This is a genomic window from Rahnella sp. RFA10(1/100) (genome assembly GCF_004195115.1).
Taxonomy (GTDB): domain Bacteria; phylum Pseudomonadota; class Gammaproteobacteria; order Enterobacterales; family Enterobacteriaceae; genus Rahnella; species Rahnella perminowiae.
The window spans coordinates 172742-288084 of sequence record NZ_SEWR01000002.1 but is presented as its reverse complement, the minus strand read 5'-3'; the positions used below and the strand labels follow the sequence as shown (position 1 = coordinate 288084).

The window sequence follows — 115343 nt, the reverse complement described above, 5'->3', positions numbered from 1 at the left end:
AGTACCACAAAAGACATCATTCGCGAGAATTCGTCTTTTGTGAACATATCGCGCATCAGCGCGTTGATGACCACACTCGCGGCAGCGGCTGCCAGACCGTGCAGGAAACGCATCCAGACCAGTTGCTCAACGGATTGCGCCAGTGCACAGGCACCGGCCGCGACGGCAAAAATCATCACGCCCCAGAAGATAACCGGCTTACGCCCAAGGCTGTCCGCCATCGGGCCATAAAACAGCTGCCCTATCGCAAAACCCAGCACGTAAGCACTGAGCGTCATTTGCACACTGCCCGCCGGCACGCCATATTCCTGAGCGATCACGGGCATACTTGGCAGATACATATCGATAGCCAGAGGCATCAGCATCGATATCAATCCCAGGATGAAAATCAGTCCGACATGGGAGACCGGTTTTTCTTGCACTTTCAGCTGCTCCAGTTATAGAAAAATCTATCGCGAGGGAACGCCAACGCTGGCCACTTCCTGCTCAGTTAACGGCCGGTACTGACCCGGTTCCAAATCTTCATCCATCACAATCTCACCAATACGCTCACGGTGCAGCGCAACCACGCGGTTACCCACGGCAGCAAACATACGTTTAACCTGATGATAACGGCCTTCGCTGAGAGTCAGGCGCACCAGACAGTCTTCGATTTTTTCAAGCTGCGCCGGTTTGGTCAGGGAATCTTCGTTATGCAGTTGCACACCCGCTTCAAACTGCGCAGCGGTGTCGTCAGCCAGCGGATGTTCGAGTGTTACCAGATAAGTTTTTTCGCAGTGATGGCGCGGCGAGGTGATGCGGTGCGACCATTGCCCGTCGTCGGTCATCAGCACCAGACCGGTGGTGTCGATATCCAGACGGCCCGCCGCATGCAGTTTGTAGGCCACGGGTTCTTCGAGGAAATACAGCACGGTCGGGTGATCCGGATCATCGGTGGAACACACATATCCCTGCGGTTTGTTAAGCATGAAATAACGCGGACCGGTGATTTGATCCAGTACATTGCCGTCAAACTCGACACGTTGTTCCGGGCTGATTTTCATTGAGCCGGTTTTGACGATTTCACCGTCTACGGTGACGCGTTTGTTACGCAGTTCGCGCAAAACCAGCGCGCGGCTTACACCTAATTGCTGAGAGAGAAACTTGTCCAGACGCATTGGATCAACTTGCCTTCATGGCGATCTGAGTGATCGCGTTACTGATAAAACACAAGACCCCGCCGTCGCAATACTGCAACTGACAGGGTTCAGGGTTGTTCGGTTCGTAATAATTGCAAAGAGTTATTATTACTTCGGGGGGGCAGAAACACTGCCGCGTTGAGGGCAATAGTATAGCCGTGCATCCTGTAAGGAAGAAGGAAAATAAGCAGGCTAAACATTCACTGCGGGAGATTTCTTTGATCATCGCCATCGGCAGCATTTCTTGGCATACTGCATTACTGTTTTTATAAACAGGTAAGTTAACGGAATAATCAACAGGTGATCATCGCGTGACTGCTTTTACTCTCCGCCCCTACCAGCAAGATGCCGTGGATGCCACGCTGCGTCATTTCCGCCAGCACGACGAACCGGCAGTGATTGTGCTGCCGACCGGTGCGGGAAAAAGTCTGGTGATTGCCGAACTCGCGCGCGTTGCCCGCGGACGTGTACTGGTGCTCGCGCATGTCAAAGAGCTGGTGGCGCAAAACCACAGCAAATATCTTTCCTACGGGCTGGAAGCGGACATCTTCGCCGCCGGGCTGAACCTGAAACAAAGCAGCGGCAAAGTGGTGTTTGGCAGCGTGCAATCTGTTGCGCCCAATCTGGCGGAATTCAGTGGCGAATTTTCCCTGCTGATTATCGATGAATGCCACCGTATTTCCGACGATGATAACAGTCAGTATCAGCAGATTATCGGTCATCTCAGTGCGCAAAACCCGCGCCTGCGATTGCTCGGCCTGACCGCCACGCCCTACCGTTTAGGCAAAGGCTGGATTTATCAGTATCACCATCAGGGTATTGTGCGCGGTGATGCCAACAGCCTGTTCCGCGACTGCATCTATGAACTGCCGTTGCGTTACATGATTAAAAACGGCTTTCTGGTGCCACCCGAACGGCTCGATATGCCGGTGGTCAGTTACGATTTCAGCCGCCTGCAGGCCAACAGTAATGGTCTGTTCAGTGAAGCGGATCTGAATGATGAACTGCGACAACAAAAACGTATCACGCCGCACATCATCAGCCAGATTGTTGAATTCGCACAAGAACGTAAAGGCGTGATGATTTTTGCCTCCACGGTGGAACATGCCGGTGAGATTTTTGGTCTGCTGCCCGCAGGGGAAGCGGCGCTGATCAGCGCGCAAACCCACGCGGTGGAACGGGACCGGCTGATCACGGCGTTTAAAGCGCAGCAGTTACGCTATCTGGTGAATGTATCCGTGCTGACCACCGGCTTTGACGCGCCGCATGTGGATCTTATCGCCATCCTGCGTCCGACAGAATCCATCAGCCTGTACCAGCAAATTGTTGGTCGCGGGTTGCGGCTCGCACCGGGTAAAACGGATTGTCTGATCCTTGATTATGCCGGAAACCCGCACGACCTTTTTACACCGGAAGTGGGCAGCCATAAGCCGGCAGGCGATAACAAACCCGTGCAGGTGTTTTGCCCGGCCTGCGGCTTCGCCAATATTTTCTGGGGAAAAACCACCGAAGACGGCACGATCATTGAGCATTTTGGCCGCCGCTGTCAGGGCGTACTGGAAGATGATGAGGGCAACCGTGAGCAATGTGATTTCCGCTTCCGTTTTAAAAGCTGCCCGCACTGTGGCGCGGAAAATGATATCGCCGCACGGCGCTGTCATCAGTGCCAGGAAATTCTGGTCGACCCCGATGATATGCTGAAAGCCGCGCTGCGCCTGAAAGATGCGCTGGTCTTACGCTGCGGTGGTATGAATCTGGAACACGGACGCGATGACAAAGGCGAATGGCTGAAAATTACCTATTACGATGAAGACGGCGCTGACGTTTCGGAGCGCTTTCGTCTGCAAACGCCTGCACAACGCATGGCGTTTCTGCATAACTTCCTGCGCCCGCACCAGCGCGCACCGGGCGTACCGCTGGAATGGAATAGCGCAGCGGATGTTGCCGCGCAGCAGGTGTTATTGCGTCATCCGGATTTTGTGGTCGCGCGTATGAAAGGCCAGTTCTGGCAGGTGCGGGAGAAAATATTTGATTATGAAGGCCGCTACCGGCGCGCTCACGAACTGCGCGGGTAACAGGGATGACCAAACCGGTAATTATTCGTTGTTGCTGCGCCCGGACTCCGGTATCATACCGCCCGCTTTCGCCTTGTGTGGAAGTCGCAGTACTCAACTCGTCACTCGGTCGCAGGTGGCGGGGCACATTTTAGAAGTAGTTCTATTAGAGAAACATACAATGATCACTATCAATGTAGAAGTACGTCCACAGGACGAGCAGGGCAAAGGTGCGAGCCGCCGCCTGCGTACAGCTAACAAATTCCCAGCTATCGTTTACGGTGGCTCAGCTGCTCCGGTTTCTATCAAACTGGACCATGATTCTGTAAAGAACCTGGAAGTTAAAGCGGAGTTCTACTCTGAAGCTATTACTCTGGTTATCGACGGTCAAGAAACCAAAGTTAAAGTTCAGGCTGTACAGCGTCACCCGTTCAAGCCAAAACTGGCTCACATCGACTTCGTTCGCGTTTAATAACGCGACTTTACTCTAAATCATTCAGGTTGTAGCAAAGTAGCAAGCGAGTGAGTCCTGATGAACTTACATTGGTAAGTGATTCAGGTGAACGAACGTAGCTAACGCAGCAACAACGTGAAGGATGACGAGTAAAAAGTTGTTGCGCATCGGGACGCCGTGCGAGAACAAATAAAAAACACCGCCCAGGCGGTGTTTTTTATTGGGCGCGATTATTTATTACCCGCTTTACGCTGCAACTGATCCCGCAAATTCGGCGGCGTGCCTTTGATGGTCAGCGTATCCGTGGCCGGATCCCAGAAAATACGTTCGCCCATCAGCATGGCATCAAAGTTAATGCTCAGGCCGCCGCCGCTGCCGGCGAATTTAGTCAGCTGACGCAAAGTGCTGCGATCGGCCGGGAAAGTTTCTTCCAGCTGATAACCCTGCTCCTGGGTAAACTCTTTAAACTTCTTGTCATTCCACGGCGGCAACTCTTCGGACAAATCATCGAGCGCGATCTCTTCGCCAGCCTGTAACTGTTCGTTGCAATAGGTATAAACCTGCTGACGGTAGTTCTGACGCTCGTTTTTATCGAGCTGCGCTTCGCTACAGAAGTCGTCAACCGCCTGCAACAAGCCACGGTTCTGCGCCTTGGTATCCAGACCTTCGGACGCACCGAGAAAATCCATGAAGAAGTCTGAGACTTTGCGCCCTACCCGGCCTTTCAGGAAAGTCAGATAACGGGTCGATTCCGGATTGGTTTCCCATTCGGTCAGATCGATACGCGCCACAATATCGGCATGATTGATGTCAAGATAATGAATGCTGCTGACATCCAGTTGTTCATTGACGCGCATACTGCTGCGGCTGTTGAGTACGGCAACCAGCAGATATTCAACCGCCAGAAAACGATAATGACAGAAAAGTACCACGCCGCCTTCAGCAAACGGGTATTTCGCCAGTTCGTCACGCAGACGGCCAGTGGCGGCGCGACTGAATGAAAGAAAATCATCGTCCCCTTTGCGGCAGCTGCGTAATGCCACCGCCAGTTCGCTGTCTTCATTGAACAAACCGTACGCTTTGCTTTTTGCACTGTAGACGCGGTGCAGTTCTGCCATCATTTCATCAACGGCAGCATTGGGCGTCAGGAGCGTATCACGCAGCACAACATCCAGCGTTTGCTCATCACGTTTGTTCAACTGGTGCAGAGCGATCTGCTCAAGATCCAGACTCATGGGGATTTTCTCCTGTAAGAATTGCAGCCGTGTAAGAAGGGTTGATCTGCGGGGCGTATTCAAACACCGAAGCGCCGGGGCCGCAACTATCGCGAAGGCTGAAATAAAGATTAATAGATACAATCAATACAACAACGTTAACTCAGTTATAAAAATGCGGAAAACAGAGGCGTGATACGCTAAGATATTGGACTTTGTCAGATCAAGAAGCACAATACTCTATGGCACAATCATCCCGTTACAGTGACGAACACGTTGAACAGCTCCTTTCCGAGCTGGCAACCGTTCTGGAAAAACACCGCGCCCCGACAGATTTGTCTCTGATGGTTCTGGGCAATATGGTGACAAACCTGATTAATACCAGCGTCGCTCCTGCACAGCGCAAAGCCTTGTCGCAGTCTTTTGCGAAAGCGTTGCAAGCGTCGATAAGAGAAGATAAAGCCCATTAATCCACAACTTGCCCAATACCTCTCATGGTGACAAATCGTCAGCGCTATCGCGAAAAAGTATCCCAGATGATCAGCTGGGGCCACTGGTTCGCCCTGTTTAATATCCTGCTCATCCTTGGGATCGGCAGCCGCTACCTGTTTGTTTCTGACTGGCCTTCTTCATTGCAGGGGCGCATTTACGCGCTGGTCAGCTGGCTTGGGCATTTCAGTTTTATCGGTTTCTCGACATATTTACTGATCATCTTCCCGCTCACCTTCGTGGTGATGTCGCAACGGCTGCTGCGGTTCTTATCCGCTATTCTGGCTACTGCCGGACTGACACTGCTTCTGGTCGATACCGAAGTCTTTACCCGTTTCCACCTGCACATTAATCCGGTCGTGTGGGAGCTGGTGGTCAATCCCGGTCAGGGTGAGATGGCCCGTGACTGGCAGCTGATGTTTATTGCTGTGCCGGTAATATTCCTGCTCGAAATGCTGTTTGGTACCTGGGCATGGCAAAAGTTACGCAGCCTGAACCGCCGCAATTTCGCCAAACCGATTGTCGTTCTGTTTATAGCCAGTTTCTTTGCTTCACATCTGATGTACATCTGGGCAGATGCGAATTTCTATCGTCCGATCACCATGCAGCGTGCGAATCTGCCACTTTCCTACCCGATGACAGCACGTAAATTCCTTGAAAAACACGGCCTGCTCAATGCCGAGGAATACCAGAAGCGGCTGATCGAACAAGGCAATCCCGAAGCGCTGGCAGTCGAATATCCGCTGAACACCATCAGCTTCGCGAAAACCGGTTCGAAGTATAATTTGCTGATGGTGGTGCTAGATGGTGTCCATACCGACACGCTGGATAAAGATCTGCCCACGCTGAGCGATTTTGCCAAACATAACATTCGTTTTGATCAGCATTTTAGTTCCGGAAACCGTAATGACACCGGGCTGTTCGGCCTGTTCTACGGGATTTCACCGAGCTATATGCAGGGCATTCTGGCGGCGCGTAAACCTTCTGCACTGGTGTCGTCACTGGAGCAACAAGGTTACGAATTCGGTTTATTTGCCTCAGACGGTTTTAACAGCCCGTTGTACCGCCAGGCATTACTGACCGATTTTACCTTGCCGCCGCCGGTCAAACAGACTGATCAACAAACCGTTTATCAGTGGCAACAATGGCTGAACGGACCTGGCAACGGTCCGTGGTTCTCCTACCTGAGTCTGAGCGGGATCAGTAACGCATTGCGTCAGGACGGGGCCAGTGTGCCGACCGGTAATACCTTTATTCATCGTTATCAGAACGGTGCAGCGAATGTGGATTCGCAAATCAAAGCTATCCTGCAGGCGTTAAAAGATCGCGGGGAGCTGGATAAAACAGTGGTCGTCATTACCGCTTCACACGGTATTGAATTCAACGAGAACGGTACCTGGGGTTCAGGCAATGCGATGAACCGTCGCCAGTTACAGGTTCCGCTGATTATTCACTGGCCCGGTACACCCGCGCAGAATATCGATAAACTGACAGATAATGCGGATGTGATGACTACGCTGATGCAACGCCTGTTGCATGTGACGACAGCTCCGGCTGATTACTCGCAGGGCGAAGATTTGTTCGCCGCGAAGCGACGCCATAACTGGGTCACCACCAGCGACGACGGTACGCTGGTGATCACCACGCCAGACCAGACGCTGGAACTGGAAAGTAACGGTGATTACCGCGCCTTTGATATTAACGGCAAGCGGATTAAAGATCAGAAACCAGAACTTAGCTTGCTGCTTCAGGTGCTGACAGATGAAAAACGCTTCCTGGCAAACTGACGTTCGCCATTAACCGAAATGATGAAAGCCAACCCTGACCGGTTGGCTTTTTTAATGGCACCACGCCCGCATCCCCCGTCAAATTATTTGACCTTCTTCTTGAAAATAATGTCGTTTATAGCACCGCCGGAAACCGCTACGGTAGGTCCATACATCCTAATCACCTTATAAACACAGCGCGGAGAGCCACTATCGTGTCGGGACTGGTCAACGGACAATGGGTAAGCGGCGACGTCGCAAAAGAAGAAATTAAAAACGGCGCATTTCATCGTCAGGAAACGGCGTTTCGCCAGACACATCTTGAGCCTGAAGCCGGACGCTATCAGCTTTTCGTCTCTTACTTGTGCCCGTGGGCCTCGCGCACGTTAATTTTTCGCCATCTGAAAGGGCTGGAAAAATTCATTCAGGTATCCATTGCTCAGCCGGTGATTGGTGAAAATGGCTGGACGTTTGATACGCCGCAGGATGCAGGCGAAAAGATTGAGCCGGTGCGTTATGTACATCAACTCTACACCGCCAGCGATGCACACTACACCGGCAAAGTCTCCGTGCCCGTGCTGTGGGACCGCCGCGAAGGGCGCATCATCAATAATGAATCAGCTGATATTATCCGCATCCTTAACCATGCGTTTGATGCACTGACCGGCAATCAGGATGACTTCTACCCTGCTGCCCTGCGCGAAGACATTGACCGCTGGAACGAGGTGATTTATCACGACGTTAACAACGGCGTGTATAAGACGGGTTTTGCAAAAACGCAGGACAGCTATAGCGCCGCCGTAACCCAACTTTTCAGTACGCTGGATACCCTTGAGACGCATTTACACCACCACCGCTACATTGCCGGTGAATGTATTACCGAAGCCGACTGGCGGCTGTTCGTCACACTGGTGCGTTTCGACAGCGCCTATCATGGGGCATTCAAATGTAATATTCGCCGTATTGAAGATTATCCGAATTTATCCCATTACTTGCGCGAACTTTATCAGTGGCCGGGGATCAGCGATACGGTGAACCTGACGCATATCAAACAAGGTTATTACGGTATTTTGTGGCTGAACCCGACAGGTATCGTTCCGGCAGGCCCGGAACTGGACCTGCGTCGCCCTCACGATCGTCAGCGTCTCAGCGGGCGCGGCGTGATGCAGATAACACACTAAAAATTGCTTGGACCCGCGCGGATAACACTGTATATTTCAACAGTTATTTCTCCCTGTCTTTTATGAGGAAAGCTATGCGGGTCGAACTGATTTTTGACAAACGGAATGTCGCCGGCATCCCTGATGCCAGCAAAAAAATTGAAGCGGAACTGGTTAAACGGGTACACCGGTTGTTTCCTGACGCTGAAGTCAAAGTGAAACCAATGCAGGCTAATGGCCTGAATACCCACGGCGCCAGCAAGCAGGAACGTTCGCAATTAAACCAAATGCTAGAGGAAATGTTCGAAGAAGCCGATGACTGGCTCGCCGTGGAGTAAATAATCCGCTTTGCCGTTGCACTTGCTTACAAAGCGCAATTGAAATAAACAATCCATCGCTATGGCTTAATATAAGATGTGCATGTTATACGAAATTCATTATCAATCAGAGCGATGAGTTGCACATAATGAGGGACAAACCGGGCTATTTTCATCCGGTAAGTTGTTCTCCGCACCTTCGCTTTTCGCTTCACATGCGCCAATGACTTTGCGAAACTGCCATGCCACCGAGCCTAAAAAAATCCAGCGCCCAACCTAATTTCTACACCAAGCGCTTTGCGCTGATTTGTCTCGGTATTGTCTGTTGTCTGGCGCTTCTGCTCGGCCGGGTGGGCTACCTGCAATTGCTTAACCAGCCGATGCTGGAAAAAGAAGCCGATTCCCGCTCGTTGCGCTCCACGGTTATCCCTGCCGGGCGCGGCACCATTGTCGATCGTAACGGCCATCCGCTGGCGCTGAGTGTCGCTTCAAAAGATATTATCGCCGACCCGTTCCGTGTACTGGAACTGCACAGTGATCTGAACAGCCCGAAGTGGCAATATCTGGCTTCCGCGCTGAATATGCCACTTTCACAACTACAGCAAACCATCACCAGCGATCCTCAGCGCCGCTTCGTTTATCTCGGGCGCAAAATAGAAGAAGGTATCGCCGCAGATATCAGTCAGCTGCACCTTGGCGGCATCAGCAGTCAGCTGGATGACAGCCGTTACTACCCGATGAGCGAAGCCGCCGCCAATCTGGTCGGTGTCGTCGGGACGGATAATGAAGGTCTGACAGGCGTCGAAAAAGGTTTTAATGCCCTGCTACAGGGCAAACCTGGCATGCGCGAGTACCGTCAGGATCGCCATGGCAATGTGATCGGTATTCTGAAAGAAGTCGCACCGCAACAGCCGCCGACCATCAATCTGAGTATCGACAGCTTTATGCAGTACGTCTTGTACTCGCGGCTGCGCGATGGCGTTACGCTTAACCAGGCCGAATCCGGCGCGGCTGTTCTGGTGGATGTGAACACCGGTGAGATTTTAGGGATGGCGTCCTACCCTTCCTATAACCCGAATAACTATGCCGGTGTTCAGGCAAAAGACATGCGCAATGTGGCAATCAGCGACAGTTTCGAACCCGGTTCGACAGTCAAACCGCTGGTGGTAATGGCAGGTCTGAACCGGCATATGATCCGCCCGGATTCCGTTCTCGATACCCATCCGTACACCGTTAACGGCCACCTGATCCGCGATGTCGGCCATTGGCCTGCGCTGACCATCACCGGTATCTTGCAAAAATCCAGTGACATTGCAGTTTCGCATATTGCGCTGGCAATGCCGGCCAACGTTCTGGTTCAGCTGTATCAATCCTTTGGTTTAGGCAAACCGACAGATTTGGGTATCGGTGGCGAAAGCAGTGGCTATTTCCCACTCCACCGCGACCGCTGGGCCGATATCGAACGAGCGACCTTTTCCTTTGGCTACGGCCTGCGTGTAACGCCACTGCAAATCGCCCGTGAATACGCCACGATTGGGGCGGAAGGTATTTACCGTCCGCTGTCGATAACCAAAGTCACACCGCCGGTGCTCGGTACCCGCGTAATGTCGGCTGACGTGGTCAGAACAGTGATTCATATGATGGAAAGTGATGCATTACCCGGCGGCTCAGGCCTCAGCGCTGCAGTGCCGGGATACCGTCTGGCGATTAAAACCGGTACAGCGGAAAAAATGGGGAGCAGTGGCAAATACGACGGTGGTTACATTAACTACACCGCCGGTGTTGCGCCCGCGAGTAATCCGCGTGTTGCGCTGGTGGTGATGGTCAATAATCCACAAGCGGGCAAGCACTTTGGCGGGTCGGTGGCTGGCCCGATTTTTGGACATATTATGGGCGAAGTCCTCAATCATATGAACATAGCGCCGGATGCGCTGGTGCCGGAAACGCCACCAACGACGGTGATTAATGACGGGCAGAAAACCGAGTTGGTGCGTCGCCCGGCCACCGATGGTTAAGCGAACGCGATCAAAATCATTAAACATTTCTGACAGACTGGATCTCACCGAAATAAGCGGTTAACGTTCGCAGTGTTTATTGGCTGAAGAAATTGCTGGCTGACACATTGTGGAGGAAGAGCGTAAGCTCTGTAAGAAAAAGAATGAAACGGCTTCTTATCGTATTTTTGATATTTGTCGCGGTTTGTCTGGGGGTTATTGCCCTGAATATGCAGGGCAGCGGCCCGTGGTAACTGAGTTCCGTTCCCTGAAAAGGGATAAAGGGAGACATCATTTTGCCAACCGGTAAGAACTTCGTGATTTTGATTGTTCTTATTCTCGTCGGGATGGTGGTGGTGGACGATGGCATCGCCCGGTTAATCCACTGGATCCTGTTGCGTTAAAACATGGCCCGTCAGGCTGTCATTACAACAGTCCTGCCCACCGGGCCATTATTGTCCGCCGGGACGCTGAACATCTCTGAGCAACACCTGCCACGCCAACCTGACGAACTCGTGTATAATAGCGGTATTCAACCTTAATACAGACTGGTTATGGCTCAAGACATTCATATCGCTATCGTCTGCGCACTCAGCAAATGGATTGAAGGCCATCTGGGTCGTGTGATCCACCTTGAAGAACTGGCTGAGTATTCAGGCTATTCGCTCTGGCACATGCAAAAACTGTTCAAAGAATCAACCGGCATTTCTCTGGGGAAGTACATCCGGGAACGCCGTCTGGCCAGTGCTGTTTATCAACTGAGCAGCAGTGAAACGCCGATTTTTGATATCGCGATGGATTTCGGCTTCGGTTCGCAATCGCATTTCACTTACATGTTCCGCAAGCGTTTCAACATAACGCCACATGAATTCCGCCAGAACCCTGACATCAAACTCGATGTGTCTCCCCCGCTGCATCTGATCCACCAGAAATCAGCCTGAGGCTGTCAGAAACCGAAATCACTCAGGCCCGGATGTTCGTCCGGCCTGCGCCCCAAAGGCCAGTGGTACTGTCGTTCGCTTTCCTGAATCGGCAGATCATTGATGCAGGCGTGACGGGCAAACATCAGCCCCTGCTCATTGAATTCCCAGTTTTCATTGCCAAAACTGCGGAACCAGTTGCCCGAATCATCCCGCCATTCATAAGCAAAACGCACGGCGATCCGCGCCCCGTCAAACGCCCACAGCTCTTTAATCAGGCGATACTCCAGTTCTCTGGCCCATTTACGCTGCAGGAAGCTCACCACGGCGTCCTGCCCGTGCACAAACTCGCTGCGGTTACGCCAGACAGTATCCGCCGAGTAAACCTGGCTGACTCGGTGCGGATCGCGACTGTTCCAGGCATCTTCTGCCAGACGCACTTTTTCGATTGCGCTTTCGCGGGTAAATGGCGGTAAGGGCGGTTTAACGGACATAAGCACCTCGGTCAGGGTAAGAAATTCACCTGAACACCATAGCGGTGTTTTACAGCATTCTCACGCCAAATTGTGCCCACAAAAAACGCGGCCCTCTCAGGCCGCGTTCCTGAAGAACGTGCTGTTTACTGCTGTTCTTTACTGTTAAAGCAACGCGCTATTCTGTGTCTGAGAAAGGCACGCTTAGAACTGATACACCAGGCCTACCGCAGTCACATCGTCGGTATTGATGCCGGCGTTGTCGGTGAAGGTGCTGCTGTCGATCAGGTTAATTTTATAGTCGACATAGGCTGACATATTTTTGTTGAAGTAGTAAGTCGCACCCAGGTCAACAAATTTAACCAGATCCTGATCCTGATAGTTATTACCCAGACGGTCTGAACCTAAATCCTTACCACGGGTTTGGTTATAGGCTACGAACGGACGCAGACCAAAATCGAACTGGTAACTGGCGTAGGCTTCAAATGCCTGGGATTCGTTAGCATAACCGTAAGCTTCTGAATCGGTAGAACCGAAACGGGAAGCGTTGTAAGCCTGGGTGAACATCGCAGCCAGATAGACGTTATTGGCGTCATATTTCAGACCACCGGTGTAGCCTTCCGCTTTTTTACCGTCGCCCATGATATTTGGTGCGGAGTTTTGTTCGTCAGTACGGTCAGAGTTGAAGAACGCACCCGCTACGCTGACGCCCGCGCCAATATCGTAGCTCAGGGACATACCGTAACCGTCGCCGTTCTGTGTCAGCACATCACGGGTACCTGGTTCACCGCCACCGCTGTCGTTTTTACCCTGATATTGCAGGGCAAAATGCAGGCCATCGACCAGACCAAAGAAGTTATCGTTACGGTAAGTAGCCACGCCGTTGGTACGCTGATAAAGGAACTGGTCAGCGCCGTAAGTAGAACCATCGAACTCAGGCTGCATGTCAGTCCAGGCGGCAACGTCATACATCACGCCGTTGTTACGACCGTAGTCGAATGAACCCATGTCACCAAATTTCAGACCGGCGAAACCATAACGGGTAAAGGCACGGTCACCGTCATCCGAGCTTTCAGCCTGGTTAGCCTGAACCTGATATTCCCACTGGCCGTAACCGGTCAGTTGATCAGTAATCTGAGTTTCGCCTTTGAAACCAAGGCGGATGTAGCTCTGGTCGCCGTCTGAGCCTTTGTCGTTAGAGAAGTAGTGCAAACCATCAACTAAACCGTACAGGTCCAGTTTATTACCATCTTTATTATAAACTTCTGCCGCACTTGCTGATCCTGCCACCATTAAAGCAGGGATCATGAGTGAAAGAACACGGAGTTTCATTTTTTTATCCTCGGTAGGTGTCGGACCGTGCCACTGAATGTAAAGTACACGTTTTTACTGCTTTAGATCTGCATAACGTTTTTGTTTCTGTATAAATGTTGGCCCGACATGGCAATTCTATTCTCATGATATAATTTCTTTTAATCCAGAAAGAAAATGATACGAAATTAGTGAAGACATTACTTACATATTAGAACTTGTAACTAAATATTAATATCGGGTAAATTTACGTCTATTTATTTTTGTTAAAATAAAGCACTCAAAGCTAAATTTACAAAATAATCAATATTATCAAATAATTATGCCAAATAATTACCGCACTAAGTGATAAACGATCTATCCACCGGTAATATATAATCTCTCTTGCTATCATCATTATTTGTTATTTTATTACCCTCATTCCCCGTTTTGTGGAAACAACAGCCGGCCCTCTGTGGCCGGTTTTTTTTTGGGTTTACAAAGATATAATTACATACAGTGATATTCATCACTTATTATATCGCGCACATTAACTGTATTTATCCATAATTACTTCACATTATCTCCATCTTTCAAAGTACGACTTTCTTAATAGTTGATATCTAATCCATTAAATTAATAAGATATTTTCGGAAGATTATTAATCCCTATTGGGGAGAGGCTTTGTTGGGCAGCAACACTTCAGATCCGTTACTATAGCCAAAGTCAGACCAATCCCGCTGCTCACTGCCGGGAAGAGCGATAGACTGCAGAGCCACGCAACAGCTTCTTTATTCAACAGTTCAGGGAACCTCATGCCACAACAGGATCAACTCGACAACCTCTCTAAAGCCAGAATGCTTCTGGCAACCCGCCGTTTTTTAAAACTCGACGAGTGGCTGTTGTCACTGATGCGTGGCTGGCAGAATCAGGGCGAAGGTCAAAGCGATTACGGCCTGCTGATGCACCCGGCGACCCTGTTTACCGGCACGGAATCGCCTGCGCTTAATCCGCTGGAAATTCTCAGCGACTGGGCGCAGCAATGCCCGCAGAGCTATCACGCTCACGTATTACTGGGCATGGTCTGGCATGAAAACGCCTGGTTAATCCGCCGGTCTCAGGGCGAAAATGAGATTGAAGATCACCAGTGGCTCGGTGCGCAGTTGTGTTGCGATTACGCCGTGCTGGCATTATTACGCGCTATCGAATTACATCCGCGACCGACCCACGCATTCCGCCATCTGATGAACCTCAGCGGAGGGTTCGGTGAGCCTTACTGGCTAAAATCCCTTTTCGCGGGCGAAGTACCTAAACCTCTGCATGAGAAGTTCTCGATTCAGGGCAGTGAAATCTGGCAGGCCGGTGTGGCGCATATTCATGCGCTCGGCTTTGAACCCGCCACGCACTGGCCACACATGTTACCCGCCGCGTTACGGCAAACCCGCAAAAACGGTGAAGAAGCGCTGGATTACTGGTTGCGCATGGCGATGTCCGTGCGTCACGCAGACGTCGGCACGATGGAATCCTATCTGTTATTCCATTCCGCTTTCTGGGGTGGCAGCGACGAGCAACAGTTGCTGATCATTGACGGCCCGTTGTGTGCGGAGTTCAGTGATGAAGAACGTAACCAGTTCCGTGCGAATGCGCTGTGCGATGCACTCTCCGGTGATATCGCCGAACGCGAATCGCCAGAGGCGCTGGCACTTGAGCAGCGGCTGGCCACTTTACTGGCCAGCCCGCTCGAGCCTGACACCCGCATCCGGCTGCTGGATCTCGCCGGAATTTGTACGGCGTACTGGCAGGATGATGATCAGGCCGGTCTGGCCGTTTATGACGCGTTATTTGCAGTGTCACCGCAGGCCATGCCCGGCCATTCTGCCCACATGTTTATTTCCCGTGCTGTGCTGGCAAACGGCCATGAAGAAGGCTTGCCGGTACTTACCCAGTTACTGACCCGCGGCCTCAGCCAGGCCACTGATCCGGTGCTGGTGGCTTTTGCTGCCACGGCGTTGCAATTCGGATTATACGGGCTACCTGCCCGTCCGGAATTAAGTGAAGGGCTGATGGAACATGCGTGGTCGCTTATCCGGCAAGCCGGCGATGAACAGCCGGTCAGCGATCTGGTTACGCTGGCGCATGATATGGCGATCAATGATGATATTGATGCCGCCCATTTTCTGATGACCGGTATGGCGCGCCACGGCAGCGCCATTCATTGCTACGAACTGTATTTCTTCTACCGCAACGGCTGGCATCATGATGTGCCTGAGCATTTTCATAATGACAGTAATGCAATGGATTGTGTCCTCAGCGCCGCCCGCTCCGGCATGGTTCCGGCCATGTTTACCTGTGCTAACGCGCTGCGCGACGGGCTGGGTGGCGAACCGGATTATGAACAGGCGATGCAGTGGTATCAGCGGGCAATGGACGCAGGACATCTGTCCGCCGCTTACTACCGCGCCGGCTGTGCGCTGGATAACGGCTCAGACGCTGAGAAACGTCAGGCCGCAGAGGTCTGGCTACCGGAAATCCTGCATAACCCTGACCATCCTGATCGCGCCGAAGCCGCCTATACACTTGGCATGGCATGGCTGACCGGCACCGGGGTGAAGAAAAACCGTTATGTCGCTGCCAGGTTTATGGAATTTGTGCTTGAACTGAATCCGGCATCTGAGGCCGCGAAGCAGGTTCACGATGACCTCAATGGTTCCCTGCGTGCGAGGATGAATCTTTGGCAGGATAAGCGGAAAGCGGAAATGGAAGATCCGGTAGCGGAGTTTAGATTGCAGGCGCCGCTGCAATAGCGGGCTGATATCTTGGGTTGCCGCCCACTCCGGCCTTAAGATCAACACCGTGGGCTCGCCGCCCACGGTGTTGACTTTAAAGCCGCATCAGCAGCGGCGTCCTGCTTACCTCTCCCTCAGGGATTCTTTAACTTTATTCAGCGGCTTAATCAGATAATCCAGCACACTTTTCTGGCCGGTCTTGATGTCCACGTTCGCCACCATGCCGGGCACAATCGGGAACTGGCGTCCGGCTTTGTTGGTCAGGAAAGCTTTATCGGTACGCACATACACGCGGTAATAATACTGGTCGCGCTTCACTTCATCCTGCAACGTGTCCGGTGATACCCCTTCAACTTTGCCGTCCAGATCACCATAGATTGATGAATCGTACGCCGAGATTTTTACCGTGGCAGGCAGCCCGGGGCGGATATAGGCGATGTCGCGCGGGTTGATACGGGTTTCGATCAATAGCTGATCTTCAATCGGTACGATTTCCATCAGCTTACCGCCCGGTTGCAGCACCCCTCCCACGGTGGAAACCTGGATATCTTTAACAATGCCGTGAACCGGTGAATACAGCTCAGAGCGCGTAACCTGGTCTTCTTTACCGGCCATTACCTGTAACCCGGCATCCAGATCGGCGTTGTTTTTCACCTGCTCCTCACGCGCACGTACCGCGTACTGGTTGATTGCATCGTCGATTTTTCCGCGCAGTTCACTGGCCTGACGTTTGAGACGAATAACCTCAACCTGCCCTGCCGCGCCTTTTGCCACCAGCGGTTGCGTCATGTTGATTTCATCATTCACCAGTCTGAGCGACTGTTGCAAATTCGCCACCGTTTCATCACGGTTCTGCTTACGCGATAAATATAACTGACGCTCACGCGCCACCAGCTCCGGCGATTTCATGGTTTCAGGGCTGAATTTCAGCGGCGCGCCGGTCAGTTCTGCACTCAGACGCTCCGAAGATGCGCGAAGTGTCCGCACACGGGAAGCCGCTTCACCGTAGTTCGACTGAGAACGCGTCGGGTCAAGCTGCGCCAGAAGCTGGCCGCGATTGACTACCGAGCCTTCCTGCACCATCAGTTTTAAAATTACGCCGCCGTCCAGTGAATCAATTTGCTGTGCCTTGCTCGATGGTGTCACTTTGCCGGTGCCGACCGTCACTTCATCCAGCACGGCAAAACGTGCCCAGACGAAAAACACCAGCAAACTGCCCAGCGTGACCCAGATAATCCACGAGACTTTGCGACTTTCGGCCTCCAGTTCATCATGCAATGTCAGATGTGCCATGCAGTGTCCTTAGCAGCTCAGGCTGCGCCTTGTGTTTTATTGTCACCCACGGCTGCTGCCGCAGCGGGCGTGGTACTGACAGCTTTGGCCAGGATCTGATCACGTGGACCGTCTGCTGCCACCCGCCCGTTATCCATCACCACGATCCTGTCCACCAGTTTGAGCAGTGCCGGACGGTGCGTCACAACAATCAGCGTCCGTCCTACAAGCCAGCTGTGTAACTGGCGGATGACATATTCTTCCAGCTGTTCATCCATCGATGCCGTCGGTTCGTCCATCAGCACCACCTGCGGATTACGCAGGATCATACGGCTTAACATCACCATCTGACGCTGACCGCCGGACAATCCCCGCCCGCCTTCGTTGATAATTTTATCAAGGCTCGATGCGTCGGCCTGCACCATAGACAGCGCGCCGCTGATACGCAGCGCCTGTAGCATTTCTTGGTCCGTGGCATGCGGATAACCCAGCATCAGGTTCTGACGTAACGTGCCGAAAAACAGCCGCGAATCCTGCGACAGATAACCGAGCTGGCGGCGGATATCCGCCGGTTCGACTTTGGTCATGTCAACGCCGTCGATGAGGATTTTTCCCTGTGACGGGCTGGCCTGGCCGGCCAGCAGTTTGAGCAATGTCGATTTACCCGCACCGACTTTTCCGAGGATGGCCACGCGTTCACCCGGTTTGATCTCCAGCTGGCCGATGCCTAATACATTCGGCGCGTTCTCTTTGTCGTAGGTATATTGCAGGTTGCGCACGTTGAAATGGCCGCTGAGCGTCGGGCAATGTGACAGCTCGGCATCAGCGGGCCGGTCAACCGGTTTTTTCAGTAATTCATCCAGTCCGCGCATGGCACTTTTAGCATGCTGCCAGCGGGAAAATACCATGGTCAGTTGCATCAGCGGTGCGATAGTGCGTGATGACAACATGCTGCTGGCGACCAGCGTACCGGTAGTAATGTCACCGCTGAGCACCAGATACACGCCGAACACCAGCATGCCGCCATAGGTCAGTTGCTGCACGGTGGAAGCCCAGCCTGTCAGGCGCGCGCCCCAGACACGTTGTTTCATGCCCACTGCGGCGCTGACTTCATGCGTCTGTTCCCACTGACGCTGAAAATAGGCTTCCGCCTGTAACGCTTTAATGTCTTCGATACCTTCGATGGTTTCCACCAGCACGGCATTGCGCAGCGCACTTTCCCGCATGCCTTCTTTTGCCAGTTTAGCCATCGGCCACTGGATCAGAATGCCGGGAATGACAATCAGCGGGATCGCCAGCAACGGAATAATGACCAGCGGGCCGCCGATGAAAAACATGATGCCAAGGAACAGCAACACAAAAGGCATATCCGCCGCCGCACTGATGGTGGTCGAGGTCAGCAGTTCACGCACCTGATCGATTTCACGCAACTGAGAGATAAAGGAACCGGTGGATTTTGGCCGGTCATCGTTTTTAATATTCATCGCCCGCACGAAAAACAACGAGGAGACTTTCAGGTCGATTTTTTTGCCCATCAGATCTGACACCAGCGTACGCATCAGACGGATGATATATTCCATGGCCGCCGCCAGCACCACCCCGAAAAACAGCACCCATAAGGTCGGATAAGATTGCGCCGGGATCACACGGTCATACACCTGCATTGAGAACAAAATACCGGCCAGCGCCAGTACATTACCGAGAACGGAGGCCAGTGAAATTTCCGCGATTTTGCGTCCTGAACCACGGAAATTTTCCCAGAACCAGTGTTTTTTATGCGGCTGAACGAACGGGTCGATACGCTGATCCCGCCCGCGTGCGGCAACGCCCACCAAAAAAACCGGGCCGGTGCTTTGCTCAAGCAACATCACCAGTTCGGCGGAACGCACTAAATTGCCGCCGTCGCTCAGCCAGTAATCGACAGTGCCGTCATCGTGCAGATTTTCCAGTACCGCAATGCCGCCCTGTTGCAGGGTAATAATGGCGGGCAATACTTCCTGACGCCAGCGCACCTGATTCCAGCTGACCATACCGACCTGAAGCCCCATCAGGCCGCTGAGCCGGTCCAGCTGACGCCGCAACGGCTGATGTTCAAACCAGCGCATCTGCTGGCGAAGATAAAGCGGATCTGCTGGTTTGCCGAATGTTTCGGCCACGCGCCCCATGGCGCTTATCCAGACGTCGATCGACAAAGGTGCAGGGGCTTCATGACTCATTTCAACCTCGATATCGAATGCTTCTGGTTTATTCCCGTACTGCCCGATCCTTACAGCGACGGGATGGTGTCACCTGTTTGTTTGTGTCGGTCGATACCTAACATATCGACCAGATTGTCTACGGCAGCGGCGTAGCGCACCGTCGCGTCCCAGCCGTCATACAGCGCGCCAATACGCGACGTATCGGCCTGAAAAACGTCCTGCTCAACACTGAGCAAATCGTTCAGACTGCGCTTGCTGAGTTTGTACTCGTCCTGATAGACGCTGCGGGTATGCGTCGCGCTGCCGAACTGTTCCTCGCCCGCGAGCTGGCGCTGCTGACCGCCGATCATGTCGGCATAAGCCGCCGATGCTTTCTGGTTGATATCCAGCTTGGCTTTTTCGACTTCGGCCTGTGCCGCCTGCCGCTGACCTTCTGCCGCGCGAACTTTGGCACTGACCGCCCCGCCCTGATACACCGGCGCATCCACCGCCAGTTGTACCTGATCGTCCCAATAGGAACCGCCACCGCCGCTGTTTTCATAGCGCGTACGTCCTGCCTGCACTTTCAGGGTCGGCCAGTGCTGAGCTTCGGTCTGATTAACTTCCTCGATCGCCGCCTGCTGTTTAGCCTGTGCGGCACGCACCAGCGTGCTGTTTTCGTAAGGGATTTTGTTGAGGGTGACTTTCTGATCCAACAGGCTTTGCGGCAGATCCGGTAAATTGTCGGAAACCACGCCGGTCAGCACCGTCAGTTGTGCCTGTGCGGAACGTTGCTGGGCGCGATATTGCTCAACCGTGGCTCTCATCCCGGCAATACGCGTTTCTGCCTGCAACACGTCAGACTGCGAACTCAGCCCGGCGTCTGCCCGCAGTCTGGCGGTGTCACGCACACGTTCGAGAGAAGCGATATTGTCACGCGCCGCCAGGCTCAGCGCCTGATAGCGTTTGACCGAGAGATAGGCCTGCAGGGTGCTGAGCGCCACGTCGGTCATTGTGCTGTAAAGCGAATAACGATAGGAATCAGACAGGTATTCCTGCTGACTGATGCTGCCGCCGGTACGACCGAAGTCATACAGCAACTGGCTGAGCTGGACGCCCGCCGACGCGTTGTTGCTCAGGCTCCCTGCCGAGTCAGTCTGATGCGATTTCCCGGCGGTTCCCTGTAAGGAGATTTGCGGGTACCACGCACTTTTGGCCTCATCAAGGTTGCCTCTGCCGACGCGGATTTGCGCCGCAGCTTCAGAAATTTGCGGATTGCGCGCAAACGCCCGCAGGATAGCATCCTGCAACGTCAGGCTGGCACGCATCTCCTCAGTCGGCGCGGCCTGCCAGTTAAATTCCGGCTGTTTAACCGCCGCCACCCCCCCCGAATTCCCTGTTAAAACCGTCAGACACAAGGTGCCCAATATTGCGGTCAGTGACCGCATCACTTTCTTATTTTTCATTACCGACACCACTTAATTACGCCGATTTTTTTGTGGGTACTGCTCTCTCCCCTGCGAAGTGGAGAGTTGGGGCGGGGTATCAATGGCATCGCAGTCGCCAGCAAAACCCCTCCCCGCCTCCCCCTTCGCAGGGGGAGGCGTACAGAATTAACTCTGCTGTACGTGCAGACCGTGTTGCACCAGGACGTCTCCCAGAGTGTTTGAGGTATCCAAAGATGCGTTGTGATAAACGTCGAAGGTCAGTCCGTCCACCGTACGTTGCCCGGTTTCGTTCCATGCGCCGTCGGTGCCCATTTGCAGATTCACCAGACTGCCCTCGCCCCCCCTGATGATCACTTCGTCGGACGGGTTATCCTTCACATTCAGCACCTCATGCAGGTTCAGTGAGATGCTGTTAGTGCCGGAATTGCCTAAATCGAAGATATCGATATGTTCAACTTTCAGCCCGAGCAGCGTCAGGTCCAGATGCTGATGGGTGCCCGCCAGCAACAGGGTATCGACACCGGTTCCGCCGTCGATTTGCGAGAAATCGAGGGTGTGAACCGAAATGGTGTCATTGCCCGCGCCGCCGAGGGCCACGCCCTCAATGGCCGTCAGATCAATGGTCATACCGCCAATAGAGAATGCTGTATCCGCGTGCGCGATGGTGTCTGCAGTGGTGGTGTCAGGCGTAGTGGTAGTTGAAGAGCTGTTGTCCGCAGTGACCAGCGGATCTGTCAGCGTACTGGTAGCATGCGTCGCTGAAGTATCGCTGGTTGCACTGCTGGTATCGGTGGTGTGAACCGCCGCCAGTGTATGGGTATCGTCCACGGCCAGTGACTGAACGGCCAGGCTGCTGGTCTCTGCCGGCAAGGTCGAACCGACGGTCAGCCCGACATGGGCATCGAATCCGTTACCCGCCGCATCCACCGCTTTCAGTTCCACCACCGCGCCGAGCAGTGCGTTCAGTAAGCCCACCAGTCCGTAGCTGCTCAGCAGCGCACTGGACAGTTTCACTGTCCACGAACCGTCTGCCTGCACGGTCCCTGCCAGCGTATTGCCCAGCAGAGTGACACTGACCAGGCCACCTTGGGCGATGTTGCGGCTGGTCCCGCTCAGCGTCAGACCCTGACCGCCGAGAATGCCGCCAACCACACCGAGCGTCAGGCCGAGCAGTGGATTCAGCGCCACCAGCGGCAATGCATGTGTCAGTACGTTCAGCGGGTTAGAAATGATTGCAGTGTTGCCCACAAGATCCGCAACCGAAACAGAGACCTGCGTCGAACCATCCGCCAGCCCTTTCAGCTCTGCCGAGGTGAACGGCACACTCCACGCGCCGTTGGTGATGGTACCGGTGTGCGTCACGCCACCAATAGTGACCGACACCGTGCCGTTGAGCAGGTTGGAGGTCCCGGTAATATTAGTACTGGCACCCGCTTCAGCGGCATTCAGATAACCGTCTCCGCCAAACAACGAGCCGAGTGACAGCGTTGGCAGGGTGTGAATACCCACCGTTGCTGTCGCACTGCCGCTGACGGCATGACCGGCAGCATTGGTTACCGACGCACCGACATTCAGCGCACCGTCAAGCAGGCTGGAGAGGGTAAGCTGCGGAATGGCCACACTGAAGGTGCCATCCGCTTTCACCAGTGCCGTCAGGGTATTGCCGCCGACGTTCAGGGTCACGGTCGATCCCTGCGCATTGGTGGTGGTTCCGCTGATGGTCTGAGTGAGCAGTGCATCCGCCGCGTTCAGCAGGCCATCACCAAATAACGGATTCAGCGTGATGGTTGGCAGTGACTGCGATACCACGTTCAGCAGGTTGGTGACCGATGCCGGGTTACCGGAGCCGTCCACCAGGCTGGCGACCACCGATTGAGAGCCGTTGAGAATAGCGCCCAGATCCGTCACCGGTACCGTCACGCTGAACACGCCGCCAGCGCCCACATTGGCAAGGTAGTTTTTGCCATTCAGGGAAATCTGCACTTGGGTGCCTTGCGCGACGTTGGTCGCGATACCGCTGATGGTCTGACCGGTCAGCAGGTCAACCACGTTCAGCACGCCATCGCCAAAGACCGGATTCAGGACAATCGATGGCAGATTGTGAATACCGACATTCAGCCCCACGGTATTTGACGCCGTGTTACCCACTTCATCGGTCACGGTGGTGACGATGGTCAGATTGCCGTCAAGCAATCCGGCAAGTTGCAGCGGGGTCAGTGACGCGGAGAATTTGCCGTCACTGCCAACGGTTGCTGTCAGGTTGATCAGGCCGCCGCCGACGTTAATGTTGACCGTTTCGCCGACGTGCCCGTTGGTGACCGTACCGCTGATGGTCTGTGTCAGCAGCGCTTCAGCCGCATTCAGGATGCCATCTGCACCGAAAACAGGATCCAGCACAATTTTCGGTACCGCGTTAATAATGGAAGTCAGCGTGCTGCTGCTGGTGCTGGTATTACCGCCGTTGTCGGTAACAGAAACCACGACCGGGAAGGTGCCGTCGCCCAGCGCTTTCAGGTCACCCGGTTGCAGGGTGATGCTGAATGCGCCCGTCCCGTCGGTCGCGCCGAGGAAGGTTTTCCCGCCCAGCGTGACCTGCACCTGCGTTCCCGACGCCACGCCGCTGACTGTCCCGCCAATCACCTGGGTAGTCAGTGCGTCCGCTGCGTTGAGCAAGCCGTCGCCCAGGACCGACGTCAGGTTAATGACCGGCCTGACGAGATCCAGCACCGCATTCGCGGCCGCGCTGCCAACATTACCCGCCGCATCCGCCACCGTCACACTGACCGCAGCGGTCGTGCCACTCAGCAAGCCGAGAACGGACGGCGGAACAGTGACCAGGAAATGTCCGGTCGCATCAACTACGCCGTTAATGGTTTGTGTGCCGACCTGCACGGCGATCGCGGTACCTGCCGCAACGTTCGAGACCGTGCCGCTAATCGTCTGATTAACCAGCAGATCAGCGATATTGAGCACGCCGTCACCAAACACGGTATTGAGCACCACCTGCGGCAGATTGTGGATGGCAATCCCCACCGGAATAGGGGTAGAAGACGTGTTGCCCGCCGGGTCTGTCAGGGTGATACCCAGATTCAGGGTGCCATCCAGCAGTGCGCCCAGATCGCCCGGCTGGATCTGGATATTCCAGGTGCCTGCCGTCACGGTAGTGTTATAGGTTTTACCGCCAAGGGTCACGGTCACCAGCGTGCCGTCAACCGCCGTCGCTGCGCCCCCGATGGTTTGTGCCAGCAGAGATTCCGCCGCATTCAGCAGGCCATTGCCGCCGAAGATTGGCGTGAGGTCGCCCAGCACCGGCAAGGTTTTCAGCACATCAAGATTAAGTGCTTCAACCTTGGTGTTCCCCGCCGCATCGGTCAGGGTGAGATTGATAACCTGCGCACCATCGGTCAGTGCGCCGAGAACGGCGGCCGGTATGGTAAGTGACCACAATCCGTTAGCGCCCACGATTGCCGACAATGGCGTACCGTCAATTACCGTTGAGATAACTGACCCGACGCCCGCGCCAATCACCGTGCCGCTGAGGGTTTGCGCTACCTGTGATTCCGCCAGATTAAGGAAACCGTCGGTCAGCCCCAGTCCGCTGGCCACATTCAGATCCAGCAGTTTGTTGAAGAAGATATCCAGACCGGTACTGACGCTGGTGGTGTTACCCGCCGCATCTGTTACGGTGGCGGCCAGGGTCAGGGTACCGTCATTGAGCAAAATCAGTTGTTCAGGTGTCAGGTTAAGCGACCATGCACCGCCAGGCTGGATAAGCGCTGTCCCAATAGAGGCGCCGCCCAGAGTGACGTTCACTGTCTGCCCGTCCGCACCGCTGGAGGTCCCCCCCACCAGCACGTTGAGCAGTGATTCCGCCAGATTAATGACGTTATTACCGGCAACCGCATTCAGCGCCAGTAACGGCGCTGACGTATCAACGTTCACCGTATGCGGAACCGCCGTACCCACGTTGCCTGCCGCATCCGTGAGGGTGGCGGAGATCACGTTGGTTGCGCCGGTACCTTGCGGTAATGCCTGCAAATCGGCGGCGGGTACGCTGACTGACCAGGTGCCGCCGGTCTGCACGGTGCCGCTGTAGGTTTTGCCATTCAGTGTGACCGTGACCACACGGCCCACTTCACTGGTATCCGCCGTCCCTGAAATCAGCTGGGCGGATTTCGACTCGGTATTATTGAGAATATCATCGCCGGTAAAGGCGCTGATGGTCAGGGTCGGCGCAGTGGTATCCACCAGCACGCCTTGCGTGACATTGGTCACCGGAATAAGCGTTGATGCGGTCACCGTCGTGGTCGTGCCATTCACAAATTCGGAGGCTGGAACAGGCAGTGTCCAGACGTCGGCGTTAACCGTCGTCGTGTGCGGATTCCCGCCGACAGTGACGGTGACCAGTGTGCCATCCGGCACATTCACTGTTTTACCGGAAAGGGTAATGTCCGCCGGATTGCCATCCGCCACGTTAATAATGTTGTCACCGGTGACCGGATCAAGGGTAATGGAGAACGCAGGGGGTATCAGGTTTACCGTGACTGGCAATGATGTTGCCGTCGCCGGGTTACCCGCCAGATCACTCACTGCGACACCAATCGTCTGACCGGTTGACAGCGTACCGAGTTCATCCGGGGTCAGTGTCACACTCCATGAACCGTCACCCTGCACCGTTGCCTGATGGCTGATGCTGCCGACCGTGACTGTCACCTGCTGTCCCGCCTGCACATTCACCGTCGTACCGGTAATGGTTTGCGTGCTCTGGCTCTCGGCGTAGGTCAGATCAAAACCGGCACCGGCAAAGGACGTCACCGCCACGGAAGGCAGTTGTGTCACGGCAATGCCGACATCCGCCGAGGCTGAACCGGTATTGCCGCCGCCGTCCGTGACAGACACGGAGATTTGCTGAGCGCCCTGCGGAAGAGCGGCGATTTCACCCGCTGTCACCGGAACCGACCAGTTACCGTCCGCATCCACCGTCACACCCGGAAGAGGTATTCCGCCAAGGGTGACCACCACAGTTTGCCCCGTTCCCGACAGCCCGGTGGTCCCGGTCAGGGTCAGCGGTGTGGCAGCTTCGGCCGCACTCAGATAACCATCGCCAAACGGCGTATTGATGGTGACATCCGGCACGGTGAGATAGCTGTTAAAAGGCTGCGTCGCTGGCGTACTGTTGCCCGCGGCATCTGTTACCGTCACGTTGATATCATGCAGACCACTGCCCAGAGAATTCAGTACGCCTGCAGGCAGACTCACCGACCAGTCACCGGTCGACGGATCGACGGTCGCGGTATAGGTGGTGCCAGCCACATCAATGGTCAGTTTAACGTTCTGGTTGTTGCCGGTGATGCCGGTATTACCGGTAATCACGTTCACGGCAGCCGCTTCAGCGATATTCAGATTGCCGTCGCCAAACGGCAGGTCGATAACCGGCACAGGGGCGGACAGATAGGACGTGAAGGTCAGTGTCGCATCGGTATGATTCCCCGCGCTGTCTGTCGCCGTGACGGTAATCTCGTATGTCGCCGTCGCCAGACCCAGCGTTGCCAGCTGGGCGGGTGTCAGGTTCAGGCTCCAGTTACCGGTAGCCGGATCCACTATGGCTGTAAACGGACTGCCGGTTATGCCCGCGATAGCCACACTGACGGTTTGCCCGGCTCCGGTCACGCCGGTAGTACCCGTGAGCGTCTGGCCACCAACAGCCGTGGATTCGGCAATGTTCAGCGTACCGTCGCCGAATGGCAAATTGATGGTCGGTGCAGGAACGTTGTGGATTTGTACACCGACAGAAACCGGCAGCACAGATGAGTTGCCCGCACTGTCGGTCACGGTCACCACCACCGGCCAGCTGCCATCCTGCAATGCCAGCAGTTCAGGGGACGTCAGCGAAACGCTCCAGGTTCCCGCCGCAGAATCGACCACAACCGGTACCGCGTTGCCGTTGATGACCACGGTCACGGTCTGCCCCGGACTGGTGATCCCGGTGGTACCGGTAATCACCTGACCTGCCGGGTTTGACGCTTCATCGAAATTCAGAATGCCATCGCCGAATGGCTGGTTAATGCCAGCCACTGGCAGAACATGGGTCAGAGCGGTGAAATCAAGGGTACCGGCCGCACTGGTATTCCCCGCGCTGTCGGTTGCGGTCACACTGATGGTGTGCGTGGCATCCGCCAGCCCCTGAAGCACACCGGAAGGCACCGTCGCCGTCCAGGTGCCATCATTGCCCACGGTGGCCAGCACCGGCGTGCCATCGACAGTCACCAGAACGGTCTGACCCGCGCCGGTAGTGCCGGTTGAACCGGTAATCAGCTGATTACCCGCCGCTTCGGTGGCGTTCAGAATGCCGTCCACAAACGGGGGGTTGATGGTCGGTACCGGCAACGCAGACAGCTCAATATCCAGACTGGCGCTGGAAGACGCCGGGTTACCGGCAACATCTTCTGCCGTCACGGTCACCTGCACGATACCGCTGGTCAGTCCGCTGAGCAGGCCCGGCGAAACGATGGCCGTCCAGCCGAGTCCGTCAGGGTTCACCGTACCGGAAATTGGATCCGCCAGCCCCGGCACCGTCACCTGCACAGTCGTTCCCGGTGCCAGACCTGAGCTGGTTCCACTGAGGGTGAAACCGTTGGCCGCTTCACTGATATTCAGAATACCGTTCCCGGCAATCACACCAAAGGTCAGCACGGGTAATGCGTGCGTCGAAAGCGTGAAATCAGCAAAGGTACTCACGTTATTCCCGGCCGCATCGGTGACACGGACGTCGATGGTTTTGCTGCCATCGGTAGTAATGGCCTGCACATCTCCGCCCGGAATCGTGAGACTCCAGGCACCGGTACCGTCCGCGGTCGTGGTGTAATCTTTTCCGTTGAGCGTGACGGTAACGGTCAGGTTAGGATCCGTCGAACCACTGACCGGAATACCCAGCGCGGCTTCCGCCAGATTAATGATGTTATCCCCGCCGGTATCGACGGTCACGGTCAGTATCGGCGCCGCCGTATCAACGGCCACATTGTGTGTTGCCGTCGCCACGTTTTGCGCCACGTCATCTGCGGTGGCGGTGAAGGTATTATTGCCTGCTGGCAGCGCCTGAACCTGAGCAGCCGTCATCGGGAGGCTCCAGCTACCGTCGGCCTGCACAGTGGCTGTATAGGTCGCGCTGTAGTTTTCGCCGGTAATGACCACGGTGACGGTGCCATTCACAGGAACATGAGTGGAAGTCCCGCTGACAGTCATTCCCTGATTATGCTCAATGATATTAATGTAATCATCGCCGGAAATGGCATTGATGGTCAGGGTTGGCAGGTCACCCGGCTGGGTGATAACCGTGGCGTTGTGCGAGGCAGATGCCGGGTTACCGGCCAGATCCGTGGCGGTCGCCGTGACAGTAACCGGCCCGTCAGATAAGTTACCCAGATCAGCCAGAGGCACGGTAGCCGTCCAGTTGCCATTCGCATCAACCACGGCGTTGTAGGCTTTACCGTTAAAGCTCACCACCACAATCTGTCCGTTTTCGAGATGGGTGGATGTCCCGGTGATCGGAATATCCGCGCCTTTTTCGATCGCATTAATGTAATCGTCGCCGGACACCGCGGTAATCAGCAGCGTCGGCAAATCAACCGGATTAGCATCCACGCTGAAGGTATGCGGGGCTGTAGTGCTGTTCCCTGCCGCATCAGTGATCGTGGCGGTCAGCGTATACGTGGTATCTGTCAGCGACTGCACGACACTACTTGGCAGTGTAAAGCTCCAGGTACCATCCGGCTGAACCACTGCGGTGTACGTCACATTGTTAAAACTCAGCACTACGGAAACGGTTTGACCGGCATCCGGGATATCCGCGCTTCCGCTGATTACCACAGGTTGCAGCGATTCGGCCGCATTAATAATGTCATCCGTCGCCACCGGGTTAAAGGTTAGCGTTGGCAAGGTATAGTCGACGGTAATAGCGCTGTTAACGGTGCCCGCGTTACCGGCACTGTCAGTGGCAGTCACTACCACGTTTTGCGGACCTTCCGGTATCGCCTGCAAATCTGCCGCACTGAGGTTCACCGTCCAGATACCATTGGCATCAACAACAGCGGAATGATCCACCCCTCCGATATTGACCACCACGGTCTGGCCTGCGCCTGTGACTCCGGTGGTACCGGTGAGCGTCTGATCGGTATCCGCTTCCCGCTGATTCAGGAAGGTATCGCCAAACGGCGTTTCAATGGTGGGCACCGGCACGTTCTGCGTCGCGAGCTCAATATTGACCGGTGGCAGCGTAGTGGTGTTACCTGCCGCATCGGTCAGTTCAGCGGTCAGCGGATAACTGCCGTCAGCCAAGCCGTTGAGGGTATTGGCCGGAATGGTGGTGCTCCAGCTGCCGTTTGGCTGCACTTCTGCGGTATATGTCTGTCCATTGAAGGTCAGTGTCACCGTCTGCCCTGCATCGGCCGGATCACTGGTTCCGCTCAGGGTAATCGGCGCGCCAGCTTCGGCCGCGTTAATCACGTTGTCCGTCGCCACATTATCGAGTGACAGCGAAGGCGGTGTGAAGTCCACATCCACCGATCCCGGCAACGTAGCGGTGTTGCCTGCGGCGTCGGTCACATTCACAGTGAGGGTTTTCGTCCCTTCACCCAGCCCCTGTAAATCCGCCGAAGGAATGGTCACGGTCCAGCTACCGTCGGTTGCCACCGTACCGGTGTAAGGCGTGCCGTCAATGATAACTGTCACCGTCTGACCGTCACCGGTCAGCCCCGTTTTACCGGTCAGTATCTGATCGGTGGCAGCCTCCGTGCTGCTCAGCAAACCATCGCCAAACGGCGTATTCAGCGTCGGTTGCGGCAATGTGGTGTAAATGCCCAGATCCTGCGTCGCCGTAACCGCGCCCTGATCGGTCGTCACGGTAGTTACAATGACGTGGCTGGTGCCGTCCGCCAGGTTAGCGACATCCCCCGAGGGCACATTAATGGTCCAGTTGCCGTCAGCGTTGGTCTGCGTGGTATAGGTCACCGTGCCCAGTTTGACGGTAACCGGCGTACCTTCCGGCACGTTGGCGGTTTTACCGCTGATGTCAAAACCTGCGCCCGCTTCGGTGGCATCGATTTTATTATCGCCGGTAATCGGGTTGATGGTCACTCCGCCCAGCGCACTGTTAACCGTGAAGTCTTCGCTGTTGCTGGCCGGGTTGCCGGCTTTATCGGCGACAGAAACCTCAATGGTTGCGGTGCCGTTTTGCAGCGCCTGTAAGTCAATCGCCGAAACGCTGACACTCCATGCACCGCTGGCTAACACCGTCGCCTGATATGTTCCGCTTCCGATACTTACGGTGACAATTTGTCCGGCTTCAACTTGAGTTGTCGTGCCGCTGACAGTCTGCGGGTTGGTGCGTTCCGCGCCATCGAGCGTGCCGTCTCCGGCAAACAGATCAATCTCAATCGTCGGCAATAATGCCGGATCCGCTTTCACCGTCACCGGTGTGGTTGCGGTTCCTGCGTTACCGGCAGCATCGGTGACGGTGACCGTCAGGATGTAAGTGCCATTGGCGACATTCGCCAGTGCATCCGCCGGAATGTTGACTGTCCAGCCACCGCCAGTCACCACGGTACCTGTATAGGTATGACCCGCAATACTGAGGGTAACAATATCCCCGGCCTCACCGGCACCGGCAGTGCCACTGACAGGAATAACCGCCCCTGCTTCTGCGGCATTAATGATGCCGTCACCGGCGACCGGGTTGATAGTAACTACCGGTGCCACCGTATCGATGGTTACCGGCACAGAAATATTACTGGTATTTCCCGCCGCATCGGTCACCGTAACCTGTACGGCGGCCGGTCCCTGAGGGATGGCCTGCAAATCTCCGGCAGGTACGATGGCGCTCCAGTTACCGTTAGCATCCACCGTGGCAGTGTACAGAATACCGCCGACGGTGACCGTGACGGCCTGTGCGTCGCCGCTTACCCCGGTGCTGCCGGTCAGTGTCTGCCCGGCAGCAGCCTCACTGGCATTCAGTTGTTTATCGCCAAAGGGGGTATCAAGCGTCGCAACGGGGAGGGAGTGAATGATCACACCGAAGTCACTGCTGCCGGATACCGGATTGCCTGCGGCATCTGTCGCGCTGACTTTCACCGTGTTGTTACCGTCACTGAGCAGTGCCAGATCGGCTGCCGGGATCGGCGTACTCCAGGCACCGCCAGTGCCGGTGGTTGCCGTATACGTTTTGCCGTTCAGCGTAATGGTGACCACGCTGTTCACAGGCACATTAGCGGACGTCCCGCTGAGAGTAATGCCGGCGGCGGCTTCACTGGCATTGAGCTGGTTATCGCCCGCCACCGGATTAACCGACAGCCCGCTGAGCTGGTTGTTGACCGTCAGGGTTTCGCTGCCGGTCGCGATATTGCCCGCTTTATCTGCCACGGATACGCTGATCGGGGTGGTACCGTTGGCGAGGGTCGCCAGATCCGCAGCCGGAATACTGATGCTCCAGTTTCCGCTTGGCTGTACCACAGCCGTGTAAGAATGACCGTTAAGCAAGATCAGCACTGTCTGGCCCGCTTCAACCTGTGAGGTCGAGCCACTGAGTGACTGCGCGGTTTGTTGTTCTGCGCCATCCAGTACGTTGTTACCCGCAAAAGTATTCACGGTGATGGTCGGACCGTTGGCCGCATCTGCGACCAGTTGCACGTTTGAACCCACAGTGGTGGTATTACCGGCTGCATCTGACAGCTGGACTTGCAGAGGATAGTTGCCGTCTGCAATCCCGCTAAACGCGGCAGCAGGCACGGAAACACTCCACTGGCCGTTGGGTTGCACGATGCCGGTATAGGTTTCACCGTTGAGGGTCACGGTTACAGTACGTCCTGCTTCAGAAATAGAGGCGGTGCCGGTGATCGCCACGCCTGCGGCCGCTTCAGTACCGTTGATATATCCGTCGCCGGAAACCGGGTTAACGGTCAGAAGCGGCGCGGTAAAATCAGCCGTGGCATTGCCGCTTATGGCAGCGGTATTACCTGCACTGTCCGTCGCGGTAACAGAGATAGCCACATTGCCCTGCGGCAGCGCCTGCAAATCTGCGACCGGAACCTGAACTGACCAGTTGCCATCTGCGGCCACTGTCGCGTTATAGGTGTGTCCGCCTAATGTGACGGTCACCGTCTGACCATCACCAGATTTACCCGTTGTGCCGCTGAGAGTTTGTCCGGCGGCGGCTTCTGCGCTATTGAGCAGGCCATCACCAAACGGCGTATTGAGAGTCGGTACCGGATTGGTGTTGTCGATACCGATATTAATGCTGTTGGATAAAATCACCCCGCCCGGCCCTTCGACAGTGGCAGAAATGCTGCTGAGGTCCGGATTCGCGCCCTTAATATCCCCAATCTCACCCGTGCTTAACAGCATGAACCATCTGCCATTCGCCCCCACCGTGGCTGTTTTAAACAGCGAACCGAAACGCACAGTGACGATGGCATTTTCCGCAACACCCAGTGTGGTTCCGCTGATTTCAATGCCGTTTGCGGTTTCAACGGCATTAATCACGTTATCACCGGTCACCGGATCAATCGCAATGCCGTTCTGTGAGGTATCAACGTCGAAGGTATCGCTGCCGGTCGCCGGGTTACCGGCTTTATCAGAAACGCTGACATTGATGGTTTTGGTGCCGTCAGTCAGTGTGACCATATCAGCCGCCGGAATAATCACACTCCAGTTGCCGCTGGCCTGTACCGTGGCCTCGTAGATGCGGCCGTTGAGCGTAACAGTGACGATCTGGCCGGCTTCGACGAGCGTCGTGGAGCCGGTCAGTACCTGCGCCGTCTGCACTTCTGCGCCATCAACCACCTTATCACCACCAAACGCGTTCACTGTAATGCCCGGCTGGAGGGTGGAATCGGCAGCCACGTGCAGCGGACGGGTGCTGGTCGTGGTATTACCCGCGGCATCCGTCAGGGTAGCGCTGATCGGGAAATCACCGTTGAGCCCGCTCAGCGTACCCGCCGGGATTGACGTGCTCCACGCACCGTCAGCACCCACAATGGCGGTGAACGGATGGCCGTCAATCGTGATATTCACCGTTCTGCCCGAGTCTGCGGACGAGGCCGTACCTGTTAAAGTCAGTGCGCCAGCGGCTTCGGCCAGACTGATCTGCCCGTCTCCGGCCAGCGGATTGATCACAAGCGTCGGAGCCACCGTATCGACTGTCACCGGCGTCGTGATGCTGCTGTGGTTACCCGCCGGATCTGTCACGGCGACCACGATATTATTGCTGCCCTGCGGCAGGGCACCGAGTACGGAGGATGGCACCGTGACGGTAAACGTACCGTCCGGTGCTACGGTGCCGGTAATTTGCTGACCGCCCACCGTGACAGTCACGGTCTGTCCGTTGCCGGTCAGACCGGTATTCCCTGTCAGTGTCTGGCTGGTCGTGGATTCGCTGGCATCAAGGGTGTTGTCACCGCCGAATACCGGATCCAGCGTCGGCGGTACACCGTGGATAGCCACATTGAGACCCGTCGTCTGACTGAGGGTATTGCCTTGTGAATCCACCATGCTGACCGTCACGGTAGTCGAACCGTCAGCCAGTGCCTGTAAGTCCGCTGGAGAAATGCTCAGACTCCATCCGCCACCCGTGGTGGTGGTCGTGTGATAAACCACACTGCCTACCGTGACGGTAATTTCTGTTCCGGCTGGCACATTGGCTGTCGTCCCGGTGATCACCAGTGCGCTTTGCGCTTCGCTGGCATTGAGCTGGCCATCACCGGAAACCGGATTGACGGTCAGGATCCCGGCGCTGTCGCTGATGATAAAACTTTCCGGCGCAGAGGTCGGGTTACCTGCCGCATCGGTCAGGGAGGCCGTTAGCGTATAAGCCCCTTCTGCCAGCGCAGAGACAATATTTGCCGGGATGGTCACAGACCAGGTGCCATCAGCACCGACGGTTGCACTGTAATGAATGTCGTTGAGCACGATATCCACCGCACGGCCTGCTTCAGAAACAGATGCCGTACCGGTGAGAATCAGCGGTTGCTGATGCCCGTTTGCATCAATAACGTTATCGCCATCCACAGGATTTATCGTCAGCGCTGGCGGCGTGGTATCCACCACCACCGTCACACTCCTGGTTACTGTTTCGCCTGACGTGTTAGTCAGGGTCACGGAAATGACATAGGTGCCGTCCGCCAGCGTTTGCAGTTCGCTGGCAGGAAGAGGAACGTTCCAGCGACCGCTGCCATCCACGGTCGTGGTGAAGGTTTTTCCGTTGATCGTCAGCACTATCGTGCTGCCGGCAGCCGCGTTGGTCGATATGCCGCTGAATGTTTGCTGGCTGGCAACGGCGACGCGGTTTAGGGTGTTATCGTTGGCAAAGGTCGACAGCGTCAGGGTGGGTGCAGCGCCCCCGGTCGTGCCGCCGTTATTTCCCCCATTATTGCCACCGCTATTTCCGCCCGTGCTACCCCCACCGGTATTCCCGCCCCCGGTATTTCCACCCCCGTCACTGCCGCCGTTATTGCTGCTGCTACCGCCACCACCGCCGCTTCCCCCTGCAGCAATAGCGATACCTGCACCCAGGGCAAGCACACCCAGCACAGCCCCCAAAACAGCAGGATCAAAATTCGAGGAGTCGATAAGCAACGCACCGACATCAGGAAGGGTCTCATAGGCGGGAACAATCGGAACAGCTCCCGCTGTCGCGCCGGTATCGATAAAAGCGGCGTGTTCGACAGGATGCTCTCCATCATCGAAAATCAGTTCGCTGTGATGGCCTTTGCCATCTGTATCAAAGAAACTGTGATAGCGGACGGTGCGTCCGTCTTGCATGTGAATGATCAGATCATTCCCTACCCGCTCGTAGCGGGCGACGACATCGCGTGTCGCGTGCACGCGTATTATGCTGATTTGATTGAGAGTGACATCCTGGCTGGCGTTTGAGAGCTGGGAGATTACTGCACCATTAGTACGAGAAAGAACATCAATAACCACACTACCGTTCTGAGCCATGTTGTACCCCTGTTACGCCAGTTTTTGTCCATACACGCTAACGACCGCTCTTCCTTTTTCAGGCAAAAAGCGGTTCTGCGGGTAATGAAGACCATTAAGAAAAAATGGATAAACTTCCAACTGGTGTGAGGTAAGGCCACAAACAACAAAACAATCAAAAAAGTGCGGTTATTGCATGTAAATATTTTTTAGGGGCTTCGGTAAATCATCGTTTCGGCATTTTTTCCCGAAACTCCATAAGTTATATGCATGATTTGAGTTAAGTGCCATAAAAAGAAAATATCGTTAAGATTGAAATAATTCATTAAAGAAAGTCAAATCATCAGTTTAACAAATGTAAAATTTTGGTTTAATCATGGTTATTTACATTTATCTTCATAAAAAACAACGCAATCACTTATTACCCATACAAGATAAAAGGGATTATTAATAATAAAATCAATCAGGTGACGGCAAAGAAATTCATCAAATTGACTTACTGATTGTGTGATGGTCTTTGAGATTTCCTGGCGTCAGGGTATCCGGCAAGCACACAATTAAGACTATGCGCAATCACAGCACTTATGCTTTCTGCTAAAGTATCCGGCCAGTACGTTTGCGGGCGGTGAGTGGTTTAATTTTTTAAATGCAAAGGGATTTTCACGATATGTCTCACGACCCGATAACCACACCGCCCCCGCAGGAAATGATGGCTGAGCCCGTTTCGCAACCTGGCGTGGCACAACAACATGCTACGCGGCTTATTTTTCTGTTGTCAGGATTTGCAATGGCTGCCTGGGCACCGCTGGTGCCTTTCGTCAAATTGCGGCTGGAAATCAGTGACGGAACATTGGGGTTGCTGCTGTTATGCCTCGGGGCAGGTTCAACATTTTCGATGCCGCTGACCGGTTTCCTGACCAGTAAACTGGGGTGTAAAACGGTCATTCTGATCGCCAGTTCACTGTTGTTGTTGTCCCTCCCATTGCTGACACTCATGAACAGCACTGCCGGAATGGCGCTAATTCTTCTGGTCTTCGGGGCCGCCATCGGCATGATTGATGTCGCGATGAACGTTCATGCCGTTGTGGTTGAGAAAGCCAGTGGCCGTGCGATGATGTCGGGCTTTCACGGTTTTTTCAGCATGGGCAGTATTTTTGGGGCGCTTGCTGTAACCGGCCTGTTATTCCTCGGACTGTCGCCGTTTCAGTCAGTAATGCTGGTCGTGGTTTTACTGGCAATTCTGGTGATATTTACCTGCCCGCATCTGTGGCGCGAAACGCGTCATGAGGGTGACGGACCGATATTTGTTCTGCCCCGCGGCTGGGTTGTGCTGCTGGGGATTTTATGTTTTGTGATGTTCATGACCGAAGGGTCGATGCTGGACTGGGGCGCGTTGTTCCTTACCACCGAACGCGGTGTGTCAGCGCATCAGGCCGGTCTCGGTTACGCCGTTTTCTCCGTCGCGATGACGGCCGGACGTCTGACCGGTGATCGCATCATCAGCATATTGGGTCGTTATAAAGTGCTGATGTATGGCAGCCTGTTTTCAAGCCTCGGTCTGATTTTACTGACCACCGTCGATAATCTGTGGGTCGCGGGCCTGGGTTTTGTCATGATTGGATTTGGCGCGTCAAATCTGGTACCGATCATGTTCAGCGCGGCAGGCAATCAGACCTCCATGCCAGCAGGAATGGCTATCGCCTCCGTGACAACGCTGGGCTATGCCGGTATTTTAGCGGGTCCGGCGCTGATTGGTTTTATCGCGCAAGTCAGCAGCTTATCTGTAGCATTAGGGTGCGTTGCGGCAACGATGTTGTGTGTCACTGTTTGTGCAAAAACCGTCGTCCGCTAAAAGCGTCATAACAAGAATGAAGGGAAAAACTCATCATCATGGCTGGTAAATATTTATCGCTGACATCAACCAATATCACGCGATTCTTTTGGTTGTTCATTTTACTGCTGGCGCTGGGGCTTGGCCTTTACGGGTATAACTACACCAATGCTTATCTGAAAGACAAACTGCTCACGGTACAAAACACCGCAGATTTACTGCAAAAGCGCATCGATAAGTACCGCTACATGACCTACCAGATTTACGACAATTTCACGGGTCAGCCGATGTCTGCGGAGGCCGTCAATGCACAGGAAATCCGCCTGCGCCAGGACATGTATTTTGTTTCCAAATCTCACAAGAAAACCGATGCGCTGATTTTCGGTACTCATGACAGCTCCACCCTGGATTTAACCCTGAAAATTTCATCCTTCCTGGATGACCAGTGGGGTTCAACAACTCATCCTTATTCGCTCTATTACCTGAACGGTCAGGACAACAGTATGTTGCTGATCACCACAGTGCCGCTTGAGCAGCAGGATTCCCGCCTGAAAGAAAACTATTTCACCAGCACGCTGCAGTCACGCCGTGCCGAAATGTTACAGCAGGCAAACACCCTCGATGAGCGTGAAAGTTATTCTCCCCTGCGCAAATCGCGCCAGAGCAACGACTATTCTTTCTCCCTGCGCACCACCTTTAATAATCCGGGTCATCTGGCGACCGTGATTGCCTTCGATTTACCGATGAGTGATCTGATCCCTTCCGGCATGGCGAGGGATAATTTCCAGCTTAATGGCAACACCACGGCGGTAAATGAAGGTGATCCGACCGACGATAATACGGCAGCCAGCAGCATTATGATGCAGGGATGGTCGCTGGTGTTTGATGTGCCGCTGAGCAATTCACCGCTGTCACTGACCTACCATGTGCCGCTGTTTGGCCTGGTGGTTGATCTTGCACACAATAACTTCTGGCTGATCCTGATCAACGTGTTCCTGATCGGGCTGGCGATGATCAGCATCTATTTCATTCGCCACCAGTACATCCGCCCGAGCGAGAATATGGCGGCACAATTGCAAATGCAGCAGGCACTGAATCAGGAAATCATTTCGGGTCTGCCGCTGGGTTTGCTGGTGTATAACTTCAGCAATCACAGCGTGATCCTCAGCAATAAAATTGCCGACCAGTTATTGCCGCACCTGAGCCTGAACAAAATTGCCAATATGGCCGAACAGCATCACGGCACGATACAGGCGACCGTCAATAACGAAGTCTATGAAATCCGAATGATCCGCAGTCAGATATCGCCGGAAACTTACCTGTTTATGCTCCACGATCAGGATAAAGAAGTGATGGTGAACCGCACGCTGCAACAGGCCAAACGTGAGTTTGAGAAGAACCTGCAGGCACGCAAACTGATGCTGCATAACCTGGGCATTGAGCTGAATCAGCCCTTGCAGGAACTGAACGGGCTGGCCGTAGCTCTGGTGGAAGAACAGAAGCCGGAAACCCGTCAGACGCTGGAAGGCAAACTACTGAATGAATCGCGCAATGCGCTGACGCTGGTCGATAACATTACACTGCTGACCCGTCTGGAAACTCAGGACTGGCAACCGGCAAGTGATAGGTACGTGCTTTCAGCCATGGTAGACGAGTTGTTGCTTGAGGCCCTTCCCCGTCTGACTCAGAAAGGCCTCGGGTTACTGAATCATTTCCAGATAGCCCCTGAAGCGGCCTTTATCGGCGATATGCAGGCGGTGAAGAAAATTCTGTCTCTGTTGCTCGACTACGCCATCGTTACAACCTCACTGGGCAAGGTAACCCTGACCAGCGAACAGGACGAAGATCGCCCGGATCAGTTGATTTTCCACATAAACGATACGGGTAGCGGAATTTCCAAAGAAGAACTGAGTAATCTGAATTATCCTTTCCTTAGTCAGACGTTAGTCGATCGCTTTAACCACGGCTCCGGGCTAACATTCTTCCTGTGTAACCAGCTGTGCAAAAAACTGGGTGGCCAGCTGGAAATCCGCAGCAAGCTTAATATCGGCACACGCTATACTGTGCGTATAAAACAACGTCAGGAAGCGCAGGAAGTCGAAGCAGAACACGAAAAATTACTGACTGATGTGACGGTATTACTCGATATCACATCAGATGAAGTTCGCGGTATTGTGACCCGGACCATGAACGCCTACGGTGCGGTGTGCATCGTGGCTGACGACCGACTGGCCGCGCGGGAATATGATGTTTTACTGACAGATAACCCGCAAAACAGTGACCAATTTACCCTGCTGCTGACCGACGATGAGTCGGGATTACAGCAGCTTGAAAAGCATTATATTCGCGTCAATTACAACATCAGCAGTGCGCTGATCGACGCAACATTACTGTTAATCGAACAGCAATTTTCTGTATCCGATGACAGTGTTTCACCCGAAGAACCCGGCGAAAACTCTCTCGACCATTATGAAAAGCAGCTAAAATCAAGCGATTACTATCAGCTTTTCGTTGAGACAGTACCGGAAGATCTTGAGAAACTGTATAATGAAAACCAGCGCCGTGATTTCACATCACTTTCCCAAACAGCACATCGTCTCAAGGGGGTGTTCGCCATGCTGAACCTGACCCCAGGCAAGCAAATGTGTGAATCGTTAGAACAATACATCGCAGATGGCGATGTTTTACAGATTACTGAAACCATCAATCACATTGATTCTTTTGTCTCCAGACTGCTCCAGCAAGGTAGCTAATCACATGAATAATATGAACGTAATTATTGCTGATGACCATCCTATCGTCCTGTTTGGTATTCGTAAGTCCCTTGAACAAATTGAATGGGTGAATGTTGTAGGCGAGTTCGAAGACTCAACTGCACTGGTTAACAGCTTAAGCAAGCTTGATGCTCACGTACTGATCACTGACCTGTCCATGCCGGGCGATAAATTCGGCGACGGCATCACCTTGATCAAATACATCAAGCGTCATTACCCGCAGTTATCCATCATTGTTCTGACCATGAACAATAACCCGGCGATCCTGAGTTCTGTGCTGGATCTGGATATCGAAGGGATTGTCCTCAAGCAAGGCGCGCCCACCGACCTGCCGAAGGCACTGGCCGCATTGCAGAAAGGCAAAAAATTCACGCCGGACAGCGTGGCGAAATTGCTGGAAAAAATCAGCGCTAATGGTTACGGCGACAAACGTCTGTCTCCGAAGGAAAGCGAAGTTCTGCGTTTGTTTGCAGAAGGCTTCCTGGTCACTGAGATTGCCAAAAAGCTGAACCGCAGCATCAAAACCATCAGCAGCCAGAAGAAATCTGCGATGTTGAAACTGGGCGTGGAAAACGATATCGCCCTGCTGAACTATCTGTCTTCTGTCAGTTCCCAGCCGGTGGATAAAGACTGATATTTAAGAAGGTTACGTTACTTCAGTTGTAAAAAAGGCACCGGGCGGTGCCTTTTTATTGTCCACTTTCCGCCCGCAGGATTAGCGTTTCTTACGTACCAGCGCGCTGTAAAAACTGAGCGTATCACGCAGCGTCTCCAGCGTAACCGGTTTGGATAAACAGTTATCCATTCCCGCCTCAAGACAACGCTGACGCTGTTCCGCCAGCGCGTTCGCGGTAACGCCGATCACCGGTAAAGTGTGGCCAAGTTCGCGCAGTTTTGCCGTCAGCCCGTAACCGTCAAGACGCGGCATATTGACGTCGCTGAGCACAATATCAATTTCGTGTGCACGCATGGCATCCAGTGCGTCAATCCCGTCATTCGCCGTTATCACGACATATCCCATTGTGCCCAGCTGGTCCGCCAGAAGGCGACGGTTGATCGGATGATCATCCACGACCAGCAATGTGATATCGCTGTAATCCTGCGCCACAGCGGCTTCCGGCGCTGCACAGCCCTCTTCTTCCGGTGTCGTATCAAGGCGATAAATCCGGTTGAGCAGTGCGGTGATTTCCAGCGGGGTCGAGGTGCTGTGAACCCAGTAACCTGGCCGCGTTTCGACGGGCGGCCCGATATGGTCGATGGAGAATTCAATTTGTGCGGCCAGTTCGCCCTTATGGATCAGCGGCGTATCGGTGATCAAGACATCTTCCCGCTGGCTTTGCAGCTCCGGCTCGCAGCGCTGAACATTCGCGCCGTGATAGCGCATCAGTTGCATCAGGTAGCTTTCCAGATAAGCATTGCGCACATCCAGCCAGACCGTTTTGTCCTGCCAGTGATCCAGCGGTTCACCCGACGGGAATGTGGCATTGTAAAGCGGAATACGCACCGTGAACGAGCTGCCCAGTCCCGGTTCTGACTCTACCTCGATATCGCCATCCATCAGGTTAATCAGCTTTTCACAGATAGCCAGCCCCAGCCCGGTGCCCTGGAAATGACGCTGCACACCGGTCCCCACCTGGAAGAACGGATCAAACAGGCGCGTGATTTCCCGCTCAGGAATACCGACGCCGGTATCGCGCACCTGAAACTCAAGATAGTTACCGCAGGTTCTGACATTCAGAACGATGCATCCGGTATCGGTAAATTTAATCGCATTGTTAAGAATGTTGGAGATGACCTGTTGCAACCTTACCGGATCGCCATTGAACGACAGCGGCACGTTATGTTCGATAAAGCAGTAAAGCCCCAGACGCTTTTTAACCACCAGCGGCAGATAGTTACCGGCAATATGAGTGATCACTTCACGGCAGGAGAATTCCTGCGGCTCGATCTTCAGTTGCTCGGATTCAATTTTGGAGAAATCGAGAATATCGCTGATGATTTTCAGCAGCAGCGCCGACGAGTTATTCATCGCCGTCACCAGACGGTCCACCCCCTGAGGCAACCCTTGCGTTTGCAGTAAGTCCAGGTTGCCGATGATGCCGTAAAGCGGTGTGCGTAATTCATGGCTGACGGTCGCCAGGAACATCGATTTCGACTGGCTGGCCTGCTCGGCCGCATTGGCCATTTCCTGCAATGACTCTTCCATTTTCACGCGCGCACTGACGTCGATCAGCACACAAATCGCCACATCTTCATTACGGTAGCGTGAATGGACGAAACTCAGTTGAATATTGTTATTGTTCTTGGTAATGACATCGACAAAATTCGTCTGTTGATCGCAGATGATTCGGGTAATACGCTGCCGGTCTTCCTGAGTCAGCATACTGATGTAATTGTGCGCCAGTTCATTACTGAGGATGTTAACCCCATCGCTGATACGCAAAATGGAAATGCCGACCGGCGCTGAGGCCACGATTTTGTGATTGAACTGTTCATGTTCCTCAAGCCGGAATGCGTTTTCCTCGGCCGGTAAAAACATCTTGCGCTCAAACACCCAGGCCAGGATGAACAACAACAAACCGGAGAAAATATTCAATAACACAGCATTAAAAATCAGGATCTTAAACCGGTCAATCACTGTATTAAACGGCATTGAATACACCACACTCAGCGAGGACGGTGTCAGCGGTTTTTTATAAACCAAATCTTTGTAGCCATTGACATACCCGAAGAATGAACTGTCCTGCGGATAACCCTCCGGGGCGCTAGCGGAATGCTCGTCCTCGGAAATCTCCAGCAGAGGCTGATCGTCTTCATCGAGTAAGGTAACCGCAGTGTGCTGAGAATTCGGATTCAATAAATCTTCAGCCCGCAGATTTTGCTGAATCCCCATCAGCGCTTCGAGTTTATTGCCCACATAAATCGGGGTCAGCACATACAGATTTCCGGAATCTTTACTGCCGGACTGCGACACCCAGTACAGACTGTTTTCTTTAGCTTTGCTCTTCGCATTGCGATATTGCAGGATTTTTTCATGTAAGGATTTCAACTGTTCCTGGCTTTCGCGCTCGAACGGTTCATTGCTGATCCCAAAATCAACCAGACATAAATTCTCGCCGCTGATGAAGAACACACGATTGAGATCGTAGGCGTCGGAAAAGTTATCTTTCCAGTAATGGATCATGTTGCCCAACGAAGCCAGCGAATTACGGTAGCTGTCATTAATCCCGGAACAATCGGACTCAGGGAACAAGGCGAGATAAGTGGGCGCCGTGTTCTTCGTGCTGATAATGCCATTGATGATATCCAGCCCGTTCATCGACGCGCTCAGGCGATTCTCAGCCATGAACTTAATGCTGTGCATCACATCATTGGAGTTCTTAATGTAACTCTGCGCCAGATCGTAATTGAGGTTATCCTCATCGCGGATCTCGGACTCTTTGTTGTGGAAAATATTCAGCACATAAAAGGTGGTCAGCAGCACCCCCAGCGTCCACAACATAAGCGCCAGCACCCGGAAAAGATAACGGGAGATTCTTAACGTTGTGCGAAACGAAGCAAGATATTTCAAAGATTAACCATTAGCAAAGCGGCTCAGTGAGCGGAATGTGGATCAGGATACACTATTGCCAGACGTTCTAAAAAGCGCCTGATAATGCAGTTTAGGTGAAAGATTTGTTTTAAGACGAATTCAATAAAAAAGGGCATAACTATTGTTATGCCCTTTTGTCTGCCAGCTACGAAAACTTATTCTTCTTCGTCATCAGCCGGCTGATCGTCTTCACTTTCCGCGTCGTCTGGCAGATCGGCTGCTTGTGCCGCTTCCAGTTCGCCCGCTTCGGTGGCGACACCATCCAGTTCTTCGTCTTCAACCGGCTCTGCAACACGTTGTAAACCAACCACATGCTCATCATCGGCGGTACGGATAAGCGTCACACCCTGGGTGTTACGGCCGACAGTACTCACTTCAGAAACACGGGTTCGCACCAGCGTACCAGCGTCGGTGATCATCATGATCTGATCCGCTTCATCAACCTGGATCGCGCCAATAACCGGTCCGTTACGCTCGCTCACTTTGATGGAGATAACGCCCTGGGTTGCACGGGATTTAGTTGGGTATTCAGTCGATTCAGTACGTTTACCGAAACCGTTCTGCGTCACAGTCAGGATACAACCATCACCCCGCGGGATGATAAGCGAAACAACGCTGTCACCTTCGCCCAGACGGATACCGCGAACACCGGTCGCCGTACGGCCCATTGAGCGAACCGCTGCTTCGGAGAAGCGCACCACTTTACCGGCCGCAGAGAACAGCATGACTTCGTCCTGGCCGTCAGTCAGGTCCACACCGATCAGCTCATCACCTTCGTTAAGATTGATGGCGATGATGCCGGCGCTGCGTGGTCGGCTGAAATCGGTCAGGGCAGTTTTCTTCACTGTACCGCTGGCGGTTGCCATGAACACATGACGACCTTCCTCGTACTCGCGTACAGGCAGGATCGCCGTGATACGTTCGTTCGGTTCAAGCGGCAACAAGTTGACGATAGGACGACCGCGTGCACCGCGGCTGGCTTCCGGCAACTGATAGACTTTCATCCAATACAAACGTCCGCGGCTTGAGAACATCAGAATAGTGTCGTGGGTGTTAGCCACCAGCAGACGGTCAATGAAATCTTCTTCTTTGATGCGCGCTGCCGATTTACCTTTACCACCGCGACGCTGTGCTTCGTAATCGGTCAGAGGCTGGTATTTTACGTAGCCCTGATGCGACAGCGTCACCACAACGTCTTCCTGATTGATCAGGTCTTCGATGTTGATGTCAGAAGTGTTCGCCGTAATTTCAGTACGACGCGGATCATTGTACTGATCACGAATCGCTTCCAGTTCTTCACGAATGACTTCCATCAGACGGTCAGGGCTGGACAAGATGAACAGCAGCTCGCCGATTTGCACCAGCAGCTCTTTATATTCATCCAGCAGTTTTTCGTGCTCAAGGCCGGTCAGCTTCTGCAAACGCAGATCCAAAATGGCCTGGGCCTGTTGCTCCGTCAGGAAATATTTCCCGTCGTGAATACCAAATTGTGGCTCCAGCCATTCAGGACGGGCAGCATCGTCACCGGCGCTTGCCAGCATCGCTGAAACATTGCCCAGATCCCATGAACGCGCGACCAGGCCAGCCTTTGCTTCAGCCGGTGTCGGTGCAGCACGGATCAGTTCGATGATAGGATCAATGTTAGCCAGAGCGATCGCCAGTGCTTCAAGGATATGCGCACGGTCACGGGCTTTACGCAGTTCGAAAATAGTCCGGCGCGTGACGACTTCACGGCGGTGACGAACAAACGCAGAAAGGATTTCTTTCAGGCCGAGGATTTTCGGCTGACCCTGGTGCAATGCCACCATGTTGATACCGAAAGAAGTCTGCAGTTGTGTCAGTGAATACAGGTTGTTCAGAACCACTTCACCCACTGCATCACGTTTGATTTCAATGACGATGCGCATGCCGTCTTTATCAGACTCATCACGCAGTGCACTGATACCTTCGACGCGTTTTTCTTTCACCAGCTCGGCGATCTTTTCGATCAGACGGGCTTTGTTCACCTGATACGGGATCTCGTGAACAATGATGGTTTCGCGACCGGTTTTAGCATCGGCCTCTACTTCAGCACGGGCACGGATGTAAATTTTGCCACGGCCGGTCCGGTAGGCTTCTTCGATACCACGGCGACCGTTGATGATGGCCGCCGTCGGGAAATCTGGCCCCGGGATGTGCTCCATCAGCCCTTCAATGCTGATGTTTTCATCCTCAATATACGCCAGACAACCGTTGATCACTTCGGTGAGGTTATGTGGCGGAATATTGGTTGCCATACCGACAGCGATACCTGACGAGCCGTTAACCAGCAGGTTAGGGATACGGGTTGGCATAACAGAAGGAATTTGCTCTGTGCCGTCATAGTTTGGCACGAAATCGACAGTTTCTTTTTCTAAATCTGCCAGCAATTCGTGAGCAATTTTTGACATGCGGATTTCGGTATAACGCATGGCGGCTGCGGAGTCGCCATCCACTGACCCGAAGTTACCCTGCCCGTCCACCAGCATATAGCGAAGTGAGAAAGGCTGTGCCATACGCACGATTGTGTCATATACCGCAGTATCACCGTGTGGGTGATATTTACCGATAACGTCACCGACCACACGGGCCGATTTTTTATAGGCTTTATTCCAGTCGTTACCGAGGACATTCATTGCGAAAAGTACGCGGCGGTGCACCGGTTTCAAACCATCGCGCACATCTGGTAGCGCACGTCCGACAATAACGGACATCGCATAATCCAAATAAGAGTTTTTCAGCTCTTCTTCGATGTTAATCGGTGTGATTTCTCTGGCAAGGTCGCTCATGGAGCTGCTATCCCTCTACTGATTATTCATGGCCGCTGCCTGTATAGGCAAAGGTGTAAAACTATACCACAAACCAGCGAAACGTGGAAAACAACCGCCCCCTTTTGCGTACTATTACTCAACACGATTCAAACCCTTGCACAATCGGCATCATTTCGTATAAACATTAACCAGAACGACAAAACTGAGCCAAAGCAGATGGAATATGTATAATCCGCTAATCAAGTTATAAGGAGTTCATCACGCTCATGACAACCACACCGTCAGCAACACCCCAAAACATCGACCATGAAGAGATTGCCAAATTCGAGGCTGTTGCCTCGCGCTGGTGGGATCTGGAAGGTGAATTCAAACCGCTGCATCGCATCAATCCGCTGCGTCTGAATTATATTCTCGAACGCGCCGGTGGCCTGTTCGGGAAAAATGTTCTTGATGTCGGTTGCGGTGGCGGTATTTTGAGTGAAAGCATGGCGGTGGCAGGGGCGAAAGTCACCGGGCTGGATATGGGGGGCGAACCCTTACAGGTGGCACGTTTGCATGCGCTGGAAAGCGGCGTAAAAGTCGATTACGTACAGGAAACCGTTGAGGCACATGCCGATGCACATCCACAACAATACGATGTGGTGACCTGTATGGAAATGCTGGAGCACGTTCCTGATCCGGCTTCTGTTGTTGCCGCCTGTGCGCGTCTGGTGAAACCCGGCGGCCATGTATTTTTCTCCACGATCAACCGCAATAATAAAGCCTGGCTGATGGCGATTTTCGGCGCTGAGTATGTGCTGAAAATGGTGCCAAAAGGCACGCATGATATTAAAAAATTTATCAAACCGTCTGAGTTACTGGGGATGATTGACCGCACGTCCTTGTCCGAGCGCCACATCATTGGCCTGCACTACAATCCGCTGACCGACCATTTCAAGCTCGGTCCGAATGTGGATGTAAATTACATGATCCACACCCAGGCGTTATAAAATTCTACCGGTAAAAAGAGGACAGCTAATACTGTCCTCTGTCAGGTCAAGGCGCGTGTCAGCCAGTCTGCCGCTGTGCGGGCAACGTCAAACCCTCTGCGGTTGCAAGCCCTTTTTTCATCGGCTTTTGCTGAATTTGCGTTAAGCAACAGGTCATACCGGGGTTAAAACGTTAGTTTTTAGGGCTTTGGTGAATAGTGACGCCGCAACATGATTTTTTAGAATAGTTATTCAGATCAATATAGCGTTTTTTTCTAACGTTTAATAAACCGGCAGTCGATCACCTTTCGTAAAAATATAAGAAAATCGTATCTCAGATATTGACAGGATTGTCGCACCAGCAATGGCGGACTCCTCAGACGGGAGCGTAAAATTTCTCCCCAACTTATCCACAAATCTGCCGATTTTGTTCACTTGCAAAAGGGACATTCAGTCACTATCTTGTCATCAGAAAATAACAAACCCACAATATATTGTGTTTATATCCTGACCAGCACACTAGGGACCTCTTGTGCTGCCGCGCGTGTTTAACGCGGTCGGGTCAGACCTTTTATAAACCTTTAAGGTATCGCACCCCATGAACCAAAGTCTGCTTGTTACTAAACGTGATGGCCGCACAGAACGCATTAACCTTGATAAAATCCACCGTGTCATTGACTGGGCAGCGGAAGGTCTTCAAAACGTATCAGTTTCTCAAGTAGAGCTCCGTTCACACATCCAGTTCTATGACGGGATTAAAACCGCCGATATTCATGAAACCATCATCAAAGCTGCTGCTGATCTGATTTCTAAGGATGCACCGGATTATCAATATCTGGCGGCGCGACTGGCCATCTTCCATCTGCGTAAAAAAGCCTACGGCCAGTTTGAACCTCCAAAACTGATCGACCAGGTGACCCGCATGGTTGAAATGGGTAAATACGACAAACATCTGCTGGAAGACTACACGGCTGAAGAGTTCGAGCAGATGGACAGTTTTATTGACCACTGGCGCGACATGAATTTCTCTTACGCGGCGGTTAAGCAGCTGGAAGGGAAATATCTGGCGCAGAACCGTGTGACCGGCGATATCTACGAAAGCGCACAGTTCCTCTACATTCTGGTCGCGGCCTGCCTGTTCTCCGGCTATCCGCGCGAAACCCGTCTGGATTACATCAAACGTTTCTACGACGCGATTTCAACTTTCAAGATTTCTCTGCCTACGCCCATTATGTCCGGCGTGCGTACCCCGACCCGTCAGTTCAGCTCATGCGTTCTGATCGAATGTGGCGACAGTCTCGATTCCATTAACGCCACCTCCAGCGCCATCGTGAAATACGTTTCACAACGCGCCGGTATCGGCATTAACGCCGGTCGTATCCGTGCACTGGGCAGCCCGATCCGTGGCGGGGAAGCCTTCCACACCGGTTGTATCCCTTTCTACAAACATTTCCAGACTGCGGTGAAATCCTGTTCTCAGGGTGGCGTTCGCGGCGGTGCAGCCACCTTGTTCTACCCGATGTGGCATCTGGAAGTGGAAAGCCTGCTGGTACTGAAAAACAACCGTGGTGTTGAAGGCAACCGCGTCCGTCATATGGACTACGGTGTGCAGATCAACAAACTGATGTATCAGCGTCTGGTGAAAGGTGGCGACATTACCCTGTTCAGCCCGTCTGACGTGCCGGGCCTGTACGATGCATTCTTTGCCGATCAGGACGAGTTCGAACGCCTGTATGAGAAATACGAGCAGGACGCCAGCATCCGTAAACAGAAAGTGAAAGCAGTTGAACTGTTCTCCCTGATGATGCAGGAACGTGCCTCAACCGGCCGCATCTACATTCAGCATGTTGATCACTGCAACACCCACAGCCCGTTTGATCCGGCTATCGCGCCTGTTCGCCAGTCCAACCTCTGTCTGGAAATCGCGCTGCCAACCAAACCGCTGGATGACGTGAACGACGAAAACGGCGAAATCGCACTGTGTACGCTCTCTGCCTTTAACCTCGGTGCAATTGACAGCCTCGACGATCTGGAAGAACTGGCGGTACTGGCGGTTCGTGCGCTGGACGCCCTGCTCGATTATCAGGATTACCCGATTAAAGCCGCAAAACGCGGTGCGATGGGCCGTCGTACCCTGGGTATCGGCGTGATTAACTACGCGTATTATCTGGCAAAAAATGGCGTGCGTTATTCCGACGGCAGTGCCAACAACCTGACTCATAGAACGTTCGAAGCCATCCAGTATTACCTGCTGAAAGCTTCCAACGAGCTGGCGAAAGAACAAGGCGCATGCCAGTGGTTCAATGAAACCACTTATTCGCAAGGCATCATGCCTGTGGATACCTACAAGAAGGATCTGGATGCCATTTGCGATGAGCCGCTGCATCTGGACTGGGATACACTGCGCGAAAGCATTAAAACGCACGGCCTGCGTAACTCGACGCTGTCTGCGCTGATGCCGTCTGAGACCTCTTCGCAGATCTCCAACGCCACCAACGGCATCGAGCCACCGCGCGGCCATATCAGTATTAAAGCCTCGAAAGACGGCATTCTGCGTCAGGTTGTGCCTGAGTATGAGCGTCTCAAAGATCAGTATGAGCTGCTGTGGGATATGCCGAACAACGACGGTTATCTGCAACTGGTGGGCGTGATGCAGAAATTCATCGACCAGGCGATTTCTTCAAACACCAACTACGATCCGTCGCGCTTCCCGAACAGCAAAGTGCCGATGAAACAGTTGTTGAAAGACTTGCTGACCGCCTACAAATTTGGCGTGAAAACTCTGTACTATCAGAACACCCGTGACGGTGCCGATGATGTACAGGAAGACATGAAAGCCGAGGTGGCTGATGACTGTGAAAGCGGCGCCTGCAAAATCTAATCTTCTGTTTTAATTAAAAATATTATTCAAAACCCCCGTCAGGGGGTTTTTGCCGAGAATGTCGAGGAAGTTATGGCCTACAGTACTTTTTCCCAGAATAAAAACGATCAGCTTCTTGAGCCAATGTTCTTTGGCCAGTCGGTTAACGTTGCCCGTTTCGACCAACAGAAGCATGAAATTTTTGAAAAACTGATCGAAAAGCAACTGTCATTTTTCTGGCGTCCGGAAGAGATTGATGTTTCCCGTGACCGTATCGATTTCCAGGCGCTGCCGGAACATGAAAAGCACATCTTCCTGAGCAACCTGAAATACCAGACGCTGCTGGATTCCATTCAGGGCCGCAGCCCGAACGTCGCACTGCTACCGCTGATTTCCATTCCGGAACTGGAAACCTGGGTCGAGACCTGGGCGTTTTCAGAAACGATTCATTCACGGTCTTATACTCATATCATCCGTAATATCGTTAACGATCCGGCAATGGTATTTGACGATATCGTGACCAACGAAGAAATCCTCAAACGCGCGAAAGACATTTCCGGTTATTACGACACGCTGATTGAAATGACCAGCTACTACCATCTGCTGGGGGAAGGCACGCATCAGGTCAACGGCAAAACGGTCGTGGTTAATCTGCGTGAGCTGAAGAAGAAGCTCTACATCTGTCTGATGAGCGTTAACGCGCTGGAGGCGGTACGTTTCTACGTCAGTTTCGCCTGTTCATTTGCGTTCGCTGAACGTGAACTGATGGAAGGCAACGCGAAAATTATCAAGATGATCGCCCGCGACGAAGCGCTGCATCTGACCGGCACTCAGCACGCGCTGAACCTGCTGCGTTCAGGCCAGGACGATCCGGAAATGGCTGAAATTGCGCGGGAATGCCAGCAGGAATGCCACGACCTGTTTGTTCTGGCGGCACAACAGGAAAAAGACTGGGCAGAATACCTGTTCAAAGACGGTTCCATGATCGGCCTGAACAAAGACATTCTTTGCCAGTACGTCGAATACATCACCAATATCCGTATGCAGGCTGTCGGGCTGGATGCGCCGTTCAAAACCCGCTCGAACCCAATCCCGTGGATCAACGCCTGGCTGGTGTCCGATAACGTGCAAGTTGCGCCGCAGGAAGTGGAAGTCAGTTCGTATCTGGTCGGTCAGATCGACTCTGAAGTTAACGCCGATGACCTGAGTGATTTTGAGCTTTAAATGACCGACAGGATACTCACACTTTCAGCCAACGGACAGCAACTGGTCTGTAAAGCCGGGCACCGCAATTTGCTGGAAGTGTTTGAACATCATCAGGTTGAAGTGGAATACCAGTGCCGGGAAGGTTATTGCGGATCGTGCCGGATGAAGCTTATCAGCGGGGAAGTCACTTACAGTGAAAAACCTTTAGCCTTCATCTCAGACGGCGAAATTTTGTCGTGCTGCTGCATGCCGGTCGGGGATATTGAAGTCGAGTTTTAGTCCTTGCTCCTCCCCTTCGCAGGGGAGGAGCTAAAACTCAGACCTTAGCAACCCGATCCAGCCACGGGTAATCCGCCACCGGCTCCCAGCCATTCAGATAGCGCCGCAACATATCCATCGCCACCATCGCCATCGTCTCCTGCCGTAATGCCAGCCCGTGACGCGTCGCGGTATAACGGATCGTCAGGCCACGGGTGCCGGCCGGGGTATGCAGTGCCAGACTTAACTCTTCACCAGACAGCGCCCCGACAGCCAGCGCCAGTTGGGCACCGGTAGTTTCGGCCAGCGTCTGTGCGCGTGCCAGCAGGCATTCGAGGGATTTCTCCGGGGAAGCTTCGTTGTCCTGTGGCAATAATTCACCATTGGTCAGCGGGACTCCTGCACTTTGCAAACGCCAGTTCAACAGGCCACCGGTAAAACTTTCGCTGACCGCCAGACGTAAATCCTGTGCCAGCAGACGTTCAGCAAGACGATCCGGCAGGCTGCCCTGTCCTTCGAAAATAGTGCTTTCCCCGGCCACTTCCCGCACACGTTCGAATGCTTTGTGCATCGCGTTTTCCTGCGAACGCGGACCGGTCACTTTCAGTTCAATGATAGGCGATGACGAACGGTACCCCATCACCACGCCTTCGGGCAGTTCGAGTTTATCCAGTTCGGTGGCAAGATCACTTTCACCCCGTCCGAAGGTGGTCAGACGCAGACATAACGGGGCTTCCAGCGCCGGAAATTGTTTGTGCAGACGCGGAACGATTTGTTGTTCCACCATCACTTTAAATTCAGAGGGTACGCCAGGCGTAAAGAATATCTGGCAACGGTTAAGTCGCACACTGAAGCCGCAGGCAGTCCCGACCGGATTATCCAACAACTCGGCATTGGCGGGGATCTGGGCCTGTTTACGGTTGGATTCAGCCATCGGACGGCCGCGTTCCCTGAAGAACGCCTGCATGGTTTCAATCCAGCCGGCATCTTCTACCAACTCCACCCCACAGGCTTTAGCCGCCGCCAGCGCACTTAAATCATCGGTCGTTGGCCCCAGGCCGCCGTTCACGATAAGCACATCAGCGATGTGGCTACGTTCTTTGAGAACAGCAACCAGCGCATCCAGGCTGTCGCCCACCGTTTCACGGCTGGTCATCGGTAAACCTTGCTCAAACAGATAATTCGCCAGCCACGCCGAATTGGTATCTACAATCTGGCCATGCAGTACTTCATCACCCGTACTCAGCATCTCAACCCTAAGCATCCCGTTCTCCTTCTGTATTTTTTGTTATTCCACTGTAGAAAGGCTGGGCAAGAAAAACAATCTCTCTACGGCAGAAAACAAAAAGGCCCGCACGAATGCGAGCCTCAGATCTTGCTTCAGACAACATCAGAAATTCACTGCGCCGCCTACATAAGCACCATCTGCCACCACGTTATCGCGGTTGCCGTCTTTACCATCCATCGCCATGTAGCGGTAACCCACGCTCACAGTAACCAGCGGGATGGCGGTCAGACGCACGCCGGCGTTAGCTTCTTTGTAGTTGCCAATGCCGCTCGACAGTGAATCCGGAGAATAGTAGTAGTCACCGTACAGGGTGAACATTTTCGCGATTGGCAGTTGCAGACCACCGCCGACAGCCGCAGCATAACCTTCGTCACCGTCTTTCGGATTGGTATACAGACCTTTACCGCCAACCGTTGCCATGAACGGGCCGAGCGGAATGTTGTATCCCAGCCCTACACCTGCCACGTCGCCGTCATCGTCGTTATGCGTCCAGTCACCGCTCAGTGCCAGGCCCGGAGACGTGGTGCCAAAGCCCACACCCAGATGCGTGTAATGTTCACCGACTTCACCATTTACACTGATCGCGTTCGCGGCAGCAGCCGCGAACATCAAACTGGCAGCGGCGCCAGCGACAAGGATCTTTTTCATTATTTTTCCCAAATAATTGCTAAACAACATTAAATCTTCCGCCCGAAGTCTAAAGCAATTTACTCTGTTGTCACAACGTTTTGGATCTTTTAAACGTTCAGTCAAGCCGGGAAAATTGTAAGGAACATCGTTTTCATTAATGAAACGAAGCTTTCCCGTTGAAATGATAACCCCCGCCTATTTACCCCTGATTAATATCAGGTTTATTTCAGTACTCTGTATTACGCAAGCCTTTCTATCCATCGCCGGACGCTGGCCCGCGAGATTTTAATCCCGCCCTGCGACAGGGCTACGGGCAGCGGATAATAGGCCACCGGCCACTGGAAGCGCGGGATCTTATTGCTCAGCCAGAGGTTAAGTTCCTCATACCGCAGCCCGGCTTGTGCGTCGAGCACAGCGACCGGCCGCTGACCAAATTGCTCATCCTCCACCGGCACAACAAACGCCTGCAAAACCTGCGGATGGCTGACCAGCACTTTTTCGATATCTTCAGGCTGGATCCCTTCCCCGCCGCTGAAAAACAGATTATCCAGCCGCCCGGCGATCAGCAGTTCGCCATCACGCCATTCTCCGCGGTCACGGGTATGCAACCAGCCACCGGCGTCGGCTACCGGCGATAACTGACCGTTTTTCCAGTAACCACTGGCCAGGCTGTCAGTGCGGATCAGGATCTCCTGATCCGCAATTTTAACTTCCTTTCCCGCCAGTGCCTGACCGACACCGGCGCGGCCATCAGCGCGTTTCGCCGTGACGGTAGACGCGGTTTCGGTCAGCCCGTAGCCGCACCAGCAGCGTATTCCCGCGCTTTCAGCCTGTCCGGTGAGTTCAGGAGGAATTTGCGCGCCGCCAAGCAAAACGTCTTTCAGCTTTTCAGGCACCGCAGTCCCTTGCAGCAAGCGCCAGAGCTGCGTGGGTACCAGCGAAGCGTGGCTGCAGCTGGCCAGGGCCAGTTCAAACGGCTGCCCTTCAGTCAGCACCAGCGTGGCGCCCGCCGTCAGCCAGCGCCAGAGAATGCCCTGCCCGGAAACATGAAACAGCGGCAGGGAAAGCAGCCAGCTGTCGTTGCAGGTGAAAGGGATCACCTTCAGCACACCCGCCGCACTGGCCAGGTGTGCGGCAACCGTGTGCGCGGCAGCTTTCGGTAACCCGCTGGAACCTGATGTCAGCGTCAGTGTGGCGATGCGCTGCGGTTGCCATCCGGCAGAACTGATCCAGCAGGCATTCTGCAGGGTCAGCGCGGGGATATTCAGCAGCAGCCCCGGCTCTGCCAGATCCAGCATAAAAGCGATATCAAGCTGTGAAAGCAGTTCGTCACATAATGCCTGAGGCAGTTGCGGATTAAGCGGCAACAGGCGTGCGCCAGTTTGTAATAACGCCAGATAGCTGAGTACAGCATCCAGGGTATTTTTACTGCGCAGAACAACACCCGCACCTTCTCCCACGCCCTGTGCCATAAAACCGGCTGCCAGCGTATCAATACGGTGCTGTAAATCACGCCAGCACCAGGTGATATCTCCCGCTTTCAGCGCCACGGCAAAAGGTGAAAGGTTTGCCCTTTCACGCCATGGCCAGTCGTTGATCATTTGCTCTGCCACACAATCTCCAGATCAGACTCGTCAGTCAGCGGTAATGCAGAGCCCGGCCAGCGACGGATAAGCTGCGTGTGCATGAGATCCAGCGTGTCCAGTCCGGGAATGGTGTCCGGCGTCAGCCACTGGGCAATGCGCGCCAGTTGCGTCAACCCGAGGCTGGATTCGAGGGAGGAACTGATCACTGCTTCCAGCCCTGCGGCATGCGCCTGCGCGATCAACTGGCGACAGCGCATCAGGCTGCCGGTAAGTGTAGGTTTGATGATAATTGCCGCCAGCCCGGGTTCGGCCTGCACGGTAAAACCGGTTTCGCGCACACTTTCATCCCAGGCGATCGCGATACCGGTCAGACGGGCGAAATCACGGGACTGCCCGCGGGTCAGACACGGCTCTTCAATAAACGCAATACGCGAACGCAGTTCAGGCGCCACATGGCGGGCAAATCCTTCGGCTTTAACCGGCGTCCAGCTGCGGTTAGCATCAAGGCGTAAATGCAGTTCCGGTAAGGCTTCCAGCAGCATACTGACATTCAGACCATCGCCGACGGATTCGTACAACCCCACCTTTACTTTCGCAACTTTCCTGCCACGAAAATCGCCCGGCAGTGCACCGAGACGGGCATAAAGTTCATTCGGATCACCATGACACAGCGGCGCACAGCGCGTGCTCAGTACTTCCGGCAATTCGCCGCGCAGTTCGGCATCCGCGCAACTTAGCCCAAATGCCACCGAAGGCAAGGCGCTGAAGGCCGAGGCAACTGCCGGGAGCGACGCACCTTGCACCCACTGGCTCAGACCATGCTGAACGGCATCCTGCGCCTGAGACATATCTTCCAGACTGAACCCCGGCAGCGGTGCAATTTCACCCCAGCCTGTTTTTTCATCCTGCCACAGTGACACGAGAAAACCGTCGCGGGTTTTCAGGCGCTGATTGCGCAGCACCACCCCAGCCTCCATCGGCACGCTGTACCGGTACACCGTGGCGCGACGCATTATGGATTACGCTTAAATTTGCTGAAGTCCGGCTGACGTTTTTCATTAAACGCGTTGCGGCCTTCCTGACCTTCATCGGTCATGTAGAACAACATCGTGGCGTTCCCGGCCAGTTCCTGAAGCCCCGCCTGACCATCGCAATCGGCGTTCAGTGCGGCTTTCAGGCAACGCAGTGCCATCGGACTGTTTTCCAGCATTTCACGACACCAGCGCACGGTTTCTTTTTCCAGATCAGCCAGAGGAACCACGGTGTTAACCAGCCCCATTTCCAGTGCCGCGTTGGCATCGTACTGGCGGCACAGGAACCATATTTCACGGGCCTTTTTCTGACCGACGATACGCGCCATATAGGACGCGCCCCAGCCGCCATCGAAAGAGCCGACTTTCGGGCCGGTCTGGCCGAAGATGGCGTTATCTGCTGCGATGGTCAGGTCGCACATCATATGCAGTACATGACCGCCGCCAATGGAATAACCGGCTACCATCGCGACCACAGGTTTCGGACAAGTGCGGATCTGACGCTGGAAATCCAGCACGTTAAGATGATGCACACCGCTGGCATCCTGATAACCGCCGTAATCGCCACGGACTTTCTGATCGCCCCCCGCGCAGAAGGCTTTTTCACCTTCACCGGTCAGCACGATCACACCGATGCCTTCGTCATTACGGGCGTCGTCGAGTGCACGGATCATTTCTTTGACGGTCAGCGGACGAAACGCGTTGCGAACCTGCGGCCGGTTGATGGTGATTTTAGCGATGCCGTCAGTGGATTTGTGATAACGGATATCTTCAAACTCGCCGGTGCACTCACGCCATTCGACAGGTGCATATAATTGTTTTTCATCAGGATAAATCATGCTTAACTTCCTTTAAGACAGGTGAAGTAATAAATTCCAGCGCCTGACGGGCATATTCGGCCGGATTATCACGGTGTGCGTTATGCCCGGCATTGGCGACAGTGCGCAGCCCGAAACCGGACTGCTGCGCAAGATGAATAAATTTGATGTCCTGGTTGCCACACAGCCAGACAACCGGCAGGGAAATCCGCAGCAATTGTTCGCGTAAATCAGGTTGTACCGAAAGCGACGTAGCGGTCAGCACGGCGGCGACAGTGTGCGGATTATTGTTCTCACGCAACATAATCATTTGCTGGCGTTGCGAACGGGACAGGCTGGAAAACACCGGTTGCTGATACCAGATGTCCAGCGCCTGTTTCCACGGCATTTGCAAAAAGCGAGCCGCCCATTGCTGGTCATGATGGCGGCGTTGTGCCCTTTCGGCCTGACAGGTCAGCCCCGGATGTGCGCCTTCGACCAGCAGGCCCTGTAAACCGGTACGATCGCCCTGGCAGGCGTGATACAGACTGATGCGCCCGCCCAGCGAGTAGCCAATCAGCCAATACGCGGCGACGTTTTTCACACGCAAGGTGTCGGTTAACTGCTGGCTGACATCCGCAAAACCGGCAGCCGTCAGCGACGCAGAACGGCCATGTCCCGGCAAATCCACAAACAGACAAGGCCAGCCACCAAGCGCAGGAAGCAAGGGCTGCCAGTCGTCTGCACTGCCCAGCAGGCCATGGAGAAACACCAGCCACGGACGGTCTGTGACCCCGGCGTTGAGAACCTGACAGGCCAGCGTCATGATGCGCTCATCTCCTGTACCAGCGAACGCAGGCATTCTGCCCCTTCTGTTTCACTGACTTTTAGCTCGATCAGTTTCACGCCCCCATGCTGCCAGCATTGACTGACTGCATGATGCAGCTCAGACATCGACACCGGACAGGCATAATCCAGACCAAACATTGCCGCTGCGTGGCTGAAACTCACATTCTGCGGCATACAGTAAAAGCGCTGCCGCTCGGCTTCCGGTGTCGGTAACAACGAGAAAATCTGCCCGCCATTGTTATTCACCACAATAATCACCGTCGGTGCAGAACACTGACGCATCAGCGCCAGCGCGTTTAAATCATAAAGCGCGGAGATATCACCCAGCAGCACCAGCGTCGGTTTGCAGGTTGCGCGCTGTACGCCCGCAGCGGTCGACAGCAGCCCGTCAATACCGCTTGCGCCGCGATTGGCGAAAACAGGATAACCGGCGGGAAGTTGAGCAAAGGCATCGGCCAGACGCACAATCAGGCTGTTGCCGAGAAATAGCTGGCCCTGCTCAGGTAATAAAGCCGGTAGCTGCCACGCAGCGGCGGCCTCGCCAAATACACCTTCGAGACGGGTTTCCACGGCATGTAACGCGCGCTGCGAGCAATGTTCAAGGGCTTGGGCCCAGTCACCCTGAGGCTGAGCCGGATGAGACTGCAACCATTCACTGACGCTGGCCTGTATCCGACGACCACGATGTTGTGCCGGATCCTGACGGCCAGACAGCGGATCAATCAGCCAGTACTCATCAGGTTGGCAGGCCGCCTGCCATTGCAGCAGGCGCTTACCGGTCAGACCTGCGCCGAACTGGATCACCAGTTGAGCATGCGCCAGTATTGCCTGTGCCTGAGGTGACGCCAGCCACAAATCCGCGCAAGGGAGCGGATTACCGGTTGATGCCTGCACATCACTGATCAACGGCCAGCCCAGTTGCTCCGCCCAGTGTGCCACCCGTTCACTTTCACGTCCCGAAAGGCGGCCTGCGATAATGACGCCGCGTTTTTGCCGCCATGAAAACCAGTCCGGCTGTTCGGTCACCGGCAAAACCTGAGAATACTTCAGCCACGGCTGTTGTCCCTGCCACCAGTCGCCCAGCGTTTGCAGCCAGTCCAGATGTTCGCCATTGTCCTCGCCATACAGCGGTTCAGCGAACGGGCAGTTAATGTGCACGGCACCGTGTGTCTGCTGCGCCAGCACATTATCCAGCGCGGAAACCAGCCAGCTCGCACTGATTTCCGGTGTCGGACGGGGTAATTCCAGCGACCCGACCGGATGACTGGCGAACATACCGGTCTGGCGGATAGCCTGATTAGCACCGCAACCGATGAGTTCCGGGGGACGGTCAGCGGTGAGCAATACCAGTTTTTCGCCGGTCAGCCCGGCTTCGATCAACGCAGGATATAAATTTGCCACCGCCGTACCGGAGGTAACGATAATCGCCACGCGCTGCCCGCTGGCTTTTGCCAGCCCGAGTGCCAGATGGCCGAGGCCGCGTTCATCAAAATGAGTATGGCAGATAAGATGCGGATGTGCGGCGGCGGCCAGCGTTAACGGCGTAGACCGGGAACCGGGTGCGATGCACACATGCTGCACCTGATGGCGGGTTACGGCTTCGAGGATAAGCGTCGCCCAACGGCGGTTAAAAACGGCTACAGACATGTTCAACTCACTCCGGCAAAGGGTTATCCGGCCTGAACGGCAGGCGTGTAATGCTCTTCCAGCAAAGTGCGCAAACCCGCGGCTTTGTTTTCGATTTCCAGCCATTCCTGAGCGGCGTCAGAACCGGCGACAATCCCCGCACCGGCATAGAGTTCAAGATGATGTCCTTTCACCATGGCAGAACGCAGCGCGACGGTAAATTCACTTTGTTCAGCACTGAGATATCCGGCAGAACCGGCATACCATTCACGATCAAAAGGTTCAAATTCAGCAATGAACTTGCGTGCGGCCTGTCTCGGTAATCCGGCCACGGCTGCGGTCGGTTGCAGGCGTTGCAGACAACCGGCATCATCAGGCCCGGTCAGTTCACCGTGAATATTGCGGCGTAAATGCTGCACTTTGCGCAGACGTAAAACCTCTGCCGGTGTGACATCCAGCGAATGCGCCCCGCCCTGTAAACGCTGACAGATGTCGTCAACGACCAGTAAATTTTCACGCTGATTTTTGCCATCGCTGAGCAGCCAGTCACCCAGTGCCTGCGCTTGCTGATCATCGGGATGATTAGCCACGGTTCCCGCCAGCGCTTCGGTATAGAGTTCGGTGTTATCACGCAGAAATAAACGTTCCGGGCTGGAACCCAGAAACGCCTGTTGTGCGGTGAACGCCAGCATAAAATGATAGCAGTGATGATTAACGCTGCGGCTGGCAGCAAGAAATGCACAGGCATTCAGTGGCTGACTGAGCGTTAAGGTTGTTTTGCGTGCCAGCACGACTTTATCGAACTGATGCTGTTCAATACCTGAAAGCGCACGTTCAACCAGCGCCTTCCACTGCGACTCGGCCGGTAAATGCTGATGCTGTAATACGTGGGAGGTAAGCGGTGGTAAGGTGCGACTGGCCACCAGTGAACGCAGGAACAAGCGTGTGCGGCGTGCCTCATCCTGTAAAGAATACGGACTGAAAAGGGTACAACGCAGCCACCAGGTATTGCCCTGACGGCAAAGTTCGATGCGGGGAAGAAACAGTGCGTTGGCAGCGGATGCATCATCCGCCGTACCGTTAAACGCATTCAGCCCCCAGATATGCAAATCGGGAACCTCAGGAAACTGGCGAATAAACGCCTGCGCTTGCGCAATATGCCCAAAAGAATAAGCATCGCCACAAACGGCAGCTTCTTCATTTCCGTCACGTTGTTGCCAGTAAAATTTCGGGTAACAAGGCTGCGCAGCCAGCCATTCGAGCAGGCCAGTGTCAGGCTGTTTTTGCAGGGAATAACTGAATTGCCGGATCCCCGCAGCAGCAGGCCATTCGCCTGCCAGCCTCGTATCAAGCTGTTCAATGATTGCTGAGATTTGTTTCACCGCTACCTCGGACCATACCGGATGTTTAGTGACGGGCAGAAATACCCTTCTGGATCAAAAAACGGGTTGGATCAATAACGGAAGAATTATGCGGCGATACGAAAAATGAAAATATGCGACAGATCAAGCTGAAGTGAGTGCCGTTAGCTAAGAAGGAGTAGAAGAAGGGAGAAAGGAGTAAGTCACCGGGCAGAAACAGGAGCAGCAGACGCTGCCCCTGTTCAGTGAGATTAACGACGCAGAAGCAGGCCGACAACCAGACCTACGGCAGCACCGACGCCGACTCCATGCCATGGATTTTCATGCACATAATCATCAGTTCTTTCTGCAACCTGACGGGCTTTCTTGCAGTAAGAACGTGCCGCCGGGTCAATACGTGATTTAATATCTTTCAGCGCATTTTCTGCACGTGCTTTGACCTGAATGTATTTCTCATCCGCTTTGTCACCCGAGGATTTGAGTACTTCCTCCAGCGTTTCAGTCAACATGCGTAAATCGTCATCCAACGAATTCTGCTGTGTCTCAAATTGTTCAGCCATGGTTATCTCCTTATGATGGGTTCGTGTAAAAGCATAGACTGCCTTTAACCCTAGCGCATATCGGGAGTAATTGCCTGAAGGATCCGCCCTAAACTGCCGAAAAATCGAGGTTTTAAGAACCTTCCGACCCTTTAGTTTCAGTAAAAACGGTTCTTTTCACGGCCTCGTTTTGCTGCTTTTCACGCTGTTTGGCCAGCCACAATCCACTGTTTTTCATCGCGTAACCGAACACTAACCCCACCAGCAAAGATACCACCACCTGACGCCAGTCACCTTGCGCGGCGAAGGTCGCGCAGGCACCGATAAAGGTGCCCGGCACAAAGGCCAGCCATTGCTGCCGAGCCTGAATACACATCAGGAATGCCACTACGCCAGTCAGCAGGTAACCCAGAATGTTCCATTCGGGACGCATGGCGCTGCCTGCAATAATCACGACCGCCCAAAATACACCGCTGAGACAGGTCAGGGTGCTGATCAGCAACCCGCGTAATCCGCCCTGCGGGCATGCGAAATACGCCGTGCATCCCAGGAAACCCGCCCAGCTTATCAGGCCAAGGCTTATCGCCACCCAACCCCAGATACCAGAGAGGATGCCGGTGGTGATGGCGATCATCACTAAAACATTCATGGTGTGAACCTGTACGAATCTGAACAAGCGCGCAGTGTACGCATTGGCAGGAATAATGAAATGGGAGAGATCACAAAACCAATGTAATGATTAGCTGAACGTACATATAAATGCGACCTACATCACACAAATCAATCAATACGATTAAAAAAGCCGCTCATGTGAGCGGCTTCGTCAGGTTTTGCAGATGCTCTCAGAGCAGCGGTTGGGCCATCTGTACCAGCGAAATCAGCGGTTGCGGGAAGATACCCAGCAACAGCACTAAAATCGCAGAAATCAGCACCACGACACCGCCTGCGGTCAGTGCCCAGTTGTTCGGGGTATCACGTACCAGCGTTTCCGGTGCACTCAGGTACAGGCTCACGGTGACGCGCAGATAGTAATAAAGACCAATCGCAGAACCCACCACTACAGCACCGGTCAGCCACCACAGATGTGCGGTCACACCGGTCGCAATCACGTAGAACTTACCGATAAAGCCCAGCGTCATCGGAATACCGGCCAGTGACAACATCATCACGGTCATCACCGCAGACAGGATTGGCTTATGCCAGAACAGGCCACGGTAAGAGAACAGTGATTCTGCGTCCGGGCCTTTGTACGGGCTGGACATCAGACTGACCACACCGAAAGCGCCGAGGCTGCTGAACAGATAACCGGCCAGATACACACCAACGGTTTCCATCGACAACTGGTGCGTTTGTACCGCAATCAGTGCCACCAGCAGATAACCAAGGTGAGCGATGGAGGAATAACCGAGCAGACGTTTAATGTTGCTCTGGCTGATAGCCATCAGGTTACCGACCAGAATCGAACAGAAGGCAATGATGCTCAGCACGATGCGGATTGATTCACTGTCAGCCACAGGCGCATACAGGAACAAACGCATGACCACCGCAAAGATAGCGATCTTGCTGGCGGTTGCCAGGAAAGTCGAGACCGGTGCAGGTGCGCCCTGATACACGTCTGGCGTCCACAGGTGGAACGGAACCAGCGACAGTTTGAAGCCCAGACCCACAATCATCATTCCGAGACCGGCCATCAGCAAAGGCTGATGCAGCATTACGCCATCGCCCAGATTTTTGCCCAAAGACGCGAAGGACAAATCACCGGACTGTGCGTACAGCAGCGCCATACCAAACAGCAGGAAGGAAGACGCAGCAGCCGACAGCAGCATGTATTTGATAGCCGCTTCCAGCGAGCGTTTCTGGCGGTAGGCGTAACCGATCAGGCCGAACAGTGGCAATGAAATCAGCTCGATCCCGAGGAACATTGACGCCAGATGGTTAGAGCATGCCAGCAGAATGCCGCCCATGGCCGCGATGAGCACCAGCAGATAGAACTCTTCGCGGTTGTCCGGATAACCGGCCAGCCAGGGGTAAGCAAACGTACTGGTGGCCAGACTAGCCAGCAATACCAGCCCGATGTAGAACATCGAGTAGCCGTCAACGCGCAGCAGCGGTGTGACATCCTGCGGACCGACCTGCCCGACGTAGTAAAGGGAAAGTAAGGCAACGTTCAGCCCGATGACTGTCAGTGTGGCATTGAGAAAATGGTCGCGTCGCCACGCAATGGACAGCATCACCACCACCACCGTCAATCCGACGATCATCAGCGGTAATAGTGCGATCAGATTTTGAAGTGTAAATGTCATGGCGAGTTACGGCCTTGTCGTTGAAATAGTGGAAACTGAAGACCCGAACCCGTGCTGGATGTTACTCATCGCAGCACTCGAAGTATCCAGAATTGGCTGCGGGAAGATGCCCAGCACCACCAGCAATACCACCAGCAACAGGATGATCGACAGTTCGCGTGAGGTCATACCCTGCAGCGGTTCGTCAGATTTTGCTTTGCCATAGTAAGCGCGCTGCATCATCACCAGTGAGTAAACCGAAGCGAATACCAGACCAAAGGTTGAGATGACAGTGATCACCGGCACAACCGGGAAGCTGCCAAACAGGATCTGGAATTCACCAACGAAGTTACCTGTACCCGGCATCCCTAACGTGGCGACAGCGAAGAACAGAGACAACGCTGGCAGGTATTTAATACGCCCCCACAATCCGCCCATCTGACGCATGTCGCGGGTATGCAGACGTTCGTAGAGCTGACCACAGATGATGAACATACCGGCTGCGGACAGACCGTGTGCAATCATCTGAATGACTGCGCCCTGGTATGCCAGGTGGCTGCCGGTATAGATAGCAATCAGTACGAAGCCCATGTGCGAAACGGAGGTGTACGCAATCAGACGTTTAATGTCAGTCTGGCAGAAGGCCATCCACGCGCCGTAGAAGATACCAATCACACCCAGCCACATAGCAATCGGGGCGAACTGGTGTGAGGCTTCCGGGAACAGTGGCAGACAGAAACGTAACATCCCGTAAGCCGCAGTTTTTAGCAAGATACCGGCTAAGTCGACGGAACCTGCGGTTGGCGCCTGGCTGTGTGCATCCGGTAACCAGCCATGCAATGGCACAACCGGCATTTTCACCGCGAAGGCAATAAAGAAGCCGAGCATCAGCAGGTATTCAACACCGTGCGACATTGGCGTTTTCAGCAGGTCGGCATAATTAAATGTCCACACGCCGGTGGCGTTATAGTGCACAAACACCAGGCCGAGGATCGCAATCAACATCACCAGTCCGCTGGACTGTGTATAGATGAAGAATTTGGTTGCTGCGCTGATACGTGTTTTACCGTCTGACGCTTTGTGGCCCCACAAAGCGATCAGGAAGTACATCGGCACCAGCATCATTTCCCAGAAGAAGAAGAACAGGAACATGTCGATGGCGAGGAACACGCCGATAACGCCGCCGAGGATCCACAATAAATTCAGGTGGAAGAAACCCTGATATTTCTGGATTTCACGCCACGAACAGAGGATCGCCAGCACACCCAGCAAACCGGTCAGTACCACCATCAGCAGGGACAAACCGTCCAGTGCCAGATGGAAACTGATGCCAAAACGTGGGATCCATGGCAACGAAAACTCGGATTGCCACTGCGGAATCCCCGCAGGCGTCGTTAATGAATATCCTCCCTGCAACCACAATTGCACGGAAAGAGCCAGCGTCAGCCCCATCGCAATCAACGCGATCCAGCGCGGTACTTTGCTCCCAAAGCGCTCAGTCTGCCAGCACAGCAGCCCGCCGATAAAGGGGATAAATATTAGCCAAGGTAATAGCATGGCGTGTCGTTCCCTTCTTTTATGCCCGAAGGCTATTTCACTTGCCGGCCCGTTACGGGAACAGACCGGCATTGATAACTACACCTGGAATGCAGGCTTAAATCACCAGCAGCAGCGCCAGAACGACCACTGCACCGAGCCCCATTGACGCAACGTACCAACGCACCTGGCCGTTTTCGCTGAGAGTCAGACCACGGTTACCCAGACGGGCAAACAGCGCAGGCAGATTCATCATTGAGTTCAGCGGATCACGTTGCAGGAGTTTCGCGACCAGCAGATAAGGTTTCACGAAAATCATGTCGTACAGCCAGTCGAAGCCCCAGGCATGGAACCACCAGGTCGTGAAGAAACGGCCCGGTGCGCTTTTCGCAATGCTGTTGACCAGCGAGCGTTTACCCAGATACAGGGCCGCCGCCAGCAGAATCCCAACAATTGCAATCACGCCTGATGTGATTTCCAGCGTCAGCACACTGCCGTGCGCCAGTTCAGTGGTATCCGGCAGTACGCCTTTCAGTGGCGGAACAATCATCGCGCCAATGAAGGTGGACAGAACCAGTAACACCAGCAGCGGCAGGTGGTGAGTGATGCCTTTACCCGCATGTGCTTTGATTTTTTCTTCGCCGTGGAAGACGATGAAGATCATGCGGAAGGTGTACAGCGAGGTCATAAACGCCCCGACCAGACCCGCAACCATCAGATTCAGGTGGCCGTTAGCCAGCGCACCCGCGAGGATTTCATCTTTACTGAAGAAGCCCGCAGTGATGATTGGCAAGGCGGACAGTGCAGCACCGCCGACCAGGAAGCAGATATACACCAGCGGAATGGACTTACGTAATCCACCCATTTTGAAGATGTTCTGTTCGTGGTGGCAGGCCAGAATGACTGAACCGGAAGAAAGGAACAGCAGTGCTTTGAAGAACGCGTGCGTCATCAGGTGGAAGATGGCGGCATCCCACGCCTGAACGCCCAGCGCCAGGAACATGTAACCAATCTGGCTCATGGTCGAGTACGCGAGAACACGTTTGATGTCGGTCTGCACCAGCGCAGCAAAGCCCGCCAGCACCAGCGTTACCGCGCCGATAATGCCCACCAGATGCAGAATTTCCGGCGCCATCAGGAACAGGCCGTGCGTACGTGCAATCAGGTAAACACCGGCGGTCACCATGGTTGCGGCGTGGATCAGCGCAGAAACCGGCGTCGGGCCAGCCATAGCATCTGCCAGCCAGGTCTGGAGCGGAAGCTGTGCGGATTTACCCACTGCGCCACCCAGTAACATCAGGGTTGCCCAGGTGATAGCCGTATCGCCAACGGCCAGTTTCTGTGGTGCCAGGATCATCAGTTCACGGAAGTTCAGGGTACCCAGTTCGCGGTACAGGATGAACAATGCGAAAGCCAGGAACACGTCACCGACACGGGTCACAATGAATGCTTTCATTGCGGCCGCACCGTTTGCCGGATGGGTGTAATAGAAGCCGATCAACAGGTAACTGCACAGGCCCACGCCTTCCCAGCCGAGGTACATCAGCAACAGGTTATCGGCCAGTACCAGAATGACCATGCTGGCGATAAACAGGTTGGTGTAAGCAAAGAAGCGTGAATAGCCTTCTTCACCGCGCATGTACCAGGAAGCAAACATGTGGATGAAGAAACCGACGCCGGTGACCACGGACAGCATGGTCATCGACAAACCATCGAGCGTCAGCGTGACAGGAATATTGAAATCCCCGACCTGCATCCAGTTCCACAGATTCTGGTTAAAGACTTCAACGCCCGCCGCTTTCTGGCTGAGGAAATTGATACCCACATAAAGGGTGGTCAGCGCTGCCAGACCAATCGACCCGACACCTACGGTAGCGGAGGTATTTTCAGACCAGCGACCGCGTGAAAAGGCCAGTAACAGGAAGCCAATCAGCGGGAACAGAATTGTTAAATAGAGTAAGTTCATCCGCGCATCTCACTGACAGTATCAATATTGAGAGTGTGGCGACGGCGATACAGTTGCAGCAGCAACGCCAGACCAATACTGGCCTCCGCCGCAGCCAGGCTGATAGCCAGAATGTACATCACCTGCCCGTCCGCCTGACCCCAGTAGCTTCCTGCCACGATGAACGCCAGCGCCGCTGCGTTGATCATCACTTCAAGGCTGATCAACATAAACAGCAGGTTACGACGAACCAGCAGCCCGGTCAGCCCCAACACAAAGAGGATGGCGGCCAAAATAAGACCATGTTGTAGAGGGATCATGCTCTCTCCTCCGTTTTTCTTTTTGTTGCCATTTCGGTCGTTACCGGTGCGTCACCAAAGACTTCACCTGGTTTGTGTTCACGTCCGATATGGAATGCCACGACCAGACCGGCCAGCAGCAACATTGATGCCAGTTCAACCGCCAGAACGTAAGGTCCAAACAGCGCGATACCGACGGCTTTCGCATCAATCATGTCGCCTTTGATACCGTGAGCATGCAACCCGAGGATTGACATGATCATCACCACCAGCAGGATGACCGACAGGATTGAAGGTCCGATCCAGGTGGCAGGTTTAAGCCATGCACGTTCCTGCTCCTGCACGTTACCCAAGTTGAGCATCATCACCACAAAGACGAACAGCACCATAATGGCACCGGCGTACACGATGATCTCCAGGGCACCGGCGAAATACGCACCGAGCGAGAAGAAAACCGCAGCAATCGCCAGCAGAGAGACGATCAGGTACAGCAGTGCATGAACCGGGTTGGTATGCGTGATCACACGCAATGTCGCCAACACGGCCACCAGGGCTGCAATATAAAATGCAAATTCCATGCTTGCGGCTCCTTAAGGCATCAGACCTTTGACGTTGATCGGTTTGGCTTCGTTTTCAGCTTCGCCTTTCGACTTGCCGTCAATCGCCATACCGGCCATCCGGTAGAAATTATATTCCGGATATTTACCCGGCCCCGAAATCAACAGATCTTCTTTTTCGTATACCAGGTCCTGGCGTTTGAATTCACCCAACTCGAAGTCCGGCGTCAGCTGAATGGCTGTTGTCGGGCAAGCTTCTTCACACAGTCCGCAGAAAATGCAACGTGAGAAGTTGATGCGGAAGAATTCCGGATACCAGCGGCCATCTTTCATTTCTGCTTTTTGCAGAGAAATACAACCTACCGGACACGCTACGGCACACAGGTTACAGGCAACGCAGCGCTCTTCACCGTCCGGATCGCGCGTCAGCACGATACGGCCACGATAACGTGGAGGCGGGTTAACCGGAACTTCAGGATACATCTGGGTTTCGCGCTTGGCGAAGGCATGCATGCCTATCATCCACAAGCTGCGAACCTGGGTACCGAACCCGACCACTATGTCTTTCAATGTCATGGTTTCATCACCCCTTATTGCGCGTTGTACAAGATGACCGCAGCGGTCGCCAGCAGATTAAGCAACGTCAGTGGCAGGCAAACTTTCCAGCCAAATGACATCACCTGGTCGTAGCGGGGACGCGGCAAAGCAGCACGGATCAAAATGAACATCACCATGAAGAAAGCAGTTTTCAGCGCAAACCAGATAAACGGCGGCAGGAACGGGCCCTGCCAGCCACCGAAGAACAAAGTGACGATCAACGCGGAGACCGTCACGATACCGATGTATTCCCCCACGAAGAACAGGCCGAATTTCATACCGGAATATTCAATGTGGTAACCATCGGCCAGTTCCTGCTCGGCTTCCGGCTGGTCAAACGGGTGACGGTGGCAAACAGCAACGCCGGCAATCGCAAAGGTCACGAAGCCAAAGAACTGCGGAATGATGTTCCACACATGCGCCTGCGAATTGACGATGTCTTGCAGATTGAAAGAACCCGCCTGCGCCACGACGCCCATCAGTGATAAACCGAGGAAGACTTCATAGCTCAGCGTCTGGGCAGAGGCACGCATTGCACCCAGCAGCGAGTATTTGTTGTTACTGGACCAGCCAGCGAACAACACCGCATAGACGGTCAGACCGGCCATCATCAGGAAGAACAAAATACCGATGTTCAGATCGGCGGCGAACCAGGTCGGACTGACCGGAACGATCGCAAAGGAGATCAACAGGGACGTAAACGCAATCATCGGTGCCAGCGTAAAGATGGCTTTGTCGGTGAAGTTAGGAACCCAGTCTTCCTTGAAGAACATCTTGATCATGTCAGCCACAAGCTGCAGGGAACCGCCCCAGCCGACACGGTTTGGTCCGTAACGGTTCTGGAACAGCCCCAGCAAACGGCGTTCGCCGAAGCTCATGAAGGCCCCGCAAATCACCACGACCAGCAGGATCACGACAGCTTTCAGAATGGCGATCAACGAATCAATCACGACAGGTGTAAACCAGCTCATTGTGCTGCCTCCCGCAGATTTTCAACCGTTGCGCCAACCAGCACCGGCGGAATACCCGGTAAGCCCAGCGGCAGGCCGACCTGGCCCTGGTTCAATGTTTCACTCAGACGAACCGGCAATTTCAGTGTCTGACCGGCACAGGTGAACTCCACCTGTGAACCTGCGTTCACGCCTAACTGTGCAGCATCTGCCGGGTTAACCATCACATACGCCTGTGGCATACGCTGCTGGATCACCTTTGAACGCTGTGTCATTTCCTCACTGCCGAACAGATGATAATAAGGCGCAACGCGCCAGCTATCGCTCTGTGCGGTAAACGCAGCCGGAATGGCGGTGAAGTATTCAAGACGGGCTTCGCCAGCTTCAATCAGACGTACACCCGGATCGCCGAAGCGCAGGCTGCCACCGACTTCACTCTGGAATTTGTTCCAGGCTTGCGGGGAGTTCCAGCCCGGTGCCCAGACAAAGGGTATCTGATTGCGGTGGGCTGTCGGACTGTTGTTTCCTTCCATAGAGAAGGCAAACATGGTGTCTTTATCTTGCGGCTGACGCGGCTCGTGCACGCTGATATTCGCACGTGCCGCAGTACGACCACTCGAACGGATAGGAGAACGTGCCAGTTTCTGACCACGAATACGGAAAGTGGCATCAGGCGCAGCTTCAACAATGCCTGTCAGTTGTGGCAACGCAGCAACACACGCCTGAATGACGTGATCCAGTTGCGTCCAGTCAACATGGCGGCTGTTGATGGTGGAATGCAGCGAATGCATCCAGCGCCAGCTTTCCAGCATGGTGATGGTAGTGTCGTAGTAGGCAGGATCGTAAACCTGGAAGAAGCGCTGAGCGCGGCCTTCCTGATTCACCAAAGTACCGTCGCTTTCCGCAAAGCTTGCCGCAGGCAGGATCAGGCTGGCTTGATCCATGATGCGCGTGCGCTGATGGTCAACGACCAGCAGGTTCTGCACGTTAGCTAATGCCGCATTCACTTCCGCTTCAGGCGCCTGACGGTAAAGGTCATTTTCCATCACGATGGCGCTGTCGGCTTCACCCCGGGTCAGCAACGCGAGTGCTTCGTCCAGCGAGCCGCCACCAATCATCGAAAGACCGATGCTGTTAGCTGCGGAAGCCACAAAGGTAATACCGACATCGCTGCCTGCACCTTTCAGCGCTTTCGCGATGTTAGCAGCCGCTTCAATGATGGCATCTGAACCGGCGCTTGTACCGGTGATGATCAGCGGCTTGCGTGCACCGGTCAGCGCCTGCACAATCACGTCGATTTTCTTGTTCAGACCATCAGCAAGGTCGCTGACTGCTGGCGCAGAATTATCCAGCGCATGGGCGATAGCAAAGCCGAAACGCGCCTGCTCATCAACCGGGGCGCGGTAATTGTAAGCGGCGATATCGTCGAGCTTCGTGTTATCCACATTGGTGATAAACAACGGATGTTTGGCATGCTGACCGATATTCTGTACAGCCGCGATTTGCCAGTCGGCAACACGCTGAGCCGCTGCCATCGCGCGGGCTTTACCTTTTACAGCCTGACGAACAGACAGTGCGATACGCGCACCGGTCTGGGTTAAATCTTCGCCCAGCACCAGAACGGCATCGTAATCTTCAATTTCACGCAGCGCCGGTGTACGCACACCGCTGTTGCGCAGAATGTTCAGCATCAGTTGCAAACGCCCCTGCTCTGCCGCGTTGATACCCGTATAGAAATTTTCAGCGCCGACCAGCTCACGCAGGGCAAAGTTGCTTTCAAGGCTGGCACGTGGCGAGCCGATACCGATCGTTTTCTTCGCCTGACGGATAATGTCTGCCGCGCCCTGCATCGCCTGTTCAGCGTTAAGTTCGATCCAGTCGTTGCCCCGCAGTTGCAATGGCTTCTTCGGTCGATCTTTGAGGTTCACGTAGCCATACCCGAAACGACCACGATCGCACAGGAAGTAATGGTTTACGGTACCGTTATAACGGTTTTCGATACGACGCAGTTCGCCGTAACGTTCACCCGGGCTGGTGTTACAGCCAACAGAACATTGCTGACAGATGCTTGGCGCAAACTGCATGTCCCATTTACGGTTGTAGCGTTCGGAATGCGTTTTATCGGTGAAAACACCGGTCGGACAGACTTCAACCAGGTTACCGGAGAACTCACTTTCCAGCGGTCCATCTTCCGGGCGGCCGAAATAGACGTTGTCGTGTGCGCCATAAACGCCCAGATCGGTGCCGTCCGCGTAATCCTTGTAGTAACGGACACAACGGTAACAGGCGATACAGCGGTTCATTTCATGAGAAATGAACGGGCCGAGATCCTGGTTGTTATGGGTTCGTTTGGTAAAGCGGTAACGGCGCATACTGTGGCCGGTCATCACCGTCATATCCTGCAGGTGACAGTTACCGCCTTCCTCACACACCGGACAGTCGTGCGGATGGTTGGTCATCAGCCATTCCACAACGCTTTCACGAAATTCTTTCGCTTCGCCGTCATCGATGGAAATGAAGGTGCCATCAGACGCGGGTGTCATACATGACATCACCAGACGACCGCGCGTGTCTTCCGCATTTTGGTATTGCTTAACCGCACATTGGCGACAAGCGCCGACGCTTCCCAGCGCCGGATGCCAGCAAAAATAAGGAATATCGAGGCCGAGAGAGAGGCAAGCCTGTAACAGGTTGTCCGCTCCGTCTACATCGTATTCTTTGCCGTCTACATGAATCGTAGCCATAGTCAGCATGCTTCCACGTGGCCCACTTAGTGGGCGTTAATCAAAAATTCTTGCCGGGTTGGCGTATATCATTCGACAGCGCGTCCCTTGTTCCGGGAATTCGCGCACAGCGGGCTCACGTCCGCTGCCTGTTGCCTTCACTACCAGCGTTCTTTCAGCAGATTGTTTGGCTGAATTCCGCCAATCGCGCGTGCGTTGTTGAAATGCTGTTTGGCGATACCCGCCTCAAACTCTTCCCGGAAATATTTAATCGCACTCTGCAATGGCTCCACGGCACCCGGCGCGTGTGCGCAGAAGGTTTTGCCCGGGCCAAGCTGGCGGCAAAGCTGTTGGAGAGTTTCGATATCTCCCGGCTGGCCTTCACCGCGCTCCAGCGCACGAAGAATTTTCACACTCCACGGCAGACCATCACGGCATGGCGTACACCAGCCACAAGATTCGCGGGCGAAAAACTCTTCCAGGTTACGCACCAGCGGGACCATGCCGATTTCATTATCAACGGCCATGGCCAGCGCAGTCCCCAGACGGCTGCCGGCTTTACCAATGCTGGCAAAGTCCATCGGCAGATCCAGATGATCAGCGGTCAGGAAGTCGGTCCCTGCCCCGCCCGGCTGCCAGGCTTTAAATTTCAGGCCGTCACGCATGCCACCGGCATACTCTTCAAGGATTTCACGTGCGGTGGTCCCAAACGGTAGCTCCCAGACGCCCGGATTTTTCACCCGGCCGGAGAAGCCCATCAGCTTGGTGCCGGCATCTTCACTTTTGCCCGCCGAAATACCTTTGTACCAGTCCACCCCGTGCTCAAGGATTGCAGGTACGTTGCACAACGTTTCGACGTTGTTGACACAAGTCGGTTTACCCCATACACCGGCAGAGGCCGGGAACGGCGGCTTGGAACGCGGGTTGGCACGACGGCCTTCCAGTGAGTTGATGAGCGCCGTTTCTTCACCGCAGATATAACGACCGGCACCGGTATGCACAATCAGTTCAAAGTCAAAACCGGTACCCAGGATATTTTTACCCAGCAGGCCAGCGGCTTTGGCTTCTTCGATTGCACGGCGCAGGTTCACAGCGGCTTCAATGTATTCGCCACGCAGGAAGATGTAGCCACGATAAGATTTCAGCGCGAAGGCCGAAATCAGCATGCCTTCCACCAGCAGGTGTGGCATTTGTTCCATCAGCATGCGGTCTTTATAAGTACCGGGTTCCATCTCATCGGCGTTACACAGCAGATAGCGGATGTTCATGCTTTCGTCTTTCGGCATCAGACTCCACTTCAGACCGGTGGAGAAACCTGCGCCGCCACGCCCTTTCAGGCCCGCGTCTTTTACCAGATTAACGATTTCTTCCTGCGCCATGCCTTTGAGGGCTTTTTCCGCACCCACATAACCGTTTTTGCTGCGGTACTCGTCGATCCAGACGGGCTGCTTATCATCACGCATACGCCAGGTCAGCGGATGCATCTCGGGTGTACGTTCAATGTGTCGGGGAATATATGTCATGCGTAACGCTCCAGTAGCGAGCCGATCGCTTCCGGCGTCAGATGGCTGTGCGTGTCCTCATCAATCATCATTGACGGACCTTTGTCACAGTTACCAAGACAGCAGGTCGGCAGCAGAGTAAAGCGTCCGTCTTCGGTCGTTTCGCCCGGCTTAATATGCAACTGTTGTTCCAGTGCGGCCTGGATCCCCTGATAACCGGTGATGTGGCACACCACGCTGTCACAATAGCGGATCACATGGCGTCCGACCGGCTGACGGAAGATCTGGCTGTAGAATGTCGCCACACCTTCAACATCACTGGCAGGAATACCCAGAACATCGGAGATTGCGTAGATAGCGCCATCAGGCACCCAGCCACGCGCTTTTTGCACGATTTTCAACGCTTCGATAGAGGCCGCGCGGGCATCTTCGTAGTGATGTTTTTCGTGCTCAATCGCTTCGCGTTCAGCGTCACTCAGCACAAATACCGGCGGCGCAACAGGCTCGCTGATATTGATGTACTGAACTTCTGAGTCTTTATTGATATCTGTCATCGTTAGCGGTCCACATCTGACATTACAAAATCGATACTGCCCAGATACACGATCAGGTCGGATACCAGGCTGCCACGGATTACGGACGGGATCTGTTGCAAATGCGGGAAGCTTGGCGTACGGACACGGGTGCGGTAGCTCATGGTGCTGCCGTCACTGGTCAGGTAATAGCTGTTGATCCCTTTGGTGGCTTCAACCATCTGGAAAGATTCTTGCGCAGGCATAACCGGCCCCCACGACACTTGCAGGAAGTGAGTGATCAGGGTCTCAATGTGTTGCAGCGTGCGCTCTTTCGGTGGTGGCGTGGTCAGCGGGTGATCTGCTTTGAACGGACCTTCCGGCATATTTTTGTAACACTGTTCCAGAATGCGCAGGCTCTGACGAAGTTCTTCTACTTTCAGCATCACACGGGAATAGCAGTCGCTGACGCCATCACCGGTCGGCACTTCAAAGTCAAAGTTTTCGTAGCCGGAATACGGACGCCATTTACGCACGTCAAACGGAATACCCGTTGCGCGCAGGCCAGCGCCGGTGGTGCCCCAGGCCAGGGCATCATCTGCGTTATACGCAGCCACGCCTTTGGAACGGCCAATCAGAATGGTGTTTTTCAGCGCCGCTTTAACATAGGAATCCAGACGGGCTGGCATCCAGTCAAGGAATTCACGCAGCAGACGATCCCACCCTTTCGGCAGATCATGCGCAACGCCACCAATACGGAACCAGGCCGGGTGCATACGGAAACCGGTAATCGCTTCCACCAGATCGTAAATTTTCTGACGATCGGTAAAGGCGAAGAACACCGGGGTCATCGCGCCCACGTCCTGGATAAACGTAGAGATGTACAACAAATGGCTATTGATGCGAAACAGCTCAGATAACATGACACGTATAGTGTTCACGCGGTCCGGTGTCACGATACCGGCGAGTTTTTCAACAGCCAGCACGTAAGGCATTTCGTTTACGCAACCGCCGAGATATTCGATACGGTCAGTGTAAGGAATGTAGCTGTGCCAGGACTGCCGTTCACCCATTTTCTCAGCACCACGGTGGTGGTAACCGACGTCAGGCACGCAATCGACAATTTCTTCACCATCAAGCTGCAGGATGATGCGAAATGCGCCGTGCGCAGACGGGTGGTTAGGGCCGAGGTTGAGGAACATAAAGTCTTCGTTGTTGGTACCGCGCTTCATGCCCCAGTCTTCAGGCTTGAAGGTCAGCGATTCCATCTCAAGTTCTTCTTTCTGCCTGGTCAGTTCGTAGGGATCGAACTCAGTGGCACGCGCCGGATAATCTTTACGCAGCGGATGCCCTTCCCAGGTCTGCGGCATCATAATGCGCGTCAGATGCGGGTGGCCATCGAAGGTAATACCGAACATTTCCCATGTTTCACGCTCATACCAGTTAGCATTCGGGAACACTTTGGTGATGGTCGGAACATGAAGATCGTTTTCTGATAATGCCACCTTGATCATGATGTCGCGGTTACGCTCAACCGAGAGCAGATGGTAGAAAACGGAAAAATCCGCGGCCGGTAAACCGTCGCGGTGTGTACGTAAACGCTCATCAAAGCCATGCAAATCGAAAAGCATGACATAAGGTTTTGGCTGTTTTCGTAAAAAGGTAATCGCTTCCAGTAACTGTTCACGCTTGAACCAGACTACCGGAATGCCGGTACGGGTCGCCTGAACAGTAAAGGCCTCTGGCCCAAAACGGTTACTCAATTCGCCGATAACCGGGTCATCGAGATGATCACGGGTATGCCATGCTGGCAGGGCGGAATCTTGCGTCGTCAAATCTGTCATATTTTTTTCACCACACTAAATGGTCATTTATGCCGTAAGGGGGATATTTATACCCCCTCAGGGTTGACTCTCAGACCGCAGTGTTAAATCTCGTCCGGCGAACGCAGATTTGTCACAGCAATACGCTCAGCACGTTTACGCTCTTTTTCAGACTGCATATTCGCGCGGTAAACACCCTGATCGCCAACAACCCATGACAACGGGCGACGTTCTTTACCAATGGACTCCTGCAACAGCAGCAGAGCCTGCATGTAGGCTTCCGGACGTGGCGGACATCCCGGGATGTACACATCGACCGGCAGGAACTTATCCACGCCCTGCACCACAGAGTAAATATCGTACATGCCGCCGGAGTTCGCACAGGCGCCCATCGAAATAACCCATTTGGGTTCCAGCATCTGATCGTATAAACGCTGAATAACCGGAGCCATTTTGGTGAAGCAGGTTCCTGCTATCACCATAAAGTCAGCCTGGCGTGGTGACGCACGCAGCACTTCTGCGCCAAAACGCGCAACGTCATGCACCGCAGTGAATGACGTCACCATTTCGACATAACAGCAGGAAAGACCGAAGTTGTAGGGCCAAAGGGAGTTTTTGCGACCCCAGTTCACCATGCCATGCAGTGACTCCTGGAGATTTCCCATGAAGACGCTGCGTTTAACCTGCTCCTGAAGAGGATCGCCGACGACCTCCTGAGACTGCAGGGGGTAACGGTCGTTCTCACCGTCCGGGTCTATGCGGGTGAGCGTATAGTCCATCTTAATGCCTCGCTATGACTGCTTACTGAGGGTGACTGTTGGTATTAATCGCCGGGCTTGGTTTAACAGGTCCTTTCGAACGTGTTGGTGTCCAGTCGAGTGCGCCAATTCGCACCAGATAGAACAAACCAGCCAGCAGTACCAAAATGAAAATGGTGGCTTCAACGAATCCGGTCCAGCCGCTTTCGCGAATAGACGTTGACCATGCATAGAGATACAAGGCTTCAACATCGAAAATGACGAAGAACATGGCGACCAGATAAAACTTGGCGGAAAGGCGCAGCCGGGCAGTACCGACAGAGGCGATACCTGACTCAAAAGGCGTGTTTTTATAGCGCGCTCTGGCTCTCCCGCCAAGAAACGCGGCGCCCAGTAACATCAGGCAGCACATGCCCATTGCGACGATAAGAAAAACGGCGAACGCCCAGTGTTGAGCGATGACTTCAGTGGCTGTTGACATACTCATTGCTTACTCATCAAAAGTGGCACTTTGGCATCTGCTCTGTAAGGTCGGCAGCTTGCGCACCACATCGATTCAAGGGAAGGATTAAAAACCACACAGTTCACGGCTCAACAAGGGATTAAGCCAGTGATTTGTTGTGGGCTTTTTACCCCTTTCTATAACCTTTTGTCAACTTTGACAAAAGTATCTCCACATTAGTTTACATGCTTATCATTTAATTAACATATCATGCGCCGGAACTTAAGCTAAATCGTGTCAGTTAAATACTGAGATAAAGCATGGGCCTGTGTCGGGAGTGATGACATCTTACGTACTTTACTATTGTCGCAGGAATAGACACCGCTTCCACTCTCTTAATAGGGTTATTTTTTTGATCCATGTCAGAGTTCTGTCAATTTTGAGAGAAAAAAAGCCATACATTTAACAAGTTTTATTGATTTTCAAAAAACGACAAGCGATTTACGGAAAAATTTTATGCTTTTTTTTAACCTGGAAAAGCCAGCATTTTGCGTGGTTTACTGCGGTGATAGTTGATGATGATAACAGTCGTTACGGGGGACACGGAAGGTAAACAAATCAAAACAGGGGTTTTAGAAAGGATAGTAAACAAAATCACTAAAAGTAATCATTTTGCTACTTCTAAAGAGGGAGAAACCTTTACCCCCGCCCCGTCAGACGGAGGCGGAAGGTAAAGCCGGGGGATTATCTTAACTTTGAGAGTCTGCCAGAAACTCATGATCGTCATCCGCTACCGGACGGGGACCATAGGCACTGAGAGAATATGGATCATTCCCTTGCTCAACGGCATTGAAAATCGCCATTGCCAGTTCATTTTCACAACGGGCATTTTTGTACAACACATACTGCGTATCCGGCAAACGTGGTAAACCATCCTGTTCACCCAAAACACGCAACTCCGGGCTCATCATTTCGATAGGACGGGCTGTCACGCCCAGTCCCGCACGCACGGCCGCACGAATTGCCGATAATGTCGAGGCGACATAAGCAATACGCCACGGGATCCCCGCCTGACTCAGATGCTCTATTGCCATCATCCGGTACGGACTTGGCTCATCAAGCACCACCAGCGGAACACTATCGCCGGAAGGATACGCAAAATCAGCTGAGCAGTACCAGAGTGTGGGCGATGTACGCAGAACGATGTGCGGGTGATCGGTATTCGTCATCGTCGTGATGGCCAAATCCACTTCTTCACTTTCGAGCATCGACAACATGAAAGGACTGCGTTTAACGCGGACATCAATAGACAACTTCGGATATACGGATGTCACACGACTGAGCAGGAAGGGTAAAATGGTGTCAGCCGTATCATCTGACGCGCCAATCGTTATCCCACCCTGAACATTGCTATACATCAAAGATGTGCAGGCTTCATCATTAAAACGAAGGATTTTGCGTGCGTAACCCAACAACTGAATACCGTGTTCAGTTAATAATTTATTGCGTCCATGTCTGGCAAACAGTTCTTTTCCAACGAGTTGTTCTAGACGTTGCATTTGCTGGCTTACCGCCGACTGAGTACGACACACCGCAGCAGCAGCCGCAGCGAACGTATTTAAATCAGCAACAGCTACAAATGTCCTCAACAGATCAAGATCGAGATTGAGGATTGGACGATTTGCAATTGTCATAGTTTTTCTTCACTTTATAGAATCTAATAACAAGCTACCCTGATGGTGCGTCAAAGTACCCGCAAAAAGCAGAATACCAGATATGTCGGATACTCACTCATTTGATAACCTAAATTGAGAAATATTTGTGCATGCAAGTTTTCAACATTGTGGGCATTCGGTCATTAAACCTGTGCATAATAATTCCCCACAAAGGCTAAATGATTAGATTTACTTATTTAATATAGCCTGTTGCCGCCAACCGTTCCATATCCCTTGCAATACCGCCTGCTACTAACATAAAGCCGACATTCGGCAATATTATCATGCGCAAACATAAGCCAAATTAACCGATAAAAGTGACTACTGGAAATATAATTCAATAAATTCATTAAGTCACATGAATAATCATTTTAAGCCCCAAGGCTTATCTTTAAGTAACATTAAGATTTTTCTTGTTTCATCAAATTTAGTTTACACTGACCTGCTGAAATATATGCAGCAAAAGCATTTACATAATCAAAGGAAATACGTTTGAGACTTTACTTAGAACATGATCATTCATCCAGCATTCACTATTAATGATTAGATAAATAAAACTAATTCTTGCTAAGGTTTTTTAGCGGAAAAACAAAGCTTCCTGAATTTTTTTCAGAATTTGTCGAGCTTTGGTAAGATTTCGTGATGTTCTGTGCCTAAAGGCAATGAAATGGTCGGTCAGGGGACGCGCGCAGGGCAGCAAAAACAGTGAATTTATTGTACAAAAAACCCACAATCACAACATATAAAATCGTTATATCTCTATAAATTAGCACAATTAACCATTAAGACTCAGGTGCTATACGGTAATACCCCACCACAGACCGCTTTAATACTGTTTTTCACCAAAACGGTGCACAGCCCTTCTCATGCCCTTTGCGGGAGAGTAAATTGACCCCTTCGCACTGTTCTACGGTCGCTCGGCACCAGGGAAGAACAGGCTTTACTGCAAAAGGCTCTCACTTACATGTCCCCGATTGAAAAATCCCGCAAACTGGACAACGTCTGTTATGACATTCGCGGCCCGGTGCTCAAAGAAGCAAAACGTCTTGAAGAAGAAGGTAATAAAGTCCTCAAGCTGAACATCGGCAACCCCGCGCCATTCGGTTTTGATGCGCCTGATGAAATCCTGGTCGATGTCATCCGCAATCTGCCAACCGCGCAAGGTTATTGTGATTCGAAAGGCCTGTTTTCTGCACGTAAAGCGATCATGCAGCATTATCAGGCGCGCGATATGCGTGACATCACGGTTGAAGATATCTATATCGGCAACGGTGTTTCAGAGCTGATTGTTCAGTCCATGCAGGCACTGCTTAATACCGGTGATGAAATGTTAGTCCCTGCGCCCGACTACCCGTTGTGGACAGCAGCCGTTTCGTTATCAGGCGGTAATGCTGTGCATTATCTGTGTGATGAAGGGGCGGACTGGTTCCCTGACATTGCCGATATTCGTGACAAAATCACACCGCGTACCCGTGGCATTGTGATTATCAACCCGAATAACCCGACCGGCGCCGTATACAGTAAAGAATTACTGATGCAGATTGTGGACATCGCCCGGGAACATAATCTGATTATTTTTGCCGACGAAATTTACGACAAGATCCTGTATGACGAAGCCCGGCACATCTCCATCGCCTCCCTGGCACCGGATTTACTGACGGTCACCTTTAACGGTCTGTCAAAAACCTACCGCGTAGCCGGTTTCCGTCAGGGCTGGATGGTTCTGAACGGACCGAAGAAACATGCGAAAGGTTATATTGAAGGTCTGGAAATGTTGGCCTCGATGCGCCTTTGCGCCAATGTGCCGATGCAACATGCCATTCAGACTGCACTGGGCGGCTATCAGAGCATCAGCGAGTTTATTCAGCCGGGCGGACGCCTGGTCGAACAACGCGATCGTGCATGGGAACTGATCAATGAAATTCCAGGCGTTTCCTGCGTGAAACCAAAGGGCGCCCTGTATATGTTCCCGCGCATTGACGCCAAACGTTTCAACATCCATGACGATCAGAAAATGGTGCTCGACTTACTGTTACAGCAAAAGGTATTGCTGGTTCAGGGTTCTGCGTTCAACTGGCCGTATCCGGATCATGTACGTATCGTGACGCTGCCACGTGTGGATGAGTTGGAAATGGCTGTCAATAAACTGGGACGTTTCCTCGAAACCTATCGCCAGTGATGAAATCAGGGCGCTGACGACAGCGCCCTTTCGCCTTTCCTTTCAATTTCCGCATTTGCATAACGGTTTCGCACTGCTCACAATAGTCATTCATTCACCGCAGTAATCGAGAGTGTTATGAATCAGAGCCATTTTTTCGCCCACCTTTCCCGCCTTAAACTGATCAGCCGCTGGCCGCTGATGCGCAATGTCCGTACTGAAAACGTGTCGGAGCACAGTCTGCAAGTCGCTTTCGTCGCCCATGCTTTAGCCGTGATCAAGAACCGTAAATTCAATGGCAATCTGAGTGCGGAACGCGTTGCTCTGCTCGCCATGTACCACGATGCCAGCGAAGTGCTTACCGGCGATATGCCGACGCCAATCAAGTATTACAATCCGCAGATTGCCCATGAGTACAAAAAGATTGAGAAAATTGCCCAGCAGAAACTGATTGAAATGCTGCCGAAGGAATTACAGGAGGATTTCCGCCCGCTGATTGACGAACATTATTATACGGAAGAAGAAAAACTGACCGTAAAACAGGCTGATGCGCTGTGCGCCTATCTGAAATGTCTGGAGGAATTATCGGCAGGCAATAACGAATTCACTCTGGCGAAAGCCCGTCTGGAGAAAACGCTGGCAGACAGAAAAAGCCCGGAAATGGATTACTTTATGGAAGTCTTCATTCCGAGTTTCAGCCTCTCGCTGGACGAAATCAGTCTCGATTCGCCGCTCTGAACCTGCGATCAGAACGGGAATAAGACAGGTACCAGAAATATGCTGACGACCATCACCAGCAAAGTGAACGGTACACCGATGCGGAGAAAGTCGCCAAACTGATAGTTGCCCGGCACCATAACCAGCGTATTTACCGGTGACGATACCGGTGTCATAAAAGCGGCAGAAGCCGCAATAGCAATAATCATGGTGAACGGGTACGGTGATACCCCCATCTGGTGTGCCGCCGCAATAGCAATCGGCGCCATCAGGACGGCCGTTGCAGTATTAGAAATAAACAGCCCGATGCTTGCACAGAGAATGAATAAGCTCAGCAACATTACATACGGGCCATAGCCGCCGCTTATCTCCATCAATCCCTTCACAATCAGTGCCACACCGCCGGTTTTCTGCAGAGCCAGCGCAAAAGGCATCATCCCGACGATCAGCAGCAAACTTGGCCAGTGAATGGCTTTATAAGCACTTTCCATCGTGATGCAACGGAATTTACCCATCAGAATACAGGCAATAATGGCGGCGATAGCGTTAGGCACATCATCGGTGAGCATCAGCGCCACCATCAGCGCCAGACAAAACAGCGCATGGGGTGCCTGGCTCAGAGCGGGCGCGACTTCATCCACTTCAGCGGGAAGATTAAGTACAATGAAATCATGCATTTGTTGCTGAAGCTGGCGGATCAGTTTCCAGTCGCCAATCACCAGCAGCATATCGCCCAGCTGCAATTCCTCATCCACCAGTTTTCCCTCCAGCGCTTCACCCTGGCGGCGGATACCCACAACATTTAAGCCATAGGTGGAGCGGAATGCCACATCACGCAGCGTTTTGCCGAGCAGTTCGGAATCGGGAATTAATGACACTTCGGCCATCCCGACATCCCGCGATTGCTCAGAAAAATACTCACCACGTAGCACCATAGGCTCGAGCATTTCGTCAGTGCAAAATTGTCTGATGGAGATGTCAGGATCCGACATATCGAGCAGTAACACATCGCGGGCAAACAGTTCCGTATTCCCCGTCGCGCTGACCATCACACGGCGAAATTTACGCCAGCGTTCAATGCCTACGACGTTCGCGCCGTAACGGGAACGCAGATGCACATCATCAAGTGTACGCCCGACCAAAGGCGAACCGGGGCGAATAGTGACGCGACGCGCACGGCCGGTCAGATGATAATCACGGATCAAATCCCGGAAAGTTCGCCGCTTCCAGTGTTGCTGACCTCGTGCCGCATCTTCTGATGACAGCCAGCGACGGGCAATCAGCATATATCCGATACCCATTATCAGTACCACCAGTCCCACCGGGGTGACGCCGAAGAAACCAAAACCGTCGAATCCCTCACGCAACAATTCACTGTTGACTACCATATTCGGCGGCGTAGCGACTAATGTCATCATACCGCTGATAAGCCCGGCGAAACTCAGCGGCATCATCAGTCGTGCGGGAGAGGTTTTCATGCGCGCCGAGACGCTCATCACCACAGGAATGAAGATCGCGACCACGCCGGTTGAACTCATAAAAGCGCCCAGACCTGCGACAGTAAGCATCAGCAAAACCAGCATCCGCGTTTCACTGTTGCCCGCCACTTTCATCAGCCAGTCACCGACCTGATACGCCACACCGGTTCTCACCAGCCCGTGGCCGACCACAAACAGCGCCGCGATCAAAATAACGTTCGGATCACTGAATCCGGCCAGTGCTTCATTGATAGTCAGCGTGCCGCTGAGCACAAAAGCAATAATGACCAGTAAAGCAACAATATCCATTCGCAGCGTATTGCGTGCAAACAGCACCATCGCAATAGCCAGCAACGTGACGACCCAAAGCAATTCACCGGTCAAAACACACTCCATTTGCGTTGAGATTGAGAGGCAGGAACGGGTACCAGAATGGCATAAAAAAACCCCGCACAGGCGGGGTTTATATCAATTTAAACAGGGAAATTGTGTTTTTTCTGACCTTAACGCAGACTGACTTTCACACCTTCGCCGGTACGGCTGATCAGCAGAACTTCCAATGTCGTCAGGTCGAAATCAACATTTTCAATCCCGGGCGTATCGTCCGGTGCGTTTACAGCAATGACTTTGCAGCCCGCGGCCAGCCCGGCCATCACACCGGCGGCGGCATCTTCAACCACCACGCAATCTTCCGGTGCCAGACCCAAACGTTCTGCTCCCAGCAAATAGGCGTCAGGCTGTGGTTTGCCATGTTTGACCTGTTCAGCGGTGATAAACACTTCAGGCTCAGGCAAATGCGCCGCTTTATGGCGCGCGCTGGCGACAGGCAAGGAACCGGATGTCACAATTGCCCAGGGAATATTCTGCCGGTTGAGTTCACTTAACAGCAAATGGGCACCGGGAAGCGCGGCTACCCCCTCGGTGTCCGTGGCTTCAATCTGTTCCAGCTTCAGAAACTCTTTTTGAATCGCTTCTTCACTTTCACCCGCCATAAAATGACGCAAAGAAGTGATCGCCTGCTTGCCATGAATAAACGCCAGTACCTCCTGGGGGCTGATGCCCCGGCTAAGCGCCCAGTTCACCCAGGCACGCTCAACTGCAGGTAATGAATCAACTAACGTTCCATCAAGGTCGAACAAAAAACCCTTACAAAGCACAGGCGACTCCTTTAAGTATTGACATCAGGCATTGATAATTTGCGCGATCTCTACCGCACTCAGATGATACTGACGCGGGCACGACTGCCAGACCGCCAGCATACGCTGGTATTTATCCCACATTTTGGTCTGCGAGTTAAATCCGTGAGTGCCTGCATCAAAATCGGTGTAACGTCCTTCGGTGTTCACCATAAAGCGAACATAGCTTAAATAGCGGGATTCCGTTGCGGCATCAAAACCCAGAAAATCAATACGGCGGCGATCCAAATCTTGCGTATCTTTCAAATGGGTCCAGGACACCTGCATCGCATGATGCATTTCCATAATATTAATCACTGTGCGACAGGTTTCCTCCGGCAATTCGCCGAAATCTCTGTCCAGCTCGCGCATTTGCAAACCAAAACCCCGTTCTACAACGGTTTGTAACCGGCGATAGCGTTCCGCATTATCGGGATCAAGCATGGTCATCATTTTGTATTGATTGGACAAAATCAGGCGTTGAGCGTTCGTCATTTCCATCGTGAAAATCCTCATGTCTGCATAATGCGCAAAGCATGGCATAGCGCAAAGTTCTGCGAAATCGCAAGCACACCATTCTTTGATTTGAGTCGGGATCTCACCTGAAATAATCACCGGGGAGATTTCCCCGGCGAGATACGACTTATGAAAGATTGTCATTGATGACAGGCGCAGCAAGCGGGGAAAACAGGCTTACAGATCGTCTAAGAAGGTTTTGTCCAGCTGTTTGAACGCGCGCTTAAGGACATCAGCCAGTGACTGGTACGTCGGCGTACCTTCAATCGGTGCCAGTGCCAGTCCGGATTCAGCGAGCTTGTTGCGTACATCATGGAACCAGCCGAGTAATCCCGGCGGCAGCGGCGTCAGAGAACGGCGACCCAGCCACCATAATCCTTGCATCGGCAGGCTGCAGGCAAAAATCGCCGTGGCGACGGCCAGACCGAGTTGTCCACCTAAAGCGATTTGCCACGTCAGGGTAAAGACCGCTACCGGCGGCATGATGCGCACGGCGAAACGCGTAGCCGTAGAAATCCGGTTCTCGGGAAACATCGGAGCCAGGCGCTTATCTGACGGCCATGTCTTCATATAGTGCTGCCCGCGCTGGAATACCTGGAACCAGCCTACGGAGCCTGTTGGCTTACTCGTCATCGTTGCACCTCAACTTCGCGTATAAAATTTAAAAAATAGTTGTAAAACACAAACTGGAGTTTACCACGATAAAATATATTTTGTTTTTGCTGGCACCTGTCGGTATTCTATCGCAGCCTCGCAACCCTCTCAGGTAACGGGATCAATATAAAGTTGGGGTGAAAGCGGTGAATTGCAATCTTTCATCCCCATAATAAGCATAGTGCCTCGGTCTGAGAGGATTTGTAATTAGTTATTGTATTTTTTGTTAGTGTTTTTACTGATTAGTAACATCCTGAAGACGTGTAAACCGAAATATACAGTGCTGTTTACTGATTTATTTCTGTTATCCGGACGCTTAAAAAAACCAAAGCCCGGCGATTCTTCAGCTTTTTCATCGTCATGTCCGTTTTGGCTCTCTGGCATGATGTTAATCATAATTGTCGCCGCCATTATGCGCTACGCTTGATGTCAGACTGACGATTTATTAACCACGTGTATTGTTTTTTTAAACAGCACCAACAATAAATAGGTACTTCCATGTCGAGTAAGCTTGTACTGGTTCTTAACTGTGGTAGTTCTTCCCTCAAGTTTGCCATCATTGATGCTGCAAACGGCGAAGAGCACATTTCAGGTTTAGCCGAATGTTTCCATCTGCCAGAAGCGCGCATTAAATGGAAAATGGACGGTGGCAAAGAAGAAGCCGCTTTGGGTGCGGGTGCCGCACACAGTGAAGCGTTGAAATTCATCGTTAATAACATTCTGAGCAAAAAACCTGAGCTGTCCGCAGAACTGGTTGCGATCGGCCACCGCATCGTTCATGGCGGCGAGAAGCTGACCAAATCAATGCTGATCAACGACGCGGTTATTGAGGGTATCAAAGAATCTATTCCGTTTGCGCCGCTGCATAATCCGGCTCACCTGATCGGTATCGATGAAGCCCTGAAATCATTCCCTAAACTGGCTGATAAAAACGTTGCCGTTTTCGACACGGCTTTCCATCAGACAATGCCAGAAGAATCCTACCTCTACGCACTGCCGTACAGCCTGTATAAAGATCATCACGTCCGTCGTTATGGCGCACACGGCACCAGTCACTTCTACGTGACACAGGAAGCCGCAAAAATGTTGAACAAACCCGTGGAAGAAGTGAACCTGATCACTTGCCACCTGGGTAACGGCGGTTCTGTCAGTGCAATCCGTAACGGTCAATGTGTTGATACCTCCATGGGCCTGACCCCACTGGAAGGTCTGGTGATGGGTACCCGCAGCGGTGACATCGACCCGGCCATCATCTTCCATCTGCACGATTCACTGGGCATGAGCGTTGATCAAATCAACAAAATGTTGACCAAAGAATCAGGTCTGCTGGGCCTGACTGAAGTCACCAGTGACTGCCGTTATGTTGAAGATAACTACACCACCAAAGCAGATGCTAAACGTGCCATGGATGTCTTCTGCCACCGCCTGGCGAAATACATCGGTGCGTATACCTCATTGATGGAAGGCCGTCTGGATGCCGTCGTATTCACCGGTGGTATCGGTGAAAACGCTGCAATGGTTCGCGAACTGTCGCTGGCTAAACTGGGTCTGCTGGGCTTTGAAGTGGATCACGAACGTAACCTGGCTGCCCGTTTTGGCAAATCCGGGGCGATCAATAAAGAAGGCACCCGCGCCGCTCTGGTTATTCCAACCAACGAAGAGCTGGTGATTGCACAAGACGCCGCGCGTCTGACTGCATAATTCGATTCAAGACTGCCCGCGTAATGCGGGCAATTTTTCACTTATAGGCAAACGCCGCCCGTTTGGACGCACCGCGCAGGATAATCATCGCGCTTATGCTGATCATTATCCTCCCTGTACAAACCTGCGAAGGTCCCTGCCTGGCAACCGTTAAAGAGGTTTAGCCGTGTCCCGTACAATTATGTTGATCCCTACAGGCACCAGCGTCGGTCTGACCAGCGTCAGCCTGGGCGTGATCCGTGCCATGGAACAAAAAGGCGTCAGCCTGAGTATCTTCAAGCCTATCGCCCAACCGCGTACTGGCGGAGATGCTCCTGACCAAACCACCACCATTATTCGTGCTAACTCCAGCGTGACCGCTGCAGAACCGCTGAAAATGAGCCATGTGGAAACCTTGCTGAGCTCAAACCAGCAAGACGTACTGATGGAAGAAATCATCGCGCGTTATCATGAAAATACCAAAGATGCGGAAGTGGTGCTGGTTGAAGGCTTAGTGCCTACCCGTAAACACCAGTTCGCCAATGCGCTGAACTATGAAATTGCCAAAACCCTGAATGCAGAAATCGTCTTTGTGCTGGCGCTGGGCAATGATTCTCCTGCACAGTTGAAAGAACGTATCGAACTGGCCCGTTCCAGCTTCGGTGGCAGCAAGAACAAAAATATCACCGGCGTAATCATTAACAAACTGAATGCGCCGGTTGACGATCAGGGTCGTACACGTCCTGACCTGTCCGAAATCTTTGATGATTCCACCAAAGCCAGCGTGGCGAATATCGACCCGACCCAGTTGTTCGCTAACAGCCCGCTACCGGTTCTTGGCTGCATTCCCTGGAGCTTCGAGCTGATTGCCACCCGCGCAATCGACATGGCTAAGCATCTGAACGCACGTATTATCAACGAAGGCGATGTGAAAACCCGCCGCGTGAAATCCGTAACATTCTGTGCACGCAGCATTCCGCATATGCTGGAGCATTTCCGTCCGGGCTCTCTGCTGGTGACCTCTGCTGATCGTCCTGACGTGTTGGTTTCAGCCTGTCTGGCCGCCATGAACGGCGTGGAAATTGGCGCTATCCTGCTGACCGGTGGTTATGAAATCGACGAACGCATCAACAGCCTGTGTGAACGTGCCTTCCAGACCGGCCTGCCTGTCTTTATGGTAGAAACCAACACCTGGCAGACCTCCCTGAGCCTGCAGAGCTTTAATCTGGAAGTACCTGCAGATGACCATCAGCGTGTAGAGAAACTGCAACAGTACGTGGCGTCTCACATTAACGCTGACTGGATCAACTCCCTGAGCGCACATTCCGAACGTTCACGCCGTCTGTCACCGCCGGCATTCCGCTATCAGCTGACCGAACTGGCCCGTAAAGCCGGTAAACGTATTGTTCTGCCGGAAGGCGACGAACCACGTACCGTAAAAGCGGCAGCGCTGTGTGCTGAACGTGGTATCGCTGAATGCGTACTGTTGGGTAATCCTGACGAAATCAAACGCGTTGCAGCAGCTCAGGGCGTGACGCTGGGTAAAGGCATCGAAATCGTTGATCCGGTGGCTGTCCGTGAAGAATATGTAGCCCGTCTGGTTGAACTGCGCAAAAACAAAGGCATGACCGAAGTGGTTGCACGTGAACAACTCGAAGACAACGTGGTTCTGGGCACTCTGATGCTGGAACAAGGTAACGTTGACGGTCTGGTTTCCGGTGCGGTTCACACCACAGCAAACACCATCCGCCCGCCGTTGCAGCTGATCAAAACCGCACCGGGTAGCTCGCTGGTTTCCTCTGTATTCTTCATGCTGCTGCCTGACCAGGTTCTGGTTTACGGCGACTGCGCGATCAACCCGGATCCTACCGCTGAACAGCTGTCTGAAATCGCAATCCAGTCTGCGGATTCTGCTGCGGCGTTCGGTATCGAACCACGCGTTGCGATGATCTCCTACTCAACCGGTAATTCCGGCGCAGGTAGCGATGTTGAAAAAGTGCGTGAAGCGACCCGTCTGGCACAGGAAAAACGCCCGGATTTGATCATCGATGGCCCGCTGCAATATGACGCCGCTATCATGGCTGACGTTGCTCAGTCCAAAGCGCCAAACTCGCCGGTTGCGGGTAAAGCGACCGTGTTCATCTTCCCTGACCTGAATACCGGTAACACCACGTACAAAGCGGTACAGCGTTCTGCGGATCTGGTCTCAATCGGACCGATGTTGCAGGGCATGCGTAAACCGGTCAATGACCTGTCACGTGGCGCACTGGTAGACGATATCGTCTACACCGTTGCACTGACAGCGATTCAGTCTGCTCAGGCAGAAGCGGCTGTTCCGGCTAAATAAGTCAGAACTTCTGAAGGTAAGACGCCGGACTTAATATCCGGCGTTTTTTTTGGGTCACATTTCTTTCGATAAAAATTCAGAGCAATGTTTTCGCGGCTTCCAGAATATGCTCAGCCGTCAGGCCATATTCCTGCTGTAAAAACTCCTGCGTGCCCACCTGACCGTAACGTTCCTTCACGCCGACACGGCGCATCGGCACCGGCTGATTTTCTACCAGTACTTCCGCCACCGCAGATCCCAGCCCGTTGTGAATACTGTGGTTTTCGCTGGTCACTATTTTGCCGGTTTTCGCGGCGTATTGAATGATGATGTCTTTATCAATCGGCTTGAGGGTGAACATGTCAATGACCGCCGCACTCACGCCTTCGCGCCCGAGCATTTCTGCCGCTTTCAGTGCTTCAGCGACCATAATGCCGTTGGCAATCAGCGTCACGTCTTTGCCATCGCGCAGCACATTGGCTTTGCCGATGGTGAATGTCGAACCTTCCTGATAAACCTGCGTGGCCTGTTTACGGATGGTGCGCACCCAGTAAAAGCCTTTCAAATCCATCAGTTGCAACAGGATATCGCGGAACATTACGGCGTCGGTAACTTCCATCACCACCGAACTCGCCAGCCCGCGCACGATACCCATATCCTCAAACGACATATGCGTACCACCGTTATGGCAGGCACTGACGCCCGCATCGGACGCAATAATCTTCACATTATTTTTCTGATAATCCAGTGACATAAACAGCTGATCGAAACAGCGGCGGCTGGCGAATGCGGTAAAAGTATGCACAAAAGGCACGCGACCGGTCAGCGACAAACCTGCTGCAACGCCGATCACGTTGGCTTCCATGATGCCGCAGTTAATCACATGATCAGGGTGATCTTTATGCACGCCGTCCATCGCCATCGAGCTCATCAGGTCGGCTTCAAGCGCGATAACCGGCGTGTTCTCTACGATCTTTTGGCGCACGGTATTGGCGTAAACTTTGCGCATTTCCACCGCGTCTTTTTGTAATTCCAGAGAGACTTCAAACATGGGTGGCCTCCAGCTCAGCGATAGCGTTTTCGATTTCCAGTTTCACATCCGGCGTTAGACGCAGATGGTGCGAGTTCGCCAGTTGTTCGAGATACTTCACGCCCTGCCCTTTGATGCTGTCGAGTATCACCACCAGCGGACGTTGCTCAGCATGACGAACCGGTGTGACCGCCTCACTTATCGCTGCAATGTCATCGCCTTTAATGGTCTGCACATCAAAGCCAAATGCACTGAATTTTCCGGCCAGATCAAACGGCTTGATGACTTCATCCAGCGTGCCGTCGAGTTGCTGTTTGTTGTAATCAATGAACAGCATCAGATTGTGCAGGTTGTGGTGTGCAATAAACTGGAAGGCTTCCCAGCACTGTCCTTCGTTGAGTTCGCCGTCGCCAAGAATGCAGAATACACGGTTGCTGCGACCGGCCAGCTTATGCGAAAGCGCCATGCCCGCCGCAATGGACACGCCTTGTCCCAGCGAGCCGGTGGTCGCATCCACGCCCGTGGTGCGCAGCCGGTCCGGATGGCTCGGCAGACGGGTTCCGTTCTGGTTGAGTGTGTGTAATTCGCTGACCGGGAAATAACCTTTCAGTGCCAGCGTGGCATACAGCGCCGGCCCCGCATGGCCTTTTGACAGCACGAAATAATCACGATCTTGCCAGTCTGGTTTTTCCGGATCGATGCGCATCACATCGCCATACAACACGGCCAGCGTCTCCACCACGGACATGCTGCCGCCATAATGCCCGAATCCCAGACCGGTCAGCATTTTCAGCGTCTCGATGCGGATATGGCGGGCAAGATCACGAACCTTCTGGACATCTTTCATCTTCATGGGTCCTTATTTTAATGAATGCTTATCCTGACCTGTTATTTCTAACAGGCAGGACAGTGTTTCCCGGATGGAGTTAAAAACGCAGTGATGCAGGCTATTACTTCTCAGTGGCTTCTTTCTCAGCCACCGGTTTTTTACCGAGATAGTTCCAGGCAACCAGTACCGCGAAGATTCCGACAATCAGCGCCATGATGCCTTCCTTCGACATGAAGCGGGCCAGGTTACCCAGCAGAATGCCAATAACGCCGAAATCCGCATCAGAGAAGGTTGCATTGGCAAAGCCCAGCGCGCCGAGTACCGGTAACAACAGAACCGGCAGGAAGGTAATCAGCACGCCGTTGGCAAATGCACCGACCATCGCCCCGCGACGCCCGCCGGTGGCATTACCAAACACGCCCGCCGTTGCACCGGTGAAGAAGTGCGGCACTACACCGGGCAGGATCAGCACCAGATGCATCTGCCCTAACAGGAACAGCCCCACCAGCCCCCCGAGGAAGCTGAACAGGAAGCCAATCAGCACCGCATTCGGCGCGTACGGATACACCACCGGGCAATCCAGCGCCGGGCGGGCATTAGGCACCAGTTTCTCGGAGAAGCCGACGAATGCCGGAACGATTTCAGCCAGGATCAGACGCACCCCTTGCAGAATGATGAACACGCCCGCCGCGAAAGTAATTGCCATAATAATGGCGTACACCAGATAGTTCTGACCTGCGCTGTAAGTGGCTTCAACAAAGACCTGCCCCGCGAATACCGCCATAATCAGATAAATGATAATCATGGTGAGCGAGATAGAAATGGAACTGTCACGCAGGAAGCTGAGGTTTTTCGGCAAATTCATTTCTTCCGTAGAACGTGAACCTTTACCGACCTTGCTGCCTATCCAGCCCGATAAGACATAACCGATAGTGCCGAAATGACCGAATGCGACGTCATCGCTGCCGGTGATTTTACGCATATAGCGTTGCGCCAGCGCCGGGAAGAACGCCATGATAAGCCCGAGCGTCAGGGAACCGGTGAACACCAGTGAAACGCCTTCGAAACCGGCCACTGTCAGAATAACGCTGATCATACAGGCCATATAAAACGTATGGTGACCGGTCAGAAACACATATTTAAGACGGGTGAAACGGGCCACGATCAGATTTGCCACCATACCAAACGCCATAATTAACGCTGTCGGTGCACCGAATTTCTCCAGCGCAATGGAAACAATCGCTTCGTTATTAGGAATAATACCCTGGATATTAAAGGCATGTTCAAACATGCCGCCTAAAGGATTTAATGAACCGACTAATACTGTGGCACCACCGCCTAAGACTAAAAAACCCAGTATTGTTTTAACCGTGCCTTTCACCACATCAGAAAAGTTTTTCTTTTGCGCTACCAGACCGATTAATGCGATGAGCCCCACCAGTATAGAAGGCACTTTTAATATATCGACCACAAACTTGAGCGTTTCCTGGATAAACATATCCACCTCGTTTGTCTATTTGTTTTATTTGTAGGGTTATTCCGTGCCGGTCAGGACACCGGATGCTTTTCAAAGTGAGCCATCAGTTTTGTTTCAAGTTCATTAATATCAATGATGTTAGTGATCACCACCAGCTGGTTTTCAGGAATACTGGCGCTGGCAGCGATGTCCTTTGCCATCACAAACAGATCGGCCTCGCCCGGAATGGCTGAGGACAAATCGGAGTGCTGAACATCTGCCTGAATATTAAGTTTTTTCAGAACCTTCTTGATGTTCATTTCAACCATAAAACTGCTGCCTAAACCGGAGCCACAAATCGCCATGATTTTCATTTTTTCACCTGTTCTTTATCTGTTTTTTAAAAGTTTACATTGCGTAGGATCACAGTTCAGTTGCACATATTCATGCCCCTGAATTTCAGGATTTCTTTAGGCTTGAACCCCATGCCCTTCTGATATAAAGGCAGACTAATAGCGGGATATAATGTCCTGAATTTCTCTGATCGTTTTTGCCTGATGTATTTTCTGCATATCTTCTTCACTGGAAAATAATTCCGCCAGTTCAGAAATCAGTTCAACATGACTGTGTTTATCAGCAGCCGATAACATCACCACCGTATAGACCGGGTCGTTATCCTCTGAATTAAACACCACGCCGTGTGGCAGTGTCAGTAACGAGAGTCCCAACCCGTTCGCCCCTTCTTCTGGTCTGGCATGCGGCATGGCAATACCCGGTGCCAGAACAAAATACGGCCCCAGCTTTTCCCGTTGAGCGAAAATTGCCGTCAGGTAATCCGGGGTTATGGTCCCTTCTTTCAGCAGGGGTTGTGCACTGACCTCCACCGCCTGCCGCCAGTCCGTGATATCCGTTCTGATCTGAATTCGTTCAGATGTCAGCCAATCATTTAACATAGTCAGGCTCCGTATTTTTTTAAGATGGCCGGTCAAATTTCCCCCGGACCGCACCAACGATCCTGACTCTACTTCAGCGATAGCGTTAACATCTGTGACACACATCCCAAAGATAGCGCTACCAAACTTCTATCATTGAGAACTGTGATAGCGCTATCAAAAATAATCGCGCGGCGGTACCACCGTCCCGTGGATCACATAAATAACGGTATACTTTGTCTGGAAATTGCCGATAATTTACCGAATTCTGCCGTGGTTCCCGTTTTGCCGGTCCTGCTGCGGCCCGCTTTTTTCGCTATACCCATGGGTATACATTGTGCGCAAGATGCGCAGTTAAGGTCAGGATCGTGAATGTCCATTAACAAGAAGAGACGCAGTACCGGAAGAGTGACGCTGGCCGATGTTGCGCAGCTGGCAGGCGTGGGCAGTATGACCGTCTCCCGTGCACTGCGAACACCTGAACAGGTCTCCGACAAGCTGCGGGAGAAGATCGAAGAGGCCGTGAGCCAGCTCGGATACCTGCCCAATCAGGCCGCCAGTTCGCTGGCTTCTGCTTCATCAAATACCATTGCGATGATTGTACCGAGCCTTTCCGAAGCGGGCTGCGCCGAGATGTTTGCCGGGTTACAAAAAGTGCTGCAACCGGCGGGTTATCAGATCATGCTGGCGGAATCTCAGCATCGTATTGAGCGGGAAGAAAAACTGCTGGAAACGCTGCTTTCCTATAATCTGGCGGCGGCGATTTTGCTGTCCGTTGAGCATTCGGCCAACGTACGGCAATGGCTGGATAACCTGACCATACCGGTGCTGGAAATCGGCGCGCTGACCGATTCGCCGATCGACATGAATATCGGCATTGATTATGTCGAGGCGATGTTTCAGCTAACCCGGACGGTGATCGCCAGGGGGTATCAGAATATCGGCATGTTGTGTGCTAATCAGGAGCAGTGGATTTTCCAGCAACACCTTCAGGGTTGGCGCAAGGCCATGTTAAAAGCGCACATGTCTCCGCACCGGGTGATAAACGCCGCTGAGCCAGCCAGCTTCTCCACCGGCGCTCAGCAATTGCCGGAATTTCTGCTCGCCTGGCCGGAAATTGACGCGCTGGTGTGTGTTTCCGACGATCTCGCCTGTGGCGCATTGTATGAATGTCAGCGCAGACGCATCAAAGTGCCTGACGATCTTGCCGTGGTCGGCTTTGGCAACGCCGATGTCAGTAAAGTATGCCAGCCACCGCTGACCACCATTGCCATACCGCATAAAGAAATCGGGATACGGGCTGCCCAGGCGTTACTGGCGAGGATTAATGACGAGGAGTGGGAAGAAGTGATGATCGCTTCGTCGTTGTGCAAGCGGGAGAGTTGCTAAAGAAAACGGGCGATATGAGCTCGCCCGTAAGTGTGTCTCAGATAGCGTCTTTTGGTGACGACACCACGGCATCGTTTTTAGGGTCTTCAGAGACAGACGCGTCAGCCACAGCAGCGTCGGCTTCACGGGTCAGAGGCTTACCGTGTTCTTTTTCATTGTTGCGCGTCATCCACAGAGAAAGTGCTTTCAGCGAGTCTGGCGTAAATTCATCACAGCGCGCGGTAATTTCTTCCGGTGTCATCCAGCGCACGGCATCAATTTCTTCTTCCTGCAGGGCAAACGGACCGTGGGATACACAGCTGAACAGTGCACCCCATACGCGGCATTTGTTCTCTTCTTCAAAGTAGAACTGACCGTGCTCTGCAAACGGCACACCGGCGATGCCCAGTTCTTCCTCGGCTTCACGGCGGGCAGAATCAAGAATATTTTCACCGCTTTGCACTACACCACCGGCCGTTGCATCAAGCCAGCCCGGATAGAAGTCTTTGGTTTCAGTCCGACGCTGAACCAAAATATTCCCCATTCCATCATGAACCACAATATAGCTGGCACGGTGACGCAGGACCTGAGCACGCATTTGTTGTCGGCTGGCCTGGGCAATGACCTCGTTGTCTTCGTTGACGATATCCACCCACTCATCCGTACTGATGTTTTGCTCTTGTTCTGACATCCGCTGGAACCTTCTCTTTTAAGCGCTGATCTGTGCGCAATAAGTCTGTGCGCTGTGATTTTGCAACACGTCGATAATGTGCTGAGATTCTATCTGGGTCTGCTGGTTAGCTTCAATAGCTATGGATGCGTTGATGCAACCTAAAAGCTATGTTACCCCGCAAAGTTCGCCATCAGACAAGTCTGACATAGACTTCTAAACATCTACATTATGATAACCTAATAAACCGGATAAGAAGTTTGTGATTACCCGTTCCCTATTGGCGTATCCCGTCCCCGCCAGTCGCGACAGTGATTAAAACAACGCAGGAGGCAATATGATCGATCTTTATTACGCTCCCACACCGAATGGCCATAAAATTTCTCTTTTTCTTGAAGAGAGTGGCCTGCAATACCGGCTCCATCGCGTTGATATCAGCGCCGGAGAACAGTTCAAACCTGAATTTCTGGCCATTTCGCCAAACAACAAAATCCCGGCGATTGTTGACAGTCAGCCCGTTGACGGCGGCGCACCGATCGGTATTTTTGAGTCTGGCGCAATTTTGCAATATCTGGCAGAAAAAACCGGAAAATTTCTCAGCAAAGAGTTGCGCGAGCGGACTGCGACACTGGAATGGCTCACCTGGCAGGTAGCCAGCTTTGGTCCGATGCTGGGTCAGAACCACCACTTTACGCATTACGCGCCGCAACCGGTCCCTTATGCCATTGAGCGTTATTTACAGGAAACTCAGCGTCTGTATGGTGTGCTGAACCGCCAGTTAGAGAAAAACGCGTATATCGCCGGGGAGAATTACAGTATCGCCGACATAGCCACTTATCCGTGGGTAGCGGCTCATGAACGTCAGCGAATTGATCTCGCACAATACCCGGCCGTGCGCAATTGGTTCGAAAGGGTTAAAAGCCGCCCGGCGACACAAAAAGCCTACGCGCTGGCGCAGGTTCCGTAAGCCCCTTCAGTTTGCCGGCAGCATTGTGAATGTCTCAAAATAAAAAACCCTTAATTGTGCTCCATATCGCGCGTTAATAGCGATGACTCATCTATGATTAAAGGCAGTTCATCCGCGTATTCAGACAGTTAAGGATCACGATATGAAGATCTTGATTACCGGCGCCACCGGCCTCATCGGAAGGAAACTCACCGAACGGCTGCTTGCGCAATCTCATCAGATCACCGCCCTGAGCCGTGCACCTGAACGCGCGGCGAAGTTACTCGGCACTCAGGTTTCCGTCTGGGAAACGCTGCAAGGAAAAACCTCACTTGATGGTTTCGATGCCGTAATTAATCTTGCCGGTGAACCGATTGCCGACAAACGCTGGACCAAAGAGCATAAAGCATTGCTTTGTGAAAGCCGCTGGAAACTGACCGAACAACTGGCAACGCTGATTAATGCCAGTGAAAAGCCGCCTTCTGTGTTTATCTCCGGCTCAGCGGTCGGATATTACGGCGATCAGGGTCAGGCGCTCGTGCCGGAAGACGAGCCACCTAATAAGCAGTTTACCTGGCAGTTATGTGCCCGCTGGGAAGCACTGGCGATGTCAGCACAAAGCCCGGCAACGCGTGTTTGTTTGCTGCGTACCGGCATCGTCCTGGCTGAAAAAGGCGGTGCGCTGGCAAAAATAGTTCTGCCCTACCGTGCCGGTCTCGGTGGCCCGCTCGGTGATGGTCAGCAATACATGCCCTGGATCCACATCAGCGACATGATTGACGCGATTATTTTCCTGCTGGAACACGAAACACTTTCCGGCCCGTTCAATATGGTGTCGCCGTACCCGGCACGTAACGAGCAATTCAGCGCTCTGCTTGGCGAAGTATTGCACCGTCCGGCATTTATGCGGGCACCCGCGCCGGTAATAAGGTTACTGATGGGGGAATCCGCCGTGCTGGTACTCGGCGGACAGCGTGCCGTCCCGCGCAGGCTGGAAGCCGCAGGGTTTATATTTAAGCATCAGGAGCTGAAAGAGGCGCTGGAGGATTTGCTCGGGTGACGGGTCTTGCAGCCCTTCACCCTGCCGTACCAGACTGGGGATGTTTCGGTTTCTCAATAACTGAGATTACTTAACTTTCTGCGCCGAAACCGCCCAAAGGAGGAAAGTGCTTTTCCTCCTTTGGATTCCTCCTCGCTTTTTCAACAAGCGATAACGCTCGCTAGCTATGTTTCAGGTATCACTGCGACAGGCTGGAAATCTTGCCGCTGCGCGGTGCCTTCATTTCGGGATTGCAGCCTTGGGTCTGCAACCTCTCATTCAGCAAGCTTTCTGAAACGCCCGTGCGATCTTAAATTCAAAGGCAGATTGTTTTTTTATCTTTTAGAAATGTTGATTGGCGTGCTCAAAAATGGCACCGAATGAACGGTTCGAGACCTAAGGCTCGAAGCCTGAAATGAGGGAATCGCGGAGCGATGACATTTTGCGCCACACTCAGAACGACCAGAACATGTCCTTCGTTCCAGCGACAGCGCGCAGTGAAAAAGCGAGGGGAGTGCAGAGGGGAAAAGCCTTTCCCCTCTGCTCGGTTTCGGCAAAATATCTCGTATGAGAACTGCTATTGAGAAACCGAAACTTTCACAGTTTCAATTTTCATCCGTTCTAATCCCGCTCAGGATTTATTCCTTAATATCAGCCTGATAAAACACATGTTTCCCAAACGGGTCCACTTCATAGCCGGTCACTTCTTTACGTACCGGTTCGAAAATGGTCGAGTGAGCAATCATTACCGCCGGTGCCTGATCGTGCATCATTTGCTGGGCCTGCTCGTAAAGCGCTACACGTTTTGCATGATCGGTCGTTTCTTTGGCTTCGGTGATCAGCTTATCAAACGGCGCGTAACACCATTTAGCTGAGTTTGAACCGCCCTTCGCGGCATTACAGGTAAACAGCGGGCCGAAGAAGTTATCCGGATCGCCGTTCGCCGTCGTCCAGCCCATCAGCGCCGCCATGTGTTCACCGTTACGGATACGGGTCTGATACTCGCCCCATTCGTAACTGACGATATGCGCCTTCACGCCGATTTTGGCCCAGTCAGCCTGGATCATTTCCGCCATACGCCGTGCGTTCGGGTTATACGGACGCTGAACCGGCATCGCCCACAAATCGATATCAAAACCATTCGGCATACCCGCTTCGGCCAGCAGGGCTTTGGCTTTCTCCGGTGAATAATCGTAATCCACCAGTTTGTCGTTATAGCTCCATACACCGGTCGGCAGCAGTGTTTTCGCCACGGTTCCCGTACCATGGAATACGGCTTCTATGATTTGCGGTTTGTTGATCGCCATGGTCAGCGCCTGACGCACTTTCACATTATCCAGCGGGGGTTTCTGAGTGTTGAAGGACAGGAAACCGGTGTTCAGGCCAGCCTTACTCATCAGATTGATGTCTTTATTGGCACGCATACGCTCCAGATCAGCCGGATTCGGGAATGGCATCACCTGACATTCATTCTTCTCGAGTTTGGCCAGACGCATTGAGGCATCAGGCGTAATGGTATACACCAGACGGTCAATTTTGGATTTACCCTGCCAGTAGTCCGGGAAAGCTTTGTACAGCAGACGCGTGTCTTTCTGGTATTGCACCAGTTCAAACGGCCCGGTACCAATCGGATCCTGATCGACTTTTTCCGGCGTGCCGGCTTTGAGCATCTGATCGGCATATTCCGCCGAGAGGATGGAAGCAAAATACCATGCCAGATCGGCCACGAACGGCGCTTCAGGGCGCGTCAGGTTGAAACGCACGGTGTAATCATCCACCTTATCAATACTGCCGATCAGGTCACCCATTTTCAGGCTGTCGAAGTTAAGGTAAGTACCGCCGGAAATTTTATGATAAGGATTATTTTCGTCTTTCTGGCGCATGAACGAGAAGATCACGTCGTCAGCGTTGAAATCACGGGTCGGTTTGAACAGCTTGCTGTTCTGAAATTTCACGCCCTTGCGCAGGTGGAAGGTATAGGTTTTACCGTCCGCACTGACCTCCCAGCTTTCTGCCAGACCCGGCACCAGTTCAGTGGTACCGATTTTGAAATCCACCAGACGGTTATAAATTGGCGCGGCGCTGGCATCCACAGAGGTGCCCGACGTATAAAGCTGCGGGTTGAATTGCTCAGGCGAACCTTCGGAACAGTAAACCAGCGTTTTAGCACAAACGCCGCCAGTGAGAGTTAACGCCAGTAAGCCTGTGCTTATTTTTAAGATGTTGTGTTTCATTCTTTTCCCTATTTTCCCTGTCCGGAGAGTGTTTAAATCTTCTTCATCGTGGAACCTAAAGCAAAAACAGATTAACATCTGGATAACACGTAGTAATACTTTGTTATATATGAAAATCTTATAACAGGGAACAATATTTGCGCACATTCAGAGGTCAAGATGTCGACAACAATCGCAAAACAGCTTACCGAACGTTTCTACCGTTATCTCAGCGTAACATCACAGAGTGATGCCAGCGCGACCACCCTGCCAAGCACGCCAGGCCAGCATGATATGGCGCGGCTACTGGCTGAGGAACTGCATCAGCTGGGCCTGAAAAATATTCAGATCGACGAACAGGCGACCGTGACGGCAGTAAAACCCGGCACCAAAAAAGGCGGTCCGCGCATCGGGTTCATTACGCATATAGATACGGTCGATGTCGGCCTGCGTCCGGATATTCATCCCCAGACGTTGCGTTTTACCGGTGAGGATGTGTGTCTGAACAAAGAACTGGAAATCTGGCTGCGCCCTTCCGAACGCCCGGAAATCCTGCCGTATAAAGGTGAGGACATTATTTTCAGCGACGGCACCAGCGTGCTGGGCGCGGACAATAAAGCGGCGGTCACGGTAGTGATGACACTGTTGGAAAACCTGACGGCTGAGCAGGAATACGGCGATATCGTGGTGGCGTTCGTGCCAGACGAAGAAATCGGCCTGCGCGGTGCCAAGGCGTTAGATCTCGCCCGCTTCGATGTGGACTTTGCTTATACCATCGACTGCTGCGAACTGGGCGAAGTGGTGTATGAAAACTTCAATGCGGCGGCGGCAGAAATTACCTTCACCGGCGTGACAGCGCATCCGATGTCGGCCAAAGGCGTACTGGTGAATCCGCTGTTGATGGCACAGGATTTCATCAGCCATTTTGACCGTGCTGAAACCCCTGAAAACACCGAAGGCCGGGAAGGTTATATCTGGTTCAACGGCATGAGCGCATCCCAGCAGGGAGCAGAACTGAAAGCCTCAATCCGTGATTTTGACAACGTCAGTTTTGCCGCCCGTAAGCAGAAAATTCAGGACGTGGCACAAGAGATTGCCGCGCAGTATCCGAGCGCAAAAGTCTCGGTGGAGATCAGCGACACCTACAGCAATATCAGCAGTGCCATCGGCGAAGATCGCCGGGCGATCGACCTGATTTTTGCAGGACTGAAAGAAATTGGCGTGGGGCCCAAAGTGATCCCGATGCGCGGCGGCACCGATGGTGCGGCATTATCGGCCAAAGGATTGCTGACGCCGAACTACTTTACCGGCGCGCATAATTTCCACTCAAAATTTGAGTTCCTGCCGGTGAATTCGTTTGTGAAATCCTACGAGCTGACCGTTCAGCTGTGCCTGCTGGCCGCGAAAGGCTGATGCTATTTTAGCTGAGCAAAACCCACACCCCATCCCAGCCTTCCCCTCGTGAGAGGGGAAGGAGCACGGAAATCACTTCAAAGCACCTGAGAGGAATTGTTGCAGCCGCGCACTTTTCGGGTTACCGAACACCTCGGAAGGCTCGCCCTGCTCTTCAATCACCCCCTGATGCAGGAAAATGACGTGGCTGGAGACGTGACGGGCAAACTCCATTTCATGTGTCACTACCACCATGGTTTTCCCCTCTTCCGCCAGCTTTTGCATGATGCGCAGTACTTCGCCGACCAGTTCAGGGTCAAGGGCGGAGGTCGGTTCGTCAAACAGTAACACTTCCGGTTCCATCGCCAGCGCACGGGCAATGGACACGCGCTGCTGCTGGCCACCGGACAAATTCACCGGATATTTCCCTTGTGCGCGGGCATCAATACCCACTTTATCGAGGTATTTCACCGCGCGTTCCCGCGCTTCTGCCTTGCTCAACCCCAGCACCTGAACCGGTGCTTCCATGACATTTTCCAGCACCGTCATGTGGCTCCACAGGTTGAAGTGCTGAAACACCATCGTCAGTTTGGTACGTAACAGTTGCAGCTGCTTTTTATCAAACACTTTCAGCTGACCATCGGTGTCGCGCACCATCCGGATATCCTGATTATTGACACTGATCGAGCCTTCGCTTGGTTTCTCAAGGAAGTTAATGCAGCGCAGGAAGGTACTTTTACCGGATCCTGATGAACCGATAATACTGATCACATCACCCGCATTCGCCGACAATGAAACGCCTTTCAACACCTCATGGTCGCCATAGCGTTTGTGGAGATCGAGAACCGCTAATTTGTTTTCTGGCATAACGTGATTCCGCAAAAATAATTCTTATTAGTGAGTTTGAGGCTTTACATGTGCCAGCCAGCGTTTTTCCGCCATGCGGAACAGCCCAATCAATATAAAAGAGATGCAAAGATAAATAACCGCAGCAATCCCGAAGGCATAAAACGGCTGATACGTTGCCGAGTTAATGTCGCGGGCTATTTTCAGCACGTCCGGTACTGTGGCGGTAAACGCCAGCGCGGTGGAGTGCAACATCAGAATGACTTCATTACTGTACGCAGGCAGTGCCGTGCGTAATGCCGACGGTAAAATAATGCAGGTATACAATTTAAAACGTGAAAACCCGTAAGCGTTGGCCGCTTCAATTTCGCCGTGCGGCACCGCGCGGATCGCACCCGCAAAAATTTCGGTGGTGTATGCACAGGTGTTGAGCGTCAGTGCCAGAATCGTACAATTGAGCCCGCTGCGGAAAAAAGCATTCAGGAAGTCGGTGCCACGCACGATCTCCAGGCTGTACATGCCGGAATAAAATACCAGTAACTGCACATACAACGGCGTCCCGCGGAAAACATAGGTATACAGCCAGATCGGATAGCGAAGGAATTTGTTGGAAGACACACGCCCCACCGCCATCGGCACAGCCAGTAATCCGCCTATCACAACGGAACTGATCAGTAACCATAAGGTGATAGCCAGACCGGTGAAACGGTAGCCGTCGCTGTAAAGCAGGGACATACCGTACTGTTGTAAAATTTCGATCATAGATCAGCCCTCTTCACACCCAGCGAATAACGGCGATCAAGCCACACCAGCACGCCGTTCGACAGCGTGGTGAAAATCAGATAAACCACACCGGCCACAATCGCAAAATAGAACGGCTGATATGTCCCCTTCCCGGCCAGTTGCGTGGCTTTCACCACATCATTGAGACCCAGCAACGACACCAGTGCGGTGGCTTTGAGAATAACCTGCCAGTTATTGGCAATGCCCGGCAGCGCAAAACGCATCATGGCCGGGAATAAAATTCGACGAAAGATTTGTGAACCGCTGAACCCGAAAGCCGTCGCAGCTTCGATTTGTCCACGCGGGACCGCCATAAACGCACCGCGGAACGTTTCAGTGAAATATGCCCCGTAGATAAAGCCCAGGGTGATAATACCGGCGCTCATCGGGTCGATATCAATTTGTGTCAGCCCCAGTGATTCTGTAATGCTGTTAAGCGCAATCTGCAAACCGTAGAAAATCAATAACATCAATACCAGATCAGGTACGCCGCGAATGAGCGTGGTGTAGCAACCAAAAAAACCAGAAACGATCCGGTTCTTTGACAGTTTCCCGCCCGCGCCGATTAACCCTATCACCAGCGCCAGAATGACTGACGAAATCGCCAGCTCCAGTGTCACTAACGTGCCCTGGATAATTACCTGGGAATACCCATACAGCATGGTTTTTTCCTGTCTTTAGTGGATCCCTGCGCAGGCAACACGACCACCGGCGTCAGAACCGCAGGGAGCGGCGTACCGCCCCCTTTGGCATGTCTCACGACGAATATCAGCCGCCGTAAACATCAAAGTCGAAGTATTTTTTCGCCAGTTTGTCGTAAGTGCCGTCTTTACGCATGCTGTCAAATGCCTTGTTCAGCGCATCTTTCAGGTCCGTTTCATTCTTACGCAGGCCCATGCCGGTACCTACGCCGAAGAACTTATCATCTTTAACCGACGGTCCCGCAAACGCATAATCTTTACCCGCTGCCTGTTTCAGGAAGCCTTCGCTGCCTGCCACTTCGTCCTGGAATGCTGCGTCAAGACGACCGGAAGCCAGATCCGCATAAATCAGATCCTGGTTCTGGTAAGCCACCACATTGATGCCTTTTGGCTGCCACATGGCATTCGCATAAGCTTCCTGAGTGGACCCCTGCAGAACACCGACGTTTTTGCCTTTCAGCGCATCCAGAGTGGGCAGAACTTTAGAGCCTTTAGGCGCAATCAGACGGGCGTTAGCAGCGTAAAGTTTCTCTGTGAAATCAATCTCCTGCTGACGTTTTTCAGTGATGGATAATGAGGAAATAATCGCATCAATCTTTTTCGCTTTCAGGGACGGGATCAGCGCATCAAAATCGCTTTCAACGTAGGTACATTTAATGGCTGCACGTTTACACATCTCGTTTGCCAGGTCGATATCAAAACCCACCAGCTTACCGCTGGAGTCTTTCGATTCAAATGGGGCGTAAGTCGGATCAGTACCGATGTTAATTGCTTTAGGCGCGGCAGCAAATGCACTACCTGCGCTGGCTAAAACCAGAACCAGCGGAAGAACCTTGAACAACTTTTTCATACATTAGCCTCAGTGATTATTCATCTGTTGTGGTTGCGTGTGCGTGAATGAACGTCTTTTTATAGTTTGCTGAACGATGCAAATGGCTTTTTGCCAGATTTTCTCATGCACTTTTCGTGCCGTTTCTCTGCATAGCCGTTTTGCACAGCGAGAGAGTGAAAACCGGTCAAAAAAGCATCGGGATAATCAAAGTTTTCAAAGGTCTGAAGGAAGGATAGCCGAAGCAAGGTTGGACACTGCACCCCAATGAATCAAATTGTGATCATTGTTGGTGCAATGTAACGAAAGTGCGCGAAATAAGTGCGTATTGGGACGTGAAAGTTTAACGACTGCCCTGCCATCGAACAAATAAGTCTTCCGGCAGCTCGATATCAAACTGATCGATCACCCGGTTTACCGTCTGATCAATAATATCTTCCACAGAAACAGGGCGGTGATAAAACGCCGGAACCGGCGGCATGATGATTGCGCCCAGTTCAGCCGCCTGTGTCATCAGTCGTAAATGGCCCAGATGCAACGGCGTTTCGCGCACACATAACACCAGACGGCGGCGTTCTTTCATCACTACGTCAGCCGCACGGGTCAGCAAACCGTCGGTATAACTGTTCACGATGCCGGAGAGCGTTTTGATCGAGCAAGGCAAAATCACCATGCCGGCAGTTTTAAAAGAACCGGAGGAGATGCTGGCCGCGATATCGCGGGAATCATGCACCACATCTGCCAGTGCCTGAACATCACGCAGGGTGAGATCCGTTTCCAGTGTCAGTGTCTGACGGGCTGCATTGCTCATCACCAGATGAGTTTCAATATCAGGCACACTCTGCAATACCTGCAAGAGCCTGACACCATAGATTGCGCCGCTGGCGCCGGAAATACCGACAATAAGTCGTTTCATCAACACTGCCTTAGAAAAAATAAACCCGGATCCGGTGGTGCCAATACTGACATAAATTCAGGCATAAAAAAACGCGCCCGCCCGGTGTTCACCGGAGGGGCGCGCCAGAGAGAATGTCAGCAACCGGCTGATCAGCCTTCGTTGTGCATCTCGAGATTTTCAGCTTCCTGCTGGCCACGCAATGCCTGAGCATCGTCGTTGCGCAGCGCTTCAAGATATTCCAGATAGTTCTGGTCCACATCTTTGGTGACGTAAACACCGTCGAAAACTGAACATTCGAATTTCTCGATATCCATATTGTCTTCTTTCACTGCGGCGATAAGGTCGCTCAGATCCTGGAAGATTAACGCATCAGCCCCAATCATCTGATTGATTTCACTGACTTCACGGCCATGGGCAATCAGCTCGTTCGCGCTTGGCATATCGATACCGTAAACATTCGGGAAGCGGATTTCCGGTGCCGCAGAGGCCAGATAAACGCGTTTTGCCCCGGCTTCACGCGCCATCTCAACAATCTGCTGAGAGGTGGTACCACGCACGATGGAATCATCGACCAGTAAGACATTTTTATCACGGAACTCAGCGCGGTTAGCGTTCAGTTTACGTCGTACTGATTTACGGCGCTCCTGCTGACCCGGCATGATAAAGGTACGGCCCACATAGCGGTTTTTTACAAACCCCTGACGGTACGGTTTATCCAAAATACGGGCAATTTCCAGCGCGATATCGCAGGAAGTTTCCGGGATCGGGATCACCACGTCGATATCCATGTCTTCCCATTCACGGGCAATTTTCGCGCCCAGCTTTTCACCCATACGTACACGGGCGCTGTAGACGGAAATTTTGTCGATGAAGGAATCCGGACGTGCAAAATAGACGTATTCGAACAGGCAAGGATTGTACTGCGGGTTCTCAGCACACATACGGGTGAACAGCTGACCTTTTTCAGTGATGTACACCGCTTCGCCCGGCGCAACGTCACGCAGGAACTCAAAGCCCAGCGTATCAAGTGCCACGCTCTCAGAGGCCACCATGTACTCATTACGACCATCTGCCAGCGTACGTTTACCAATCACCAGCGGACGAATGCCATGCGGGTCACGAAACGCCAGCATGCCATGACCGATGATCATCGCCACACAAGCGTAAGCACCGCGGATCTTCAGATTCACTGCAGCAACCGCAGCAAAAATGTTGTCAGCTTCCAGTGGATAGTGCTGGAAACGATCCAACTCACTCGCCAGGATATTCAGCAAAATCTCAGAATCGGAAGTGGTGTTCACATGACGGCGTTGGCCTTCGAACAGATTGCTTCGCAATTCATGAGCATTGGTCAGGTTACCGTTATGGGCAAGGGTGATGCCGAACGGAGAGTTGACGTAAAAAGGTTGAGCTTCTGAAGCGCTGGAACTGCCAGCCGTTGGGTAGCGCACATGGCCTATACCCATGTTGCCCTGTAAGCGTTGCATATGGCGGGCTTCGAAAACATCCTTCACCAGGCCATTGGCTTTACGTAAACGGAAGTTATTATTCGCGTCGATGGTGGTGATGCCTGCGGCATCCTGACCACGGTGTTGTAACACCGTTAACGCGTCATAAATCGACTGGTTTACCGGCATGAAACCGGCGATACCGACAATACCGCACATGTTGTCTTTTCCTCTTCAGCGCTGCCAGAACTAAATATGTTTTGGCAAGAAACTCGACGTGCTCTGCAGGTAGTCAAAGAACCACCTGATGATATAACTGAATTGTGGGATCAACTGGGATTGTTTCCAGTCTTCACTTTGCGAAAAACCGGTAAAAGTATCGAGGAAGAACAGCATCGCGGAAACGATTAACACCCCACGCAGTGCGCCGAAGCACACACCTAACACCCTGTCAGTGCCGGACAACCCGGTTCTTTCAACCAGTGAACCAATCACATAGTTGACAATTGCACCTACGATCAACGTCGCGATGAACAAGATGGCAATTGCGATCCCGTTTCGAACTAATTCATCTTCGAAACGTGTGAAGTAGATGGCGAGGTAAGGGTAATAATGGCTGGCAACAAAAAAGGCGCAAGCCCAGGTTACCAGCGATAAAGCCTCACGGACAAAGCCACGGATTAAACTGACTAAAGCAGAAAATCCGATAACCGCAATAATGACGTAATCAATCCAGACCATTAACTATTCCAGTATCTAATCCAGTCACATCTGCCCCGGCATCCCGTTCGCGGCGAATTCTAACAGAAAAAGAAAACGTTTGCGTAGGGGAAATCAGCCGGTCAGACAAATTAATAATAGCGATTAAAAAAACCTCAATCGCAGCATAAACCTATAAAAAAACCAACCAGAGGATCTTATAGAAAAAGGGCACCAATCGCTTGTGCCCTCCGTGGTATTTTGTATGTATTTATCAACTCCCCCTTCGCAGGAGGAGGTGCAAAGTCAGTGAGCAGAATAGGCGCGAACCTGCCCGCCTAATCCACTCAGCTGTTGCAGTTGCGGAAGTGAAGCCTCAAGCTTCTGCTTCGACGCATCCGGCCCGACGTACAGGCGCGTAATCTGCCCCTGTACCGGCGTTGACGGAACCGTATAAGCGCGGAAACCAGACAAACGCAGATTCGCCACAATCTCATTGGCTTTAGCAGCATTTTTCAGTGCGCCAAGCTGCACCACGTAGGACTGCCCTGCCGGCGCTTTTTCTTCCGGCGCAGGCTTCGGCTGTTCTGCCGGTTTTGGCTGTTCAGCCACGGCCTTCGGCTGCTCGACCGGTTTTGGTTGCTCGACGACCTTCGGTTTCACCGTTGGCTTCGCTTCCACCATCGGTTTAGGTTCGATGACTTTAGGTTTCTGCGCCGCAGGTTTTACCGGTGCAGTCTGCACCGTTTTTTTCTGCTCAGGCAATGTGGTGACCGGCGGTGCTTCTATCGTGGTATTGCCCGGTGCAACATTGCCCTTATTCGCGGCATTCGTGTTATTCGCCGAACCTTCCGACTCCTGCGCAGCACCGTTCATCGCCTGATCCGCACCTTCCGGTGGCTGAGCCGGCAAAGATTGCGTGACCGGTGGCACCGAGTCCTGTTCCTCAACATCACCCGGTTTTGGCACCAATGGAATAGACGCAAATTCGTCTTCATAATGCTTTTTCTTGCCGTCGAGTAAACCGGGCAAAATAATGACGCCCAGCGCCACCAGAATGACCGTCCCGACCAGACGATTTTGAAACTTACTTGCCACTGGTTTTCCCCGTGTCTATAGCATCCATTACGTGAGCTACGGTATGGAACGAGCCGCAGACAATCACAATATCCTGAGGAGCAGCCTCCTGCATAGCCTGTTTCCAGGCAGACTCCACATCGTCAAACTGGTGCGCCTGCGGCAGGTGTGCCGTCAGCTCTTCAACACTGGCCCCGCGCGGACCTTCCAGCGGCGCGCAATACCATTCGTCCACCTGAGGCGACAGGCAAGCCAGCGTACCGGCAATATCTTTGTCTTTCAACATTCCGACGACAGCACGCACTTTACCGCCATTTCGCGGCTGTTCCGCCAGACGTCCGGCCAGATACGCCGCCGCATGCGGGTTGTGCGCGACATCCAGGATCAGACGAGGTGATTCACTCACCGTCTGGAAACGTCCCGGCAAGGCCGCACGTTGTAAACCAGTGCGCAACGCGGCTTCAGGAATATCCAGAGTGGAATAATGCAGCGCGGCCAGCGCGGTCGCGGCGTTGGCGAGCGGCACATTCGGCAACGGTAAACCTTCCAGCACGTTAACCTCATGGCCTTCTTCCAGTGCTGCCCAGCGCCAGTGACCGGCATCCGCAGAAAAATGCCAGTTCACCTCACGGCGGTATAAATCCGCGTGTTTTTCCTGCGCAACGGCAGCAATAGATTGCGGCATATCCGGTTCACCGACCACGGCCGGTTTACCGGCGCGGAAAATACCGGCTTTTTCACGGCCAATGCTTTCGCGGTCAGATCCCAGCCAGTCAGTATGGTCCAGCGCAATACTGGTCACGACTGCCACACTGGCATCGACAATATTGGTCGCGTCCAGACGCCCGCCCAGCCCGACTTCAAGGATCACCACATCCAGCTTAGCCTGTTTAAACAGCTGCAACGCCGACAATGTGCCGTACTCAAAATAGGTCAGCGAAATATCACCACGGCCAGCTTCCAGCAGCGCAAAAGATTCACAATGCGCAGATTCTGCTAATTCTTCACCCTGGATACGGACACGTTCGGTGTAGCGCACCAGATGCGGGGAACTGTAAACGCCCACACGGTAGCCCGCTGCCATCAGGATGGATTCCAGCGTTGCACAGGTGGTGCCTTTACCGTTGGTTCCGGCCACAGTGAAAACTTGTGGCGCAGGCGTCAGTAAATCGAGTTTCGCGGCTACCGCTTTAACCCGATCAAGACCAAGCTCAATCGCCTGAGAGTGAAGATGTTCGAGATAATAAAGCCACGTGGCCAAAGGCGACGTGGCTTGGGGAATAAGTTGATTTTGCATGAGTCCCGTTCAACCTTGTCAGGTTCACTTCGACGCTACATCACCAGACTGTGACAGCAGGCAATGCCCTCTTTGTCAGATCATACCAACAGAGTAAAAGCACGGCTGTCTTTTTTGCAGAAAAACAGTGTGGGCGGCACAATACACGATGGCCGCCCGAATAACTGACCGGCGTTTACCCTGTTCGATCAGGCATCCTGATTGTCAGCGGCAGAACCGTTGACAGCAACATGGACGTCAGCCACGTTCGGCTCCGGTTGCCCGGTTAATTTCGCCAGAACGCTGCCCAGTTTAGCTCGCATTTCCGGACGGCGTACGATCATATCAATCGCACCTTTTTCGATCAGGAATTCACTGCGCTGGAAGCCCGGCGGCAGTTTTTCACGCACGGTTTGCTCGATAACGCGTGGACCGGCAAAACCGATCAGCGCTTTCGGCTCAGCGACGTTAATGTCGCCCAGCATTGCCAGACTGGCAGAAACACCGCCCATGGTCGGGTCAGTCAGTACAGAAATGTACGGCAAGCCGCGTTCCTGTAATTTCGCCAGTGCTGCACTGGTTTTCGCCATCTGCATCAGCGACATCAGCGCTTCCTGCATACGGGCGCCGCCACTGGCAGAGAAACAGACCAGCGGGCAATTATCTTCCAGCGCCTGCTCAACGGCACGTACAAAACGGGCCCCCACCACAGACGCCATTGATCCGCCCATGAAGGCAAACTCAAAGGACGCGACCACGATTGGCATGCCAAACAGCGTACCTTTCATGACGACCATGGCGTCTTTTTCGTTGGTTTCTTTTTGTGCTGCAACCAGACGATCTTTGTATTTTTTGGAATCTTTAAACTTCAGAACATCTTTAGGCTCAAGCTCGCTGCCTAATTCAACCTCACTGCCCTCGTCCATGAAAGTGGACAGACGCATACGCGCACTGAGGCGCATATGGTGGTCACACTTAGGGCACACCATGAGGTTGCGCTCAAGCTCGGCGCGGTAAAGAACCTGCCCGCAGCTATCACATTTAGTCCAGACGCCCTCAGGAATACTTGCCTTACGGGTCTGCGAGTCAGTGCTCTTACTAAGAATTCGTTCAATCCAGCTCATCGATAACCTTTCTGTTTGAACCCGGCCGAAGCCAGTCCGCTGTTCATGCTGTAACAAGTCCCCTGAAACCTACCCAAAATCACCTGTGTGCGGGGTGATAAAAAACCTCACACACCGCGCCACAGAAGGGTTGTTCGCAGGAACAGACCATAAATTGTCGCTCATTAAACCATAACGGCCAGACACTGTGGATAAAAAACTGGTCTTACCCTCAGGTTTAATGCCTTAAATTTTAAAGCGCTTGCGTAAAAAACGTGCGGAATTAATCCTGCTGACGCTTTTCTTTGGCCGCTGCGCGTTTGTGCCGCCAGATTTCAACCACACCCGGCAGGATGGAAACCACAATGATCGCCACGATCAGTAATTTCAGATTTTCCTGAACAATCGGCAGATCACCGAAAAGGTAGCCAGCATAGGTAAATAACAGTACCCAAACCAGTGCACCAATCACGTTATACGCAGCAAAATGGCGGTAAGACATATGTCCCATACCGGCCACAAACGGTGCAAACGTGCGGACGATCGGCACGAAGCGCGCAAGAATAATCGTTTTACCGCCATGTTTCTCGTAAAACTTATGCGTCTTGTCCAAATAACTGCGACGGAAAATCTTTGAATCAGGATTACTGAACAGACGTTCACCAAATACCCGTCCGATAGTGTAGTTCACCGCATCGCCCAGGATCGCCGCAATGGCCATCAGGAATGCCATCAGATGGACGTTAATGTCATTGCCCGGCAACGCCGCCAGCGCGCCTGCCACAAACAATAATGAGTCCCCTGGCAGGAAAGGTGTCACCACCAGACCGGTTTCGCAAAACAAAATCAGGAATAAAATGCCGTAAACCCAGATGCCATACTGCGCAACCAGCTCCGCTAAATGCACGTCAATATGCAAAATAAAATCAATGACAAAGTGAATAAAACCCATTTGATTTACTCCCCCTTTTTCGGTTTAACAGCCCATTTAAACAATCGCTTTATCCGTTCCTTAGTCTTCGAGGAACAGGGGTCCCATATTCACCTGAGGCAGCGCAAACTTCTCAGGGTAATCGACTGAAACCAGATACAACCCTTCCGGCTTGCCGGTGGCTGCCGCAAGATTGCGATCTTTCGCTGCCAGCAGTTCTCCCATCCAGCCAACAGGCTGGTTACCGGCACCGATTTCCACCAGACTGCCCACGATATTGCGCACCATATGATGAACAAATGCATTAGCCTTGATATCCACCACCACATAACTGCCGTGACGGCTCACATTCACATGCATCACATAACGCCACGGTGTACGCGACTGGCACTGTGATGCACGAAAAGACGTGAAATCGTTCTCACCCAGTAGCGCCTGGCCGGCAATCTGCATTTTTCCGACGTCGAGTGGCATGTGAACATGCGTCACGCCGGCATGCAAAATTGCTGAACGGTAACGGTTATTGTAAATAACGTAGCGATAGCGGCGCGCAGTGGCGCTGAAACGGGCGTGAAAATCTTCGCCCACATTCGCGCACCAGCGCACAGCAATATCTTTGGGTAAATGGGTATTCACCCCCATCGTCCACGCCGCGTCTTTGCGCAGCACCGGCGTGTCAAAATGCACCACCTGCCCCGTCGCGCTGACGCCTGCGTCTGTCCGTCCGGCGCAAAACACCACGATCGGTGAATTGGCCACCCGGCTCAGTGCCTTTTCCAGACACTCCTGCACACTGGCAACACCCTGCTGACGCTGCCAGCCAAAATAAGCACTGCCGTCATATTCAATGCCTAACGCCACACGCCCGGCAACCGGTGCGGTGCTGACGTCAGCGATCACTTCATCGGACATAATCAGTACCAGTACTCATTAATCAGCTTCTCTGCGGTTTCCACCGCCATCAGTGCGCCGCCAAAACGAACGTTGTCAGCCACTGACCAGAATTGCAGTAACTCAGGAATGCCGTAGTCATTACGGATACACCCGATGCTCAGATTGGCATTGCCGGATGCATCGCTGACCTGCGTCGGGAAATCATCTTCATCGCTCAGATTGATATCATCAATGCGTTCAAGTTCAGCGCGTGCTTCTTCTGCTGACAGCGGACGCAGACCTTCCATATGTACCACCTGCGCATGACCGTAGAACACCGGCGACTGCACGCAGCTGACGGAAACCGGCAGGCCATCGTCCTGCAACACTTTGCGAACCTGATCCACCAGACGGCGTTCCTGACGCACACTGCCCTCTTCATCGCTGACCAGCGGCAAAAGGTTAAACGCCAGCTGTTTACTGAAGATACCCTCTTCTGCCGGAATTCCGTTAAGCAGACGGGCACTTTGCCCGGCCAGATCGTCAACAGCGGCTTTGCCCAGCGCAGAAACAGACAGCAAAGAGGTCACGTGCAGACGGGACAAACCCGCCTGTTCGGTCAGTGGTTTGATGGCAGTCAGCAACTGGCTGGTCAGGCTGTCAGCCACGGCCACGATATTACGATTGCGGTAATGAGAAAGCGCATCAGGGTTCACGCCCGGCACCACCAGAGGAATGTCATGTTCAAGCGAGAACAGGCCACTGCTGTCAATCACCAGACATCCCTGATTTGCAGCTTCCTCGGCATACAAGGCAGAGGCTTCAGAGCCTGCAACAAAGAATGCCAGCTGAACCTGAGACCAGTCGAACTCAGATGCCTGTTGTACGCGCAGGCTTTTGCCATTAAAGCGCACGGTCTGACCGGCACTGCGTTCACTGGCCAGCGGGAAGAGCTCACCAACCGGGAACTGACGATCAGCCAATAATTCCAGTAACGCATCACCGACTGCGCCCGTTGCGCCAAGCAGCGCAATATTCCAGCCATCAGACATGTTGGTATTCTCCAGAAAATATAAAGTACAAAATACAAAGGGGCGATGAACATCACCGCCCTGTTTTAACGCGTTTTACCCGTCATATTTCAACGTGAAATATCAGGGCAGGAACTCAATGATTTACGCCGTGGCTAACTGGCTGTTAAAACCCAGTTTTTTCAGCACACCGGCGGTCGCTGCATCGTCGCAAATCACCCGTAAAGATGACCATTCACGACGTTCTTCATAGAACTTACGCAGCTTGTCGAATTCGCCCGGTTTTCCGGCTACACGGCGCAAAGGCCGGTCATCGCGGCGCACATCATACACTAAGTGAATAAGACGCAGCAGTTTGGCTTCGCTCAGCGCGCCACTCAGTGTCACTTCGGCAAATTCAGGCGCGGGCAGTAACGATTCCAGCGGCACCGTTTGTGGCTGACCGATAAACTGGCTGAATGCTTCGAACACCTGCGTGGTGCCGCGAGCCTTCCCTTCCAGGCTGTAACCGGCGATATGTGCCGTGCCGATGGCAACTTTATCCAGCAACGCCAGCGACAAATCGGGTTCCGGTTCCCAGACATCCAGCACAGCGGTCAGCTTTTTGCTGCCGTTCAGTGCGCCGAGCAGCGCAGTGTTATCCACCACTTCGCCACGACAGGCGTTGATGAGGATGCGCTCAGCAGGCAGACGCGCCAGTAAATCCGCATCCACCAGATGATATGTGGCATAAGGGCCGGACATATTCAGTGGCGTATGGAATGTCAGGATATCGGCTTCGGCGACCAGTTTCTCAAGTGGCCAGAATTCACCGGCATCACCCCGATCGGCACGCGGCGGATCGCACAGCAGCGTGCGGACCCCCAGTGCCTCGAGGCGGGCATGCAGGCGTGACCCGACGTTACCGACACCAATGATCCCGACCGTTTTATCGCGCAGCTGGAAACCATCGCGCTGTGCGAGGATCAGCAATGAAGAAAAGACATATTCCACCACGGCAATCGCATTACAGCCAGGCGCGGCCGAGAAACCAATCCCTGCGCTGGCAAGCCATGCATCATCGACATGATCGGTGCCCGCCGTGGCAGTCCCCACGAATTTCACCGGTTTTCCCGCCAGCAAACTCTCGTTCACTTTGGTCACAGACCGCACCATCAGCGCATCGGCATCATTGAGCGCATCTTGCGGGATAGGACGGCCAGGAACGGCCTGCACGTTGCCCAGCCGGCTAAAAAGCTCGACGGCATACGGCATATTTTCATCAACCAGGATTTTCACGTTTGTCTCCGGCAGCATGGCCTAAAGAAAGAATAGGAAATAAAGAGGGCATTGATTTTGCCACGATACAGGGTCAGATCCCAACTTTCAGGGCACGGGTTTACCTGTCGTTACGAAAACGCTGCGGTGTGGTGCCCGACACCTGCTGGAACATGGCGATAAAGGCCGAAGACGAGCTGTAACCCAGTTCGAGTGAGACCTCCTGTACCGTTTTCCCCTGCTCCAGCAAAGAGACAGCATGCAGGAAGCGCAGCCGCTGACGCCATTGGGCAAAACTCATCCCCAGTTCCTGCTGGCAACGCCGCGACAGGGTTCGTTCGGTGGTATACACCTGCTTCGCCCATTGTGCCAGCGACGAGTTATCCGCCGGATTCTTTTCCAGTGCGCTCAGCACGGGGGACAGTA

85 protein-coding genes (2 of these 85 running past the window's edge) are annotated in these 115343 nt (G+C 53.1%); 24 read left to right on the top strand and 61 right to left on the bottom strand.

The genetic code is table 11. The features are described 5' to 3' along the window. Together ETV65_RS08015 and rsuA are read right to left on the bottom strand one after the other, a co-directional pair. A protein-coding gene (locus ETV65_RS08015; protein WP_129952374.1) for a Bcr/CflA family multidrug efflux MFS transporter crosses the window boundary here: on the bottom strand, nucleotides 1-422 show its 5' end (the start). The gene continues 775 nt to the left of window position 1, outside the view; the window shows 422 of its 1197 coding nt (coding positions 1-422); the start codon lies at nucleotides 420-422; its stop codon lies off the left edge, out of view. A 27-nt stretch (nucleotides 423-449) separates the two neighbouring features. After that, nucleotides 450-1157 (bottom strand): 16S rRNA pseudouridine(516) synthase RsuA, encoded by a 708-nt coding sequence (rsuA, locus tag ETV65_RS08010; protein WP_013574637.1) that lies wholly within the window; start codon nucleotides 1155-1157, stop codon nucleotides 450-452. Nucleotides 1158-1489: 332 nt separating this feature from the next. Between rsuA and ETV65_RS08005 the strand changes: the two genes are divergently transcribed. Then, nucleotides 1490-3253, top strand: coding sequence for a DEAD/DEAH box helicase (locus ETV65_RS08005; RefSeq protein WP_129952373.1), 1764 nt, complete (start codon nucleotides 1490-1492; stop codon nucleotides 3251-3253). A gap of 160 nt (nucleotides 3254-3413) precedes the next feature. Next, nucleotides 3414-3704 (top strand): 50S ribosomal protein L25, encoded by a 291-nt coding sequence (gene rplY / locus ETV65_RS08000; protein ID WP_129952372.1) that lies wholly within the window; start codon nucleotides 3414-3416, stop codon nucleotides 3702-3704. A gap of 212 nt (nucleotides 3705-3916) precedes the next feature. On the opposite strand, the gene yejK is transcribed toward rplY, so the two are convergent. Continuing rightward, a complete protein-coding gene (yejK, locus tag ETV65_RS07995; RefSeq protein WP_129952371.1) occupies nucleotides 3917-4921 on the bottom strand; it encodes a nucleoid-associated protein YejK in 1005 nt (334 codons plus the stop codon). A 221-nt stretch (nucleotides 4922-5142) separates the two neighbouring features. Here yejK and ETV65_RS07990 point away from each other — a divergent pair, with 221 nt between their 5' ends. The 6 genes from ETV65_RS07990 to ETV65_RS07965 all read left to right on the top strand — a co-directional run bounded on the left by ETV65_RS07990 (nucleotide 5143) and on the right by ETV65_RS07965 (nucleotide 11567). Next, nucleotides 5143-5370, top strand: coding sequence for a YejL family protein (locus ETV65_RS07990; protein WP_015696497.1), 228 nt, complete (start codon nucleotides 5143-5145; stop codon nucleotides 5368-5370). Nucleotides 5371-5394: 24 nt separating this feature from the next. Beyond that, nucleotides 5395-7176 carry an LPS biosynthesis-modulating metalloenzyme YejM gene (gene yejM, locus ETV65_RS07985; RefSeq protein ID WP_129952370.1) on the top strand — a complete coding sequence of 594 codons (1782 nt, stop codon included), beginning with the start codon at nucleotides 5395-5397 and terminating at the stop codon, nucleotides 7174-7176. Nucleotides 7177-7370: 194 nt separating this feature from the next. Continuing rightward, nucleotides 7371-8336 carry a glutathione S-transferase family protein gene (locus ETV65_RS07980; RefSeq protein ID WP_129952369.1) on the top strand — a complete coding sequence of 322 codons (966 nt, stop codon included), beginning with the start codon at nucleotides 7371-7373 and terminating at the stop codon, nucleotides 8334-8336. 74 nt (nucleotides 8337-8410) lie between these two features. Then, complete coding sequence (locus ETV65_RS07975) at nucleotides 8411-8653, top strand: DinI family protein (protein ID WP_129952368.1); 243 nt, start codon at nucleotides 8411-8413, stop codon at nucleotides 8651-8653. Between the two features lie 221 nt (nucleotides 8654-8874). Continuing rightward, nucleotides 8875-10647, top strand: a complete 1773-nt coding sequence (locus tag ETV65_RS07970) for a penicillin-binding transpeptidase domain-containing protein (RefSeq protein WP_129952367.1) — start codon at nucleotides 8875-8877, stop codon at nucleotides 10645-10647. Nucleotides 10648-11180: 533 nt separating this feature from the next. Next, entirely contained in the window at nucleotides 11181-11567 is a 387-nt protein-coding gene (locus ETV65_RS07965) for a helix-turn-helix domain-containing protein (protein ID WP_013574628.1), read from the top strand. A 5-nt stretch (nucleotides 11568-11572) separates the two neighbouring features. Here ETV65_RS07965 and ETV65_RS07960 read toward each other — a convergent pair whose 3' ends face one another. Together ETV65_RS07960 and ompC are read right to left on the bottom strand one after the other, a co-directional pair. Then, nucleotides 11573-12040 (bottom strand): nuclear transport factor 2 family protein, encoded by a 468-nt coding sequence (locus ETV65_RS07960; RefSeq protein WP_129952366.1) that lies wholly within the window; start codon nucleotides 12038-12040, stop codon nucleotides 11573-11575. A gap of 183 nt (nucleotides 12041-12223) precedes the next feature. Then, entirely contained in the window at nucleotides 12224-13351 is a 1128-nt protein-coding gene (ompC, locus tag ETV65_RS07955) for a porin OmpC (protein WP_129952365.1), read from the bottom strand. A 773-nt stretch (nucleotides 13352-14124) separates the two neighbouring features. Here ompC and ETV65_RS07950 point away from each other — a divergent pair. Then, on the top strand, nucleotides 14125-16113 hold the full coding sequence (locus ETV65_RS07950; protein ID WP_129952364.1) for a DUF4034 domain-containing protein: 1989 nt from the start codon (nucleotides 14125-14127) through the stop codon (nucleotides 16111-16113). Between the two features lie 105 nt (nucleotides 16114-16218). Here ETV65_RS07950 and ETV65_RS07945 read toward each other — a convergent pair whose 3' ends face one another. From ETV65_RS07945 to ETV65_RS07930, 4 genes are all read right to left on the bottom strand, one after another. Next, entirely contained in the window at nucleotides 16219-17388 is a 1170-nt protein-coding gene (locus tag ETV65_RS07945) for an HlyD family efflux transporter periplasmic adaptor subunit (protein ID WP_129952363.1), read from the bottom strand. 17 nt (nucleotides 17389-17405) lie between these two features. Beyond that, nucleotides 17406-19583 carry a type I secretion system permease/ATPase gene (locus ETV65_RS07940; protein ID WP_129952362.1) on the bottom strand — a complete coding sequence of 726 codons (2178 nt, stop codon included), beginning with the start codon at nucleotides 19581-19583 and terminating at the stop codon, nucleotides 17406-17408. 50 nt (nucleotides 19584-19633) lie between these two features. Continuing rightward, the gene (locus ETV65_RS07935; RefSeq protein WP_129952361.1) at nucleotides 19634-21010 is read right to left on the bottom strand and encodes a TolC family outer membrane protein; all 1377 of its coding nucleotides are present in this window, start codon (nucleotides 21008-21010) and stop codon (nucleotides 19634-19636) included. Nucleotides 21011-21157: 147 nt separating this feature from the next. Then, nucleotides 21158-34981 carry an Ig-like domain-containing protein gene (locus ETV65_RS07930; protein WP_129952360.1) on the bottom strand — a complete coding sequence of 4608 codons (13824 nt, stop codon included), beginning with the start codon at nucleotides 34979-34981 and terminating at the stop codon, nucleotides 21158-21160. Between the two features lie 685 nt (nucleotides 34982-35666). Between ETV65_RS07930 and ETV65_RS07925 the strand changes: the two genes are divergently transcribed. From ETV65_RS07925 to rcsB, 3 genes are read left to right on the top strand one after another with little or no spacing between them, the layout of a single operon-like run. Then, entirely contained in the window at nucleotides 35667-36812 is a 1146-nt protein-coding gene (locus ETV65_RS07925; protein WP_129952779.1) for an MFS transporter, read from the top strand. 38 nt (nucleotides 36813-36850) lie between these two features. Beyond that, nucleotides 36851-39544: a phosphotransferase RcsD gene (rcsD, locus tag ETV65_RS07920; RefSeq protein ID WP_129952359.1), complete on the top strand. Its 2694-nt coding sequence runs from the start codon at nucleotides 36851-36853 to the stop codon at nucleotides 39542-39544. Nucleotides 39545-39548: 4 nt separating this feature from the next. Continuing rightward, complete coding sequence (gene rcsB / locus ETV65_RS07915) at nucleotides 39549-40199, top strand: response regulator transcription factor RcsB (protein WP_013574620.1); 651 nt, start codon at nucleotides 39549-39551, stop codon at nucleotides 40197-40199. An 81-nt stretch (nucleotides 40200-40280) separates the two neighbouring features. On the opposite strand, the gene rcsC is transcribed toward rcsB, so the two are convergent. Both rcsC and gyrA read right to left on the bottom strand, forming a co-directional pair. Beyond that, nucleotides 40281-43136 carry a two-component system sensor histidine kinase RcsC gene (rcsC, locus tag ETV65_RS07910; RefSeq protein ID WP_129952358.1) on the bottom strand — a complete coding sequence of 952 codons (2856 nt, stop codon included), beginning with the start codon at nucleotides 43134-43136 and terminating at the stop codon, nucleotides 40281-40283. A gap of 176 nt (nucleotides 43137-43312) precedes the next feature. Continuing rightward, nucleotides 43313-45964, bottom strand: a complete 2652-nt coding sequence (gene gyrA, locus ETV65_RS07905; protein ID WP_129952357.1) for a DNA topoisomerase (ATP-hydrolyzing) subunit A — start codon at nucleotides 45962-45964, stop codon at nucleotides 43313-43315. A gap of 248 nt (nucleotides 45965-46212) precedes the next feature. On the opposite strand from gyrA, the gene ubiG reads away from it, so the two are divergent. The 4 genes from ubiG to yfaE all read left to right on the top strand — a co-directional run bounded on the left by ubiG (nucleotide 46213) and on the right by yfaE (nucleotide 51259). After that, a complete protein-coding gene (ubiG, locus tag ETV65_RS07900; RefSeq protein WP_129952356.1) occupies nucleotides 46213-46935 on the top strand; it encodes a bifunctional 2-polyprenyl-6-hydroxyphenol methylase/3-demethylubiquinol 3-O-methyltransferase UbiG in 723 nt (240 codons plus the stop codon). 577 nt (nucleotides 46936-47512) lie between these two features. Then, a complete protein-coding gene (gene nrdA / locus ETV65_RS07895) occupies nucleotides 47513-49795 on the top strand; it encodes a class 1a ribonucleoside-diphosphate reductase subunit alpha (protein WP_129952355.1) in 2283 nt (760 codons plus the stop codon). Nucleotides 49796-49867: 72 nt separating this feature from the next. Then, entirely contained in the window at nucleotides 49868-50998 is a 1131-nt protein-coding gene (gene nrdB / locus ETV65_RS07890; RefSeq protein WP_129952354.1) for a class Ia ribonucleoside-diphosphate reductase subunit beta, read from the top strand. Next, nucleotides 50999-51259: a class I ribonucleotide reductase maintenance protein YfaE gene (gene yfaE, locus ETV65_RS07885; protein ID WP_129952353.1), complete on the top strand. Its 261-nt coding sequence runs from the start codon at nucleotides 50999-51001 to the stop codon at nucleotides 51257-51259. A gap of 37 nt (nucleotides 51260-51296) precedes the next feature. On the opposite strand, the gene ETV65_RS07880 is transcribed toward yfaE, so the two are convergent. The 24 genes from ETV65_RS07880 to lrhA form a co-directional block, all read right to left on the bottom strand. Beyond that, nucleotides 51297-52502: a nicotinamide mononucleotide deamidase-related protein YfaY gene (locus tag ETV65_RS07880; protein WP_129952352.1), complete on the bottom strand. Its 1206-nt coding sequence runs from the start codon at nucleotides 52500-52502 to the stop codon at nucleotides 51297-51299. A 126-nt stretch (nucleotides 52503-52628) separates the two neighbouring features. After that, nucleotides 52629-53174: a YfaZ family outer membrane protein gene (locus ETV65_RS07875; RefSeq protein ID WP_129952351.1), complete on the bottom strand. Its 546-nt coding sequence runs from the start codon at nucleotides 53172-53174 to the stop codon at nucleotides 52629-52631. A gap of 221 nt (nucleotides 53175-53395) precedes the next feature. Continuing rightward, complete coding sequence (gene menE / locus ETV65_RS07870; RefSeq protein WP_205951579.1) at nucleotides 53396-54757, bottom strand: o-succinylbenzoate--CoA ligase; 1362 nt, start codon at nucleotides 54755-54757, stop codon at nucleotides 53396-53398. Beyond that, nucleotides 54754-55755, bottom strand: coding sequence for an o-succinylbenzoate synthase (gene menC, locus ETV65_RS07865; RefSeq protein ID WP_129952349.1), 1002 nt, complete (start codon nucleotides 55753-55755; stop codon nucleotides 54754-54756). Before menC ends, menE begins: the two co-directional genes overlap by 4 nt. Beyond that, entirely contained in the window at nucleotides 55755-56612 is an 858-nt protein-coding gene (gene menB / locus ETV65_RS07860) for a 1,4-dihydroxy-2-naphthoyl-CoA synthase (protein ID WP_129952348.1), read from the bottom strand. Before menB ends, menC begins: the two co-directional genes overlap by 1 nt. Continuing rightward, nucleotides 56599-57396 (bottom strand): 2-succinyl-6-hydroxy-2,4-cyclohexadiene-1-carboxylate synthase, encoded by a 798-nt coding sequence (gene menH, locus ETV65_RS07855; RefSeq protein ID WP_129952778.1) that lies wholly within the window; start codon nucleotides 57394-57396, stop codon nucleotides 56599-56601. The genes menB and menH overlap by 14 nt, the downstream gene beginning before the upstream one ends. Further along, a complete protein-coding gene (menD, locus tag ETV65_RS07850) occupies nucleotides 57393-59066 on the bottom strand; it encodes a 2-succinyl-5-enolpyruvyl-6-hydroxy-3-cyclohexene-1-carboxylic-acid synthase (RefSeq protein WP_129952347.1) in 1674 nt (557 codons plus the stop codon). The genes menH and menD overlap by 4 nt, the downstream gene beginning before the upstream one ends. A 23-nt stretch (nucleotides 59067-59089) precedes the next feature. Further along, the gene (gene menF / locus ETV65_RS07845; RefSeq protein ID WP_129952346.1) at nucleotides 59090-60427 is read right to left on the bottom strand and encodes an isochorismate synthase MenF; all 1338 of its coding nucleotides are present in this window, start codon (nucleotides 60425-60427) and stop codon (nucleotides 59090-59092) included. A 230-nt stretch (nucleotides 60428-60657) separates the two neighbouring features. Beyond that, nucleotides 60658-60966 (bottom strand): stress response protein ElaB, encoded by a 309-nt coding sequence (gene elaB, locus ETV65_RS07840; RefSeq protein ID WP_129952345.1) that lies wholly within the window; start codon nucleotides 60964-60966, stop codon nucleotides 60658-60660. A 112-nt stretch (nucleotides 60967-61078) separates the two neighbouring features. Further along, nucleotides 61079-61594, bottom strand: coding sequence for a DUF1097 domain-containing protein (locus tag ETV65_RS07835; RefSeq protein ID WP_129952344.1), 516 nt, complete (start codon nucleotides 61592-61594; stop codon nucleotides 61079-61081). Between the two features lie 193 nt (nucleotides 61595-61787). Next, nucleotides 61788-63248, bottom strand: coding sequence for an NADH-quinone oxidoreductase subunit NuoN (gene nuoN, locus ETV65_RS07830; RefSeq protein WP_015696468.1), 1461 nt, complete (start codon nucleotides 63246-63248; stop codon nucleotides 61788-61790). A 6-nt stretch (nucleotides 63249-63254) separates the two neighbouring features. Then, nucleotides 63255-64784 carry an NADH-quinone oxidoreductase subunit M gene (nuoM, locus tag ETV65_RS07825; RefSeq protein ID WP_129952343.1) on the bottom strand — a complete coding sequence of 510 codons (1530 nt, stop codon included), beginning with the start codon at nucleotides 64782-64784 and terminating at the stop codon, nucleotides 63255-63257. Nucleotides 64785-64881: 97 nt separating this feature from the next. Next, entirely contained in the window at nucleotides 64882-66729 is a 1848-nt protein-coding gene (gene nuoL, locus ETV65_RS07820) for an NADH-quinone oxidoreductase subunit L (protein ID WP_129952342.1), read from the bottom strand. Beyond that, nucleotides 66726-67028 (bottom strand): NADH-quinone oxidoreductase subunit NuoK, encoded by a 303-nt coding sequence (gene nuoK, locus ETV65_RS07815; protein WP_004936014.1) that lies wholly within the window; start codon nucleotides 67026-67028, stop codon nucleotides 66726-66728. Before nuoK ends, nuoL begins: the two co-directional genes overlap by 4 nt. Then, a complete protein-coding gene (gene nuoJ, locus ETV65_RS07810) occupies nucleotides 67025-67585 on the bottom strand; it encodes an NADH-quinone oxidoreductase subunit J (RefSeq protein WP_129952341.1) in 561 nt (186 codons plus the stop codon). The genes nuoK and nuoJ overlap by 4 nt, the downstream gene beginning before the upstream one ends. Nucleotides 67586-67597: 12 nt before the next feature. Continuing rightward, nucleotides 67598-68140, bottom strand: a complete 543-nt coding sequence (gene nuoI / locus ETV65_RS07805) for an NADH-quinone oxidoreductase subunit NuoI (protein ID WP_013574596.1) — start codon at nucleotides 68138-68140, stop codon at nucleotides 67598-67600. A gap of 14 nt (nucleotides 68141-68154) precedes the next feature. Continuing rightward, complete coding sequence (gene nuoH, locus ETV65_RS07800) at nucleotides 68155-69132, bottom strand: NADH-quinone oxidoreductase subunit NuoH (RefSeq protein WP_129952340.1); 978 nt, start codon at nucleotides 69130-69132, stop codon at nucleotides 68155-68157. Next, nucleotides 69129-71855 (bottom strand): NADH-quinone oxidoreductase subunit NuoG, encoded by a 2727-nt coding sequence (nuoG, locus tag ETV65_RS07795; RefSeq protein WP_129952339.1) that lies wholly within the window; start codon nucleotides 71853-71855, stop codon nucleotides 69129-69131. The genes nuoH and nuoG overlap by 4 nt, the downstream gene beginning before the upstream one ends. Nucleotides 71856-71995: 140 nt before the next feature. Further along, the gene (gene nuoF, locus ETV65_RS07790; RefSeq protein ID WP_129952338.1) at nucleotides 71996-73357 is read right to left on the bottom strand and encodes an NADH-quinone oxidoreductase subunit NuoF; all 1362 of its coding nucleotides are present in this window, start codon (nucleotides 73355-73357) and stop codon (nucleotides 71996-71998) included. Further along, the gene (nuoE, locus tag ETV65_RS07785) at nucleotides 73354-73890 is read right to left on the bottom strand and encodes an NADH-quinone oxidoreductase subunit NuoE (protein ID WP_231576087.1); all 537 of its coding nucleotides are present in this window, start codon (nucleotides 73888-73890) and stop codon (nucleotides 73354-73356) included. The genes nuoF and nuoE overlap by 4 nt, the downstream gene beginning before the upstream one ends. Nucleotides 73891-73892: 2 nt before the next feature. Beyond that, nucleotides 73893-75692, bottom strand: coding sequence for an NADH-quinone oxidoreductase subunit C/D (gene nuoC / locus ETV65_RS07780; RefSeq protein WP_129952337.1), 1800 nt, complete (start codon nucleotides 75690-75692; stop codon nucleotides 73893-73895). An 83-nt stretch (nucleotides 75693-75775) separates the two neighbouring features. Then, nucleotides 75776-76450, bottom strand: coding sequence for an NADH-quinone oxidoreductase subunit B (locus tag ETV65_RS07775; RefSeq protein ID WP_129952336.1), 675 nt, complete (start codon nucleotides 76448-76450; stop codon nucleotides 75776-75778). Between the two features lie 22 nt (nucleotides 76451-76472). Next, nucleotides 76473-76916 carry an NADH-quinone oxidoreductase subunit A gene (locus ETV65_RS07770; RefSeq protein WP_129952335.1) on the bottom strand — a complete coding sequence of 148 codons (444 nt, stop codon included), beginning with the start codon at nucleotides 76914-76916 and terminating at the stop codon, nucleotides 76473-76475. A gap of 704 nt (nucleotides 76917-77620) precedes the next feature. Then, nucleotides 77621-78565 (bottom strand): transcriptional regulator LrhA, encoded by a 945-nt coding sequence (lrhA, locus tag ETV65_RS07765; RefSeq protein WP_129952334.1) that lies wholly within the window; start codon nucleotides 78563-78565, stop codon nucleotides 77621-77623. Nucleotides 78566-79550: 985 nt separating this feature from the next. Here lrhA and ETV65_RS07760 point away from each other — a divergent pair. Together ETV65_RS07760 and yfbR are read left to right on the top strand one after the other, a co-directional pair. Then, a complete protein-coding gene (locus ETV65_RS07760; protein ID WP_129952333.1) occupies nucleotides 79551-80765 on the top strand; it encodes a pyridoxal phosphate-dependent aminotransferase in 1215 nt (404 codons plus the stop codon). A gap of 117 nt (nucleotides 80766-80882) precedes the next feature. Next, on the top strand, nucleotides 80883-81482 hold the full coding sequence (gene yfbR / locus ETV65_RS07755) for a 5'-deoxynucleotidase (RefSeq protein WP_129952332.1): 600 nt from the start codon (nucleotides 80883-80885) through the stop codon (nucleotides 81480-81482). An 8-nt stretch (nucleotides 81483-81490) separates the two neighbouring features. On the opposite strand, the gene ETV65_RS07750 is transcribed toward yfbR, so the two are convergent. The 4 genes from ETV65_RS07750 to yfbV all read right to left on the bottom strand — a co-directional run bounded on the left by ETV65_RS07750 (nucleotide 81491) and on the right by yfbV (nucleotide 85263). Continuing rightward, nucleotides 81491-83323 carry an SLC13 family permease gene (locus ETV65_RS07750; protein ID WP_129952331.1) on the bottom strand — a complete coding sequence of 611 codons (1833 nt, stop codon included), beginning with the start codon at nucleotides 83321-83323 and terminating at the stop codon, nucleotides 81491-81493. A 119-nt stretch (nucleotides 83324-83442) separates the two neighbouring features. Beyond that, the gene (locus tag ETV65_RS07745; RefSeq protein ID WP_129952330.1) at nucleotides 83443-84096 is read right to left on the bottom strand and encodes a sugar phosphatase; all 654 of its coding nucleotides are present in this window, start codon (nucleotides 84094-84096) and stop codon (nucleotides 83443-83445) included. Nucleotides 84097-84120: 24 nt separating this feature from the next. Then, nucleotides 84121-84615: a YfbU family protein gene (locus tag ETV65_RS07740; protein WP_129952329.1), complete on the bottom strand. Its 495-nt coding sequence runs from the start codon at nucleotides 84613-84615 to the stop codon at nucleotides 84121-84123. A 192-nt stretch (nucleotides 84616-84807) separates the two neighbouring features. Then, nucleotides 84808-85263 (bottom strand): terminus macrodomain insulation protein YfbV, encoded by a 456-nt coding sequence (gene yfbV / locus ETV65_RS07735; RefSeq protein ID WP_129952328.1) that lies wholly within the window; start codon nucleotides 85261-85263, stop codon nucleotides 84808-84810. 519 nt (nucleotides 85264-85782) lie between these two features. Between yfbV and ackA the strand changes: the two genes are divergently transcribed. After that, the gene (ackA, locus tag ETV65_RS07725; protein WP_129952326.1) at nucleotides 85783-86985 is read left to right on the top strand and encodes an acetate kinase; all 1203 of its coding nucleotides are present in this window, start codon (nucleotides 85783-85785) and stop codon (nucleotides 86983-86985) included. 181 nt (nucleotides 86986-87166) lie between these two features. Continuing rightward, complete coding sequence (pta, locus tag ETV65_RS07720; protein WP_205951578.1) at nucleotides 87167-89311, top strand: phosphate acetyltransferase; 2145 nt, start codon at nucleotides 87167-87169, stop codon at nucleotides 89309-89311. Nucleotides 89312-89387: 76 nt separating this feature from the next. Here pta and ETV65_RS07715 read toward each other — a convergent pair whose 3' ends face one another. The 5 genes from ETV65_RS07715 to ETV65_RS07695 form a co-directional block, all read right to left on the bottom strand. Then, the gene (locus tag ETV65_RS07715; RefSeq protein WP_129952324.1) at nucleotides 89388-90341 is read right to left on the bottom strand and encodes a transketolase family protein; all 954 of its coding nucleotides are present in this window, start codon (nucleotides 90339-90341) and stop codon (nucleotides 89388-89390) included. Further along, on the bottom strand, nucleotides 90334-91167 hold the full coding sequence (locus ETV65_RS07710) for a transketolase (RefSeq protein WP_129952323.1): 834 nt from the start codon (nucleotides 91165-91167) through the stop codon (nucleotides 90334-90336). Before ETV65_RS07710 ends, ETV65_RS07715 begins: the two co-directional genes overlap by 8 nt. Nucleotides 91168-91270: 103 nt before the next feature. Beyond that, nucleotides 91271-92647, bottom strand: coding sequence for a PTS ascorbate transporter subunit IIC (locus ETV65_RS07705; RefSeq protein WP_129952322.1), 1377 nt, complete (start codon nucleotides 92645-92647; stop codon nucleotides 91271-91273). A gap of 50 nt (nucleotides 92648-92697) precedes the next feature. Then, entirely contained in the window at nucleotides 92698-92979 is a 282-nt protein-coding gene (locus ETV65_RS07700) for a PTS sugar transporter subunit IIB (RefSeq protein WP_129952321.1), read from the bottom strand. Nucleotides 92980-93114: 135 nt separating this feature from the next. Then, a complete protein-coding gene (locus ETV65_RS07695; RefSeq protein WP_129952320.1) occupies nucleotides 93115-93558 on the bottom strand; it encodes a PTS sugar transporter subunit IIA in 444 nt (147 codons plus the stop codon). Between the two features lie 351 nt (nucleotides 93559-93909). Between ETV65_RS07695 and ETV65_RS07690 the strand changes: the two genes are divergently transcribed. Next, nucleotides 93910-94926, top strand: coding sequence for a LacI family DNA-binding transcriptional regulator (locus ETV65_RS07690; protein ID WP_129952319.1), 1017 nt, complete (start codon nucleotides 93910-93912; stop codon nucleotides 94924-94926). Between the two features lie 37 nt (nucleotides 94927-94963). Here ETV65_RS07690 and yfcD read toward each other — a convergent pair whose 3' ends face one another. After that, nucleotides 94964-95596 (bottom strand): NUDIX hydrolase YfcD, encoded by a 633-nt coding sequence (gene yfcD, locus ETV65_RS07685; protein WP_129952318.1) that lies wholly within the window; start codon nucleotides 95594-95596, stop codon nucleotides 94964-94966. A 316-nt stretch (nucleotides 95597-95912) separates the two neighbouring features. Here yfcD and yfcG point away from each other — a divergent pair, with 316 nt between their 5' ends. Both yfcG and ETV65_RS07675 read left to right on the top strand, forming a co-directional pair. Continuing rightward, on the top strand, nucleotides 95913-96542 hold the full coding sequence (gene yfcG, locus ETV65_RS07680) for a GSH-dependent disulfide bond oxidoreductase (protein WP_129952317.1): 630 nt from the start codon (nucleotides 95913-95915) through the stop codon (nucleotides 96540-96542). Between the two features lie 142 nt (nucleotides 96543-96684). After that, nucleotides 96685-97581, top strand: coding sequence for a TIGR01777 family oxidoreductase (locus ETV65_RS07675; RefSeq protein WP_129952316.1), 897 nt, complete (start codon nucleotides 96685-96687; stop codon nucleotides 97579-97581). 617 nt (nucleotides 97582-98198) lie between these two features. Here the strand turns inward: ETV65_RS07675 and ETV65_RS07670 are convergent. Continuing rightward, complete coding sequence (locus tag ETV65_RS07670) at nucleotides 98199-99794, bottom strand: ABC transporter substrate-binding protein (RefSeq protein ID WP_129952315.1); 1596 nt, start codon at nucleotides 99792-99794, stop codon at nucleotides 98199-98201. A gap of 159 nt (nucleotides 99795-99953) precedes the next feature. Between ETV65_RS07670 and pepT the strand changes: the two genes are divergently transcribed. Then, nucleotides 99954-101186 carry a peptidase T gene (gene pepT, locus ETV65_RS07665; RefSeq protein ID WP_129952314.1) on the top strand — a complete coding sequence of 411 codons (1233 nt, stop codon included), beginning with the start codon at nucleotides 99954-99956 and terminating at the stop codon, nucleotides 101184-101186. Between the two features lie 72 nt (nucleotides 101187-101258). Here pepT and hisP read toward each other — a convergent pair whose 3' ends face one another. From hisP to ETV65_RS07590, 15 genes are all read right to left on the bottom strand, one after another. Further along, nucleotides 101259-102032 (bottom strand): histidine ABC transporter ATP-binding protein HisP, encoded by a 774-nt coding sequence (gene hisP / locus ETV65_RS07660; protein ID WP_129952313.1) that lies wholly within the window; start codon nucleotides 102030-102032, stop codon nucleotides 101259-101261. 27 nt (nucleotides 102033-102059) lie between these two features. After that, the gene (locus ETV65_RS07655; RefSeq protein WP_129952312.1) at nucleotides 102060-102773 is read right to left on the bottom strand and encodes an ABC transporter permease; all 714 of its coding nucleotides are present in this window, start codon (nucleotides 102771-102773) and stop codon (nucleotides 102060-102062) included. Continuing rightward, nucleotides 102770-103456 (bottom strand): histidine ABC transporter permease HisQ, encoded by a 687-nt coding sequence (locus ETV65_RS07650; protein ID WP_129952311.1) that lies wholly within the window; start codon nucleotides 103454-103456, stop codon nucleotides 102770-102772. The genes ETV65_RS07655 and ETV65_RS07650 overlap by 4 nt, the downstream gene beginning before the upstream one ends. A 106-nt stretch (nucleotides 103457-103562) precedes the next feature. Next, entirely contained in the window at nucleotides 103563-104345 is a 783-nt protein-coding gene (gene argT / locus ETV65_RS07645; RefSeq protein WP_129952310.1) for a lysine/arginine/ornithine ABC transporter substrate-binding protein ArgT, read from the bottom strand. 322 nt (nucleotides 104346-104667) lie between these two features. Then, complete coding sequence (locus tag ETV65_RS07640) at nucleotides 104668-105240, bottom strand: UbiX family flavin prenyltransferase (RefSeq protein ID WP_129952309.1); 573 nt, start codon at nucleotides 105238-105240, stop codon at nucleotides 104668-104670. Between the two features lie 131 nt (nucleotides 105241-105371). Continuing rightward, the gene (gene purF, locus ETV65_RS07635; protein WP_129952308.1) at nucleotides 105372-106889 is read right to left on the bottom strand and encodes an amidophosphoribosyltransferase; all 1518 of its coding nucleotides are present in this window, start codon (nucleotides 106887-106889) and stop codon (nucleotides 105372-105374) included. 30 nt (nucleotides 106890-106919) lie between these two features. Further along, nucleotides 106920-107411: a colicin V production protein gene (cvpA, locus tag ETV65_RS07630; RefSeq protein ID WP_013574561.1), complete on the bottom strand. Its 492-nt coding sequence runs from the start codon at nucleotides 107409-107411 to the stop codon at nucleotides 106920-106922. Between the two features lie 264 nt (nucleotides 107412-107675). After that, nucleotides 107676-108467 carry a cell division protein DedD gene (gene dedD, locus ETV65_RS07625; RefSeq protein ID WP_129952307.1) on the bottom strand — a complete coding sequence of 264 codons (792 nt, stop codon included), beginning with the start codon at nucleotides 108465-108467 and terminating at the stop codon, nucleotides 107676-107678. After that, entirely contained in the window at nucleotides 108457-109743 is a 1287-nt protein-coding gene (folC, locus tag ETV65_RS07620; RefSeq protein ID WP_129952306.1) for a bifunctional tetrahydrofolate synthase/dihydrofolate synthase, read from the bottom strand. Before folC ends, dedD begins: the two co-directional genes overlap by 11 nt. A gap of 188 nt (nucleotides 109744-109931) precedes the next feature. Then, nucleotides 109932-110846: an acetyl-CoA carboxylase, carboxyltransferase subunit beta gene (gene accD / locus ETV65_RS07615; RefSeq protein ID WP_129952305.1), complete on the bottom strand. Its 915-nt coding sequence runs from the start codon at nucleotides 110844-110846 to the stop codon at nucleotides 109932-109934. Nucleotides 110847-111108: 262 nt separating this feature from the next. Beyond that, nucleotides 111109-111777 (bottom strand): DedA family protein, encoded by a 669-nt coding sequence (locus tag ETV65_RS07610; RefSeq protein WP_129952304.1) that lies wholly within the window; start codon nucleotides 111775-111777, stop codon nucleotides 111109-111111. A gap of 60 nt (nucleotides 111778-111837) precedes the next feature. After that, the gene (truA, locus tag ETV65_RS07605; protein WP_129952303.1) at nucleotides 111838-112668 is read right to left on the bottom strand and encodes a tRNA pseudouridine(38-40) synthase TruA; all 831 of its coding nucleotides are present in this window, start codon (nucleotides 112666-112668) and stop codon (nucleotides 111838-111840) included. Nucleotides 112669-112670: 2 nt separating this feature from the next. Next, nucleotides 112671-113681 (bottom strand): aspartate-semialdehyde dehydrogenase, encoded by a 1011-nt coding sequence (locus ETV65_RS07600; RefSeq protein WP_129952302.1) that lies wholly within the window; start codon nucleotides 113679-113681, stop codon nucleotides 112671-112673. A gap of 123 nt (nucleotides 113682-113804) precedes the next feature. After that, nucleotides 113805-114938 carry a 4-phosphoerythronate dehydrogenase PdxB gene (pdxB, locus tag ETV65_RS07595; RefSeq protein ID WP_129952301.1) on the bottom strand — a complete coding sequence of 378 codons (1134 nt, stop codon included), beginning with the start codon at nucleotides 114936-114938 and terminating at the stop codon, nucleotides 113805-113807. Nucleotides 114939-115038: 100 nt separating this feature from the next. After that, nucleotides 115039-115343, bottom strand: the 3' end of a protein-coding gene (locus ETV65_RS07590) for a helix-turn-helix transcriptional regulator (RefSeq protein ID WP_129952300.1). 487 nt of this gene lie beyond the right edge of the window; only the last 305 of its 792 coding nucleotides appear in the window; its start codon lies beyond the right edge, outside the window; its stop codon occupies nucleotides 115039-115041.

Excerpts from the sequence above, each read along its gene's own strand:
- rsuA (WP_013574637.1), bottom strand. The coding sequence starts at position 1,157 with ATGCGTCTGGACAAGTTTCTCTCTCAGCAATTAGGTGTAAGCCGCGCG.
- rplY (WP_129952372.1), top strand. The coding sequence starts at position 3,414 with ATGATCACTATCAATGTAGAAGTACGTCCACAGGACGAGCAGGGCAAA.
- yejK (WP_129952371.1), bottom strand. The coding sequence starts at position 4,921 with ATGAGTCTGGATCTTGAGCAGATCGCTCTGCACCAGTTGAACAAACGT.
- ETV65_RS07990 (WP_015696497.1), top strand. The coding sequence starts at position 5,143 with ATGGCACAATCATCCCGTTACAGTGACGAACACGTTGAACAGCTCCTT.
- yejM (WP_129952370.1), top strand. The coding sequence starts at position 5,395 with ATGGTGACAAATCGTCAGCGCTATCGCGAAAAAGTATCCCAGATGATC.
- ETV65_RS07975 (WP_129952368.1), top strand. The coding sequence starts at position 8,411 with ATGCGGGTCGAACTGATTTTTGACAAACGGAATGTCGCCGGCATCCCT.
- ETV65_RS07970 (WP_129952367.1), top strand. The coding sequence starts at position 8,875 with ATGCCACCGAGCCTAAAAAAATCCAGCGCCCAACCTAATTTCTACACC.
- ETV65_RS07965 (WP_013574628.1), top strand. The coding sequence starts at position 11,181 with ATGGCTCAAGACATTCATATCGCTATCGTCTGCGCACTCAGCAAATGG.
- ETV65_RS07960 (WP_129952366.1), bottom strand. The coding sequence starts at position 12,040 with ATGTCCGTTAAACCGCCCTTACCGCCATTTACCCGCGAAAGCGCAATC.
- ompC (WP_129952365.1), bottom strand. The coding sequence starts at position 13,351 with ATGAAACTCCGTGTTCTTTCACTCATGATCCCTGCTTTAATGGTGGCA.
- ETV65_RS07950 (WP_129952364.1), top strand. The coding sequence starts at position 14,125 with ATGCCACAACAGGATCAACTCGACAACCTCTCTAAAGCCAGAATGCTT.
- ETV65_RS07945 (WP_129952363.1), bottom strand. The coding sequence starts at position 17,388 with ATGGCACATCTGACATTGCATGATGAACTGGAGGCCGAAAGTCGCAAA.
- ETV65_RS07940 (WP_129952362.1), bottom strand. The coding sequence starts at position 19,583 with ATGAGTCATGAAGCCCCTGCACCTTTGTCGATCGACGTCTGGATAAGC.
- ETV65_RS07935 (WP_129952361.1), bottom strand. The coding sequence starts at position 21,010 with ATGAAAAATAAGAAAGTGATGCGGTCACTGACCGCAATATTGGGCACC.
- ETV65_RS07930 (WP_129952360.1), bottom strand. The coding sequence starts at position 34,981 with ATGGCTCAGAACGGTAGTGTGGTTATTGATGTTCTTTCTCGTACTAAT.
- ETV65_RS07925 (WP_129952779.1), top strand. The coding sequence starts at position 35,667 with ATGATGGCTGAGCCCGTTTCGCAACCTGGCGTGGCACAACAACATGCT.
- rcsD (WP_129952359.1), top strand. The coding sequence starts at position 36,851 with ATGGCTGGTAAATATTTATCGCTGACATCAACCAATATCACGCGATTC.
- rcsB (WP_013574620.1), top strand. The coding sequence starts at position 39,549 with ATGAATAATATGAACGTAATTATTGCTGATGACCATCCTATCGTCCTG.
- gyrA (WP_129952357.1), bottom strand. The coding sequence starts at position 45,964 with ATGAGCGACCTTGCCAGAGAAATCACACCGATTAACATCGAAGAAGAG.
- ubiG (WP_129952356.1), top strand. The coding sequence starts at position 46,213 with ATGACAACCACACCGTCAGCAACACCCCAAAACATCGACCATGAAGAG.
- nrdA (WP_129952355.1), top strand. The coding sequence starts at position 47,513 with ATGAACCAAAGTCTGCTTGTTACTAAACGTGATGGCCGCACAGAACGC.
- nrdB (WP_129952354.1), top strand. The coding sequence starts at position 49,868 with ATGGCCTACAGTACTTTTTCCCAGAATAAAAACGATCAGCTTCTTGAG.
- yfaE (WP_129952353.1), top strand. The coding sequence starts at position 50,999 with ATGACCGACAGGATACTCACACTTTCAGCCAACGGACAGCAACTGGTC.
- ETV65_RS07880 (WP_129952352.1), bottom strand. The coding sequence starts at position 52,502 with ATGCTTAGGGTTGAGATGCTGAGTACGGGTGATGAAGTACTGCATGGC.
- ETV65_RS07875 (WP_129952351.1), bottom strand. The coding sequence starts at position 53,174 with ATGAAAAAGATCCTTGTCGCTGGCGCCGCTGCCAGTTTGATGTTCGCG.
- menE (WP_205951579.1), bottom strand. The coding sequence starts at position 54,757 with ATGATCAACGACTGGCCATGGCGTGAAAGGGCAAACCTTTCACCTTTT.
- menC (WP_129952349.1), bottom strand. The coding sequence starts at position 55,755 with ATGCGTCGCGCCACGGTGTACCGGTACAGCGTGCCGATGGAGGCTGGG.
- menB (WP_129952348.1), bottom strand. The coding sequence starts at position 56,612 with ATGATTTATCCTGATGAAAAACAATTATATGCACCTGTCGAATGGCGT.
- menH (WP_129952778.1), bottom strand. The coding sequence starts at position 57,396 with ATGACGCTGGCCTGTCAGGTTCTCAACGCCGGGGTCACAGACCGTCCG.
- menD (WP_129952347.1), bottom strand. The coding sequence starts at position 59,066 with ATGTCTGTAGCCGTTTTTAACCGCCGTTGGGCGACGCTTATCCTCGAA.
- elaB (WP_129952345.1), bottom strand. The coding sequence starts at position 60,966 with ATGGCTGAACAATTTGAGACACAGCAGAATTCGTTGGATGACGATTTA.
- ETV65_RS07835 (WP_129952344.1), bottom strand. The coding sequence starts at position 61,594 with ATGAATGTTTTAGTGATGATCGCCATCACCACCGGCATCCTCTCTGGT.
- nuoN (WP_015696468.1), bottom strand. The coding sequence starts at position 63,248 with ATGACATTTACACTTCAAAATCTGATCGCACTATTACCGCTGATGATC.
- nuoM (WP_129952343.1), bottom strand. The coding sequence starts at position 64,784 with ATGCTATTACCTTGGCTAATATTTATCCCCTTTATCGGCGGGCTGCTG.
- nuoL (WP_129952342.1), bottom strand. The coding sequence starts at position 66,729 with ATGAACTTACTCTATTTAACAATTCTGTTCCCGCTGATTGGCTTCCTG.
- nuoK (WP_004936014.1), bottom strand. The coding sequence starts at position 67,028 with ATGATCCCTCTACAACATGGTCTTATTTTGGCCGCCATCCTCTTTGTG.
- nuoJ (WP_129952341.1), bottom strand. The coding sequence starts at position 67,585 with ATGGAATTTGCATTTTATATTGCAGCCCTGGTGGCCGTGTTGGCGACA.
- nuoI (WP_013574596.1), bottom strand. The coding sequence starts at position 68,140 with ATGACATTGAAAGACATAGTGGTCGGGTTCGGTACCCAGGTTCGCAGC.
- nuoH (WP_129952340.1), bottom strand. The coding sequence starts at position 69,132 with ATGAGCTGGTTTACACCTGTCGTGATTGATTCGTTGATCGCCATTCTG.
- nuoG (WP_129952339.1), bottom strand. The coding sequence starts at position 71,855 with ATGGCTACGATTCATGTAGACGGCAAAGAATACGATGTAGACGGAGCG.
- nuoF (WP_129952338.1), bottom strand. The coding sequence starts at position 73,357 with ATGACATATATTCCCCGACACATTGAACGTACACCCGAGATGCATCCG.
- nuoE (WP_231576087.1), bottom strand. The coding sequence starts at position 73,890 with ATGACAGATATCAATAAAGACTCAGAAGTTCAGTACATCAATATCAGC.
- nuoC (WP_129952337.1), bottom strand. The coding sequence starts at position 75,692 with ATGACAGATTTGACGACGCAAGATTCCGCCCTGCCAGCATGGCATACC.
- ETV65_RS07775 (WP_129952336.1), bottom strand. The coding sequence starts at position 76,450 with ATGGACTATACGCTCACCCGCATAGACCCGGACGGTGAGAACGACCGT.
- ETV65_RS07770 (WP_129952335.1), bottom strand. The coding sequence starts at position 76,916 with ATGAGTATGTCAACAGCCACTGAAGTCATCGCTCAACACTGGGCGTTC.
- lrhA (WP_129952334.1), bottom strand. The coding sequence starts at position 78,565 with ATGACAATTGCAAATCGTCCAATCCTCAATCTCGATCTTGATCTGTTG.
- ETV65_RS07760 (WP_129952333.1), top strand. The coding sequence starts at position 79,551 with ATGTCCCCGATTGAAAAATCCCGCAAACTGGACAACGTCTGTTATGAC.
- yfbR (WP_129952332.1), top strand. The coding sequence starts at position 80,883 with ATGAATCAGAGCCATTTTTTCGCCCACCTTTCCCGCCTTAAACTGATC.
- ETV65_RS07740 (WP_129952329.1), bottom strand. The coding sequence starts at position 84,615 with ATGGAAATGACGAACGCTCAACGCCTGATTTTGTCCAATCAATACAAA.
- yfbV (WP_129952328.1), bottom strand. The coding sequence starts at position 85,263 with ATGACGAGTAAGCCAACAGGCTCCGTAGGCTGGTTCCAGGTATTCCAG.
- ackA (WP_129952326.1), top strand. The coding sequence starts at position 85,783 with ATGTCGAGTAAGCTTGTACTGGTTCTTAACTGTGGTAGTTCTTCCCTC.
- pta (WP_205951578.1), top strand. The coding sequence starts at position 87,167 with ATGTTGATCCCTACAGGCACCAGCGTCGGTCTGACCAGCGTCAGCCTG.
- ETV65_RS07715 (WP_129952324.1), bottom strand. The coding sequence starts at position 90,341 with ATGTTTGAAGTCTCTCTGGAATTACAAAAAGACGCGGTGGAAATGCGC.
- ETV65_RS07710 (WP_129952323.1), bottom strand. The coding sequence starts at position 91,167 with ATGAAAGATGTCCAGAAGGTTCGTGATCTTGCCCGCCATATCCGCATC.
- ETV65_RS07705 (WP_129952322.1), bottom strand. The coding sequence starts at position 92,647 with ATGTTTATCCAGGAAACGCTCAAGTTTGTGGTCGATATATTAAAAGTG.
- ETV65_RS07700 (WP_129952321.1), bottom strand. The coding sequence starts at position 92,979 with ATGAAAATCATGGCGATTTGTGGCTCCGGTTTAGGCAGCAGTTTTATG.
- ETV65_RS07695 (WP_129952320.1), bottom strand. The coding sequence starts at position 93,558 with ATGTTAAATGATTGGCTGACATCTGAACGAATTCAGATCAGAACGGAT.
- ETV65_RS07690 (WP_129952319.1), top strand. The coding sequence starts at position 93,910 with ATGTCCATTAACAAGAAGAGACGCAGTACCGGAAGAGTGACGCTGGCC.
- yfcD (WP_129952318.1), bottom strand. The coding sequence starts at position 95,596 with ATGTCAGAACAAGAGCAAAACATCAGTACGGATGAGTGGGTGGATATC.
- yfcG (WP_129952317.1), top strand. The coding sequence starts at position 95,913 with ATGATCGATCTTTATTACGCTCCCACACCGAATGGCCATAAAATTTCT.
- ETV65_RS07675 (WP_129952316.1), top strand. The coding sequence starts at position 96,685 with ATGAAGATCTTGATTACCGGCGCCACCGGCCTCATCGGAAGGAAACTC.
- ETV65_RS07670 (WP_129952315.1), bottom strand. The coding sequence starts at position 99,794 with ATGAAACACAACATCTTAAAAATAAGCACAGGCTTACTGGCGTTAACT.
- pepT (WP_129952314.1), top strand. The coding sequence starts at position 99,954 with ATGTCGACAACAATCGCAAAACAGCTTACCGAACGTTTCTACCGTTAT.
- hisP (WP_129952313.1), bottom strand. The coding sequence starts at position 102,032 with ATGCCAGAAAACAAATTAGCGGTTCTCGATCTCCACAAACGCTATGGC.
- ETV65_RS07655 (WP_129952312.1), bottom strand. The coding sequence starts at position 102,773 with ATGATCGAAATTTTACAACAGTACGGTATGTCCCTGCTTTACAGCGAC.
- ETV65_RS07650 (WP_129952311.1), bottom strand. The coding sequence starts at position 103,456 with ATGCTGTATGGGTATTCCCAGGTAATTATCCAGGGCACGTTAGTGACA.
- argT (WP_129952310.1), bottom strand. The coding sequence starts at position 104,345 with ATGAAAAAGTTGTTCAAGGTTCTTCCGCTGGTTCTGGTTTTAGCCAGC.
- ETV65_RS07640 (WP_129952309.1), bottom strand. The coding sequence starts at position 105,240 with ATGAAACGACTTATTGTCGGTATTTCCGGCGCCAGCGGCGCAATCTAT.
- purF (WP_129952308.1), bottom strand. The coding sequence starts at position 106,889 with ATGTGCGGTATTGTCGGTATCGCCGGTTTCATGCCGGTAAACCAGTCG.
- cvpA (WP_013574561.1), bottom strand. The coding sequence starts at position 107,411 with ATGGTCTGGATTGATTACGTCATTATTGCGGTTATCGGATTTTCTGCT.
- folC (WP_129952306.1), bottom strand. The coding sequence starts at position 109,743 with ATGCAAAATCAACTTATTCCCCAAGCCACGTCGCCTTTGGCCACGTGG.
- accD (WP_129952305.1), bottom strand. The coding sequence starts at position 110,846 with ATGAGCTGGATTGAACGAATTCTTAGTAAGAGCACTGACTCGCAGACC.
- ETV65_RS07610 (WP_129952304.1), bottom strand. The coding sequence starts at position 111,777 with ATGGGTTTTATTCACTTTGTCATTGATTTTATTTTGCATATTGACGTG.
- truA (WP_129952303.1), bottom strand. The coding sequence starts at position 112,668 with ATGTCCGATGAAGTGATCGCTGACGTCAGCACCGCACCGGTTGCCGGG.
- ETV65_RS07600 (WP_129952302.1), bottom strand. The coding sequence starts at position 113,681 with ATGTCTGATGGCTGGAATATTGCGCTGCTTGGCGCAACGGGCGCAGTC.